This window comes from Salinibius halmophilus (assembly GCF_003577475.1).
In the GTDB taxonomy this organism is placed as follows: Bacteria; Pseudomonadota; Gammaproteobacteria; order Pseudomonadales; family Natronospirillaceae; genus Salinibius; species Salinibius halmophilus.
Genome location: NZ_QPEP01000006.1, coordinates 112,612 through 227,954 on the forward strand (window position 1 = coordinate 112,612; position 115,343 = coordinate 227,954).

Annotated in this window: 110 protein-coding genes, 3 tRNA genes and 1 other RNA gene (2 of these 114 only partly in view); 59 read left to right on the plus strand and 55 right to left on the minus strand. The window is 48.8% G+C overall.

Annotated elements, in window-relative coordinates; all coding sequences use genetic code 11:
• On the plus strand, positions 1-312 hold the end of the coding sequence (locus tag DUW71_RS08340; RefSeq protein WP_119394791.1) for a metal-dependent hydrolase. 390 nt of this gene lie to the left of the window's left edge; only the last 312 of its 702 coding nucleotides appear in the window; its start codon lies beyond the left edge, outside the window; it ends in the stop codon at positions 310-312.
• A gap of 11 nt (positions 313-323) precedes the next feature.
• Here DUW71_RS08340 and DUW71_RS08345 read toward each other — a convergent pair whose 3' ends face one another.
• From DUW71_RS08345 to ubiD, 5 genes are read right to left on the minus strand one after another with little or no spacing between them, the layout of a single operon-like run.
• Positions 324-632 (minus strand): MGMT family protein, encoded by a 309-nt coding sequence (locus tag DUW71_RS08345; protein ID WP_119394792.1) that lies wholly within the window; start codon positions 630-632, stop codon positions 324-326.
• Positions 619-1,074 carry an NUDIX domain-containing protein gene (locus DUW71_RS08350; RefSeq protein WP_119394793.1) on the minus strand — a complete coding sequence of 152 codons (456 nt, stop codon included), beginning with the start codon at positions 1,072-1,074 and terminating at the stop codon, positions 619-621. Before DUW71_RS08350 ends, DUW71_RS08345 begins: the two co-directional genes overlap by 14 nt.
• An 18-nt stretch (positions 1,075-1,092) precedes the next feature.
• On the minus strand, positions 1,093-1,317 hold the full coding sequence (locus DUW71_RS08355; RefSeq protein WP_119394794.1) for a hypothetical protein: 225 nt from the start codon (positions 1,315-1,317) through the stop codon (positions 1,093-1,095).
• A 1-nt stretch (position 1,318) separates the two neighbouring features.
• Complete coding sequence (locus DUW71_RS08360; RefSeq protein WP_119394795.1) at positions 1,319-1,609, minus strand: TfoX/Sxy family protein; 291 nt, start codon at positions 1,607-1,609, stop codon at positions 1,319-1,321.
• Entirely contained in the window at positions 1,609-3,075 is a 1,467-nt protein-coding gene (gene ubiD, locus DUW71_RS08365) for a 4-hydroxy-3-polyprenylbenzoate decarboxylase (RefSeq protein ID WP_119394796.1), read from the minus strand. The genes DUW71_RS08360 and ubiD overlap by 1 nt, the downstream gene beginning before the upstream one ends.
• Positions 3,076-3,518: 443 nt before the next feature.
• Between ubiD and DUW71_RS08370 the strand changes: the two genes are divergently transcribed.
• Positions 3,519-5,396 (plus strand): methyl-accepting chemotaxis protein, encoded by a 1,878-nt coding sequence (locus tag DUW71_RS08370; RefSeq protein WP_158583939.1) that lies wholly within the window; start codon positions 3,519-3,521, stop codon positions 5,394-5,396.
• Positions 5,397-5,451: 55 nt separating this feature from the next.
• The gene (locus DUW71_RS08375) at positions 5,452-6,216 is read left to right on the plus strand and encodes a GNAT family N-acetyltransferase (RefSeq protein ID WP_119394798.1); all 765 of its coding nucleotides are present in this window, start codon (positions 5,452-5,454) and stop codon (positions 6,214-6,216) included.
• Positions 6,217-6,285: 69 nt separating this feature from the next.
• On the opposite strand, the gene glnK (DUW71_RS08380) is transcribed toward DUW71_RS08375, so the two are convergent.
• From glnK (DUW71_RS08380) to glnK (DUW71_RS08390), 3 genes are all read right to left on the minus strand, one after another.
• Positions 6,286-6,624 carry a P-II family nitrogen regulator gene (gene glnK, locus DUW71_RS08380; protein ID WP_119394799.1) on the minus strand — a complete coding sequence of 113 codons (339 nt, stop codon included), beginning with the start codon at positions 6,622-6,624 and terminating at the stop codon, positions 6,286-6,288.
• A gap of 118 nt (positions 6,625-6,742) precedes the next feature.
• Positions 6,743-7,972 (minus strand): ammonium transporter, encoded by a 1,230-nt coding sequence (locus tag DUW71_RS08385; protein ID WP_119394800.1) that lies wholly within the window; start codon positions 7,970-7,972, stop codon positions 6,743-6,745.
• A 27-nt stretch (positions 7,973-7,999) separates the two neighbouring features.
• Positions 8,000-8,338, minus strand: coding sequence for a P-II family nitrogen regulator (gene glnK / locus DUW71_RS08390; protein WP_119394801.1), 339 nt, complete (start codon positions 8,336-8,338; stop codon positions 8,000-8,002).
• 184 nt (positions 8,339-8,522) lie between these two features.
• Here glnK (DUW71_RS08390) and DUW71_RS08395 point away from each other — a divergent pair, with 184 nt between their 5' ends.
• On the plus strand, positions 8,523-8,765 hold the full coding sequence (locus DUW71_RS08395) for an accessory factor UbiK family protein (RefSeq protein ID WP_119394802.1): 243 nt from the start codon (positions 8,523-8,525) through the stop codon (positions 8,763-8,765).
• A gap of 4 nt (positions 8,766-8,769) precedes the next feature.
• Here the strand turns inward: DUW71_RS08395 and DUW71_RS08400 are convergent, their stop codons facing one another.
• Entirely contained in the window at positions 8,770-9,327 is a 558-nt protein-coding gene (locus DUW71_RS08400; RefSeq protein WP_119394803.1) for an HDIG domain-containing metalloprotein, read from the minus strand.
• Positions 9,328-9,512: 185 nt separating this feature from the next.
• Here DUW71_RS08400 and DUW71_RS08405 point away from each other — a divergent pair, with 185 nt between their 5' ends.
• The 5 genes from DUW71_RS08405 (at position 9,513) to DUW71_RS08425 (ending at position 13,677) form a co-directional block, all read left to right on the plus strand.
• Positions 9,513-10,199, plus strand: coding sequence for a winged helix-turn-helix domain-containing protein (locus DUW71_RS08405; protein ID WP_119394804.1), 687 nt, complete (start codon positions 9,513-9,515; stop codon positions 10,197-10,199).
• A gap of 37 nt (positions 10,200-10,236) precedes the next feature.
• A complete protein-coding gene (locus DUW71_RS08410; RefSeq protein WP_158583940.1) occupies positions 10,237-11,577 on the plus strand; it encodes a sensor histidine kinase in 1,341 nt (446 codons plus the stop codon).
• 89 nt (positions 11,578-11,666) lie between these two features.
• Complete coding sequence (locus DUW71_RS08415) at positions 11,667-12,074, plus strand: c-type cytochrome (RefSeq protein ID WP_119394806.1); 408 nt, start codon at positions 11,667-11,669, stop codon at positions 12,072-12,074.
• A gap of 81 nt (positions 12,075-12,155) precedes the next feature.
• Positions 12,156-13,130, plus strand: coding sequence for an NAD(P)/FAD-dependent oxidoreductase (locus DUW71_RS08420; protein ID WP_119394807.1), 975 nt, complete (start codon positions 12,156-12,158; stop codon positions 13,128-13,130).
• Positions 13,120-13,677 (plus strand): SprT-like domain-containing protein, encoded by a 558-nt coding sequence (locus DUW71_RS08425; RefSeq protein ID WP_119394808.1) that lies wholly within the window; start codon positions 13,120-13,122, stop codon positions 13,675-13,677. The genes DUW71_RS08420 and DUW71_RS08425 overlap by 11 nt, the downstream gene beginning before the upstream one ends.
• Here the strand turns inward: DUW71_RS08425 and DUW71_RS08430 are convergent.
• The 3 genes from DUW71_RS08430 to DUW71_RS08440 all read right to left on the minus strand — a co-directional run bounded on the left by DUW71_RS08430 (position 13,674) and on the right by DUW71_RS08440 (position 18,567).
• A complete protein-coding gene (locus DUW71_RS08430) occupies positions 13,674-15,701 on the minus strand; it encodes a UvrD-helicase domain-containing protein (RefSeq protein WP_119394809.1) in 2,028 nt (675 codons plus the stop codon). The genes DUW71_RS08425 and DUW71_RS08430 overlap by 4 nt on opposite strands.
• Positions 15,702-15,779: 78 nt before the next feature.
• Entirely contained in the window at positions 15,780-17,045 is a 1,266-nt protein-coding gene (locus tag DUW71_RS08435; protein WP_119394810.1) for a diguanylate cyclase domain-containing protein, read from the minus strand.
• A 37-nt stretch (positions 17,046-17,082) separates the two neighbouring features.
• Positions 17,083-18,567: a YifB family Mg chelatase-like AAA ATPase gene (locus tag DUW71_RS08440; protein ID WP_119394811.1), complete on the minus strand. Its 1,485-nt coding sequence runs from the start codon at positions 18,565-18,567 to the stop codon at positions 17,083-17,085.
• 824 nt (positions 18,568-19,391) lie between these two features.
• Here DUW71_RS08440 and DUW71_RS08445 point away from each other — a divergent pair.
• Positions 19,392-19,832 (plus strand): hypothetical protein, encoded by a 441-nt coding sequence (locus tag DUW71_RS08445; RefSeq protein ID WP_119394812.1) that lies wholly within the window; start codon positions 19,392-19,394, stop codon positions 19,830-19,832.
• Positions 19,833-20,077: 245 nt separating this feature from the next.
• A complete protein-coding gene (locus tag DUW71_RS08450; protein ID WP_119394813.1) occupies positions 20,078-21,418 on the plus strand; it encodes an RHS repeat protein in 1,341 nt (446 codons plus the stop codon).
• Here DUW71_RS08450 and tnpC read toward each other — a convergent pair.
• The 4 genes from tnpC to rpiA all read right to left on the minus strand — a co-directional run bounded on the left by tnpC (position 21,404) and on the right by rpiA (position 24,326).
• Complete coding sequence (tnpC, locus tag DUW71_RS08455) at positions 21,404-22,795, minus strand: IS66 family transposase (protein WP_119394814.1); 1,392 nt, start codon at positions 22,793-22,795, stop codon at positions 21,404-21,406. The genes DUW71_RS08450 and tnpC overlap by 15 nt on opposite strands.
• Positions 22,796-23,349: 554 nt before the next feature.
• A tRNA-Phe gene (locus DUW71_RS08465) sits at positions 23,350-23,425 on the minus strand.
• A 24-nt stretch (positions 23,426-23,449) separates the two neighbouring features.
• A tRNA-Phe gene (locus DUW71_RS08470) sits at positions 23,450-23,525 on the minus strand.
• 96 nt (positions 23,526-23,621) lie between these two features.
• Entirely contained in the window at positions 23,622-24,326 is a 705-nt protein-coding gene (rpiA, locus tag DUW71_RS08475) for a ribose-5-phosphate isomerase RpiA (protein WP_119394816.1), read from the minus strand.
• A gap of 90 nt (positions 24,327-24,416) precedes the next feature.
• On the opposite strand from rpiA, the gene ilvA reads away from it, so the two are divergent.
• Positions 24,417-25,925, plus strand: coding sequence for a threonine ammonia-lyase, biosynthetic (gene ilvA / locus DUW71_RS08480; RefSeq protein WP_119394817.1), 1,509 nt, complete (start codon positions 24,417-24,419; stop codon positions 25,923-25,925).
• A 295-nt stretch (positions 25,926-26,220) separates the two neighbouring features.
• The gene (locus tag DUW71_RS17570; RefSeq protein WP_158583942.1) at positions 26,221-26,364 is read left to right on the plus strand and encodes a hypothetical protein; all 144 of its coding nucleotides are present in this window, start codon (positions 26,221-26,223) and stop codon (positions 26,362-26,364) included.
• Here the strand turns inward: DUW71_RS17570 and DUW71_RS08485 are convergent.
• Both DUW71_RS08485 and ssrS read right to left on the minus strand, forming a co-directional pair.
• Positions 26,361-26,933, minus strand: coding sequence for a 5-formyltetrahydrofolate cyclo-ligase (locus tag DUW71_RS08485; RefSeq protein WP_119394922.1), 573 nt, complete (start codon positions 26,931-26,933; stop codon positions 26,361-26,363). The genes DUW71_RS17570 and DUW71_RS08485 overlap by 4 nt on opposite strands.
• A 6-nt stretch (positions 26,934-26,939) precedes the next feature.
• Positions 26,940-27,116, minus strand: a non-coding RNA gene (gene ssrS / locus DUW71_RS08490) — 6S RNA.
• 130 nt (positions 27,117-27,246) lie between these two features.
• Here ssrS and DUW71_RS08495 point away from each other — a divergent pair.
• Complete coding sequence (locus DUW71_RS08495; protein ID WP_119394818.1) at positions 27,247-27,882, plus strand: hypothetical protein; 636 nt, start codon at positions 27,247-27,249, stop codon at positions 27,880-27,882.
• On the opposite strand, the gene DUW71_RS08500 is transcribed toward DUW71_RS08495, so the two are convergent.
• The 3 genes from DUW71_RS08500 to DUW71_RS08510 all read right to left on the minus strand — a co-directional run bounded on the left by DUW71_RS08500 (position 27,873) and on the right by DUW71_RS08510 (position 31,393).
• Positions 27,873-29,186 carry an N-succinylarginine dihydrolase gene (locus DUW71_RS08500; RefSeq protein ID WP_119394819.1) on the minus strand — a complete coding sequence of 438 codons (1,314 nt, stop codon included), beginning with the start codon at positions 29,184-29,186 and terminating at the stop codon, positions 27,873-27,875. The two genes, DUW71_RS08495 and DUW71_RS08500, sit on opposite strands and share 10 nt — an antisense overlap.
• A gap of 96 nt (positions 29,187-29,282) precedes the next feature.
• Complete coding sequence (locus DUW71_RS08505) at positions 29,283-30,494, minus strand: acetylornithine/succinyldiaminopimelate transaminase (protein WP_119394820.1); 1,212 nt, start codon at positions 30,492-30,494, stop codon at positions 29,283-29,285.
• Positions 30,495-30,628: 134 nt separating this feature from the next.
• Positions 30,629-31,393, minus strand: coding sequence for a glycerophosphodiester phosphodiesterase (locus tag DUW71_RS08510; RefSeq protein ID WP_119394821.1), 765 nt, complete (start codon positions 31,391-31,393; stop codon positions 30,629-30,631).
• Between the two features lie 311 nt (positions 31,394-31,704).
• Between DUW71_RS08510 and smrA the strand changes: the two genes are divergently transcribed.
• The 3 genes from smrA to DUW71_RS08525 are packed head-to-tail and all read left to right on the plus strand — an operon-like array spanning position 31,705 to position 33,562.
• Positions 31,705-32,283 (plus strand): DNA endonuclease SmrA, encoded by a 579-nt coding sequence (smrA, locus tag DUW71_RS08515; RefSeq protein ID WP_119394822.1) that lies wholly within the window; start codon positions 31,705-31,707, stop codon positions 32,281-32,283.
• Entirely contained in the window at positions 32,280-32,999 is a 720-nt protein-coding gene (locus DUW71_RS08520; RefSeq protein ID WP_119394823.1) for a phosphatase PAP2 family protein, read from the plus strand. The genes smrA and DUW71_RS08520 overlap by 4 nt, the downstream gene beginning before the upstream one ends.
• Before the next feature lie 14 nt (positions 33,000-33,013).
• A complete protein-coding gene (locus tag DUW71_RS08525; protein ID WP_199671186.1) occupies positions 33,014-33,562 on the plus strand; it encodes a phosphatase PAP2 family protein in 549 nt (182 codons plus the stop codon).
• An 85-nt stretch (positions 33,563-33,647) separates the two neighbouring features.
• On the opposite strand, the gene DUW71_RS08530 is transcribed toward DUW71_RS08525, so the two are convergent.
• Positions 33,648-33,734 (minus strand) — tRNA-Leu (locus DUW71_RS08530).
• A 158-nt stretch (positions 33,735-33,892) separates the two neighbouring features.
• On the opposite strand from DUW71_RS08530, the gene DUW71_RS08535 reads away from it, so the two are divergent.
• The gene (locus DUW71_RS08535; protein ID WP_119394824.1) at positions 33,893-34,786 is read left to right on the plus strand and encodes a hypothetical protein; all 894 of its coding nucleotides are present in this window, start codon (positions 33,893-33,895) and stop codon (positions 34,784-34,786) included.
• Positions 34,787-34,870: 84 nt separating this feature from the next.
• On the opposite strand, the gene hemL is transcribed toward DUW71_RS08535, so the two are convergent.
• From hemL to DUW71_RS08550, 3 genes are read right to left on the minus strand one after another with little or no spacing between them, the layout of a single operon-like run.
• Positions 34,871-36,154: a glutamate-1-semialdehyde 2,1-aminomutase gene (hemL, locus tag DUW71_RS08540; RefSeq protein ID WP_119394825.1), complete on the minus strand. Its 1,284-nt coding sequence runs from the start codon at positions 36,152-36,154 to the stop codon at positions 34,871-34,873.
• A 13-nt stretch (positions 36,155-36,167) separates the two neighbouring features.
• The gene (gene hemJ / locus DUW71_RS08545; protein ID WP_119394826.1) at positions 36,168-36,593 is read right to left on the minus strand and encodes a protoporphyrinogen oxidase HemJ; all 426 of its coding nucleotides are present in this window, start codon (positions 36,591-36,593) and stop codon (positions 36,168-36,170) included.
• On the minus strand, positions 36,593-38,326 hold the full coding sequence (locus tag DUW71_RS08550; RefSeq protein ID WP_119394827.1) for a chloride channel protein: 1,734 nt from the start codon (positions 38,324-38,326) through the stop codon (positions 36,593-36,595). The genes hemJ and DUW71_RS08550 overlap by 1 nt, the downstream gene beginning before the upstream one ends.
• Positions 38,327-38,759: 433 nt before the next feature.
• On the opposite strand from DUW71_RS08550, the gene DUW71_RS08555 reads away from it, so the two are divergent.
• The 5 genes from DUW71_RS08555 (at position 38,760) to waaA (ending at position 42,066) form a co-directional block, all read left to right on the plus strand.
• Complete coding sequence (locus DUW71_RS08555) at positions 38,760-39,509, plus strand: DUF6776 family protein (protein ID WP_119394828.1); 750 nt, start codon at positions 38,760-38,762, stop codon at positions 39,507-39,509.
• 2 nt (positions 39,510-39,511) lie between these two features.
• Complete coding sequence (locus DUW71_RS08560; protein WP_119394829.1) at positions 39,512-39,937, plus strand: bactofilin family protein; 426 nt, start codon at positions 39,512-39,514, stop codon at positions 39,935-39,937.
• A 65-nt stretch (positions 39,938-40,002) separates the two neighbouring features.
• A complete protein-coding gene (erpA, locus tag DUW71_RS08565; protein ID WP_119394830.1) occupies positions 40,003-40,347 on the plus strand; it encodes an iron-sulfur cluster insertion protein ErpA in 345 nt (114 codons plus the stop codon).
• Complete coding sequence (locus tag DUW71_RS08570) at positions 40,274-40,822, plus strand: GNAT family N-acetyltransferase (RefSeq protein ID WP_158583943.1); 549 nt, start codon at positions 40,274-40,276, stop codon at positions 40,820-40,822. Before erpA ends, DUW71_RS08570 begins: the two co-directional genes overlap by 74 nt.
• Positions 40,816-42,066 carry a lipid IV(A) 3-deoxy-D-manno-octulosonic acid transferase gene (gene waaA, locus DUW71_RS08575; RefSeq protein WP_119394832.1) on the plus strand — a complete coding sequence of 417 codons (1,251 nt, stop codon included), beginning with the start codon at positions 40,816-40,818 and terminating at the stop codon, positions 42,064-42,066. Before DUW71_RS08570 ends, waaA begins: the two co-directional genes overlap by 7 nt.
• Before the next feature lie 8 nt (positions 42,067-42,074).
• Here waaA and DUW71_RS08580 read toward each other — a convergent pair whose 3' ends face one another.
• Positions 42,075-43,469 carry a TolC family protein gene (locus tag DUW71_RS08580; protein ID WP_119394833.1) on the minus strand — a complete coding sequence of 465 codons (1,395 nt, stop codon included), beginning with the start codon at positions 43,467-43,469 and terminating at the stop codon, positions 42,075-42,077.
• A gap of 143 nt (positions 43,470-43,612) precedes the next feature.
• On the opposite strand from DUW71_RS08580, the gene DUW71_RS08585 reads away from it, so the two are divergent.
• From DUW71_RS08585 to DUW71_RS08615, 7 genes are all read left to right on the plus strand, one after another.
• A complete protein-coding gene (locus DUW71_RS08585) occupies positions 43,613-44,230 on the plus strand; it encodes an NUDIX domain-containing protein (RefSeq protein ID WP_119394834.1) in 618 nt (205 codons plus the stop codon).
• On the plus strand, positions 44,227-44,709 hold the full coding sequence (locus tag DUW71_RS08590; protein ID WP_158583944.1) for a DUF1249 domain-containing protein: 483 nt from the start codon (positions 44,227-44,229) through the stop codon (positions 44,707-44,709). Before DUW71_RS08585 ends, DUW71_RS08590 begins: the two co-directional genes overlap by 4 nt.
• A 58-nt stretch (positions 44,710-44,767) precedes the next feature.
• On the plus strand, positions 44,768-45,559 hold the full coding sequence (gene cpdA, locus DUW71_RS08595) for a 3',5'-cyclic-AMP phosphodiesterase (RefSeq protein ID WP_158583945.1): 792 nt from the start codon (positions 44,768-44,770) through the stop codon (positions 45,557-45,559).
• Between the two features lie 16 nt (positions 45,560-45,575).
• Positions 45,576-46,130 carry a YqiA/YcfP family alpha/beta fold hydrolase gene (locus DUW71_RS08600; protein WP_119394837.1) on the plus strand — a complete coding sequence of 185 codons (555 nt, stop codon included), beginning with the start codon at positions 45,576-45,578 and terminating at the stop codon, positions 46,128-46,130.
• Positions 46,127-48,043 carry a DNA topoisomerase IV subunit B gene (gene parE, locus DUW71_RS08605; protein WP_119394838.1) on the plus strand — a complete coding sequence of 639 codons (1,917 nt, stop codon included), beginning with the start codon at positions 46,127-46,129 and terminating at the stop codon, positions 48,041-48,043. The genes DUW71_RS08600 and parE overlap by 4 nt, the downstream gene beginning before the upstream one ends.
• A gap of 116 nt (positions 48,044-48,159) precedes the next feature.
• Positions 48,160-48,714: a hypoxanthine-guanine phosphoribosyltransferase gene (locus DUW71_RS08610; RefSeq protein WP_119394839.1), complete on the plus strand. Its 555-nt coding sequence runs from the start codon at positions 48,160-48,162 to the stop codon at positions 48,712-48,714.
• Positions 48,715-48,882: 168 nt separating this feature from the next.
• The gene (locus DUW71_RS08615) at positions 48,883-49,317 is read left to right on the plus strand and encodes a DUF2147 domain-containing protein (protein ID WP_158583946.1); all 435 of its coding nucleotides are present in this window, start codon (positions 48,883-48,885) and stop codon (positions 49,315-49,317) included.
• A 58-nt stretch (positions 49,318-49,375) separates the two neighbouring features.
• Here the strand turns inward: DUW71_RS08615 and cydX are convergent, their stop codons facing one another.
• The 4 genes from cydX to DUW71_RS08635 form a co-directional block, all read right to left on the minus strand.
• On the minus strand, positions 49,376-49,480 hold the full coding sequence (cydX, locus tag DUW71_RS08620; RefSeq protein ID WP_119394841.1) for a cytochrome bd-I oxidase subunit CydX: 105 nt from the start codon (positions 49,478-49,480) through the stop codon (positions 49,376-49,378).
• 12 nt (positions 49,481-49,492) lie between these two features.
• Entirely contained in the window at positions 49,493-50,629 is a 1,137-nt protein-coding gene (gene cydB / locus DUW71_RS08625) for a cytochrome d ubiquinol oxidase subunit II (RefSeq protein ID WP_119394842.1), read from the minus strand.
• A gap of 2 nt (positions 50,630-50,631) precedes the next feature.
• Positions 50,632-52,185 (minus strand): cytochrome ubiquinol oxidase subunit I, encoded by a 1,554-nt coding sequence (locus DUW71_RS08630; RefSeq protein WP_119394843.1) that lies wholly within the window; start codon positions 52,183-52,185, stop codon positions 50,632-50,634.
• Positions 52,186-52,530: 345 nt separating this feature from the next.
• The gene (locus DUW71_RS08635; protein ID WP_119394844.1) at positions 52,531-53,253 is read right to left on the minus strand and encodes a 16S rRNA (uracil(1498)-N(3))-methyltransferase; all 723 of its coding nucleotides are present in this window, start codon (positions 53,251-53,253) and stop codon (positions 52,531-52,533) included.
• 15 nt (positions 53,254-53,268) lie between these two features.
• Here DUW71_RS08635 and DUW71_RS08640 point away from each other — a divergent pair, with 15 nt between their 5' ends.
• Entirely contained in the window at positions 53,269-53,661 is a 393-nt protein-coding gene (locus DUW71_RS08640) for a hypothetical protein (protein WP_158583947.1), read from the plus strand.
• Here DUW71_RS08640 and DUW71_RS08645 read toward each other — a convergent pair.
• Positions 53,655-54,314, minus strand: coding sequence for a DUF4336 domain-containing protein (locus tag DUW71_RS08645; protein ID WP_119394846.1), 660 nt, complete (start codon positions 54,312-54,314; stop codon positions 53,655-53,657). The genes DUW71_RS08640 and DUW71_RS08645 overlap by 7 nt on opposite strands.
• Before the next feature lie 74 nt (positions 54,315-54,388).
• Between DUW71_RS08645 and DUW71_RS08650 the strand changes: the two genes are divergently transcribed.
• Genes DUW71_RS08650 through DUW71_RS08670 form a run of 5 tightly spaced genes read left to right on the plus strand, consistent with a single transcriptional unit; the run spans position 54,389 to position 58,702 of the window.
• Complete coding sequence (locus DUW71_RS08650; protein ID WP_119394847.1) at positions 54,389-54,808, plus strand: BLUF domain-containing protein; 420 nt, start codon at positions 54,389-54,391, stop codon at positions 54,806-54,808.
• A 55-nt stretch (positions 54,809-54,863) separates the two neighbouring features.
• Entirely contained in the window at positions 54,864-55,820 is a 957-nt protein-coding gene (hemC, locus tag DUW71_RS08655; protein WP_119394848.1) for a hydroxymethylbilane synthase, read from the plus strand.
• The gene (locus DUW71_RS08660; protein ID WP_119394849.1) at positions 55,801-56,463 is read left to right on the plus strand and encodes a uroporphyrinogen-III synthase; all 663 of its coding nucleotides are present in this window, start codon (positions 55,801-55,803) and stop codon (positions 56,461-56,463) included. The genes hemC and DUW71_RS08660 overlap by 20 nt, the downstream gene beginning before the upstream one ends.
• On the plus strand, positions 56,460-57,497 hold the full coding sequence (locus tag DUW71_RS08665) for a uroporphyrinogen-III C-methyltransferase (RefSeq protein WP_119394850.1): 1,038 nt from the start codon (positions 56,460-56,462) through the stop codon (positions 57,495-57,497). The genes DUW71_RS08660 and DUW71_RS08665 overlap by 4 nt, the downstream gene beginning before the upstream one ends.
• Positions 57,494-58,702 carry a heme biosynthesis HemY N-terminal domain-containing protein gene (locus DUW71_RS08670; protein ID WP_119394851.1) on the plus strand — a complete coding sequence of 403 codons (1,209 nt, stop codon included), beginning with the start codon at positions 57,494-57,496 and terminating at the stop codon, positions 58,700-58,702. The genes DUW71_RS08665 and DUW71_RS08670 overlap by 4 nt, the downstream gene beginning before the upstream one ends.
• Here DUW71_RS08670 and DUW71_RS08675 read toward each other — a convergent pair.
• The 3 genes from DUW71_RS08675 to DUW71_RS08685 are packed head-to-tail and all read right to left on the minus strand — an operon-like array spanning position 58,699 to position 62,149.
• Entirely contained in the window at positions 58,699-60,297 is a 1,599-nt protein-coding gene (locus DUW71_RS08675; RefSeq protein ID WP_119394852.1) for a sensor domain-containing diguanylate cyclase, read from the minus strand. The two genes, DUW71_RS08670 and DUW71_RS08675, sit on opposite strands and share 4 nt — an antisense overlap.
• A 15-nt stretch (positions 60,298-60,312) precedes the next feature.
• Positions 60,313-61,182, minus strand: a complete 870-nt coding sequence (locus DUW71_RS08680; protein ID WP_119394853.1) for a hypothetical protein — start codon at positions 61,180-61,182, stop codon at positions 60,313-60,315.
• A gap of 37 nt (positions 61,183-61,219) precedes the next feature.
• A complete protein-coding gene (locus DUW71_RS08685; protein ID WP_119394854.1) occupies positions 61,220-62,149 on the minus strand; it encodes a CYTH domain-containing protein in 930 nt (309 codons plus the stop codon).
• A 195-nt stretch (positions 62,150-62,344) separates the two neighbouring features.
• Here DUW71_RS08685 and DUW71_RS08690 point away from each other — a divergent pair, with 195 nt between their 5' ends.
• The 7 genes from DUW71_RS08690 to DUW71_RS08720 all read left to right on the plus strand — a co-directional run bounded on the left by DUW71_RS08690 (position 62,345) and on the right by DUW71_RS08720 (position 72,867).
• Entirely contained in the window at positions 62,345-63,025 is a 681-nt protein-coding gene (locus DUW71_RS08690) for a TIGR00153 family protein (RefSeq protein ID WP_119394855.1), read from the plus strand.
• Between the two features lie 6 nt (positions 63,026-63,031).
• Positions 63,032-64,297, plus strand: coding sequence for an inorganic phosphate transporter (locus DUW71_RS08695; protein WP_119394856.1), 1,266 nt, complete (start codon positions 63,032-63,034; stop codon positions 64,295-64,297).
• Between the two features lie 331 nt (positions 64,298-64,628).
• Entirely contained in the window at positions 64,629-66,005 is a 1,377-nt protein-coding gene (gene hemN / locus DUW71_RS08700) for an oxygen-independent coproporphyrinogen III oxidase (RefSeq protein WP_119394857.1), read from the plus strand.
• Between the two features lie 47 nt (positions 66,006-66,052).
• Positions 66,053-67,333 (plus strand): amino-acid N-acetyltransferase, encoded by a 1,281-nt coding sequence (gene argA, locus DUW71_RS08705; protein ID WP_119394858.1) that lies wholly within the window; start codon positions 66,053-66,055, stop codon positions 67,331-67,333.
• Positions 67,334-67,389: 56 nt separating this feature from the next.
• Entirely contained in the window at positions 67,390-68,202 is an 813-nt protein-coding gene (gene pyrF / locus DUW71_RS08710; protein ID WP_119394859.1) for an orotidine-5'-phosphate decarboxylase, read from the plus strand.
• Between the two features lie 73 nt (positions 68,203-68,275).
• Positions 68,276-69,400: an ABC transporter substrate-binding protein gene (locus tag DUW71_RS08715; protein ID WP_119394860.1), complete on the plus strand. Its 1,125-nt coding sequence runs from the start codon at positions 68,276-68,278 to the stop codon at positions 69,398-69,400.
• Entirely contained in the window at positions 69,400-72,867 is a 3,468-nt protein-coding gene (locus tag DUW71_RS08720) for an ATP-binding protein (RefSeq protein ID WP_119394861.1), read from the plus strand. The genes DUW71_RS08715 and DUW71_RS08720 overlap by 1 nt, the downstream gene beginning before the upstream one ends.
• A 19-nt stretch (positions 72,868-72,886) precedes the next feature.
• Here DUW71_RS08720 and DUW71_RS08725 read toward each other — a convergent pair whose 3' ends face one another.
• Positions 72,887-74,506: an ABC transporter ATP-binding protein gene (locus DUW71_RS08725; RefSeq protein WP_233546078.1), complete on the minus strand. Its 1,620-nt coding sequence runs from the start codon at positions 74,504-74,506 to the stop codon at positions 72,887-72,889.
• A 220-nt stretch (positions 74,507-74,726) separates the two neighbouring features.
• Entirely contained in the window at positions 74,727-75,350 is a 624-nt protein-coding gene (gene msrA / locus DUW71_RS08730) for a peptide-methionine (S)-S-oxide reductase MsrA (protein WP_119394862.1), read from the minus strand.
• Between the two features lie 317 nt (positions 75,351-75,667).
• On the opposite strand from msrA, the gene DUW71_RS08735 reads away from it, so the two are divergent.
• From DUW71_RS08735 to DUW71_RS08745, 3 genes are all read left to right on the plus strand, one after another.
• Positions 75,668-77,251: a peptide ABC transporter substrate-binding protein gene (locus DUW71_RS08735; RefSeq protein ID WP_119394863.1), complete on the plus strand. Its 1,584-nt coding sequence runs from the start codon at positions 75,668-75,670 to the stop codon at positions 77,249-77,251.
• Between the two features lie 111 nt (positions 77,252-77,362).
• The gene (oppB, locus tag DUW71_RS08740) at positions 77,363-78,286 is read left to right on the plus strand and encodes an oligopeptide ABC transporter permease OppB (RefSeq protein WP_119394864.1); all 924 of its coding nucleotides are present in this window, start codon (positions 77,363-77,365) and stop codon (positions 78,284-78,286) included.
• A gap of 12 nt (positions 78,287-78,298) precedes the next feature.
• Entirely contained in the window at positions 78,299-79,234 is a 936-nt protein-coding gene (locus DUW71_RS08745) for an ABC transporter permease subunit (protein WP_119394865.1), read from the plus strand.
• A 62-nt stretch (positions 79,235-79,296) separates the two neighbouring features.
• On the opposite strand, the gene DUW71_RS08750 is transcribed toward DUW71_RS08745, so the two are convergent.
• A complete protein-coding gene (locus DUW71_RS08750; protein WP_119394866.1) occupies positions 79,297-80,571 on the minus strand; it encodes an NAD(P)/FAD-dependent oxidoreductase in 1,275 nt (424 codons plus the stop codon).
• Between the two features lie 208 nt (positions 80,572-80,779).
• Here DUW71_RS08750 and cydD point away from each other — a divergent pair, with 208 nt between their 5' ends.
• Positions 80,780-82,468: a thiol reductant ABC exporter subunit CydD gene (cydD, locus tag DUW71_RS08755; protein ID WP_158583948.1), complete on the plus strand. Its 1,689-nt coding sequence runs from the start codon at positions 80,780-80,782 to the stop codon at positions 82,466-82,468.
• Positions 82,461-84,116 (plus strand): thiol reductant ABC exporter subunit CydC, encoded by a 1,656-nt coding sequence (cydC, locus tag DUW71_RS08760; protein WP_119394868.1) that lies wholly within the window; start codon positions 82,461-82,463, stop codon positions 84,114-84,116. Before cydD ends, cydC begins: the two co-directional genes overlap by 8 nt.
• Positions 84,117-84,239: 123 nt before the next feature.
• On the opposite strand, the gene DUW71_RS08765 is transcribed toward cydC, so the two are convergent.
• Positions 84,240-84,899, minus strand: a complete 660-nt coding sequence (locus DUW71_RS08765; protein ID WP_119394869.1) for a hypothetical protein — start codon at positions 84,897-84,899, stop codon at positions 84,240-84,242.
• Between the two features lie 137 nt (positions 84,900-85,036).
• Here DUW71_RS08765 and DUW71_RS08770 point away from each other — a divergent pair, with 137 nt between their 5' ends.
• Positions 85,037-85,861 carry a DUF368 domain-containing protein gene (locus tag DUW71_RS08770; RefSeq protein ID WP_119394870.1) on the plus strand — a complete coding sequence of 275 codons (825 nt, stop codon included), beginning with the start codon at positions 85,037-85,039 and terminating at the stop codon, positions 85,859-85,861.
• Complete coding sequence (locus tag DUW71_RS08775; RefSeq protein ID WP_119394871.1) at positions 85,858-86,739, plus strand: glycerophosphodiester phosphodiesterase; 882 nt, start codon at positions 85,858-85,860, stop codon at positions 86,737-86,739. The genes DUW71_RS08770 and DUW71_RS08775 overlap by 4 nt, the downstream gene beginning before the upstream one ends.
• Positions 86,740-86,756: 17 nt before the next feature.
• Here DUW71_RS08775 and DUW71_RS08780 read toward each other — a convergent pair whose 3' ends face one another.
• The 8 genes from DUW71_RS08780 to DUW71_RS18075 form a co-directional block, all read right to left on the minus strand.
• Positions 86,757-89,867, minus strand: coding sequence for a DEAD/DEAH box helicase (locus tag DUW71_RS08780; RefSeq protein WP_119394872.1), 3,111 nt, complete (start codon positions 89,865-89,867; stop codon positions 86,757-86,759).
• Positions 89,868-89,929: 62 nt separating this feature from the next.
• Positions 89,930-91,708: a sulfatase-like hydrolase/transferase gene (locus tag DUW71_RS08785; RefSeq protein ID WP_119394873.1), complete on the minus strand. Its 1,779-nt coding sequence runs from the start codon at positions 91,706-91,708 to the stop codon at positions 89,930-89,932.
• Positions 91,709-91,829: 121 nt separating this feature from the next.
• The gene (cysQ, locus tag DUW71_RS08790) at positions 91,830-92,606 is read right to left on the minus strand and encodes a 3'(2'),5'-bisphosphate nucleotidase CysQ (protein ID WP_119394874.1); all 777 of its coding nucleotides are present in this window, start codon (positions 92,604-92,606) and stop codon (positions 91,830-91,832) included.
• A gap of 105 nt (positions 92,607-92,711) precedes the next feature.
• Entirely contained in the window at positions 92,712-93,206 is a 495-nt protein-coding gene (locus DUW71_RS08795; protein WP_119394875.1) for a thioredoxin family protein, read from the minus strand.
• 140 nt (positions 93,207-93,346) lie between these two features.
• Positions 93,347-94,159, minus strand: coding sequence for a sulfite exporter TauE/SafE family protein (locus DUW71_RS08800; protein ID WP_119394876.1), 813 nt, complete (start codon positions 94,157-94,159; stop codon positions 93,347-93,349).
• A 43-nt stretch (positions 94,160-94,202) separates the two neighbouring features.
• Positions 94,203-95,249, minus strand: coding sequence for a methionine synthase (locus DUW71_RS08805; protein ID WP_119394877.1), 1,047 nt, complete (start codon positions 95,247-95,249; stop codon positions 94,203-94,205).
• A 162-nt stretch (positions 95,250-95,411) separates the two neighbouring features.
• Complete coding sequence (locus tag DUW71_RS08810; protein WP_119394925.1) at positions 95,412-96,383, minus strand: DUF1852 domain-containing protein; 972 nt, start codon at positions 96,381-96,383, stop codon at positions 95,412-95,414.
• 461 nt (positions 96,384-96,844) lie between these two features.
• The gene (locus DUW71_RS18075; RefSeq protein WP_407690495.1) at positions 96,845-96,949 is read right to left on the minus strand and encodes a hypothetical protein; all 105 of its coding nucleotides are present in this window, start codon (positions 96,947-96,949) and stop codon (positions 96,845-96,847) included.
• Between the two features lie 146 nt (positions 96,950-97,095).
• Between DUW71_RS18075 and DUW71_RS08815 the strand changes: the two genes are divergently transcribed.
• From DUW71_RS08815 to DUW71_RS08845, 7 genes are all read left to right on the plus strand, one after another.
• Entirely contained in the window at positions 97,096-99,030 is a 1,935-nt protein-coding gene (locus DUW71_RS08815; RefSeq protein WP_119394878.1) for a TonB-dependent receptor plug domain-containing protein, read from the plus strand.
• A gap of 20 nt (positions 99,031-99,050) precedes the next feature.
• Positions 99,051-100,127 (plus strand): HmuY family protein, encoded by a 1,077-nt coding sequence (locus tag DUW71_RS08820; protein WP_119394879.1) that lies wholly within the window; start codon positions 99,051-99,053, stop codon positions 100,125-100,127.
• 50 nt (positions 100,128-100,177) lie between these two features.
• Entirely contained in the window at positions 100,178-100,765 is a 588-nt protein-coding gene (locus DUW71_RS08825; protein WP_119394880.1) for a MotA/TolQ/ExbB proton channel family protein, read from the plus strand.
• Positions 100,755-101,138, plus strand: coding sequence for an ExbD/TolR family protein (locus DUW71_RS08830; protein WP_119394881.1), 384 nt, complete (start codon positions 100,755-100,757; stop codon positions 101,136-101,138). Before DUW71_RS08825 ends, DUW71_RS08830 begins: the two co-directional genes overlap by 11 nt.
• The gene (locus DUW71_RS08835; RefSeq protein ID WP_119394882.1) at positions 101,128-101,514 is read left to right on the plus strand and encodes an ExbD/TolR family protein; all 387 of its coding nucleotides are present in this window, start codon (positions 101,128-101,130) and stop codon (positions 101,512-101,514) included. The genes DUW71_RS08830 and DUW71_RS08835 overlap by 11 nt, the downstream gene beginning before the upstream one ends.
• A gap of 21 nt (positions 101,515-101,535) precedes the next feature.
• On the plus strand, positions 101,536-102,363 hold the full coding sequence (locus DUW71_RS08840) for an energy transducer TonB (RefSeq protein ID WP_158583949.1): 828 nt from the start codon (positions 101,536-101,538) through the stop codon (positions 102,361-102,363).
• A gap of 76 nt (positions 102,364-102,439) precedes the next feature.
• Complete coding sequence (locus tag DUW71_RS08845) at positions 102,440-102,583, plus strand: hypothetical protein (RefSeq protein ID WP_199671187.1); 144 nt, start codon at positions 102,440-102,442, stop codon at positions 102,581-102,583.
• A 154-nt stretch (positions 102,584-102,737) separates the two neighbouring features.
• Here the strand turns inward: DUW71_RS08845 and DUW71_RS08850 are convergent, their stop codons facing one another.
• The 9 genes from DUW71_RS08850 to DUW71_RS08890 form a co-directional block, all read right to left on the minus strand.
• Positions 102,738-103,433 (minus strand): DNA alkylation repair protein, encoded by a 696-nt coding sequence (locus DUW71_RS08850; protein WP_119394884.1) that lies wholly within the window; start codon positions 103,431-103,433, stop codon positions 102,738-102,740.
• Between the two features lie 311 nt (positions 103,434-103,744).
• Positions 103,745-104,707, minus strand: a complete 963-nt coding sequence (locus DUW71_RS08855) for an ABC transporter substrate-binding protein (RefSeq protein ID WP_119394885.1) — start codon at positions 104,705-104,707, stop codon at positions 103,745-103,747.
• Positions 104,708-104,848: 141 nt separating this feature from the next.
• Positions 104,849-106,042, minus strand: a complete 1,194-nt coding sequence (locus tag DUW71_RS08860; protein WP_119394886.1) for an MFS transporter — start codon at positions 106,040-106,042, stop codon at positions 104,849-104,851.
• 9 nt (positions 106,043-106,051) lie between these two features.
• Complete coding sequence (locus tag DUW71_RS08865) at positions 106,052-107,818, minus strand: ABC transporter ATP-binding protein (RefSeq protein WP_158583950.1); 1,767 nt, start codon at positions 107,816-107,818, stop codon at positions 106,052-106,054.
• A complete protein-coding gene (locus DUW71_RS08870; protein WP_119394888.1) occupies positions 107,811-109,568 on the minus strand; it encodes an ABC transporter ATP-binding protein in 1,758 nt (585 codons plus the stop codon). Before DUW71_RS08870 ends, DUW71_RS08865 begins: the two co-directional genes overlap by 8 nt.
• A 112-nt stretch (positions 109,569-109,680) precedes the next feature.
• Positions 109,681-110,682, minus strand: coding sequence for an AraC family transcriptional regulator (locus DUW71_RS08875; RefSeq protein ID WP_119394889.1), 1,002 nt, complete (start codon positions 110,680-110,682; stop codon positions 109,681-109,683).
• A gap of 121 nt (positions 110,683-110,803) precedes the next feature.
• Positions 110,804-110,938 (minus strand): type B 50S ribosomal protein L36, encoded by a 135-nt coding sequence (gene ykgO, locus DUW71_RS08880; protein ID WP_119394890.1) that lies wholly within the window; start codon positions 110,936-110,938, stop codon positions 110,804-110,806.
• The gene (locus DUW71_RS08885) at positions 110,935-111,195 is read right to left on the minus strand and encodes a type B 50S ribosomal protein L31 (RefSeq protein WP_119394891.1); all 261 of its coding nucleotides are present in this window, start codon (positions 111,193-111,195) and stop codon (positions 110,935-110,937) included. Before DUW71_RS08885 ends, ykgO begins: the two co-directional genes overlap by 4 nt.
• Before the next feature lie 246 nt (positions 111,196-111,441).
• Positions 111,442-112,545, minus strand: a complete 1,104-nt coding sequence (locus DUW71_RS08890) for a hypothetical protein (protein WP_119394892.1) — start codon at positions 112,543-112,545, stop codon at positions 111,442-111,444.
• Between the two features lie 302 nt (positions 112,546-112,847).
• On the opposite strand from DUW71_RS08890, the gene DUW71_RS08895 reads away from it, so the two are divergent.
• Positions 112,848-114,602: an AMP-binding protein gene (locus DUW71_RS08895; protein WP_119394893.1), complete on the plus strand. Its 1,755-nt coding sequence runs from the start codon at positions 112,848-112,850 to the stop codon at positions 114,600-114,602.
• 13 nt (positions 114,603-114,615) lie between these two features.
• A protein-coding gene (locus DUW71_RS08900) for a bile acid:sodium symporter family protein (protein WP_119394894.1) crosses the window boundary here: on the plus strand, positions 114,616-115,343 show its 5' portion. The gene runs 175 nt beyond the window's last position; only the first 728 of its 903 coding nucleotides appear in the window; its start codon is at positions 114,616-114,618; the stop codon falls past the right edge of the window.

Sequence of the window (115,343 nt, forward strand, 5' to 3'; positions counted from 1 at the left end):
ATGCACCATCTTGGTTTTACAGCCTTGTTTAGTTGGCTGGTAGGGTTATTTTTAGTGGTTGGCTGTTTGGTGCATTTACTGCTCGATGAGTTATATAGCGTTGATATTAGTGATGTTAGAATCAAACGCTCCTTTGGCACCGCCTTTAAGCTAGCGGATTTTGGTAAACCATGGCTGGTAGCAATTCAGCTGCTGGGGTTAATTGCTTTGGCATTTTTATTACCACCCATTAGCGCATTTATTGAACCGGTTACCAGGCTGATCGAGGAGCCAAATACTTTTCACATCTTGCCGAACTGGCTACCACTGTGAATGGCATTGCCTTACATATAGTCTTTTAAGCGAATCTTTTGATTGGTGAAAATCACATTCTCGGCTTCGAGTAGGTGCTTTTGCAGCAGGTACTTATCGCTATCGACAGGAAAAGAAATTTTACCCTGACTATTGATGACACGATGCCAGGGTAGGGTGGAATCTTTGGGGAGTTGTTTTAACGCTCTACCAACATAGCGAGCATGGTTTGGGTAGCCACAAAGCTTGGCAATACTGCCATATGTGGCGACTTTGCCAACAGGAATGCTGGCAACTGCCTGCCAAATGAGTTCGTCGAGAGTCGGCTCATTGGTGTTCATCAATATACTGCCATGCCAGTTCGACCATTAGTTTGGTGTGATGCATTCGGATTTGATTTTGTTGATAAAGCCGGTCGAACTCGGCCTGATCTACAAACTTCAGGGCAGCGATTTCTTCAGACATGTCTGGGTCAGGTAGCTCACCATCATAAAACGCCAACCAGGCATGGCGCTTAACCAGCTCTCCATCATCAAAGCGGCCAATAAAGGTATCGAGGTAACAATGAGGAATCAGCGTTAAGCCAGTTTCTTCCCAAACTTCACGCTTGGCCGCTTGTATGGGTAACTCGCCAGCTTCCACTGAACCCGAAGGAATATGCCACAAACCTGCTTTGCTGCCTTGCGCTTCTTTCACCAACAGCACTTGCCGCTTTTTGTTCAGAATAACCATGCCGGCTGCTTGCGATGCTACATGCACATGATGGTTCTGGTCGTATTGCATAATCCCTCGCCAGTCTGGTTAGTCGGCATGTGGTACACATTTTAGTGCATGTTGTTGCGCTGCTGCATTGATTTGGTTTTGCGCATTGACCACATGGCCTTGCCCAGCCAGTGCATGCGCGCCGGCACGGGGAACATCGGCATTGTTAAAGTGTTTAGCTGTGGTGCGGTAATGCGCCGCTGCGGCTTCTAATTCTTCGGCAATTTGAATAAACCGTTCCGCCATTTGCTCGCGTGTGGCCATGTTAATCCTTATTGTTTGAATCCATTTTTTGCAGTTCATAATACGCATCGAGCGCCAAAATTAGCTCTTGCCGCTGGTGTTTGGCGATGTCTTGCCAAGGTTTATTCTGCAGCACACCTTCCAATGCCCATAACAGGTTTAAGCTAGCATTTTGATGCTGCTGTTTGACTTGTGCATAGGCTGCAATCGCACCAACCTGGCGCAGTTGTGCTTCTGTTTTAATGCCTGCATCAACGAGCATTTGCGCTGACTTTGGGCCTAAGTTTGCTAACTGCGCCAGTTGTTGTGTCATCAGTCGAGTCCTAGTTCATCCCAAATGTCATCAACACGTTGTTTAACGTCTTCGTCCATAACAATTGGCACGCCCCATTCACGATCTGTTTCGCCAGGCCATTTGTTGGTTGCGTCTAACCCCATCTTGCCACCCAAACCACTGACCGGTGAGGCGAAGTCTAGATAGTCGATCGGTGTGTTTTCGACTAGGTGCGTATCACGTACAGGGTCCATGCGTGTGGTCATTGCCCAAATAACATCCTGCCAATCGCGAGCATTAACGTCGTCGTCACAGACAACAACGAACTTGGTGTACATAAACTGGCGCAAGAAGCTCCAGACACCCATCATCACGCGCTTAGCATGGCCCGGATACTGCTTCTTCATTGTCACCACGGCCAAGCGGTAAGAGCAACCTTCTGGCGGTAAATAGAAGTCGACAATTTCAGGGAACTGCTTGCGCAGAATCGGTACAAACACTTCGTTTAGTGCCACACCCAAGATCGCTGGTTCATCTGGTGGACGGCCAGTGTAGGTGCTGTGATAAATCGGGTCTTTCCGCATGGTCATGCGCTCAACGGTAAATACCGGGAAGCTATCAACTTCGTTGTAATAACCAGTGTGATCGCCAAATGGCCCTTCATCTGCCATTTCATCTGGGTAGATGTAGCCTTCCAAAACAATCTCGGCACTAGCCGGCACTTGTAAATCGCCAATAGTTGTTTTGGCAAGCTCCGTGCGATGTCCGCGTAATAAGCCGGCAAAAGCATATTCAGATAGTGAGTCAGGCACTGGCGTTACGGCACCTAGAATTGTCGCAGGATCAGCACCAAGTGCTACAACCACAGGGAATGGCTCACCCGGATGCGCTTTTTGCCAAGCCTGAAAATCTAGTGCGCCACCACGGTGACTTAACCAGCGCATAATCAGTTTATTTTTACCTATTTTTTGCTGGCGATAAATGCCAAGGTTTTGGCGGCTCTGGTGAGGGCCTTTGGTAATCACTAGCGGCCAAGTCACTAGTGGTGCGGCATCGCCTGGCCAGCAGCGCCATACTGGAATCTTGTCGAGGTCGATGTCTTCTTTTTCAACAACTATCTCTTGGCAGGCTGGATTACGCACCTTTTTAGGCGCCATAGAAACCACCTTCTTAAACAAAGGCAGTTTTTCGATGGCGTCTTTAAAACCCTTTGGTGGATCTGGCTCTTTTAAATAAGCCAGTAGTTCACCAATATCTCGCAGATCCTCTAGAGATTCAGCTCCCATGCCCATGGCTACACGCTCAGGCGTGCCAAATAGGTTGCCAAGCACTGGCATGTCATAGCCTTTTGGATTTTCAAATAAAATCGCCGGGCCTTTTTTGCGCAATGTCCTGTCGCAAATTTCTGTCATTTCTAGGTCTGGATCGACCTCTTTTTTGATTCGAACCAACTCGCCTCGGCGCTCTAGCTCGGCAATAAATTCTCTTAAATCTCGGTAATGCATCGCGTGCCAACCTCGTCGCAAACAGTGTGTGAATTACATTCTTTCACATCATTCAATTGTCAATAGTTTTTTTATTTTAATGTACATAACTCAATGCAAAGAATGTAAGGAAAAAAAACCTAATAAAACCTGTTATGGTGCTATTGATATCTTTAAGTTGTTGATTTTAAAGGGGTAAATTGGTCTGGTTAAAAAATGATCAATTTAACAAGGGTGCCGAATTTGCTGGCATTGCAGCCACTTTAAAACCCTTATCAACAAAGTTTTCCACAGGCTCTGTGAGCACTCGCCGGAAAGCCGCATACTAGCGTTGTGAACATTTTGCGACGAATTGCTGACCAATCTGTGTCAAAAATCCAATCGCCAATTTTGTTCAAGTTTTAGTCTGTTTTGTCCGATACAAACTACACTAAAAAAACGACCGCAAGTGGAGCATGAGAACCATGTGGACCCTACGAAGAAAACTACTCGGTGGTGTTGCCCTAGTCATTGTTATTTTGATTGCCATTATGACATTTATATCGGCAAATGGGCGTGCCTTCGATCTTACCCAGAACATTAACCGCGAGCTGAGGTCGATTACCGACAGCTCAGCTCGCAACCTCGCATATTGGGTGGAGTCCAACAAGCTGCTGTTAAGTGGCCTAATATCCGAGTACACCCCTGACAGGGAAGTGCAGATGCTAGAGCAGGCGTTGGCTTCCACCACTGCCAATGCCGCCTATTATGCAATTGCTGAAACGAAAGAGTTTTTGCTGCGCCCACAGTTTGACTTACCACCGGGATTCGACCCAACGGTTCGACCATGGTATCTACAGGCAGCGAATGCCCGTGAAGCAGTTATTACGCCGCCATATCGAGATGCGTCTAGTGGCGAGTTAACAGTAACCTTTGCAGCACCTGTCATAAACGGTGGGCAGATTGCGGCCGTTGCCGGTATTGATAAAACGTTAAACTATGTAGTTGAGCAGGTACTCACCGTTGACTTGCCAGCAAATGGCTACTCCATGTTGGTTGATGAAAACAATGTCATTCTTGCTCACCAGCGGGAAGATCAATTAGACCAAGTTATCAGCGATGTCATGTCGCCGATCACAGGCTCATTTGCCTCTGCTGAGGATGGCGTAATTGAGGTACAGTATTTAGGTGCTGAGTATTTGCTGAAGATTATGCCAATTGCGGGGACTTCTTGGCGCTTAGCCATCGCACTAGACAGGCAAGAAGCGCTCGCTGAGCCAGTGCAACGAGCTGTTAATCAAATGCTTTTGGTTGGGTTAATTGTGATGGTTGTGGCGCTTGTGGTTGCCTATTTCGTGATTCAGCAACTGCTGCGCCCGCTGTCTGTGCTGGCCGAAGCCATGGATAACGCTTCGCAAGCTGACGGTGATTTGACTCGCCGCCTACCAGTAAAAGGCAAAGATGAGCTATCGTCGCTGGCATCAAGCTTTAACCGGTTTGCCGGCTCGGTACAGCAGCTCGTAATGCAGTCTAAACTAACCGCGGTTGAGCTTATTGGCATTGCTCAACAAATTGAGTCCTCGGCACTTGAGAATAACGAGCAAGTGCAGTCGCAAAAACAAGAAATTTTGCAAGTGGCAGCAGCCCTGCACCAAATGTCGTCGACTTCGGCTGAAGTAGCCGATTTTGCCTCGAGTACTGCAGAATCATCACAACGCTCTGCCGATGCTACCGATAAAGCCAATCACCAGGCGCTTGCTAATGGTGAGAGCATGCGCCGCTTAATGGGTGAAGTGGATGAAGCAGGCACAGTGATTCAGCAGTTGGATGCCGAAGCCGATAGCATCGGTTCTATTCTGAATACAATTCAAGAAATTGCCGAGCAAACCAACTTGCTAGCGCTGAATGCGGCGATTGAAGCAGCGCGTGCTGGTGATCAAGGTCGTGGTTTTGCCGTGGTAGCCGATGAAGTACGAGCATTGTCACAGCGCACTCACGAAGCAACTGAAGAAATTCAGAAGAAAATTCAGTCATTGCAGAACCAAACGACTAAGGCGGTTAGCATTATGGACCGCTCTAAAGAAATGGCGGATCAAACGGCAGACAATGTGCGCAAAGTGGCTGAGTTTTTGGAGACTGCGGCAAACGAAGTGCGAGAGATCAATCAAATGGCGCAACGCATTGCCGATGCCGCCGCTCAGCAACGCGAGGCAAACGACGAAATTGGTCGCATCACAACTGTGGTCAGTGACTCGGCCGATGTCATTGCCGAAAACGTAGAAGACAATACCCGCCAAGCTGCTGACATGGCTGCTAGTGCAAAAGGACTAGGAGACCAGATGGCGCTATTGAAAGTTGAATAAGCGGATAATTATCGGCCATACTGGCGTTTTACAACGCTAGTATGGCCGATTCCTCATGACTCTTCCCTTCACCAAAGATTATGGCCTAGGCCTGTTCACAGATTTGCGAATCAATGCCGACAACCTAGAGGTAAACAAGCTGGATGCGGCAACCCTTATTCGAAGCCTAGACGCACCACTTTACTTTTATGGCAATATGATCTGGCTTGATCAGCCGCCGGTCAGTTCGCACATAGAGCTTGCCGAGCAAATATTTTCGCACTACCTACCCAATGCGGTTCATCGCACCCTTGCGTGGCATGGCAAGGTTGTCAAAGATCAGTCAGCCTTTGAGCAAGCAGGTTATCAACTACATCAAACCACAACGCTTAGCCGCAACGATACGCCATCGCTCAGCAATATCGCTTATACTTTTCGCCCGATTACCACTAGCGATGATTGGTCACAGTGGTTACAGCTTGAGTTAGCTGAGTACAACAAAAGCTACGGCGATTCTTACCTTGAGTACAGTCAGACACGGCGCGATCGGTATCAGGCATTAGCAAGTTTTGGTGAATACTTGGGTGCGTTTGACGGTGATAAACTCGTTGGTGCCTTAGGCTTGTACTGCTTCGATGGCATTGCTCGGTTTCAATCGGTATTAACCCATGCGGAATATCGTGGCAGAGGTATTGCCAGCGCATTATTGCGCCAAGCGCTCAATAGAGCCCAGTATGAGCAGGCAGTGATTGTGGCTGAATCAGGGTCGGCGGCGGAAAAGTTATACAAGAAAAACGGCTTTACGCCCGTTGAGCAGGAAAGTGCTTGGATGAAGTACTAGCTTGGCACCACAGGAACAAAGCGGAGCGCTACGAAAGCTGTAGCGCTACCACAAAAAGCGCATTAAGCGTTACAGCGCGTCTTCGCCCGATTCACTGGTGCGAATACGAATAACTTGCTCAAGTTCAGTCACAAAAATTTTACCATCGCCAATTTTACCGGTCGCTGCTGCTTCGGTAATGGCCTCAATCGTGCGATCGAGGTCTTCATTGCGAATGGCAATTTCAACTTTTACTTTTGGTAAGAAGTCGACCACATACTCGGCACCACGGTAGAGTTCGGTGTGACCTTGCTGGCGGCCAAAGCCTTTTACTTCTGTAACGGTAATACCTTGCACGCCAATGTCAGACAATGCTTCGCGCACGTCGTCCAGTTTGAATGGCTTAATGATGGCTGATACCAGCTTCATAAAATTCTCCTAACCTTTGAAGTCTGTTATCAGCATAATCTGCAATGCGTCGACTTCCAATATGCTAGGCAAAAAAAGGGGGTGCCGAGGCACCCCAAAAAAGAAGCAAAGTGGGCGTTTATTTGCTTCGAGTGAACTCTGGGTATGCTTCCATACCACATTCGGCGATATCCACACCTTCGTACTCTTCTTCTTCGCTTACACGGATGCCGAAGATGGCTTTCAATGCAAACCACACAACAGAAGAGGTAACGAATACCCAGATGAAGATAGTTAGGGCACCAACAATTTGACCGAAGAAAGAAGAGCCATCGTTCGTTAGCGGTACTAGCAACAGGCCAAACAGACCAACCACACCGTGTACAGAGATTGCACCAACAGGGTCGTCTAGTTTTAGTTTGTCTAGCGTAACAATCGCGAATACGACGATTAGACCAGCAATTGCACCGAAGATGGTTGCTTCTAATGGTGTAGGCGTAGATGGTTCAGCAGTAATGGCAACTAAACCAGCCAGCGCACCGTTTAATGCCATGGTTAAGTCAGCTTTTTTGAACCATAGGCGAGCAAGTATGAGTGCTGATACAGCACCGGCAGCAGCGGCGGCGTTAGTGTTCAAGAATACGATTGCAACCGCATTGGCATCGCCTTGTGAAGCTGTTGCAAGTACTGAACCGCCGTTGAAACCGAACCAGCCCATCCAAAGGATGAATGTGCCAAGTGTTGCCAAAGGTAGGTTGGCACCTGGGATCGCTTTAACGCTGCCGTCTTTGCCATATTTGCCTTTACGAGCGCCTAGGAATAGCACACCAGAAAGTGCTGCAGCAGCACCAGCCATGTGAACAATACCCGAGCCAGCGAAGTCACTGAAACCAAGGTCGCCTAGCGTGTACAAGCCAAATACAGCATCGCCATTCCAAGTCCAGCTACCTTGCATTGGGTAGATGAAACCAGTCATCACAACCGCAAAGGCTAGGAAAGCCCATAGCTTCATACGCTCAGCTACTGCACCCGACACGATAGACATTGCCGTGGCAACGAATACCACCTGGAAGAAGAAGTCAGCTGACGGGGCGTAAGATGAAGCGTCAGTTGCGTCGCCTGCACCAGTAATGCCGCTTAGGAAAAAACCACCGTCGTACATGATCGCGTAACCACATACTAGGTACATGATGCTAGCAACAGCATACAAAGCGATGTTTTTGGTAAGGATTTCTGTGGTGTTCTTGCTACGAACGAGACCTGCTTCTAGCATTGAGAAGCCAGCCGCCATCCACATAACTAACGCGCCACACACCAAGAAATAAAAGGTGTTCAACGCATACTGTAATTCTAAAACTTGCGTTTCCATGATTATCTCCAACTAACTCTTTAACTGTTAAAGCGCTTCGTTGCCGGTTTCGCCGGTACGAATACGAATGGCTTGTTCTACGGCAGTCACGAACAACTTGCCGTCGCCAATTTTGCCGGTGTGCGATGCTTTAGTGATGGCATCTAGTACGGCGTCTAGTTGGCTGTCTTCGATGGCAACTTCTACTTTTACTTTCGGTAAGAAGTCGACGACGTATTCAGCGCCGCGGTATAGCTCTGTGTGCCCTTGCTGGCGACCAAAGCCTTTTACTTCTGTAACAGTGATACCTTGCACGCCTACCTCTGAGAGGGCTTCGCGTACATCGTCAAGCTTAAAAGGCTTGATGATAGCTGTAACGAGTTTCATGGTTAGCTCCTAATGATGATGCAAACTTCAACGTTTGTTCTTGTCGGCTGCCCTAAAGCATAAGGTGTGCCAACTTGCCAAGACCGCGAATTTCCTAGGCTTCGAGCATAGCCTAGTGGTAAATTAGAAAAACGTGCACAATGAAGGCGCACAAAATTTGAGCAATGCACCAATTGGAGGCAATATGAAACCTAACCCGCAACTCTTCGAACAAATTGCTGATGGTTTAGGGCAAGTAATGAGCCATGGTCAGAAGCTTTCTGATGATGCCAAAGCAACGATCAAAGCCCTGGTACAGGCTAAAATTAACGAGTTGGACTTGGTGCAACGAGATGAGCTAGAAGCTCAGCAGGCGGCAATTGAAAGCTTGCGCGAGCAGGTAGCGGCTCTGCAGGCGCAAGTTGAGGCTTTATCGGAAAAATCTTAAGCAGTTATTGGCTTAAATGCTGATGCAGTAAACCAGCCATCCAATGACCATCGAATTCGGCGGCATTTGCTTGCTGTGCTACCTCTAGCGAGCGCAGCCTTAGCAAGTCGTCGAAATATGGGTGGTGCTCAAACAAGCGCGCTTCGCGCTCTGGCATAGGGCCGCCTTGCTCAATCAGGCGGCGTTGCTGCTGTTCATTTAGTTGGTCAAAAAAGTACATGCGCATGGTGCATAAGTAGCGTTTGGCATTCACATGTTCGCGCACGACTTCAACCACCCTCTTGGAAAAGCCTAATTCTTGCAGGTAGTCGGCGCCAAGTACTTCGTGCCCTAGTTTGCTTGGTAGGCCTGGCGGGAGCAGCATGCCAATATCATGTAAAAACGCCGCGATAATCATGTCACGATCGAATCCGCGCAACTTAGCGGCAATCGCCGATGCTTTGCTATGCTCGGCTAGCGAAGTGCCATCGCTGTAGGTCCGTTCACCAAAGCGGTCAAATAACTCAAAAATGGTAGCCGTGACGGCCAGCGCATTTGGGTTGGCATGCTGTGTTGTCATCATTTACCTCCCATCAATATTTAAAGGTTGCCGACGTGGTATGAACGTTCTGTGATGTTTTAGTGAATTTTTACGCTGCCTTAGAAGGGTAAAGACCCATTTTTAAGTATTGAGCGTATTATTAACGGTCCGGTAATCTGCCAAATACACCGACCATTGTTATGATGCTCGGAACGAGGAGGGCGTAGATGAAAATTTTGGTCATTGAAGATGATGCTTCAGTCGCTAAGTTAATTGTAGAAGGGCTCACGGAGCATGGTCATGACGTGAACCATAGCGCCGATGGTGCTGATGGCTTGGCCACAGCGCGTGATGGTGGTTACGATGTAATGGTAGTAGACCGAATGCTACCAGCAATCGACGGGCTGGAAGTGATTGAAACATTGCGCCAAGAGGGCAATCAAACACCCGCGTTGGTGCTGAGTGCATTAGGCGATGTTGAACAGCGCGTAGAAGGGTTAAAAGCGGGTAGTGATGACTATTTGCCTAAACCATTTGCCCTATCAGAACTGTTGGCTCGAATTGAAGCCATTGCCCGCCGAGGCGGCGATGTTGCTGAGGTGAGTAAGCTTGAAGTGGCTAACTTGTCTATCGACTTGCAGCGCCGACAAGCATGGCGCGACAGCACTAAAATCCACTTGCAGCAACGCGAGTTCAGGTTGCTTGAGTATCTAATGCGCAACCATGGTAAAGTTGTCACGCGTACAATGCTGTTGGAAAACGTTTGGGACTATAACTTCGACCCACAGACCAACGTCATCGACGTACACATTTCACGCTTACGCCAAAAAGTCGACCGCGACTTCGAACCTAAGCTCATTCATACCGTTCGAGGTGCCGGATATGTCCTCGCCGAGGATCCTTCCGCTTGTTAAAAGCTCTAGTTTTCGCTTTGCGATAACGATCATAGGCATGATATGGGGTGCAGTCGCTGCACTCCTTGTTTTGCTTTATCTAGTCATCCGCTCAACCCTGTTGCTCGATATGGAGCAGCGTTTGGACGCCGAGCTGTCGGCATTGCAAACTCAGTTGTCGGCTGGGGAGCCTATTGAAGTAGGATTAGACCGCTGGTATCAATCACGCAGTCATAGAATTGTGCAAATTGTGACGCCAGCCGGCACCGAGACTTACGAGTTACCCAAACAAAAAGATATCTGGCAAGGCAATCTAGCTGCCCAGCCCGAGCGGCCGTACTCAACCGAAACCTTGCACTTAGTAGAGATTGACTACAAAGACTACAAAGGTTTGTTGGGTTGGAAAGAAATCGTATTAGATGATGGCACCCGGGTACGTGTTGGACTTGACGCAGATTACCTAGAGCGAGTGGATTCGGCTTCTAGGTTTGCGTTAACGGTTGGCTTGCTGTTAACCCTAATTCTGGCCGTGTTTGGTTCTTTGGTGCTGACGCGAACGACGTTGCTGCGCATTTCGATTGTCAATCAAACCTGCCAAGACATTATGCAAGGCGACCTATCGCAGCGGGTGCCCGTGTCATCGCGCAACGATGATTTTGACAAGTTGGCATCACAAATTAACGCCATGCTGGCGCAAATTCAACGGTTAATGGCGGGCATTCATCAGGTATCGGACAATATAGCGCATGATTTAAAAACCCCACTAACTCGCTTGCGCACCATGCTCGAAAGTATTCAGCGCCAGTCTGATGAAGTAGCGGATGATAGTGTTAACGATGCCATACGTGAAGCAGATCGCTTGCTTGCGATTTTTAACGGGCTGCTGCGTCTGTCGCGCTTAGAGTCGGGCAGTGTGCGAGTAAAACGTGAACGTTTTTGTATCACCCAGTTACTTGCCGACATTGAAGAGTTTTACGAGCCGGTAGCAGAAGAAAATCAGCAAACGCTGTTGTTGATGGTGCCTCAAACACCACTCTACATGAATGGGGATGTCGACCTTTGGTTCCAGGTGATCGCTAACCTAGTTGATAACGCATTGAAGTACACGCCCTCGCAAGGGGCCATATCACTGTCACTCACGCAAGTGGGCGGCTATTGGGAGTTGGCCGTTATAGATTCTGGACCAGGCGTGCCAGAGGCAGAGCGTGGAAAAGTATTCGACCGGTTTTACCGTATGGAAAGCCACAGAGGGTCTTCGGGCAATGGTTTAGGCTTATCGCTAGTGAAAGTGGTTGCCGATTTACATGGCGTGGATCTGCGCTTGGCAGATGCTAACCCTGGGCTTAAGGTTGTGTTGCGACTGCCGGCAGTTCACACAGCAGATCAAAGCGATAATTGACGTGTTAGTCTAATTCTATGTTTCTGCCGTATCGATAGTTGGATATACTAAACCTCGGCAGAAGTTTTTATAAAATGAGGTAGGGCAGAATGCGAGTAAAACTGCTAATAGCTTTAGTAGCGCTGTTTGGTTTGGGCACCGCAGCATATGCAGCAACAGACGATGATCACACAGCACTAATTGAGCGTTTGCAAAAAGCCGGCGAAGTTTGCGCCGACGATAGTTGTGGCTCAGCTGCAATGGTGGCCTCTGGTCCAATGACTGGCGATGAAGTGTATCAAAATGCCTGTTTCGCTTGTCACGGCAATGGCACGTTGGGTGCACCCATTTTGGGCAATGCCGAACAATGGGCACCACGAATTGAGCAAGGCCTAGAAACACTAGTACGCCATGCGGTAGAAGGGTTTAATGCCATGCCAGCAATGGGTGGTTGTGCTGACTGTGATGAAGACGACATTGCTAATGCGGTGGAGTACATGGTAGCCGAAAGCCAATAAACAGCGGCTGCACAGTTGGCTAACACCAGTTCTAAAAGGCTCCAATACTGGGGCCTTTTTTGTTTGTTCTGAGGGGATACGATGAGAGTTGCAGTATTAGGGGCAGGGATGGCAGGCGCTAGTGCAGCAATGCACCTAAAACAAGCAGGGCATCAGGTAACTGTTATCGATAAGTCACGCGGTGTGGGTGGCCGAATGTCAACCCGGCGCATGCTAGAAGGCCAGTTTGATTTAGGTGCTCAGTATTTTACCGCTCGCGACAATGCGTTTATTGCCCAAGTTGATACCTGGCTAAGTAAGGGTGCGGTTGCTGCTTGGCAGCCTAGTATCGCCACGTATAGCGCGGCGACTGGATTAACGCACTCACCAGACGATCAAGTTCGTTATGTTGGCCGCCCAGCAATGAATGCCCCCATTAAATATATGCTGTCTGGCATAAATGTTGAGCTGAATTTCAAGATTGAGCAGGTCGCATTTGAGTCTGGCAAGTGGCAGCTAGGCGCCTTGGGAGAGTTTGACGCACTGGTGTCGACCTTGCCACCTGAGCAAGCACTCGAATTATTCCCCCATGAACCTATTTTGCACGAAATGCAGTCCGTCATGTCGCCTTGCTTGGCAATAGGGTTACAACTCGCACAGCCAATCACTGCCAAAGTGGATGCTGTTTTTATTAAAGAGCATCCACTTAATTGGGTTGCACGTGATAGCAGTAAACCACATCGCAATCATCAACATGATTATTGGCTATTGCACTGCTCGCCTGCTTGGTCAAAAGCCAATTACGACAAGCCCGCCGATGAATTGCTAGACCATGCTGTGCAATGGTTATCGGAGATCTTCTCTGTGCACGACCTTAGTTTGTTGAGCACAACCGTGCACCGGTGGCGCTATGCCAAACCGGTTCCCGATGCGCCGCGCATCGATGCAAGCTTTAATGCTAGTTGTGGCCTTGCACTAGCGGGAGATTGGTTGCAGGGTGGGCGTGTTGAAGGCGCTTGGTTATCGGGTAAATATGCGGCTCAGCAAATAGCGCAGTGGAGTATGCGTGGCAACTAAGCTCGCCAAACCAGATTTGCCGCGTGCTCATTGGCTCGCTTTTTATCAAGCCTTGTGCCCAGACGTCGCCTGGCGCTTAAACCCACGCTTGCGCAGTACGCTTGGGCGCTACATGCCAAGGCGTAAGGTGATAGAAATATCTACACGGCATTTATTGAATGACAGTGCTGAAGCGGTATACGAAACCATTTGCCATGAATATGCTCATCATTTGGCATGGCTAGAGGGTGTGCGAGGCCATGCACCACGATGGCGGCAGTTGATGTCGCAATTGTCTGGGTTGGCTGTTGAGGATGTGCGCGCGACCACAAGTAGTGTGGTGCAAGAAAGTGATTATCGTTGGCGCTTAGTGTGGCTGCAAGGCCAGCACGTAGTGCCGCAACAGGGCGCCTGGTTTCGCCGCCCTAAGCGCGACGCGCGTTATTTAATGCTGCGCGGTAAGCCTGAGTCATTGGGGCAGTTAAGGTATGCGCCGAATGAGGCGTTGCAAGCCTGGCAACAAGGCCAGCTAGCAACCGAGCGGCTGTTGTCGGCCTTGTGTTATTAATCGTCTGCCAGTAATGCTGCAAAGGTAGCACTGCCAATGGCTTTGGTTTCAGCCTCGTTGTCGTAAGACTTGCCACCACCTTGCCATTCAACATCCTCTTGCGGCAGTTCGTCGAGAAAACGACTCGGTTCACTGTCGAGTACTTCACCAAACTGTTTGCGTTGCGAGGCAAATGTGAGCACTAGTGAGCGCTGGGCGCGGGTAATACCTACGTACATTAACCGGCGCTCTTCCTCAACGGTGTCGGCTTCAATGCTATTGCGGTGCGGTAGAATATCTTCTTCAAGTCCCATCATATAAACGTGCGGGAACTCCAAGCCTTTTGATGCATGCAGGGTCATCAGATGCACTGCATCAAAATCGTCTTCTTCCTCTTCTTGGCGTTCCATAATGTCGCGCAGCATCAGTTTGCTCACGGCATCGTTAAGCAACTCTTCGCTGCTTTCATCATCCTCTGGCTGCATGGCTTGCTCGAGTGAATCAAACAGGGTCATCACGTTGGCTAAGCGCTTCTCGCTTGCTGCTGCACTAGTAGAGTCTTGTGCTAAGTGGCCGCCGTAGTCCATTTCTTGCAGCATGTCTTTCAACACGCGCACGGGCTGATCACTATGGTGCAAACGCTGCTGCAAATCGCTAATCCAATCAGCGAACTGGGCAATTCTAGAGCCCGCACGACTACCTAATGCACTTTGAATGGCTTGCTCCTGACATGCGCTAAACAGGCTCAGATCATAGCGCTCGGCATACTCGTTTAAGCTAGCCAGAGTTTTTGCACCAATTTCGCGCCTAGGTGTATTGATCACCCGCAGCAAAGCGGCGTTATCATCTGGGTTCACCAATATGCGCAGGTAACTGAGCATGTCCTTAATTTCAGCCCGGCCAAAAAACGATTGGCCGCCAGTCATTTTGTAGGGAATGCCTGCTTGCTGTAATTTGATCTCGAGCATGCGAGATTGGTGGTTGCCACGATACAAAATAGCAAAATCGCGAAAGTCGCAGCGCCGCAGGGCTTTCTGGTGCTGCAGGTCATTCACTATAGTGTCCAGCTCGTGCTCATCATTGCGGGTGCGCACAATGCGAATCTTGTCGCCCATGCCCATTTCACTCCACAACTTTTTCTCAAACACGTGTGGGTTATGGTCAATCACCACGTTGGCAGCTTTTAGGATGCGCGCCGTCGAGCGATAGTTTTGCTCTAGTTTTACTACTTCTAAACTTGGAAAATCGCTTTGCAATTTCACCAAGTTTTCAGGGCGCGCGCCACGCCAAGCATAAATTGACTGGTCGTCGTCGCCAACGACAGTGAAGCGTGGTTGATCCCCAACAATCAGGCGCACCAATTCGTACTGTGAAATATTGGTATCTTGATATTCGTCTACCAACAAATAGCGAATGCGCCGCTGCACCCGGGTGCGCACTGCTTCGTTATCGCGCAGTAGCTCAACCGGTAGATTAATTAGGTCATCGAAGTCGACAGCATTATAAGCGGCAAGCATTTCTTCATACTCGGCGTAACAAGCCGCTGCTAACACATCATAAGGTTCATCAAGCTTGCCTTGCAGCTCCGCTGGCTTGATCATGTCGTTTTTCCAGTTGGAAATAAGGCCTTGAATAAAGCCAGCTTGGTCGACTTCGTTGGGCATTTCACGATGCAAGATGTCTTTAATGAGCTGCACGGCATCTTGCTGATCAAATAGCGTGAAACCTGGGCGCAAACGTGTATGAGCCACTTCACGACGAATAAGGTTTAGGCCTAAATTGTGAAACGTAGAAATGGTTAAACCACGCGATACCAAGCCTTGCTGCTTAAGCAACTTGCCTACGCGCTCTTTCATTTCGCGAGCGGCTTTGTTAGTGAAGGTAACCGCTGCAACCTGTGATGCTTTATAACCACAATTAGCAATAAGGTGGGCAATCTTTTGGGTAATGACACTAGTTTTGCCCGAGCCTGCACCTGCCAGCACCAATAATGGGCCATGAATGTAGTCACGAGCTTGTTGTTGGCGAGCGTTTAACTGTGGCATGCAATCCTCCAATGGAGGCGCAGTCTACCCCAGCTATGCGTAAGATAAAATGACAAAAATATAGTGTTTTGTAGGCGTTTAAACCGGGTCTGCTTGCGGGTGCGAGTACTCGCCGCGAATGCAATTTCTGCCTTCATTTTTGGCTTGGTACAACAGTCTGTCAGCGTCACGAATGGCGTCATCTAGGCTGTTGAGCTTACCAAATACGTAGCCAATGCTAGCGGTAATCTTTTCTGGGAAAGCATCGCTTGGTGGCATTAACGGCTGAGCAATTTCAACTCGTAGGTTTTCTAGTGTTTCGTCTGGGTCGTGCTCATCACCAAATACAATGCAAAATTCTTCGCCACCCAAACGGGCCACCATGGCACCATCTGGAGAGTGTTCTTCGAGCACTTCCGCAAGGTGTTGCAACACCCAGTCACCCGCTTGATGGCCGTATTCGTCATTAATGAGTTTGAAATGGTCGATATCAATCACCGCAACAGCCAGCGTTTGCGTACGAAACCATGGCTTGGTGTCAGAGAACAGGGCGCGGCGATTTTTTAAATTGGTGAGATAGTCTGTGGTGGCCGCAGCACGCACCGAGCGAATGAGTTTGGTCATTTCTATATTGCGCTGAACCCGCACAAAAAACTCTTCTAGGATGTAGCTCTGTTTTACAATAAAGTCATTGGCACCGCTTTTTAGAAAGCGTGCTGCCATTAATGGCGTATCGGCCGACGAAATGCCAATGATTGCCAAGTCGGAGAATCGTGGTTGGCGGCGCAATTCTTTGCACAACTCTGCCCCCGTCATGCCCTGCATATTGTAGTCTGTCAGCAGTAAATCGTAGTCAGTGCTGCCGGTCAGTTTTGTTAAGGCCTCTTCGCCGCTGTGAACTACATCCACTTGGTAGTTTTGCAGTTTCAATAACGTGCTAAACACTTGGCAGGCAACCTTGGAGTCATCAACAATAAGCACCTTGCTTTTGCGGTTTTGGCTGAGTCGACGACAAGCACTGGCAACGTCTTGAAAAATGGTTGTCTCGCCTTTGTGAAAATAATCCGATACGCCTAGCTTCCATATATCTTGCCGAGTTTGCTCATCATCCTTGCCGGTTACTACTAGCGTTAATAAGCCAGCCTGTCGCAAGCGAATAATTGCTTCGCCCTCAGGAGCATCAGGGAGGTGGTAGTCGCAGATCGCAAGATTGAACGAAATGCTTGGATCAAATAGTGCCGTTTCTAGTTCGGCGTCGTTTTTGCACCAAAACACCTGTGCTTGCAGTGTTACCTCGATGGTGCGTTTAATTTGTTTGCCAAATTGCTCGCTGTCCTCAACTAGCAATACCGACTTGAAGCTCATGAATCACCCGCCTAACCCAAATGGTTGCCTATTAACCCTAGTCGTTGGCAAGCAATCGCTCAAGCTGTCGTAAACTAATTGCTTGGGTTAAATGGCTGCGGTCAATACTTTGGCAGTTTGCTAGGTCTGCTAACGTGCGGGCCACACGTAGTAGTCGGTGATAGGCCCGAGCTGACAGCTTTAGCCGATGGATAACCTGCTCAAGAAAGTCCCGTTCCGCTTTTGGAAGCGGGCAAGCTTGCTGCAGCGCCTTGCCAGCTAAGTTTGCATTCGTGCAGCCTTGACGGCTCATTTGTTTTTCGTAGGCGGATAAAACCCTTATACGGACGGCAGCGGTCGACTCGCCCGAGTCGCTCGATAGTAGTTCATCAGGTGGCACCCGATCGACTTCTATGTGGAGATCGATTCGGTCAAGAAATGGGCCCGAGACTCGGCTTAAGTACTTGCGCATCGCTTGTGGGTCATGCGTATGCTTGCTGCCTTCTGGGCTTGGGTTCATGGCGGCAATTAGTTGAAAATTGGCTGGAAAGCGCACTTGTTGGCTGGCTCTGGCAATATCAACCTCGCCATTTTCTAGTGGTTGGCGCAATACATCTAACACATGACGGCTAAACTCTGGCAGCTCATCAAGAAACAACACCCCTTGATGGGCTAGCGATATTTCACCGGGCTTGGGATTAGAACCACCACCAACTAACGCCACCCCAGAGGCTGTGTGATGCGGTGAACGCACGGGCCGCTCTCCCCAGGTAGGGCGTTGCTTACCAGCCAATGAATAAAGGGCTGCCACTTGCAGGGCTTCCTGCTCAGTTAATGGTGGCAATAATCCTACAAGACGATGCGCTAGCATACTCTTGCCGGTACCTGGCGGACCAAATAAAAGTAAATTATGGCGAGCGCTGGCGGCAACCTCCAGTGCTAAGCGGGCCATCGGCTGGCCTTTTACATCGGATAAATCTAAATAAGCGGGCAGGGGAGTGTCTTCACCGGGTACAGCTTTGGGAAGTGCTTGTGCTTGATTGATGCTTGCCACCACTTCGACTAGTGTTTTGGCATAAAACACCGCCGCTTGTTTGGCTAGGCTCGCTTCTTCGGCGTTATCTTTGGCAACTAATAGATGATGGTTTTGCGCTTGTGCCGCCATGGCAATGGGCAAAATGCCTTGAATGCCACGCAACTCACCCGATAACGCCAGTTCGGCGGCAAACTCAACGTCTTCACCAGGGTCGTCGCATTGCTCGGTAGCAATTAAAATGGCCATCGCAATGGCTAAATCATAGCGACCACCAGATTTGGGTAAATCCGCCGGTGCCAAATTAATGGTGATACGCTGATTATTTGGCCACTCAAACCCCATATTCTGCACCGCCGAGCGCACGCGCTCCTTCGATTCTTTCAGCGCGGTCTCTGGCAAACCCACCAGCGTGAAACTTGGCAAACCGTTAGATAAATGCGCTTCGATCGTAACCAAAGGCGCATCTAAACCATGGCTAGCACGGCAATAAGTAGTAGCGAGTGGCATATGCGTTCCTTGCTTGATGACAGTCATATGACAGGCTAGCACAGGATTGCTAGGGTGGTTCTTGAACTAGCGTACATGGATGCCCGAGGTAGGTCTGTAAGTCATTCGCGCAGCGAATGCTTGCGGACATGGATGTCCGTACTGAGCAACTCGCAGGAGCAAGATTGCGGTGCAGACACGCATGCCCTGCGGCATAAGCAAGCATCGTTGAATATGGTTTGTGATTAGATTTGTCTACAAAAACCATATAGTTGTTATTTATATTTCTGCGTTATCCTGTTGCGTAAACCAAAACGGACTTGCCCTCGGCAGTCTAGATTAGGAACTAAATGTTTATTCAAACTTATAAGGAAGTAGTTAATGAAAAAGTATCTTGTTTACTTTCACTTGTTTGATTTTTTTGTCCTTTTTTTATCGCATTTTGGTACTTTGACGTAGTGGCTTCTCCAGCCCCTAGTATTCCACAGGAGCCGATTACACCTGAAAGGGTAGAGTGGGTTGAGTTTTGGACCACAATAGCATGCGTTGGTGCAGTTATATATTTTCTTTATAACAGGCCCGTTATTGTTTGTGCTCGAAAAGAATGCATAGAATTAAATCACGCGCTTTTTAAAAGGGAATGTATTGATGTTAGTGATATTTCCAGACGTAAAACCAATATGGTTTTGGGTGGCGTTAGGCTGCTAGATAAATTCGGAGCTGTACGGGTATCGGTTAACATTTTTTTTGCGAAGTCTTTCTGTCGTGAGCTAACTAAGTTGGGTATTAGAGAGCGTTAATGTCAGTGAAATGATAAATAAATTCATTCAGCTTAGAGGGATTATATGAAGAAAATAATTTACTACTTAACTATTTTTGATGCTGTTGTGTATGCCTTAGTTGGTTATCATGCTTGGATTGTTTTAGTGCATAAGGCGCCGATGGTAGTTTGGGAGTATCAAATAGGTAGTTTTTGGTATGAGAACTATGAGCTGAGAAGCTGGCTTGTTATAGGGTTCTTGACTCTAGTCTTCTTGGCCGGAAAGCGTCTATATACCGTTGTTGATGGGAGCGGTGTCACAGATCGTATGATATTTTACAAGGAGTCCATATCCTGGGGGGATGTTTATAAAATCGAAAGAAAAGATTCATTATTTTCTCACGAATTGCACCTTTATTCTCATGGAAGAAAATCTCCTTGGCGGGTTAATTGTAAAAAAGACAGGACAATTTTTGGTTTTGCAAAGATGAAATTATTGAGTTTTCGCGAAGCAAATGTGGAGTAGGTCCGTAAGTCATTCGCGCAGCGAATGCTTGCGGACATGGATGTCCGTACTGAGCAACTCACAGGAGCAAGGTTGCGTTGCAGACACGGATGTCCGAGGTAGGTCTGTAAGTCATTCGCGAAGCGAATGCTTGCGGACATAGTAGCTCACAGGAGCAAGGTTGCGGTGCGGACCTGGATGTCCGAGGTAGGTCTGCTGATCCTGATACCGGTGTTAAAACAGTACAGTATGTTAGCAGTGGCCCATTGAGAGTAATTGAGGTGGTCGATCTGATACCTGAGCAAGTCGTTGTTAGTAAAGTGACTGTTAATGGTGACATTACTCGCTACAACTACCAATACAATAGCAGTCAAGGGCGCTACGCTGTAAGCGAGCTCCGAGAGCAGGGCATAAATCGTACGGTACTATATGCTAGTGATGGTTCACCGTCTGAGGTCTACGTTGGAGGACAATTACTGTTTTCTCAGGGTCGAAATGATGACACTTTATTAAATGTCAATGCACAAGGTGAACTTTCCGTAACCAAATTTAATGAATATAACAAGGCTACTTCCATCACTTACCCAGATGGGTCAAAGGAAACTTGGCAGTACATTCCTGGCACTGACTTGGTGAAGCGATATGTTGATCAACTAGGTATTACGACAGAATATTGGTACAACGATTCATTAATGGTTATCAAAATGGCTGAAGCCAAAGGGTTGCCAGAAGAAAGAGTAACAACCTACGAATACGATCAGCATAATAATCCAATTCTAGTCACTATATCGGGAGCCGATGGTAAGCAGATTAGTAATTTTTCGTACGATAACTTTGGTAATGTGTTGACCCATAAAATTAGTAACACACTGAAGGCTAAGTTTTCGGACTATAATGCTCTGGGAAACCCACGATCAATAGAAGATGGCGAAGGAAATATTACCTCCTTTTCATATGATGCCTACGGCAATGTGACTGCGAGGACAAATGCCGAACTTGAATCAGTTTCAATCGAGTATTCTCGCGCAGGGCTCAGAGAGAAGTACATCGATGAGAAGGGTAATTTCGTGCACTTCGCGTACTCCTCTCGCGGAGAGGTGAAAAGTGCCAAAAATCAGCTAGGAGAGATTGAACAGTATTCCTTTAACTCTAACGGTTTACTAATTAGTCGCAAAAACGCCGAAGGAGAGGTTTATGAGACAGTCTATGACAGAGCTGGTCAGCCTATTGAATTTAGCTTCCCCGATGGTAGAAGAGTTTCAATCGAATCAGGCATTGACCCAGAGACTGGGGTTGGGTTACTCGGGAAGATACGAGCACTCGATACCGGGAACTATCGTATTAATTACTCATATGACGAAATGGGTAATGTTGCAGGTATCAATAAAAGTTATGACTCGGTAGAGGTTGGTTCAACGCTAGAATACGATAGTAAAGGACGAGTCGTTTCTTTGCTTGATCAGTATGGAAACATAACAAATTATGCATACGACGCGTTTGACAATATAGTGCTGGAAAGCACCAATGGCAAGCAGACTAAATATAGGTTCGACTACCTCGGTAACGTAAGCGTTCAAACAACGCCGTTGTTGCTAGGCCAGTGGTGATGTGAGTGGGTTGCTGGCGAACTTTTCTTTCCACACTCTTGGAGTGAGGTCGATGACGTCTTTTGCGGGATGCTGACTCACTCGCTGTAAAACATCGATTAGATATGTCGTTGGGTCTATGTCGTGCAACTTACAGGTGCAGATCAGGCTTTGAATAATCCCCACATGTTCAGCCCCTAGCTCTGTCCAGCAGAAGAGCCAATTCTTCTTACCCATAGGAATCGGGCGAATTTGTCTTTCTAAGTGATTAGTGTCCATGGCAACAGCTGGGTTGCTTAGGAATACGCGCAGCTGACGCTCTCGCTTAAGCGCATAATTAAGGGCTTTGCTCCACGTATCATCTGGCAGTAAATCCGGGCGCTGCTTTTCTGAGTCAAGCAATGCAAAGAATTGATCGACGATTGGCTTGCTGTGTGTTGCGCGGTATTGCAGGGCTTTTTCAGAGACGAGTTGGCGCGCTTTAATCTGCTTTTCATGTTGATAAAGCTCGGCAATCAGGTTCAGTGCCTTGTCTACCGCTTGGCTTTCTTCTGCCTCGGCTTTTAACAGCTGCCTGCGCATGTGCACCCAGCACTGAGCATTTTCTACCTGCGCGGATTTGGCTTCATAACTGCTATAAGCTTGATACCCGTCGGTCAATAGGGTGCCTTGCCACACTTCATCGAGTAGCGCTTGAATATTGGCCATACCGCGGCTATTGGAGAAGGTGAAGGCCACTTCATCCTGCTCCCCGTAGATAGGCCAAAAATAGGCTTGTTTCATTTTTCCGGGTTGTTTGCCTACCCCAGGCTGTCGCGTTGCTTTAATGGGCGTTTCATCCATGGCCAGTACTTGGCTGTTGAGGATGTTAGCAAGCTGCGCGGCAGCAACAGGCCTAAGAAGTTCTATACCCCGTTTGGTGGTATTGGTGAGTGTTGCTCGACTAAGCTGAATGCCACTGGCACTAAGCTTTTGATGCTGTCGATACAGTGGTAAATGAAACTGAAACTTATCAACCAATAGTCCTGCTGCAAAACTGACATCGGCACAGGCACTGTCGAAAACAAACTCCGGGTTAGCAGCGGTGATTAGCTGATTACTGTCTTTGCGTTTGACGATTTGGCGTTTGGTGATGACGATTTCATAGGCGCTGCGCTTTTGCGCAATACGGCTGACTTCTTTGTAGCCTACATGCTCGTATTGATCTGCTTCATCGCCTTGTAATTCATTGGCCTCAATGATTACTTCACGCACTGGCACAGTGCTGTCGTAACGAAGGCCGGTCAGGTTGACTTCATTGCCGCTGCGCTGCTTAGGTGCCTTGCCTCGGTTATTGGTCTGCTCTGGCTTAGCAGGCTCAGGCGTGTCATCGGTTAATGGCACAGCCGGGCCAGGCATGTCGGCAATGGCTTGTTGTTCGGGTGAGAGTAGTTCGCGCCGTTCACTCTTAAGGGAACCTCTAAAAAGACCCACAAATCAACGCATATCGAATATGAATTGCTAAAAATCCAAAAAATGAGCTGATCCGATGCTCGAACCAGTACTTTCTTAGCCATTTCTGGCTTTTTTCTGCNCGGATGTCCGAGGTAGGTCTGTAAGTCATTCGCGAAGCGAATGCTTGCGGACATAGTAGCTCGAAGGAGCAATACTGTGGTACCGACATGGATGCCCGAGGTAGGTCTGTAAGTCATTCGCGAAGCGAATGCTTGCGGACATGGATGTCCGTACTGAGCAACTCGCAGGAGCAAGGTTGCGGTGCGGACATAGGTATCAGCTTAGAATTGTCTGCAAAAACGACTTCGTCGTTATTTACAGACCTACTTGAATCAGCAGTGGCCGTGAAACAAAAAAGGCCTCGCGATGCGAAGCCTTTTCTGAAGAATCTAATGGTGCCCAGACGCGGAATGAACCGGCCGACGCTCGGCGCGGACACATAGTGTCCGTTTTTGAAATGGTGCCCAGACGCGGAATCGAACCACGGACACGGGGATTTTCAATCCCCTGCTCTACCAACTGAGCTATCTGGGCAATGCTTGTTATGCCGTAACTAAATGGTGCCCAGACGCGGAATCGAACCACGGACACGGGGATTTTCAATCCCCTGCTCTACCAACTGAGCTATCTGGGCAACAAGCGCCGCGTATTAAGCCACGCGGCTAAGGCATTGTCAAGCTAAGTCTATGATTTTTCTGAAATAATTTCATGGCTAGCACTTAGGCTGTGATCAGTAGTAGTTGCCCTGATCAGAAGCCGTATTGATTACCGACAAAGATTTAACCCCGTCTTGGCTGCCAATCAGGAGTAGGTCGGCAGGGCGCAGGGCAAATAGACCATTGGTCACAACGCCTGGCCAGTCGTTCATTTGCGTTTCAAGGGCTTTGGCATCTTCAACTTTCCAGCCGTGTACATCGATGATGTGGTTGCCGTTGTCGGTTACTGTGCCTTCGCGCCATACTGGCTCGCCGCCCAGTTTAACAATTTCGCGTGCGACGAAGCTGCGAGCCATTGGAATGACTTCTACTGGCAGTGGGAAGGCGCCTAGGTGTTCTACAACCTTGGTGTCGTCCACGATGCAGATAAAGGTTTTGCAGCATTCAGCCACAATTTTTTCGCGCGTTAGGGCAGCACCGCCGCCTTTGATTAGTTCAAGCTGCTTGTTGGCTTCGTCGGCGCCATCAATGTAGAACTCCATTTCGCCTACTTCATTCAAATCAAACACTTCAATGCCGTGTTCTTTCAGCCGTTCAGCCGACGCGTCTGAGCTTGCAACGGCGCCTTTAAAATCGCGCGCATGGGGGGCAAGTAAGTCGATGAACTTGTTGGCGGTTGAGCCTGTGCCAATGCCCAGGATGGTGTCGGCACGTAGGCTTGGCAACACCTCATTGAGTGCCGCTTCGGCTACTTTTTGCTTTAGTTCATCTTGCGTCATGCTTCCTCCAAAAAAATCTGCGGATAACTCCGCTGCTTTGATACAATCGCGTATCTGTAGTTGCACATATTATACGGCATGGGGGCTGTAATGCTTGAACAATACGTCAAGAGAATCTTGAACGCCAAAGTCTATGAGGCGGCGGTGGAAACACCAATTGAGCGCGCCAATTCACTTTCTGCCCGTTATGCCAATAATATTCTAATTAAGCGCGAAGACCTACAGCCAGTTTTCAGTTTCAAAATTCGTGGTGCCTATAATAATTTAGCCCATTTAACCGAAGAGCAAAAAGCCAAAGGGGTAATTTGTGCCTCGGCTGGCAATCATGCGCAAGGTTTGGCCGAAAGTGCTCGTCGCTTGGGCGTGAAAGCGACCATTGTAATGCCTCGCACCACGCCTGATATCAAAGTGAACTCGGTGCGCGCCCGTGGTGGTAAAGTTGTGCTGCATGGTGATGCCTTTGATGAAGCGGCGGCGTACTCGCGAGAGTTAATGGAAAAGCATGGCTACACCTATATTCACCCTTACGACGACCCAATGACGATTGCCGGGCAGGGCACCATTGCCTTAGAAATTCTCAACCATGTGCGTGAGCCGTTGCATGCCGTGTTTGTGCCCGTTGGTGGCGGTGGCATCATTGCTGGCATGGCGGCTTACATCAAGTATGTGCGCCCAGAAATCAAGGTGATCGGGGTTGAGTATGAAGAGTCGGCCTGCTTAGCGTTAGCACTCAAAGATGGCAAACGCAGCGTTTTGGACCAGGTTGGTTTATTTGCCGATGGCGTTGCTGTGGCGCAAATTGGTGAAAATACGTGGGAAATCTGCAAAGACTACGTAGATGAAGTGATCACCGTATCGGCCGATGAAACCTGTGCAGCCATTAAAGACATTTTTGATGATACCCGCTCGGTAGCCGAGCCTGCAGGTGCTTTGGCTTTTGCTGGGATTAAAAAGTACATTGAACGCGAGGGCTGTACGGACCAAACCTTGGTTGGCGTTTGTTCTGGTGCCAATATGAACTTCGACCGGTTGCGTTATGTCGCCGAGCGTACGGAAGTAGGTGAAAAGCGCGAGGCGGTGTTGGCTGTCACCATCCCTGAGCGCCCAGGGGCGTTCAAGAAGTTCTGTGCCACCATAGGTAAACGCCAAATTACCGAGTTTAACTACCGCTTAGCTGATGCCAATGACGCGAATATCTTCGTAGGGTTGCAAATTCCAGCCGGAGATGGCCGCCAAAAACTGATTGAAAAGCTGCAAGAGACTGGTTATCAAGTTGCGGATTTGACTGACAACGAAGTGGCTAAGTCACATTGTCGCCATATGGTAGGTGGCCGCTCAACTGCCGAGAACGAACGCTTGTTCCGTTTTGAGTTTCCCGAGCGCCCCGGTGCTTTGCTGAACTTCTTAACCCAGCTGGGTAAGCGTTGGAATATTTCGATGTTCCACTACCGCAACCATGGTGCAGCTTACGGCAAGGTGCTAGTGGGCATACAGGTGCCAGATGCTGAGGTGGCTGAATGTCGCGAAACCCTTGATAACATCGGTTATGCCTACTGGGATGAGTCGGATAATCCTGTTTATCGTTTGTTCTTGAAATAAACAGTAGTAAAACACTTCTCGACCATTCATCGGTCGTATCAACCGCTGGTAACGGGTAGACCACCAGCGGTTTTTTTTCCATAAACTATCAGCCAAGCCAAAAAACTCGCGAAAGAACAGCTTTTGGATAATTAAACTCCAAAAAGTGTGATCTAATTCAATAAAAAAGCTTGTTCACACAACGCATTTGTCATTGTTTCTTGTGACGATATGTGTAGTAATGGTGTGACATGGTTAACAGATTGTGAACCATGTTTGATTGGTTTTGTGATTGACTGAGTATGGTATTAAAAAAATGAGAACAAAAAAGAAACCTGATTTGCTCGTCGTTCTAGCTTTAGTGTTTGGTTTAGGGGTCGTGATTACTGGTTATGCCAGTCAAACGGCAGAACCTGTATCGCCACTGTCGGTTGCAGAAGACGCACCGCGCATTCGCTAAAGACGACCATATTGATGTGTGCCGGTCAAAATTGCATCGAGCGGCACATCCCACGCTGCAACTGGCAGTGTTGCTTGCTTTTGCACCTCATGAGCAAATCCCACTAATTTAGGCCCAAAGCCGTGTTGGTGTTTTACGGCGAACGTCGTGTCGTAAAAACCGCCGCCCATGCCCATTCGATTTCCCGCCGGGTCGAAGGCGACTAATGGCATGCACACAATATCTATCGCCCAGCTTTTTATGTGTTGGCTATATTTGGGCTCCCAAATGCCAAACTTGTTCTTGATCAACACCGTGTGTTCAGCAAATCTAACAAACCGCATTTTTCGCCCTTGCCTTGGCACCACAGGAAGATAGACCTGCTTGCCGTCTTGCCAAGCTTGTTCAATTAACGGTGCTGTTGATATTTCGCCATCAAATGAGAGGTACAAACCGAGCGTCTTGGCTTTTTGATAGGCAAGGCTTCGAGAAAATTGCGTGGCTAATTGCAAGGCAGCAATATGCTGCGCTTGTTGGGAAAGCTGGCGTCTTGCTTGCCGGCTGTGTTTGCGTAGTTGATCTCTTGTCATGTCGAAATGGGTGCCAGGTTGCCGCTGCGTATCGTGTACCTTGAACCGACTAGTTCAAGGCGGGCCGCTCAGCCGTACGAAGGCTTCCCGATATACGGGCATGCGCACTGCACGGTCATTTTGAAGCCCTAAAGGTAAAGCATCGGCTCGGGACATGACTGCTGGCGTACAACCCAGCGAACCCATCTGCGGTAATTGTAACAAGCGAGTTAGCTGAATGCGAACGCTCAATGTAAAAAATGAAAGTGGTTTAGTAAAAGTCTAGTATGCATGCAGTAACGTACTTTTTTCGGAAATTAATGGAGTGTTGCGAATGAGTAAAAAACAATGGCTGGCAGGCATTGCGCTGGTGCCAGGAGTGGTGTTGGCAGATGTTCCTAGTGCCGCGATTGAGCAGTACAACGCCCTTAATGAGGTGATGGCAGATCGAAGCTACGATATGACGATGACCATCACCAGCAAAGACGAAGTAACCGAACTGGTTATTCGTCAAGAAGCTGGCGAGTTACCTGTGCTGGTGTCTGAAAACGGTGGTGCGCCTAGTGACGATGCACTTGAGGAGTTTGAACCAGAAAGGCTATATGGCGGTGGTGGCAATGGCTTTCAATTAGCGCTGCCGAACTCGGGCTACACCTTGGTTGCTAGTAATGGCAATGTTGAAACCTATGAGTTTCAGCCTTTGCTGCTTAATCGTGGCAAAGAGGATAATGCCGGCCGCTATATGTCGGGTGACCTAGACTTTAATACCGACTGCCAATGTATTACTCGCGTACAGATGCGCAATGATGAGAGCTTCCGCAAGTTGGGGTTCAAAATTGAGGCGCTGGAGGATACGCGTGTATTTAACGCCGACGATTGGCGCCCAGAGACGTTTACTTCGGTATTCCAAGGTGGCGCGCTGATGCTGCAAGTAGGCGCCACCACGGAAATGCGCTGGGATTATCGCTGATACTCGTAAAGGTTGTCATAGCCGCACAACGCTAAAAGCTCTTCTAGTGCTTTTTGGTTGTGCGCAATGGCTTGTGCTTGGCCGAGGTCGTGAATGCCTATCTCATCACTAAAGTGGCGCTCAACCCAGTTGTCTAGCTCTGTTAGCAGCTTCTCAGTTACCCACGGCTTTTTGGGTAATGCTTTGCGCTCCGCTTCACTTAAAATTAGCTTTACCGAGCAGCTACCAGGGCCACCAAAGCTGCCGACTAACTCATCCATAGCATGATAATAAAGTGTGTGGATTGGCCCATTGCCTTGTACTAAATCTTCGATGAAACGCGAGGCATCCGGGTCTTTTTCAACAGTGTCGCGAGCAATTAAATGCTGATGGCCAGACTGCGACAAGTGCAGGGCGCTGGTAAACATATTGCAGCGCAGTGCTTGCTCTAAGCGAATGTCATTTTGACTGACACAAAGTAGCTCCAAAGATTTACCCGGATAGTCGCGTAACAGTTCGCTGGTAAGTAGATCGCAGTCAATAAAACCACGTTGATGAAAAATAAGCAGGTTGCCACTGGCGAGTGTTAGTTCATCAATTCCCCATACGTCTGCGGCAATCGCTTCTGGATGGATGCCGGCAATATGGTGCATATGGGCCGACAGGTTGAATATTCGGCTGGCAGCTTGTAAGCCGTGGCGGCCATGGCGCCAATATTGCTCACTATTGCCAATGCCAAAGGCAAATAAGTGAAACCCTTCGGCACCCAAGTTAGGGCTTAATCGAAAGTGCTGGGCACTGCCGTGATCGCAAAACCCAGCCGCACTTGGCAGTGGATTATGCACAGCAAATAAGCCTTCATCGGAAAATAGGTGCTTGGCTAAGCGTTGGTAAAACTTCGCATCCTCGCTCGAAAACAGGTTTTCCGAGCGGTTGGCAGGCAGAATATGCACACGCCCATCACCACTGTCGGTCGAGGGGCAGGTTTTCATGCTGTAAGCGGTGCTGCCAGTGTTAGCTAGCCAGCACTGGGAATAAAGCTCGGGTGCATGGCGGTATAAATCCACCAGCATTTTTACCGGTTCATCTTGCTCGAAGCCAATGCGAGTAAGTGGGGCAAGCGAAGGCCGGTAAGGTGGAGGAATGACGACTTGGTGAATGTTGTGCTGATGGCGTATGCGCATCAACTCAATCGCTTGCAGGGCTGCCTTCTTTGGGTGTACCGGTTGGTTTAGCCGATTATTGATATACTGCGGCCGACCAATTGCGTTGGGTACATGCAAAGGGGCGGGTAAAGCCGATAGGTGAACTTCTTGGTAACTCATTCTATGCCACGTGTTTTATTTTTAGCGTGGCATAGAATTGAGCAAGCTGTGTAGAAAATTGTCACAGTTCTGCACAGCTTGTTTGCACTCACATGCCTAGCTATTAGTTGCTTGGCGCAAAGCAGTGGTTAGTTTTTCCAGTGCCTCGCTAAGCTCTGCTTCGGTAATGTTTAAAGCGGGTGCAAAGCGCAGGGTATTTGGCCCGGCCACTAATATAAGAACACCAGCTTCTTGCGCTGCCGCCATTAACTGGCCAGCTTTACCTTGCCACTGTGGCACAAGCCCAGCACCAATTAGCAAACCAGCGCCACGCACTTCCTCAAACAAGGCAAGCTCTTGGTTAATTTTTGCCAAGCCATCGACCAACTGCTCATGACGTGCCTGCACGTTGTTCATCAGTTCAGGCTTGAGCACTTCGGTGAGTACCGCTTTTGCCACAGCACACGCGAGTGGGTTGCCACCATAGGTTGTGCCATGGGTGCCTACTTGCAGTGCTGCACCCACGTTTTCAGTCGTTAGCATGGCTGAAATTGGGAAGCCGCCGCCTAGTGATTTGGCCGTCGACAAAATGTCGGGCACAACACCATAGTGCTGATAAGCATAGAGTGAGCCAGTACGGCCTACACCTGTTTGCACTTCGTCAAAAATCAAAAGTAAGTCATGCTCATTGCACAATGCGCGCAGGCCTTCTAAGTAGGCTTTGTGCGCAGGTATAACGCCACCTTCCCCTTGAATTGGCTCAACAATAATGGCGCAACAGGTGTCATCGATTGCGTCCTTCATTGCTTGCAAGTCGTTGTAAGGAACGTGGGCAATGCCCTCGGGCGCTGGCTCAAAACCTTCTCGATATTTTGGCTGGCCACCGGCGCTGACAGTAAACAGGGTACGACCATGAAAACTGTTCAGAGTTGATAGAATCTTGAACCGTTTGCCGCCGGTTTTCTGCCAAGCGTAACGACGAGCAAGCTTCAATGCTGCTTCGTTGGCTTCGGCACCAGAGTTGGCAAAAAACACCTTGTCGGCAAACGTATTGGCAACCAGCATTTGTGCAACTTCTAGAGCTGGTTCATTGGTGAAAATATTTGACACGTGCCAAAGCTTGCTAGCTTGCTCGGTTACCGCTTGCTGCAACGCTGGGTGAGCATGGCCCAATACGTTTACTGCAATGCCGCCGGTTAGATCGATCATCATGGTGTCGCGTCGATCCCACACGCGCGAGCCTTCGCCTCGTACCGGTACGAAGCTCATTGGTGCGTAGTTAGGGGTCATGTATTGGTCGAAATGCGACCGATCGACAGACTGTGTCATGATGATGTCCTATTTAATGTTTGCTATGCGCGAAAAACGCGAGCGCGATTGTATCATTTCCTTGACGAAAGCTGCTAGCAGCAGCTTTGCCAATTCATTTAATAGTGATACCTACGTCTACTCGCGAACTAGGTTTACTCTCGAAATAGTGGCGCAAACGCGGGTGCGCCAGTCGTTGCTGCGCTACCGGCAGGGTAGAGGCTCAGGTCATCGGTGAATATGCTGGTGGCGCCAAAGTTTAAAAGTTCTGCTAAGCGGGTGGCACTGTTCACTGTCCACACGGCAATCGGCAGGTTGACGGCGCGCAGTTCTCGTACCGTTGGCCAGTCGGCGATTTCATCACTGAGGTGAATGGCAACTGGGTCTAACAGCTTAATAATGTCGCGCCATTCTTCTGGCATTTGTGGCGCTAAGGCTGCCACAGGGCGGTCGCTACATTGTTTAAAACGCAAAAGGCACTCAGCGGAAAAACTAGAAACAACGCAGTCTCCGTCATAGCTTTCTAGCCAATCACTGACCGTTTCGGCCAATGGCCAGGCTTCTTCTTGTGTTTGTGGCTTCAGCTCAATATTGCAGGTCATGCCTAGGCGTTTGCTTAGTGCAAGCGTTTGCCCAAGCGTTGGCACGCGACTAGCGCTCGGTTCACCATTAAATAGCAGCGGAATGTCTTTTAACTCGCTATAGGTGAAGTCGGCGATGGCGTTGTTGATGTTGGCCAGGCGTTGCATGTTCTGGTCATGAAAAATAACCGGTGTGCCATCTTTTGCTAAGCAAACATCGAACTCAACCCAGGTGGCTCCCTGCTTTGCCGCAAGCTCAAATGCGTCGAGTGTATTTTCCGCGGCGAGCGTATTGGCACCACGATGGCTAATGAGGCGAGGGTATAACAATGTCGACATTTGATTACCTGTTTTCAAATTTGGCTATTTGCACAGTGCCATTAACTTAAAAGTGTTGGTGCCCACGGAACTAGCTATTCGACACGTTGCAAGTACGTCCCTGTAACCTACCTCTCCAAACATAGAGTCGCTCCCTGCGGGTGACGGTCTCATAGCAAGCACCGTGAGCGCCATGCTTGCATCTTAAGTTAATGGCATCGGTTTAACTCAAGGGTAAGATACCTGATATTGCTGCCAATTATGCATACAGGTAACATCCGCGGCGAGTATAATAGCCGTATGATAAGCGAGCAGTATAATTAGGTAATAGTATGCAAGGCGATGATTACGATTTGTTTTTACGCGAGATGGCTGGCGTAAAAAAGCTGCGCGCCGAACAACGAGTGTCGCTATCGAAACAGGCTAAGGTCGCCGAAGAGAGCATTGCCGCTAGGCGTCAAGCGGCTTTGGTGAAAGGTGAGCATGAGTCGCCAGATAAAATGAGCTCCGATGACTTTATCGAGATGGTACATCCTATGGATGTGCTGGAGTTCTGTCGTGATGGGGTGGCACATGGTGTGTTTCGCAAGCTAAAGCAGGGGAAGTATGAGCTGCAAGCGAGACTAGACTTGCATCGGATGACGGTGGAGCAAGCCCGTGATGAGGTAGTCCGCTTTATTGCTGACTGTCAGAAATATGATGTTCGCACGGCAATTATTTTGCCTGGTAAGGGTGAACGAGGTGAGCAAAAAGCAGTGCTTAAAAGCCACCTGAACAAATGGTTGCAAGAAATTCCGGAAGTGTTGGCCTTTTCCACGGCACAAAAGCACCATGGCGGTGTGGGGGCGTTTTATGTGCTAATGAAAAAAAGCCCTCGCCAAAAAGAACGAAATCGAGAGCGGTTTTTATGATTCGACGACACCCTGTGTGGGTCGCATTCGTGCTATTTGCCTTAGTATTTAGCCTTTTCCCTAGTGTTGATGTTTGGATTGCCGGGCTTGCTTGGAATGAAGTTGAGCAGAGCTTTATTCGAGATATTGCTTGGATTAATGGCTTATACAGTGCCTTTCAAGGCGTTCTAGGATACTTTTTGCTGGTTTATGGCTTGGCCTTGTTGCTGCCGTGGTGGCTCGCCAATTGGCAGATTCGCCAAGCTGCTCGCGGCGCGCCATCAATTTTATTGCCAGCCGTAAACGACAGTCGACTCGTTCGTTGGCTGCGCCGCCATCAAAAAGACATTTGGTATATGTTGGTTGTGCTGATTATTGGTGCCGTGGTGATAGAAGTGCTAATGAAAGGCTTTTGGGGGCGACCACGGCCGCATCAAATCATTGAGTTTGGTGGCTCACTTAACTTTGTGCCGTTTCTGCAAGTAAGCGATGTTTGTAGTCGTAACTGCAGCTTTGCTAGTGGTCATGCCGGCATAGGTTTTTACTTTATGGCACTTGCTTGGCCGATGCGCAAGGCCATTTGGTTAGTGCCGGGTATAATACTTGGCGGGTTGCTCGCCTATGTTCGCATTGCGATGGGCGGGCACTTTTTCACCGACGTAATCACGTCGGGTTTTGTAATATTTGCAATCTGCTGGTTGCTTGGCCATCTCTTTTATCAACGATCTTTTAACTAACTGGTGACTTAAACATGCTGAAACTAGGGATTGTATTCGCTTTGCTGTGGAGTGCAGTGGCAATGGCTAACGATTTAACAGGGGTTAGCCGTGAGGCGAGTGCCATAGAGCGTACCGGAGATGTATTACAGATTGCCTTGCCGCTTGGCGCCTTAGGTTGGTCGTTGGTTCAGGAAGACTATCGTGGCAGTGGCCAATTATTTGCGTCGTTTGGGGTAACGATTGCGACAACGTATGCGCTTAAGTTTGGTTTTGACCGTAAGCGCCCAAGCGGTGGTGGGTTATCTTTCCCAAGTGGTCATACGGCTTCTGCGTTTGTCGGAGCGTCTTATTTTCAGCGTCGATACGGCTGGCACCTAGGTGCGCCTGCTTATGCCATGGCTGCGTTTACCGGTTATAGCCGTGTGCACGCCGAAAAGCACTATTGGTCGGATGTGATTGCTGGGGCGGCGTTAGCGATTGGCGTCAATCACTTTCTTGTTGACCCATTGTCAGACAGCCAGCTGTCAATATCGCCAACGGCAGACAACGGCTTTCAATTGAGTTTCTCGAAAGCTTTCTAATTGAGTAATGACTTATAAAAGTTTGAAAAAGAAAGGGAATTTAAAATAAAGATTTCAGATTAGAGAGTTTTTTCTAATAAAAAATTGGTGCCTGGAAGAGGACTTGAACCTCCACGGGGTTACCCCCACTAGCACCTGAAGCTAGCGTGTCTACCAATTTCACCATCCAGGCTCGTACTGCTGTACGAGCCGGATTATAATCCTAGTCGTATTACTGTCAAACAGAAAACAAACTTCAGTCAATTTTTTCGATAATTCTCGTTGCATCTAACGTCGCAAGTCAGTATTTTGACCCTCTACGTAGATAGCAATTCATCTGGAGACGATGCTATGCGCAAAGCGGTATTATGGGTACGCTCAATCGCGCTGATGATGGCCGCCATGCTGGCAGCTGGCACAGCGATGGCAGAAACAATTCGAGTAAATGTTGGTGCGCCTGCAGACGTACTAGCAGATTACAACAAATGGTTAGGTGGCAGAGACGTTACCACCATTCGTGATTTTAGCGGCGAAGGCTCTCGTCGTGACGTGGTTGAGTTAGCACTAGTAGTGCAAGCAATCGACCGCGCTGATGTAGACATCGAAGTGAACTTCGTTGGTATGAATACAGCAGCGGATATTTTGGAAGGTATTCGCTCAGGTGAGATTGTCGCGGGTGGTACAGGTTTGTGGAAATCTGACTTGTCGACATTCTGGACCGACCTTTACATCACCACGGCTTTGGTGCCACGTGATTCATTCGAGGCTGGCTTCTACACCTCTCCAGACAACTTCCGTGCGTTGAATGTTCGTACTCGCGAAGAGCTATTGAACTTAAGTGCTATCTCTTCTCGTCAGTGGACGGCAGACTGGAAAACACTATCTGGCTTGGGTATTGACGACCTGTACGACACGCCTGAGTGGCCAGACATGGTTGACCGTGTACGTAACCTAGAGGTTGATTACCTGTTGGCACCTTTCCAGCCAACGGAAGGCATGAGCCTTGTGTTAGAAGGTGATCAGCGCCTAGTGCCAATCCCGAACTTTAAGATTGGTCTAGCAGGTTCGCGCCACCTAGCGGTTTCACGTAACCACCCAGATGGCCAAATCTTTAACGCGGCACTTCACCTTGGTCTGCTATTGCTAAAAGAAGAAGGTATTGTAGACAAGGCATATCGTGACTCTGGTTTCTACAACTCAAACGTTGTGAACTGGGACATTATCAAAGCGGACGGTGCGCTATAAAAGTTAGCTGGTCTTGTTAATAAAAAAAGCCGCTCAATGAGCGGCTTTTTTGTTTCTGCGCAGTAACTACTTCAGCTCAGGCAATTACTTCAAGGTACCCATCACTTTGTCGGCGGCAGCAATGGTTTCTTCGATATGGTCGATGCTGTGCGCAGCCGACATAAAGCCCGCCTCGAAGGCCGATGGTGCAAGGTAGATGCCTTCCGCTAGCATGCCCTGGAAGAAGGCTTTAAATTGCTCCATATTGCCTTGCGTAACCTGTTCGAATGTGCTCACCTTTGGCGCTTCATTGAAGAAAAAGCCGAACATGGAGCCTGCTTTATTAGTTGAGAACGGGATGCCGTGGCGGTCAGCAGCTTCTTTTAAGCCAGTGGTAAGCTGATCAACTCGTTTACCTAATTGCTCATACAAACCCGTTGCTTGCACGCCGCGTAGCTGGGCAATACCTGCGGCCATTGCTAACGGGTTGCCGGATAGCGTACCAGCTTGATAGACAGGGCCTGTAGGTGATAAATGCGCCATTATGTCTTCACGGCCACCAAACGCGCCCACAGGCAAACCGCCGCCAATTACTTTGCCAAGGGTAGTAAGGTCTGGGGTAACGCCATAATGGCCTTGTGCACCATGAAGGCTAACGCGGAAACCCGTCATCACTTCATCAAAAATTAACACGGTGCCATGCGCATCACATACTTTGCGCAACGTTTCTAAGAAACCTGGTACCGGTGGAATACAGTTCATATTGCCAGCCACTGGCTCAACGATGATGCAGGCAATCTGCTCACCCATCTCATTGAACAAGGCTTCCACGGCTTCGGCATCGTTATATGGCAAGGTGAGGGTATGTTCGGCAACCGATGCTGGCACGCCAGGACTGTTTGGTTCACCAAACGTTAGTGCACCGCTACCTGCCTTAACCAGTAGGCTATCAGAATGGCCATGGTAGTTGCCTTCAAACTTCACCATTTTGTCACGGCCAGTGAAACCACGAGCCAAACGAATCGCCGACATGGTGGCTTCGGTGCCTGAGTTCACCATGCGCACGCGCTCTAAAGAGGGCACTAGTTTGCATAGCAGTTCAGCCATTTCGGTTTCTAGTGCCGTTGGTGCACCAAAGCTCACCGCACGTTCTAACTGGTCGGCAATGGCTTGCTTAATGTCAGGGTTGGCATGACCCAGCACCATTGGCCCCCATGAGCCGATGTAATCAATGTAGCGCTTGCCTTCAACATCGAAAATTTCGGCACCCTTAGCATGCTCAAAAAATACTGGTGTGCCACCAACTCCTTTAAACGCGCGTACTGGTGAGTTAACACCACCAGGAATATAGCGTTGAGCGGCTTGGAATAATAATTCAGAACGAGACATACAAACTCCTCGGTTAAAACGGCTTAACCACGACAAAAATCGCAATACCAATCAGCAATAGCACTGGCGCTTCGTTAACAATACGGAAGAACTTTTCCGACTTCTTGTTGCGGTCTTCTTTAAATGCTTTTAGCCAAGCACCACAGTGAAAATGAAAGGCTACCAAGCCTAAAACAAACAGCAATTTGGCATGCAACCAACCTTGGCTAAACCAGCTAGGCACCAAATATAACATCCACAGCCCGGTAATGATGCTGATCACCATTGCTGGCCACATGATGCCGCGGTAAAGCTTGCGTTCCATCGTTTTAAAGCGCTCGCTTGCCTCGTGGTCGGTGGTTTGTGTGTGATAAACAAACAGCCTTGGCAGATAAAAAATGCCTGCCATCCAACTAACAATAAATACGATGTGAAAGGCTTTGACGTACAGGTAGAGCATTAGACTTCCTCTGGGTTACTTAAATAATCTGATATGCGTTTACGAGTAATTAAACCCGGTTGGCCATAGGGTAGGTTGACCATTAGCCCACTATGATTGTGTCGCCGTAGCTCAGTTAGTGCCTGGGCGAGGTTGGCGTTGCCGTTTATCTTACCAATAGAGGCATCGGCGCGGCAGTAATCAAACAAATCAATAAAACTATCAGGTTGGATATTATCGCTGCTTAGCTCGTCTTCTAGCGTGCTACAAAGTGCTTTGGCATCTAGTAGTCGCTGCTCTAACTCATCGAATGCAATGATCCAATAACCATCACAGGCTTTCTGAATTTCGCTGATGCGACTAACACGAGCGACTTGTTTAAATGATTGGCTGGTTAATTTTAATACACTAATTTGATTAACGGCTTGCTGCAGCTTACCCGTTGCTACTTCAATGCCTTGGGCGCGAGCGATTTGTTGAAAAATAGAGCGCTGCTGGAACACATAACGTGAAATAAGATTGGCGATGACAATCGCTAGCATTGCTGGCCAAATAATGGTGGTAGAGGACGTCAGCTCAATGGTCGCCGAGAGTGCCGCAAGTGGCGCAAATAACGTGGCGCCCATCATGGCCGTCATGCCAACAATCGCCATTGCCGCAGCGCTATGCGCAACACCTAACCAACTCGCAACCACCGCGCACGCAGCCCCTAAGCAGGCGCCAATGAGTAGGGTAGGGCCAATTAAGCCGCCTGGCACGCCTAAGCACACAGTGATGGAACTAAGTAGTAATTTGCCAACCGCGATCGCTAGTAATAGACCAAACAGTAATTGACCATCTATGGCTAATGCTAGGGTATCTGAGCCAGTGCCCATTAGTTCTGGTAGCCATATTGCCGCGGCAATCGTTGCAAGCAAGATGACCGCAAACTTCTGCCATAAGCGCCAGCTGCTGGTTTGCCGTACCAGCCAGCCGGCAAAATAAATATGCGCTGCCGAGGCACACCCTACCACTACGCCAACGAGTATAAACGATAATGCTAAGGGTTCATCGAGGTTGGTTATGCTTGGTAAGGCAACAAGTGGTGCGTCGCCATATAACCACTGCGTCACTGCAGTGGCAGTAACCGCGGCGGCAATGATAGGAATAAATCCCGCAATCAGGTATTCAAATAAGATCACTTCCATGGCGAACAATACCCCAGCCAGGGGCGTGTTGAATGTGGCGGCAATGGCCGAGGCGGCACCCGCAGCAAGCAAAATACGAATGCTCGATTTGGGCGTGTCTAGGCGCTCACCTAGTTGTGAACCTATGCCGGCGCCTAAATGAACCGCCGGGCCCTCGCGCCCAACAGATAGCCCGGATACCAGAGCCACGCAGGTGCTAAAAAACTGGTTCAACCAGTTGCCAATGGGCATGTGGCCATCATTTTTTTGCAGCATGCTCAGCACATGGCCAACGCCGGTTTGGCGCTGATTGCGATTAAGCGGGCGTTGAATTAGATAAAGTATCAACAAGCCAATGATCACCAGCAATAGGCGTCCATCGACGGGCAGTTGCTCGAAGGTTTCGTGGTTACTTATTGGCAAAAAAAGCGTGACTGCAAGCTCTATAAGATAACGAAACAATGCCACAACGAGCGCCGTTACCGCGCCAACAATGGCCCCCAGTAGTGTGAGCAACGGAATATTTTCGCGAAACAAAAGCTCAAGTTGGCGTCTGCGCAGTCGATTTGTATTGGCACTTGCTTGCATGGCTGTTCCGTCATCAAAAACCGATAAGGCACCAGTTGAGTGCCTAAGCAGTGGCCGATGGCCACATTAGAATGCTAGGCATCATGATAGCGGCTTGGTTAATAGTTGCGAGCATCAAATACAAGACAGAAAGAAAAAACTTGGCTAGGATTATTACATAGCGTCAATGAATGTATTTTAGTGTATTCAGTCAACTATGCTATTGGGAGCCTCTAAAAACCTCAGAGGCGAAATTTTGACGAGGCAAAAGTCGGCGAAAAGGCGGAGTTTACTATAGTAAATGAGTACTTTGAGCCGAGTTTTAACAAAGTCAAAATGAGAAAAAGGGGGTTTTAGAGGTTCCCTATCCCATGGTTCCCCATTTTAGTAATCAACTACTCAGAAGCAGCTTTGACACACTGTTGCTTGATGTAAAAAAGTTGAGAGGAGTGCAATGCCACACGTTAAAGGCTCGCCACAACCAAAGCTCAAGGTTGCGGAGGCTCATCCATTTAGAGCATTTATTGGACGTTTTTTTGTATTAATACTAATTGTTGCATCACTTGCTGCAGGCTACATATTAGGATCGGTTCAGCCAATACAAGGCGTAATTAGTAGCGACCAATATGCATTGCGCGACAACGAGAGATTGCGCGATGCAGTAAAAATGCTTGGCCAAGACTTAGGTGAGTTGCAAGCAACCATTGCCCAACAGGATAAAACCATTGCGTTAGACAAAGCCACCATTGATGCATTGCGCGAAGAAAATCGTGTTCGCATGGACGAGCTGCGGCAAGTGCGCGAGGAATTGTCATTGTTTAAAGGCATCATGGCGCCGGAAGAAATTACCCGCGGACCACATATTAAAGAGCTACAACTCAACAACGTCGGTAACCGTGCCTTTGAATACAATATCGTGTTCACTCAGGAGGGCAATAACGACAATTTTGTTGAAGGGTCTGCGATTATCATTCTGGCTGGCCAGAGCAGTGAAGATGAAGATGCGCCAGTTATGCTGCCATTGGCAGAGGTGTCTGAGCAAGTGCAAGATGAACAAGTGAAACTTCGCTATCGATATTTCCAAAACGTTGAAGGTGTACTAAATCTGCCGGCGGATTTCGTGCCTTCACATATTGAAGTTATTATGCAATTGAATTCTGGTCAGCGTTTGAACCGCCTGTTTGATTGGTCACCTACGGAGTAATTATGTTGGGAAAAGAAAAAAAAGTAACACAGTTTGATACCCTGATTTCAGAACGGTCTGAAGTAGTAGGTGATCTGAAAATCTCGGGTGGCTTGCATATCGATGGCAAGATAAAAGGCAATATTAATGCCGACGCCGACAGTGGCGCTGTGGTGAGAATTAGCGATAAGGGTCAGGTTGAAGGTGAAATTCGTGCGCCGCATATCATTATCAATGGCCAAGTCACGGGTGATGTTTATTCGTTCCAGCACATTGAGTTAGCCAAAAAAGCCCACGTAAATGGCGACCTGTACTACAGCATGATGGAAATGGTCATGGGGGCTAAGGTGTCTGGTAAGGTAGTGCATCAAGAGAAGGTAGAAACCAGTAAGGTAACCAGTTTTAAAGCCAAAGCTGCGGGTGATCATACCAGCGCTGAAACTGAATAGTCTTTATACTTGACCAAAATGCTCGGGTAATTGGATAATAGACCTCTAAATCGAGAGAGGTTTTTATGTCTGCAACGATAGAAGGCGCCATTAACGTTAGTGCCGACGCCTTTAACAAAGTGAAGGCGCTGATCGATGAAGAAGATAATGATCAACTGAAGCTGCGTGTGTTTGTTACCGGTGGTGGATGTGCGGGTTTTCAGTATGGCTTCACCTTTGATGAAGATATTGCTGAAGACGATACCATTGTTGAATTTGATGGCGTTAAAGTTCTAGTTGATGCGTTGAGTATCCAATACCTAGCCGGGTCGACCGTTGACTTCAAAGAGGACCTAGGTGGCGCGCGATTCATCATCGACAATCCAATGGCCGAATCAACCTGTGGTTGTGGCGCCTCGTTTGCTATCTAAGCCTATTTTCCTGCGGGCAATGCGGGTTGATGATGCTCAGCCCCTGTTAAACTTGGTAAACTCGGTGGTGGTAGAAAAGCAGTATTTGCGAGCCACCGAACCCTACAGCCTAGAAGCCATAGAGCGCTTTCTGCAGTTCACCCAGAACACGAACAACATCATGCTGGTTGCCGAGTATGATCAACAGATCATTGCTTGGTTAGACATTATTGCTGCCAAAGATGCACCAAAGCGCGGCATGCTGGGTATGGGTGTGGCAAAAGCCTTTCGTAATCAACAGATTGGCCGTCAATTGATGTCTGAAGCGCTCGCTAAGGCTACTGGCATCCTCACAGAAGTACAGTTGCAGGTATATCAGACGAACACCCACGCCATTACCTTGTATCGTCGCTTTGGATTTATTGAAGTTGACAGCGAGGCGGGCATTCTTACCATGGCAAAAACACTGCCTGAGTCTTATTACCCCGAATGTTAACGATTTATCGAATCATCTGGTGGCTTGCTACCCCTTTTTTGTACCAGCGTCTGCATAAAAAAGCCCAAAACCAGCCTGCTTATCTAGATCGCATTAGTGAGCGTCGTGGCGAGATTCCTGCTATCGCTCAGCCAGTCATCTGGTTTCATACGGTATCCGTGGGCGAGAGCTTAGCAGCCATCAATATGATCAAGTTGGTCGCCAAGGCGTTTCCCACTACAGATATTTTAGTCACAGCAATGACGCCAACAGGTAGTCAAGTCATTCAAGATAAACTGGGTGATGACGTCATTCATTATTATTTGCCTTGGGATCGGCGTAAGTATATCAAGCGCTTTCTTGCTAGCGTGCAACCACAAATGCTGGTGCTAATGGAAACTGAAATCTGGCCAGAGCTAATTACCCAAGTGAGCGCTAAACAGGTACCCATTGTGCTTGCGAACGCAAGAATGTCGCAGCGATCTGGCGCTAGATATCTAAAGTTGGCCAGCTTTAGCCAAAGCATTTTTAAGCAAATATCCTTAGTGTGCGCGCAGTCATCAGACGATGCGCAGCGCTTCTCAGCACTCGGTGCAACCAATGTACAGATAACCGGCACGGTAAAATATGACGTGCAATTACAAAAGCAAACTAAAGCGCTAGCTGAAGCCTGGCAGACTGAACTTGGGGAGCGCTTTATTTGGCTGGCGGCGAGTACGCATCCCGGCGAAGAGGCTAGCTTGCTTGCGGCACACAAAGCCTTGTTAGCGGTACACCCAAACGCGCTGCTAATCTTGGCACCGCGCCATCCCGATCGGCGTGCTGCGGTCAGTGAGCTAGTTCAACAAGCTGGCCTAACATACCAGCTACGCTCACAAACCATGGTGCGCAACGAACAAGTGTGGTTATTAGACTCGCTTGGTGAAATGATCGCCGCAATGGGCTGCAGTGATTTGGTGTTTATGGGAGGCTCATTAATCGAGCATGGCGGTCATAACCCACTGGAAGCAGGGGTTTGGCCGAAAGCCGTTGTGACTGGGCCGCACTACTTCAATTTTCAGCAGGTAGTTGATCAGTTAGTCAGTGAGCAAGCAATTAAAGTTGTTGACGCGGCTGATGTAGCTAAGGAGATTATCGCGCTGGCTAGTGACAGCACAGCGCGCTCGGCGTTGGCTGCTCAGCTATCGCAGGTGCTAGCGCGTAATCGCGGTAGCACCCAAAAGCAAGCCGAGCAAATTTGCCGACTAATCAACGAAAGGCCGTAGTTCAGCGACTAGTTCAACGACGCTAGGTCATCCATAGACAAGGTGCCTGCTGCTTCTTTTAACTTCAGAGAGTTAAGTAACAAGTCATAGCGAGCATTGGTTAGGTCACGTTCCGCAGCAAATAAATTGCTTTGCGCGCCAATCACCTCAACAATCGTTGCTGTGCCTACTTCATAACCAGCTTCTGTTGCTTGTGCTGCCGATTGGCGAGAACGCACCAGCTGCTCACGCACGCTAATATTGGTTAAGTCAGATTGCAGTTGCTCATACAACGCTGTTACACCGTTCTTAACTTGACGTAAGCCTTGTTCAAAGCTTGCTGCAGCGTTTTCTGCCTGAATTTGCTTATTGACAATGTCGGCACTGGTTCTAAAGCCATTGAAGATTGGGATGTTGACACTAACGCCAAGATTGACACTGCCTTGATCATCAATCTCACCATCTTGCACCCAGTCTGCAAACTGCGCGCCACGACTGTAACTAATGCTGGCGCCAACGGTTGGGTAGTAGGCATAACGAGCGATGTCAGCTTGGCTTTCTGCTAGTTGTACACTGACTGCTTGGTTGCGCATGGCAGGGCTCTGCTCTGCGGCGTTTAACCATTGTTCCAGGTTGCCTACGGCAAGACGCTCAGCCAAAGCTGGATTAATAACTGCCGCGTCGACTTGTTGACCAACAATCAGCTCAAGCTGGCGCTGGGTCGACTTGAGCATGTTGCCCTGCAAAATAACACCAAGACGCGCCTCTTCGTATGACGCACGGGCATTTTCCACTTCGGTGCGTGCTACCAAGCCTTCTTGATACTTGGCTTCTACTTGCTCGAGTTGGCGTGACACAGCTTCCTCTTGGCGCTGGGCAAGCTCTACACCCGAGCGTGCTTTCATCAATGCAATGGTTGCCTCTGCAACGCTTAGCATTAGGTCTTGCTCAGCTGCTGTGGCGCCAAACTGTGCGCGCTCAGTGTACAGATCAGTAATGGCATAGCCTTTAATGGCCTGCATATTAAAAACGTTTTGCTGAACCGAAATGCTGCCAGTGAGCTGTGCACGATCGCCTAGACCAACTGAGATTTCCTCAGTTGAAGCTGTCTCTAGTGTGGCTACCGCACCCGAATCAGGGTTGCCACTGGTATTCACGCCATTAACAAGCAGTACCTTGGGTTGCGAAACTGTTTGCGTACTAGTAGCCGTGCCATAGCTTAAACTAGCATTAGCGCTTGGCAGTAATGCGCCGAGTGCTTGGCGTTTCAATTGTACGGCTTCTTCTTTACCATTCACTGCAGCTTGAATGCTTGGATCATTGGCCTTAGCAACTTGATAGAGGGTTTCAACAGAATCGGCGGCAAATGCTTGCGTGGCCATTAAACTGGAAGCAATAACGACCGCCTTGGTCAATGATTTCATTTTAGTCTCCTAGCGCAGTTAGATATTGCACTCATTATGCTGAGGCCTAACCTAACCAAGTATGAACAGGTGTAAACATTAATTCCTTTACGCAAGCATAGTGCAAATAGTGCAATGCCTTAAAGATAAAATAGAGAGCTTGAATGACAAAACCAAGGTATGAACAAAAAGATGTCGAAATTTTAGCCAAGGATAGGGTTTATGATGGCTTTTATAAAATGGACCGCCTAACGCTTAAACATAAAACCTTTGCTGGCGATTGGTCACAGCCGATTACGCGTGAGTTAATGAATCGTCACGATGCGGTTTGTGTGCTGATATGGGACCCTGAGGCTGATACCATAGTGATTTGTGAGCAGTTTCGTGTGGGTTCTTTAGCTGAGCCGTCGCCTTGGTTATATGAGTTGGTAGCAGGGTTAATTGATAAAGATGAAAGCCCAGAAGAAGTCGGGCGCCGCGAAGCCGTTGAAGAAGCGGGTGTAGAGATTGGCCAAATGAAGTTTTTATACCGCTATCAACCAAGTCCAGGTGGCAGCAACGAAACCGTTTATCTTTATGTTGCACAAGCAAAGTTACCAGAGCAGGGCGGCGTATTTGGCTTGGCGGAAGAAAGCGAAGACATCCGCACGCACATTATTGCACGTAGGGAAGCCATGCAATGGATCGAAGACGGCCGTATTGCCAATGCGGCAAGTTTGCTAGCATTACAGTGGTTGGCTTTCTACGAGGGTGAACTGCGCCAAGAATGGGGAATTGGGTGACACGATTAAGACGCCAGCGCAAGTACGTGCCAAATATGGCTGAACTCAACGCGGTTTGTGAAATTAATTATTTGAAGCTGAATCGACTCTGGCCAAATATGGCCAGAGATTCAGGACTTCGTGTCAATATGTCGACTGAGCACGGTATTCCAGCGGTGATGGTTTTACTGTGTCAGGAGCAGTTTGCCTACACTGCCGATATTGTACTGACACTCGACTTGCCTAGCATGCCAGAAAATATCGGTCGGGTGGATCTATACATTCGTGTTTACCAAGACATGCGAATGGCTGAGGTGGTGTCGGGTGGGCATGGCAAACAATTTGAGGGGATTTACCAGTACCCCAACGATAAAATGCTGCAGGTAGATGAAAAAGCGCAGCTAAACAAGTTTTTATCGGAATGGTTGTCGCATGCTTTGCATCATGGAATGCTTGAGATGCCAAAGAGTGCAACATTTAAAGGCGATCTTGATCACTGAAAGGATTGTATAACTTTGTTACAGTGTTCAAACAATTGAACTGGGTTTATTGATGGTAATGGATGCAGCACTGCGTGTGCTCCAGGTGACAGATCCGCACCTGTTTTCGCAAAAAGATGGCCAGCTTTTAGGTATGAATACCCGAGAGACGTATCAGGCTGTCTTGGCGGAAATACAACGCCACCACCCAAAAATTGATGTGGTGCTCGCTACTGGCGACATCGCCCAAGATCATATTCAACCCTCTTACGAAACCTTTCTGCGTTTAACCGAGCGCCTCGCACCGACCTATTGGTTGCCCGGTAATCATGATGATTGGCCGCTGATGCAAAAAATTGCCGAAGACTATGACGCCAAGCATAAAGTTATAGATATTGGTGCATGGCGGTTTGTCATGGTAAATAGCGCCGTGCATAAGAAGGTGCATGGATTTATCGAAGAGGAAGAAATGCGTTGGTTAGAGCGCGCCGTAGCCAGTGCGCTTGGTCGCAATGTAATGGTGTGCTTGCACCACCACCCGATTCCAACGGGGTGTGACTGGTTGGACAATATTGGCGTTAAAAATGGCCAGCAGTTCCTGCAACGCTTAGAGCAGTTCGACCAAGTAAAGGCGGTTATTTGGGGGCATGTGCACCAAGAGAAGTTTGCGCTGCATGAGCATATTGCTTTGTACTCTACACCGTCTACTTGTATTCAGTTTAAACCAAACAGTGAAGACTTCGCCCTAGACCAGCAGCGAGGGCCGGGCTGGCGCTTCTTTACCTTGCAGCCTAACGGTGATATCGAGACCCAGGTTTACCGAATAGAAGCGAGCCGTTTTAATATCGACCTATCGGCAAGTGGCTATTAATTTTAAAGGAGTGCCCATGCAACGCTGGTTGTACTTGCACGGTTTCAACTCGAGCGCCCAATCACACAAAGCACAGCAATTGCAGCATTGGCAACGTCAACAACCCCATATAGAGGTGTTCACCCCCAGCTTAGATGACGACCCAGCTTTGGTGCAGCAAGCCTTACCGAAGCTTTGCCACAATATCGATGGCATCATTGGCTCTAGTTTGGGTGGTTTTTATGCGCTTTATTGCCACGCCAAATGGCAGATACCAGCTGTATTGGTAAACCCTGCTTTAAATCCCCATGAGTTACTGAAAAGCCGTCTTGGCCCACAAAAACACTATTATAGTGACCATACTTGGGCGCTAACCGCTGATCATCTGGCGCACTGGCAAACAATGGCAGCTGAGTTAGCGCCAGATCGGCGCTGTTTATTACTCATGCAGACGGGCGATGAAGTCATTGATGCCGCATTTACCGTTGCACGCTTGGCTGGAATCAGGCAGATTGTAGAGGCTGGCGGGAACCACAGCTTTGTCGGCTTCGAACGTTACTTTTCCATTATTGAGCAGCATTTTCATCAATGAGCAATTCATATTCAGCTGAATCCATCGAGGTGTTATCTGGCTTAGACCCAGTTAAACGCCGCCCTGGCATGTACACAGATACCACTCGGCCAAACCACCTAGCGCAAGAGGTGATTGATAATTCAGTCGATGAGGCGCTTGCTGGTCATGCTAACGAGATTAAGGTCACGTTGCGAAAAGATGGCGGTTTATCAGTAGAAGATAATGGCCGCGGTATGCCGACCGATATCCACCCTGAGCATGGTGTACCAGGTGTTGAGCTGATTCTTACGCGCTTGCACGCTGGTGGTAAGTTCACCAATAACAACTATCAGTTCTCTGGTGGTTTGCACGGGGTTGGGGTCTCGGTGGTTAACGCCTTGTCTTTGCGTGTGGAAGTGCAGGTGCGACGCGACGCCAAACTTTGGCAAATTGCTTTTGAGCACGGCGACAAAGTGGAAGACCTTGCCGAAATAGGCACCGTTGGCAAGCGCAATACAGGCACCATGGTAACCTTCTGGCCTGATGCCAGTTACTTTGATAGTGGTAAGTTCTCTGTCGCCAGCTTGCGCCATGTGCTGCGTGCTAAGGCCGTGTTATGCCCTGGCTTAACCATTCACTTCATTGACGAAATTAAGGGTGATAAACAAACCTGGTTTTATGAAGATGGACTAGCGGATTACTTAAAATCGGCATTGGCTGATTGGCCGCTGTTGCCAAATGATGAACCGTTCCGTGGCAGTTTTGCTGCCGAAGCCGAAGCCGTTGATTGGGCCGTATACTGGTTGCCAGAAGGTGGCGACTTGGTCACCGAATCTTATGTGAACCTAATCCCCACTGCCCAAGGCGGCACACACGTAAATGGTTTGCGCACAGGCATGCTAGAAGCCATGCGTGAGTTCTGTGAGTTGCGCAACCTACTGCCGCGTGGGGTAAAACTTGGCCCCGATGATATTTGGGATCGATGTGCATATGTCATTTCTTCCAAGCTCGCCGATCCTCAGTTTTCTGGCCAAACCAAAGAGCGCCTGACGAGCCGCCAAATGGCTGCCTTTGTTAGTGGTGTGGTAAAAGACAGCTTCTCATTATGGCTCAACCAACATGTTGAGCTGGGTGAGCAAATTGCTGAGCTATGCATTAGTAATGCGCAGAAACGTTTAAAAGCAGCAAAAAAAGTGGCGCGCAAAAAGGTCACTCAAGGACCAGCCTTACCAGGTAAGCTAGCCGACTGCACCGGTGGCGTATTCGCCGATTCTGAGCTGTTCTTGGTTGAGGGTGACTCGGCCGGTGGTTCAGCCAAACAAGCGCGCGACCGCACCACTCAAGCCATTATGCCGCTGCGTGGCAAAATTCTTAACTCTTGGGAAGTGGATTCATCGGAAGTTCTATCTAGCCAAGAGATTCACGATATTGCCGTGGCGCTGGGCATCGATCCAGGCTCAGAAGACTTAACATCGCTGCGCTATAACAAAGTTTGCATTCTTGCCGACGCCGACTCAGACGGCTTGCACATTGCAACGCTATTGTGCGCACTATTCGTCAAACACTTCCCTGCCTTGGTGAAAGCCGGTCATGTCTTTATGGCAATGCCACCGCTATATCGAATCGACTGCGGCAAAGAAACCTTCTATGCCCTAGATGATAGTGAGCGCCAGGGCATTCTTGACCGCTTAGAAGCCGAGAAGAAACGCGGCAAGATTAGCGTTACCCGCTTTAAAGGTTTGGGTGAAATGAACCCATCCCAGCTTAGAGAAACCACGATGAACCCAGACTCACGACGCTTAGTGCAATTGCAAATGCAAGATGGCGACGACACGCTAGAGTTAATGGACATGCTGTTGGCCAAGAAACGCTCCGCCGATCGCAAAGGCTGGCTAGAGCTTAAGGGCAATCTAGCGGATGTTGATGGTCTGGTAGCAGATCCAAATGCTTAGATGCCAGCTATTATGTACGGTTGGCGATACAGCTTATTAGAGCCAAAGTCGCCAATCGAATCAGCTAATATGGTAGTATTTCGCCCTTTATTAAACCCTTGATAATGGAGGCGGCGATGGCTGTTTCTGACGAAATTAAGAATGCCTTAGACAATTCAGATCTTCTATTTACTGAGCCACAGGTAGAAGAAGCCATCGACAAAATGGCCGATGACATTACCAAAGATTTGGCCGATACCAATCCAGTTGTGTTCAGTGTTATGAACGGTGGTTTGGTGCTAACCGGTAAACTAGTGACCAAACTTGGCTTCCCACTAGAAATTAGCTATCTGCACGCAACACGTTATCGCAACCAAACTAATGGTCGCGAGCTTGAGTGGCGCACCTATCCACAGCAGTCGCTAAAAGACCGCAATGTGTTAATCGTTGATGATATTCACGATGAAGGCCATACGCTGGCAGAGATCGTAAAACACTGTAAAGCGGAAGGCGTGGCGTCTGTAAAAGTTGCCGTACTCGTTGAAAAACTACACGATCGCAAGGCAATTCCAGGCTGGCTGCCGGATTATATTGGTTTGGAATGTGAAGACCGTTATATCTATGGCTACGGCATGGACTTAAAAGGCTATTGGCGCAATGCCCCTGGCATCTATGCATTGAAGGGTATGTAGTCAAAAATCTGACAAAATACATACGTTTCAGATCGTAAATTTCCACAAACCCGCTTTGCAAGGCGGGTTTTTGTGTATTTTCGCATCCTTGCTGACGCTTACCGGACTTTTATGGCAGGATTCATATCCTTTGCACACAAGAGATTCGCAAATTTACGAGGTTATCGCATGAGGAAGTTAGGCCTAGCGCTATTGACAGTCGTTTCTGCTGTTGCTTGGTCGGCGGATGCTGAAAAAATTCCAGGCATTTGGGCAGTGCCAGCGGACGCTCCTGTTTATCATGTTTCGTTGAGCACGGTTGAGCCACCCGAGGGTGGCATGATGCTAGAGGGAATTATTACCGACACCCTTGATGGCGCGCCGGAAACCTGTCGCCGTTGCCGTGGTGAGCTTCGTGGCCAACCTCTGATCGGCATGACACTGTTATCAGAAACCTACAATCAGGGGGCTTTCTGGGGCGGCGGCACCATTCTCGACCCTATCTCTGGGCGAGTATGGCAAGCTAAGTTTTTAATTTCGGTCGACGAACAACAAGTAACGGTGAACATGAGCGACCCCGCTTCCGGAGTCAACATCGACCAAACTTGGCAAAGAGTCGAATAGCTGACCGATTACAAAAAAAGCCCTCATAACGAGGGCTTTTTTTGACTCTGTGAAGCCGTTATTCGTCTTCACCTTCATAGCCATTTAGGTCTAACCACATGGCGTTAATGATGCCAAACGAGCAAGCCAGTAACACGCCTAAAATCCAAGCGAAATACCACATAGTGCAGGCTCCTTAATATAATGAGTTTGAGTTGTCTTCAATGTGTTTTTCAGTAATGCGGCCACGCATTACCCAGTAGGTCCAAGCGGTGTAGCCCAGCACAATGGGTACAAAGATCATAGCAACACAGAACATGATGAACAGCGTATTCTGGCTCGATACCGCATCCCACATCGTCAGGCTCATGCTTGGGTTGCTTGAGCTAGGCATTAAGAATGGGAACATAGAGAACCCGGCCGTCATGATGACCCCAGCAATGCCCAAGCTATTGCTAACAAATGCTAATGCACCACGTTTGGCGAACGACAATAGGCCAGCGCCAAGAAGACCTGCAATCCCCAGTACCGGGGCGATAATCATCCACGGGTACTTGCTGTAGTTGTTTAGCCAAGCGCCTTCGCCTACCTCAACTGTTTTCATCACTGGCGACAGGGTTTCATTGGTTGCAATCTGGCTAGTCACCACATAGCCATCTAAGCCTAACCATAGCCAAACACCAGCAAGCATAAACAATACCGCCGCAGCGATGCCGGTAAGGGTTGAAATACCCTCGGCACGTGCCAGAAGTTGTTTTTCTGTTTTCATCTGCAAGTAAGTACCGCCCTGGGTAACAATCATCAATAAGCTGATGATACCCGCCAGCAAGGCAAACGGATTGAGCAGTGCAAAGAATGAGCCGGTGTATTCAATACGCAGGATATCGTCGAACTGGAAAGGCACACCTAACAATAGGTTGCCAAATGCCACGCCAAAGATAACCGGTGGTACGGCTGAACCAAAGGTTAGCCCCCAGTCCCAGTTGCTGCGCCATTTTTTGTTGTCTAGCTTCGAGCGATAGTCAAAGCCAACGGGGCGAAACCACAAGGCGGCAAGCGTTAGAATCATGGCAATATAGAAGCCACTAAAGGATACAGCATAAACAATCGGCCAAGCCGCGAATAACGCGCCCCCAGCAGTGATTAACCATACTTGGTTGCCGTCCCAGTGCGGTGCAACGGTATTAATTAGTACCCGACGTTCATTGTCGGTGCGACCAATTATCCGTAATAACGCACCCACGCCCATATCAAAACCATCCGCCACAGCGAAGCCAATTAGCAACACGCCAACTAGCACCCACCAGATAACTTTCAGTAATTCGTATTCCATGATTAAGCCTCCGATTTGCCAGTTTCTAAATCGTACTTGCCAGTTTTTAGTGTTGATGGCCCTTTGCGTGCAAAGTGCTGCATTAACCATACTTCCACTGCAATAAACACCGCGTAGAGCACTGTAATAACTGTCATCGACACAATTAAATCCGACACTGCTAAGTTCGAGGCAGCAATGTGAGTTGGCAATAACTCACCTACTGCCCAAGGCTGGCGACCATACTCGGCAACAAACCAACCCGCCTCACAGGCAATCCAAGGTAGTGGCAAGCTGTATAGCGCAGTCTTTAGCAACCAAGTTGGTTTTTCTGGTGTGCGTTTGGCATTGTAGTAGAAAGCCACAGCAAACAAGATCAGCATAAAGAAGCCAATGCCAACCATGATGCGGAAGCTCCAGAACAGTGGTGCAACCTGAGGAATAGAGTTTTGAGTCGCAAGCTCGATGTGTTCTTGCGTTGCTTGGGTAATGTCCTCGGTATACGGCGTGAGTAGCAGCCCATAACCTAGGTCATCTTTTACTTTCTCGAACTCTGGTTTAACCGTTAAATCGCCGGCGCGTAGCTTCTCAAGTAGCGTGTAGGCATAAATACCATTGATAATACGCTGACGGTGGATTTCTTTTAGGTCTTTCAGACCGGTCACTTCCTCATCTAGCGAACGGGTGGCAATTAAACCCATTACGCCTGGAATTTTTAGGGCGAAGTTCGTCACCTCGGCCTCTTGATCAGGGAAACCGATCACAGTGAACGATGCTGGTGGCTCATGCGTTTCCCACTCAGCTTCAACCGCCGCTAGTTTCACTTGCTGCACGTCACCGAGCTCATAACCAGACTCGTCGCCTAGTACAATCACCGACAGCGACGATAACAAGCCAAAGGCGGCTGCAATGGCAAACGAGCGGCGAGCAAATGGCAGGTCACGTTTTTTCAGCAAGTACCAGCTTGAAATGGCTAATACAAACATAGCAGCGGTGACATAACCAGCCGAAACCGTGTGAACAAATTTAACCTGAGCAACCGGGTTGAAGATGAGTGCGCCAAAATCAACCAGCTCCATGCGCATGGTTTCGTAATTAAACTCAGCGCCCACTGGGTGTTGCATCCAGCCATTAGCAATCAGAATCCACATGGCCGATAAGTTGGTGCCCAAGGCCATTAACCAGGTCACCATCAGGTGTTTTACTTTTGATAAGCGATCCCAGCTGAAGAAGAACATGCCTACCAAGGTTGATTCTAAGAAGAATGCCATTAGTGCTTCGATGGCGAGCGGAGCACCAAAGATGTCACCAACATAGTGAGAGTAGTACGACCAGTTGGTGCCAAACTGGAACTCCATAGTGATACCGGTTGTGACCCCGAGGGCAAAGTTGATACCAAACAACTTGCCCCAGAATTTAGTCATATCGCGGTAAATTTCTTTACCGGTCATCACATAGGTAGATTCCATAATCGCTAGGATGAATACCAAACCTAGCGTTAATGGCACAAATAAGAAGTGATACATCGCGGTTAAAGCAAATTGCCACCGCGACAACTCGACGACGAGCTCTGACATACTGCACTCTCCAAAGAATTGATTATTCGCGTTGTTTTCCTAATGGCTAATCCCTGAACTCAATGCCCGTGGAGTACAAAGATTTACCGAACGTTAATAATCTAGTTGCTTGTGGAAAATGCGTGCTGACCTATGTCAGTTGGTCGTTTAGTTGTAACTTAATAGCAAAAAGTTATGTTAAATATCGCCCACCTTGCCATTCACTTAAGCAATCCTCGAGGTGGTAGTGGTGTTCGATATGAGACCGTCACCCGCAGGGAGCGGGTGTCGAGCCTACATGGATGTACTAGCGGTGTGTCGATGATCGAATTCCTCTACCACCAAAAATGCTTGAGTAAATGCCATTCAAATATCGCCCCACCTTGCCTGTAGTAGCGATAAGGCAACTACAGGTGCGGTTTCGGTGCGCAGTATACGAGGGCCAAAAAGGGTGCCAACAAAGCCTAGGGTCAAGGCTGAATCAACTTCGGTATCGGTGAGCCCACCTTCAGGGCCAACTAACAAGGCAACTCGCTTTGGTGTTGGCATTGATGTTAGAGGTTGCGCATCGCGTGGGTGCAGCACCAGCTTGCAGTCTGCTTCGATGTTTAACCAATCGTTGAGGGAAATCGGTGGGTGGATAATTGGCACGTCACTGCGGCCACATTGTTCGCAGGCCGAGATGGCAATTTGCTGCCACTGCTGTTGTTTTTTGTCGCTGCGTGAGCCTTTTAGACGCATCTCACAGCGTTCGCTATCAAGTGGCGTTATTTCATTCACCCCAAGCTCGGTCGCTTTTTGCACGGCGTAATCAAAGCGGTCGCCCTTTGACATCACTAACCCTAGGTGGGTATGCAGTGGCGAAGGAGGGAGTGTATCTAGTACGGTTTCAACTCGCACCACAGCACGTTTAGCTTGTACTGCTTCTATGACCACTTGATAACATTTCGCCGCTGGGTCAAATACTTCAATGGCACTGCCAACTGGTAGGCGTAATACCCTTAAAAGGTGATGGCTAGGGCCTTCGTTGAGCACGAACGACTGTTCAGAAGAAATGATTTCTGGGTTGTAAACTCTAATAGTACGCATAACCAGCTCGTTAAGATGACCAGACGTTCATTGTCTGTCAGCGATAATTATCGTGCAATAGTCGCATCGTTTTTGTTCCACCGTATGAGGCGCTGTGAAAGCTCTGTGAAATCTTCGGCTTATGTATCCTGGACAATGGTCGTTCTGGCGCCATTTACGGCAGGTGTCACCCTGGTATTGGCGTGGTTAATCGCCTGCTTAGCAAAAAATCCTGCTACCCCTTGGTTAGCTGAACATTTTGCAGCCGTGCGCGTGGTATTCTGGTGGTCGCTGTTTTGGGCAGTAGTAGGGTATATTTTAACCATGCTGATCGTTGGCTGGCTGATTTTGGCAACGTTATCAATATGGCTATGGTACCGCGCAGCCATGGGGTTAAAGCGCTTAAACGAACAGCGTGCACCTTATTGATCTTTTTGTAGGTTGAGTAACTGCTCGACCTGATCGGTCAAGCCGATTGAGCGGCCAATTAAGTATTCTGGTGCCAATAGGCGGAAGTATTCTAGTGCCCGCCGGCTATTTTCTTGGTTGGTGCGATTGCTGCGATGTTTTTTAGCAACCTCCAAGACGCCATTGTGCGAGCCTTTTAACCATCTGCTTAGCAGCCCTTGAGGTTGCGTAACAAATCCCTCCACTAACAAGGTTTTGCTTTCGTAGTGATAGAAAATCGCTTCACACGGGTCGTTCTTTAACAGTAATTGGTCGAGTTCACTAGACCAGGTTGGGTCGGGCGACGCCCATAGATCGTTGCTAAATGCGATCTGCTTGCCTTGTTTTTGTGCTGCGCTGCGCACGCCTGGGCTTGCCCAGAACTGGCAGTTTGGAAAGGCTTTTTGCCAAGCGTGCGCCGCACCAATAAAGTCGCTACTGCCGACTATTACATGCTGCAACTCACCCAGCATGGCGATGCTTGTTGCCAGTGCTTGGGTGAACGGTGGCGCGCCCCACAATACCAAACCACCTTGTTGCAGGCGAATGATGGCAGCATGATAGCTAGGTGTATGAATCAACCAAAGATTATGGTGATGTGCCACCAAAGGTGAGCTAACGTTTTCGGTTGGCACGTACTACACTCCAATCAAACGAGTTTCTGGCTGCCACTTGCGTTATGGAGGCAGCATTAAATGGGAGAATCAAAATGACACTAGTGCGCCTAGTTTACGCCAGTCGAGCGACTGATCAAATGCAAACCCATGACATCGTTGCAATATTAGAAGCAGCAAAACGCAATAATGGCAAACTAGGCGTGACTGGCATGCTCATTTTTAACAGTGCCTATTTTTTGCAATGTCTCGAAGGCCCACGCATGGCGGTAAACCATATTTATCAAAATATCGCTGCCGATAAACGCCATGCGCAGCCGGTGTTGCTGGACTACCGAGAGATTTCTGAACGCCGCTTCCATCAATGGACCATGGGCTATATTGGCGAAGACAAGTTTCTCGCCGAGCATTTGTTGAGGTACTCCGGCACCGATCAGTTTAACCCATTCGAAATGTCGGGCGAGTCGGCGCATAGTCTGCTGCTAGCGGCTGCAGAAGAGTTGCCAACCATTTAGCGTCTTGGCGAGGTTGCTGGTAAACTAGCGTTTTTTCGACGTTTGGAGCCGCGACATGCCAACGCTTACTATTGCCACACGCAAAAGTCCTCTTGCCTTGTGGCAGGCCTATCATATTAAAGACCGCTTGCAGGCCACTCATTCGGATCTAGATGTCGAGCTACTAGAGATCTCTACCAAGGGTGATCATATTCTCGATGTGCCACTAGCAAAAGTAGGTGGCAAAGGTTTGTTTGTAAAAGAGCTCGAACAAGCACTCTACGACGGCCGTGCCGACATTGCTGTGCACTCAATGAAAGACGTGCCAATGGAGTTGCCTGAAGGCTTAGTTTTACCTGTGATTTGTGATAGAGAGTCGCCATTTGACGCTTTTGTAAGCAACCATTACGCCCATGTGAATGATTTACCAGAAGGCTCTGTAGTAGGGACTTCTAGCTTGCGCCGGCAAGCACAGCTATTGGCGGCTCGCCCAGATCTAACTATAAAGTTTTTACGAGGTAATGTCGGTTCGCGTTTGGCTAAGTTAGATGCTGGCGATTATGATGCCATTATTCTTGCGGCTGCGGGGTTGCAACGTTTGAAGTTGGGTGAGCGTATTCGCCACACCCTGGATGCTAGCTTGAGTTTGCCTGCTGTTGGGCAGGGCGCACTAGGCATTGAGTGTCGAGAGAGTGATCTAGCCACGCAAGCGCTTATCGCCCCACTTCATGACGAACATACCGCCATTACTGTTAGTGCTGAGCGAGGTATGAATCGTCGCCTAGAAGGTGGTTGCCAAGTGCCAATTGCAGGTTACGCAACCCTTGCCAACAACAAACTGCATATGGAAGCCCGTGTTGGTGAGCCAGACGGCAGCCTACTTCATAAAGTAAGTGAGAGCTTATTACTAGAAGACGACCGCCCTGCCACCGCGCAGGCCGAAGCCTTGGGTATTGAACTGGCTGAGCGGTTATTGGAAATGGGGGCTGGCGAAATACTAGAGCGTCTAAGCGATGATTCTGTTAACCCGTAATACTCGTACGCTAGCGCGTGAGCTGAGCCACCGTGGCGTTGATGTTGAGCAGTTCGACTTGTTACACAAGCAACCACTGCCACTAGACGAGTCAACACTCGCCTTGCAACACAAGCCTTATAAAAATGTATTTGTCGCTAGCCGATTTGTTGGTGAGTGTTGGCCGCTAAACGTTCATGCCCAGGCAAAGTTTTGGGCACCTGGCGCGTCAACAGGCAAGTGGTTAGCACAGTCGTTTGAGTCTGTTAGTTGGCCTAATGACGGCGAAGGGATACAAGCCTTACAGCCAACAGACGATGGCGCTTGGTTGATTCTCACGGCAAAAGCTGGACGCAGTGCGCAGCTAGCCAAGCAAGTCGCCAACGCTGATGTGATTGAGCTCTATCAAACGAGTATTAGCCAACCTGAGTTAGCGCGCTTAGCATTGCGTTTGTCTTCGCCAAAGCCTGTAACCATCGTCGTTACTAATACACAGGTGGCGGATGCATTGGCTCAGTTGCCTGATGCTCAGTTTTGCCGATATATTGTAAGCAGTGAGCAGGTTGCGCATTGCCTAGAGCAAGCAAATATCTCTGACATTAACATTGCCGGCGGTGCTAGCGAAGCAGCATTGCTAGATGCCATCGTAAAGGATGCCTCATGAGTGAAGAGCAAGCGACTGAACAACACGACGTTGCACCGCAAGAGCCAAAGCAAGAGCCAAAGCAAGAGCCAAAGCAAAAAGCAAGAACACCATACTTTGCCCTAATTTCATTGCTCATTGCTGCCTGTGCACTGGGACTTAGTGGTTGGCTAGCTTGGCAAATGCAGGCAAGCACTCAGTCGACAACACAGACTTCACAGCAGCTGACTTCATTAGAACAAGCGCTGTCTGCAACGCAATCTGAACTGGCAGACCTGAGTGCGCAACAAAACCAGTTAGAAGCGAGCATTAACGCGCAAGGCAGCAGCACCGCACAGCTCACTCAACGTTTGAGTGATCAGCAAAATGCCTTGCAAAGCTTTGCCGAGCAATTATCGAAAGTGAACCCGAATCCAGACAGTGCTTGGTTGGTTGCCCAAACTCGCGGCTTATTAAGGCTCTCCGAGCAGCAAGTGCTGTTAGCCGACGACGTTGACGGTGGTATCTCACTGCTCAAACAAGCACGAGACACGCTAGCCGGTAATTCAGACCCTAGGTACTTTCCAGTTTTACAGGCTATCGATGAACAAGTGCTAGCATTGCAATCAATCGAGACAGTCGATTTGTCTTCACAAGTCAGCCGTCTACAAGCGCTCATCAGTAATATTGAGCAACTGCCATTAACACCATTGCAAGTAAAACAACAAGACGAAGCCGCCAGCGATGATGCTTGGCAGTGGTTAACCTCTCTAGTAGCGGTGAGCCGCTTTGATGAAACTCAGGCAGCTGTGATAGCGCCCGAGCCATGGTTAAAAGCAGCATTAAAAGCCCAGTTAGAACAAACCAAGGCTTTGCTATTGCTGGGAGATGGAGCGGCTTTTAAGTCGCAACTTGCTCAGCTTACCGATTGGCTGACTACCTATGTTGCACCATCCAATGCGCGCCAAGCTTGGCTAGACCATTTACAAGCGCTTAACGATCTAAACCTAGAACTTGTTGTGCCAGAGAACTTTGGCGAAGCCCGCCGCCTTCTTGATGGATTGGAGGCGCTATGAAACTGACAACACTGATCTGGTTGGCCATTGCTCTGGTGATCATGGGGTTTGTTGGTCAGCTTGTTGCCGCCGATGCGGGCTATGTGTTATTGCAGTACGGCCAGTGGCGTATAGAAACGAGCATCTGGTTATTGCTTATTGCCTTAGTGCTGTTCTATGTCGTGGTCCGGTTTGCGGTTTGGCTATTTACCCGCGGCGTGTGGCTTAAGCAGTTTGGTGATTGGCGCAGCCGACGCAGCCAGTTGCAAGCAGAAAATCATCTTCAGAATGCGGTCTTGCACTACTTAGACGAAAAGTATGCAGCAGCTGAAAAACTATTTGGCAAAGCCACGCAGAAGCAGGGGGCATGGCTAGCTTGGTTAATGAGTGCTCGCAGTGCTTGGGCACAAGATAACTTAAATACTGCCTTACACTTTTTGGATCAGGGCAAAACCGAATCACCAAAGCTAAAGCTTTTATTTGACCTGCAGCGCATCGAGTTTTTGCGTGAACAAGGCAAGCTAGAGCAGGCATTGGCGGTAGTGAAAAACCTCGCCGAGCAGTATCCAAAAAATGGCTATGTGACCAAACAATGGTTAGCTATTTCAATTGCCCTGAAAGATGGTACCGGCGTGGTGGAATCATTGCCGCGGTTGCTCAATAACCATTTACCTGGGCGGCGCAGTGAAAGCCAGCGCATGGTGAAAATGTTAACCGACCAGGTGCCAGAGTGGTTGCATAATTGTTTGGATGAGCGTCAGCAGAAATCGCTTATGCAGCTTTGGTATCAATTAGACAAAACCACGCGGGCAAAACCCGAACTTGCCTGTGCGCTGGCACGGATTTTGGCGGCGCAAGGTGCCAATAAACAGGCTATTGCGATTATTCGCCATGCTTTGAAGCAGTCAGTGAACGATGAACTATTGGTGCTATACAGCGAAGTGATTGACAATGCTGAGCAACAGCTGCAGGACTTGGAAGTATTGGTGAAAACCGAACCCAACCAAGCAGCAGCATTATTTAGCGCAGGGCGCTTGTGTTTGCACTTGCAGCTATGGGGGCGAGCAAAAGACTATCTCACTCGCTCGCTGTCGCATAAAGATACCCAGTCGGTACGTATTGCATTGTTAGCATTAGCAAATGCCACCAAAGATATCGCCCTACAGCAGCAACAACAAGAAGCGCTGCTAGCGCCAAAGCTAAAAGCGTTAGGGTTTAATTCTTAAGCGCACACTCGGTTGCGCCCAGATTGTTTGGCTTCGTACAGCTTAACGTCAGCGCGCTCAATAAGCTCATTGCCTAGCTCGCCTGCTATCAAGCAGGCGATGCCCACGCTTATGGTCATATTGATCGTGCCGCGGTCACAATAGAAGCTTTCGTTGGCGACCACTTCGCGTATGCGTTCCAGAACAAACTCGGCGGCTTCGAGAGTCGTTTCTGGCATGACAATAACAAACTCTTCCCCACCTGCACGGGCTAAAAAGTCTGTGTTGCGCAATCTTGGTTGAATTAGTTGCACAAGGTGTTTAAGCGCTTGATCTCCTGCTTGGTGACCAAACTTGTCGTTGAGCTGCTTAAAGTGATCTATGTCTATGACGGCAACCGAAAGTGGACGGCCATAGCGAGTGGCCCGGTCAAGCTCCTCGTCAATACGTTCTGCTAAGCCCCTGCGGTTAGCGCAACCAGTTAGTGGGTCATGCAAGGCTAGCTCTGCGAGCTCACGGTTAACCGCTTCTAATTGGCCATTGGAGGCTTGTAATTCCTGGCGGTACCAACGAGCACGCAAGGTATACACAACCGATGCCGTTAACGCATACCAAAACATAATGATCCCCAATACCAGAACGCCAGCGGCAACTGGCAATTCACGCTCCAACCGCTTGTGGTCGGGTAGGGGTTCATAAGCATTCACATAAAGCGTACCACCATCAAGCTCAACCATTGAGGTGGTAATCAGGTGTGGCAGCGTTCGGCCGAATCGAGCGTCGGTGACATCAAAATACCTAGGTTGCCCCGCTACCCGAGGCTGAGTTTCTTGGGCGCCAACTAACTCCATGGTGTCGCGATCATAGAGTGCTTGTAATTGTACCCGCGGCAAGTCCAATACCGGGGCGCCCGAAAGGGCTTTAAAAATCATTTCAGAGCGGTCGGAGAGGAATACAACGCCCTGCGAGTCGGCAATGAGCACGCCTTTTTGTTGTACCGCTTCTGATAGCGTTTCGCGGTTAACTTTGATGGTTGCCGCACCAATAATATCGTTTTGGTTGTTCAAAATTGGAAAGCTAAAGTAAAAACCCGCCCGCCGATTGGGAGGTCCGTAGCGAAACTCAAATGTGGCGTCACCAGCTAAGGCGGCGCGGATATGCTGATGGCTTTCTAATAAAGTGCCAGTAAGGTCGGCTGGGCTGTTTGCATTGCTAGTAAGAATGACCTTGCCTGAACGATCGGTGATGAAAGCATTATCAATACCAATATTCAGGGTAAATGCCGACAAAAACTCATTAATTGCTCGGGTGCTTTCGCTAGATTGGCTATCAGTATTCTGGCGAATCTCAGGCAAGTTGGCCAATACTCGGGTTAACCCTGTGTATTGGCTGAACTGCTTAAACAAAGCACGGCTCGCCTCGACCGCTGTTGCCTCAACATTTTCAGTTGCTAGCTCAAGTGCTTGGGCCTTACTGCTTTCTTGCCAACTCCAAGCCAGCGCCCACGCCAATATGATCGCCAAGGGAACCGTGGCTAAAGATAAGATTAACACGAAGTTGGTGGCGTTTTGTTCAATTTGGCGACGAATCGCATCAAAACCCAAGATATTACGCACAATACAAAGTTGGTACTAGAAGTGAATATGCCAATAGAGTAACTGGCTGGTAAACAATAATCTATCGCTCATTTGTAATGCCAAGCCAAAGCTGAGATCGTCATCAATTTGCCAGTGCCAACTTGCTGTGGACAGATTAGGCAACTGGTAAAGCTCACTTGCACTCACAGCGGCATAATTATCTCCAACAAACACCTCTGCTTCTATGGTGTGTGCTTGGTTTGTCCATGCGAGGCCAAACAGTCCACCCTGTCCCCAGTCGTCGCCAACTTGGCTTGCAAGCATTGATGCACCAAGCGACCAATGGTTTTTCTGCCAAAGGCTACCTAAACGCAGTGATTGCGCGCGTAAAGAACTCGTGTCGTAGGTGATTTGGCCACCTTGATGGGCAAGATGGTGCTCAAAAAGCAGAGAAATCTGTTGGTTAACTTGCCAAGTTGCCCGTTGTAGTACATCAAAATATTCGGCTTGATTTTGGCGCTCAATGGTTCGCCACAATACTTGGGTTTGCCAGTCGGTCGTTTCGCCTTGATAGCCCAGCTGCAAACCTTCCTGCCATACTGGGCTTGGATTGGCTTGCCTACTGGGCCAGTTGCGCGCTTGATCAAACACTGAATGATGTAAATTGAGCGGCCTCAGACTGCCAAGTTTCAGATTGAGCAAATATTGGTCACTAGCCAGTATTAACCATGGTCTGAATACTGGCTGGTTAGCGAAAGCCAATTGGGTTTGGCCGCCAATGGTAAGAGAGGTTTGATTAATCGTAGTTTGCCAGCCAATTTGCCCGAGCAGTGCGAGCTGGGTATAGCCTTCGATTTCACTGTGGCCAACCCACTCACGATTGTTGACCACGCCGTCAAAGTTGCCTGTGAGTTGCCAAGCCATTGTGCTGCTACTTAGGCCTAACCACAAAAGCAGTACTCTAATCCTCATCGTACAAGCCTTGTGCGATGGAAATAAGTGTTTGACCCAAAGCTGGTGTTGCAAGCAACCGTTGGTGTTGGTTCTTTACCTGAGCTAACTTGCTTTGTTCGGCGATGGTTGCTGGGAGAATGCTAAGAATTGGTTGGCACAGCTTTAGTAGCTCAATGCAGTCTCCTTGCAGGCTTGTAGCCTTGGTGATAGAGAGCATGCGCAAGTTAGCAAGCGAAATCGCTGCTTGCTGCCAAGCAGCTAGTTTGCTGCTATAGCTAAAACTTTCTAAAGCATTAGTGAAGTGATTAAGCTGCGCTGCAACGGACTCTTCAGCACAGGGTGCCAATGAGTCGTCACCAGAAAGAAGCCGGTAACCACGTTGTGCCTTTGAAACATTGTTAGGCAGTAAGGCAAACTGTCGACATAATCGTGTGGCTAGGTCGTAAAGCTCACTTGCCAGCCCAGATTTTAGCTCTAGCTCAATTTCATTGATTGCATCAACCTGGTTGTTCGCTTCCACGCCGCCTACGTCCATTACCAGTTCTATTTCGCTGTGCTGAAAGCTGATTAGCCAAGCATATCGTTTAAAGTTAGTCGTGAACTGCGGCTGCACTTGTTGCCAATCAATATTTGGTAGTTTGTCTGTTAGCTCTGCAACATCTAGCTCGGGTTTCACTAGTGGCCAGTCATACTCGTTGCGCTGATGTAACCCGCCCGCGGCCTCTCCTGCTGTTTTTAACGTCATGGTATGACTGCCATCATAAGAGCGAATACGCAGTGCCACTTTCTGCTGGCTAAGTGCTTGATCTGGCGTATCAAAATAGGCGTTAGCAAGCTGTGAAATGATGGGGTCGGCAAACTGTTTTTGGCACCAATCTATAATGGCTGAGCTGTCTACAGATACTGCAGATAATTTGAGTTCAATTTCTTTCGCCACAACAACCTCCTAAGCAACGCTGTAGTCTACATGGCATAGCAAATGGGTCAAAGGTCATGCTTCGACAGCCTGATGTAGCGCATTAATTAACCAGTATTAAAAATAAAAACGCAAAAAATTACCATGTAACTATGACATTTTGATTTCGAGGCCATATAATCCGCGACAATTTCAACGATGCACTTAGGAGGCAGCATGGCCGCCGAAAGTCCTTTAATTGACTTGTTTGGTCGCTCACCGGTCAAACCAATTCAGGAACATATCAGCAAAGCACGCGAATGTGCCGAGTTATTACCTGTCTTTTTAGACGCAGTGGTAGTAAAGGATTGGCAGCAAGCAGAGCTGGTTCGTAAGCAGATTTCTGAAAAAGAGCATGAAGCTGACGCGATTAAAAAAGACATCCGTTTGCACTTGCCAAACAGTCTGTTTATGCCTGTGCCACGTTCAGACTTGCTTGAACTACTTACCGTACAAGACAAAATTGCCAACGTAGTAAAAGACATTTCCGGTGTGATGCTAGGTCGCAAAATGGAAGTGCCAGCGACATTGGTAGAGCAATTTATGGCCTATGCAAAACAAGCAGTCTCTGTTGTTGTGCAAGCGCATGAAATTGTCGCCGAGCTTGATGAGTTGATGGAGACCAGCTTCCGCGGGATCGAAGCTGAGCGTGTGCACCGTATGGTGGTTGTTTTGGATGAACTAGAAACTAATTCAGATCAGCATGAGAGAGTGATTCGCCAAGGATTAATGGCATTGGAACGTGAGTTGCCACCAATTGACGTTATGTTCCTATACCAAGTAATTGAAGAAATTGGCGTAGTTGCTGATCACGCTCAGCGTGTGGGTGCGCGTCTACAAATCCTGCTAGCGAGATAATCACCAATGGAATTATTGTTACAATACCAGCACATACTTCTGCCTCTGGCGGCAGTATTCGCCTTCATTATGGCCTGGGGCGTTGGTGCCAACGACGTTGCAAACGCCATGGGTACGTCGGTTGGTTCACGCGCACTAACCATCAAACAAGCAATTGTTATTGCAATGATCTTCGAATTTGCCGGCGCCTTCTTAGCCGGTGGCGAAGTGACCTCTACCATCCGTAAAGGCATTATCGACCCGAACGTAATGAACGGGCATCCAGAGTTGCTGGTATACGGCATGATGGCGTCTTTGTTGGCTGCGGGTATATGGCTGGCTGTAGCCTCAATGAAAGGCTGGCCGGTATCGACTACGCACTCAATTGTTGGTGCTATTGTTGGCTTTGCCGCAGTAGGTGTTGGCGTTGATGCGGTTGAGTGGAGCAAGGTTTGGTCAATTGTTGCCAGCTGGGTAACCTCACCAGTGATTGCCGGTACTATCTCGTTCTTTATGTTTGTATCGGTTCAGCGCTTGATTCTAGATACCGAAGATCCTTTCACCCAGGCGAAGAAATGGGTACCTATGTACATGTTCTTCGTTGGCTTTATGATTGCCATGGTTACCTTGCTAAAGGGCTTAAAGCATGTGGGCATCAAACTGTCGTTCGTTGAAGCATCATTGCTTTCTGTTGTCATTGGTTTGGTTGTCACGGCGATCGGCTACACCTTGCTGCGCCGAGTAAAACGCGACGATAAAGCAGATGAGAAGTTCCGCTTTGCTTCAGTTGAACGTATTTTTGCGATCCTTATGGTCTTCACCGCCTGTGCGATGGCGTTTGCGCACGGCTCGAATGATGTTGCCAACGCGATTGGCCCAATGGCAGCCGTGGTATCTACCCTTGAAAATGGTGGTCAGATTGTTGAGAAATCGGCACTGCCAACCTGGGTACTGCTGCTGGGTGCGCTTGGTATTGTTGTGGGTCTAGCTACCTACGGCTTTAAAGTAATGGGCACAATTGGTAAGAAGATCACTGAGCTGACGCCTAGCCGTGGTTTTGCTGCTGAGTTGGGTGCGGCAACGACGGTAGTAGTGGCCTCAGGTGCTGGTATCCCAGTTTCTACAACTCAAACTCTTGTCGGTGCAGTGCTAGGGGTTGGTTTAGCGCGCGGCATCTCAGCACTTAACTTGCGTGTGATTGGTACTATCTTCACGTCATGGTTAGTTACCCTGCCAGCCGGTGCTGGTTTATCTATTTTGTTCTTCTTCGCTCTAAAAGGCGCTTTTGCATAATTTGAGTGTGACAAGCTTAAATAAAAACGCTTAAGCAAAAAAAGCACCATCCGCGAGGATGGTGCTGAAGAGACACAATCCAATTGTGTCAGAGGAGAACAACACTCAGCTGTAAAAGCACGATGGCTTCACATGCCGACTGCTATCGAGTTCACATAATAACAACAAAGCGGTTGATTGAATAGCTTAATTAACGTGCCTCCCTCCTATTTGTTCATTAATTAGTCACATTTTTCTAGGTTAAAATAGAGGCCTATTGACTTACGTCAGGTTTGCTTTGCTAGCAGCCTTCATAATGCTGCGATAAGGGTAGTGTAAGCATGGGGTTAGTATGTCTGAGCAAGTGCAGTGGTCTGCAGCATTGGTGAAAAAATATGATGGTAATGGACCAAGGTATACGTCTTATCCAACCGCGCTTTGCTTTGAACAAGTAACACAAGCACAATATCTCAGTGCATTAAGTCAGGCCGGTAGAAGCTACGAACCGCTATCGCTTTATGTCCATATCCCATTTTGTCGTCATCTTTGTTATTACTGTGCCTGTAATAAACACGTCACCAAACAGCAAGACCTAGCAGACAAATATATTGAGCATTTGGCCATCGAAATGTCTCGCTTAGCTGACTTTTGCGGTGCAAGGCCAATTAAACAATTGCACTTTGGTGGTGGTACGCCAACCTTTTTAACAGTTGAGCAAATGCAGCGAGTCTGGGCCTTGCTGGACTATAACTTTGATCTGTTTTCGCTGCCTGATCATGAGTTTTCTATCGAGATTGACCCTAGGGTCACCGATGAAAATTATCTGGCAATGCTTAAAGAGCTGGGCTTTAACCGCATTAGCATTGGCGTACAAGACTTTAACCCAGCCACCCAGAAAGCGGTTCATCGTGTGCAACCCTATGAATTGGTAGCTCAACGCATGCAAGCAGCACGCGACCTCGGCTTTCACGGCATCAGCATTGACCTTATTTATGGTTTGCCAAATCAAAGCGAAGCGACCTTTGAGCAAACACTCAGGCAAGTACTGGACCTGTCACCAGATCGCATTGCCATGTATAGCTATGCCCATTTACCAGACAGGTTTGCTCCGCAAAAGCGGATTGACAGCCACGAAGTGCCAACCCCAGAAACTAAGCTAGCCATACTTGGTAATAGCATTCAGCAGTTGCAGAGCGCGGGCATGGTGTACATTGGCATGGACCATTTTGCCAAGCCTGATGATCCGCTAGCACAAGCGCTGTATGGGCAGTCTTTGCAACGTAACTTCCAAGGTTATTCAACTCATAAAGGGTTGGATATGTTGGCGATGGGGGTATCTTCAATCAGCTTTATTGATGGACAATACTTCCAAAATGAAAAGTCACTAGACGCTTGGCAAAACAAAATTGCCGCCGGTGAAATGCCAGTTGCCAAAGGCTATGAACTAAATGATGATGATATTCGCCGCCGCTGGATTATCAGTCGTCTGAGCTGTGCGATGCCAATCAGTTATAGCGAATACCGTAAAGAATTTGGGCGTAATTTCTTAGCCGACTTTAAAGACGTGCAGCCCTACCTGCAAAATTTTGCTGATGACGGATTAATTAAGTTATCGGCGAAAGGAATAGACGTTTTGCCGACGGGACGCTTGTTATTGCGCCCGATTTGCATGTTATTTGATGCTTATTTAACCGATCAATTGCGCCAGCGCTACTCGCGCATTGTTTAACGACGCTTGGCGACCTAAAATCACCTTAGAATAAGTGAGGTCGCCGAGTGAATATTGAACAGTTCGTAGAGTTTTTCCGCAATAGCTCACCATACATCCATAGTTTGCGGGGCAAGACTGTCGTGGTCTTGCTCACCGACGATAGCCTGCGCGGTGATATCGACAATTTAGTCGCCGATCTTGCATTGCTTGCCAGCTTGGGAATCCGCTTGGTGATTGTGCAAGGTGGCCGGGCACAGATTGCTCACGCATTGGATGAAAACCAGTACTACCAAGGTATTCGAGTAACTGATACGGAGGCGCTCGACGCTGCTGTGGCAGTATCCGGTAAGCTAAGATTTGCGATTGAGGCAGCGTTCTCTCGTAGTCTCATCAATAGCCCAATGTTTAACAGTGAAATGCGTGTGGTGTCAGGTAATTATGTTTATGCTCGTCCAATTGGCGTGATAAACGGTGTCGATTTTTTGTACTCTGGCAAGGTCCGCCAGGTACATAACAAGGCCATCGCCGACCAACTTAAACGCAATAACATTGTTTTACTCTCCCACATTGGCGTGTCGGTCACCGGCGAGCTGTTTAACGTGGAAGCGGGCGAAGTTGCCGTTGCAGCCGCGCAATCACTCAACGCCGATAAACTCATTATTGTTGGCGATGACATCCAGTGTCGACCTGAAAATGGCCGCGAGTTAACTGCCTTGCAAGCGAGGCAGCGACTCACTTCGTTAGATATCAACACAACCGGTCGGCAAACGTTGCAAACACTTTGCCGCGCTTGTGATGCGGCGATTCCGCGTGTGCAAGTTGTGAACAGCCAAGTTGATGGCGGCATTCTAGCCGAGCTGTATACGCGCGATGGCGTCGGCACCATGGTATCGCAAGACAACTATGACCAGCTGAGGCAAGCCAATCTGTCTGATATTGGTGGCATTCTAGCGCTGCTACAGCCGTTGGAAGAAAAAGGCATCTTGGTGCCAAGATCACGCCAACGCCTAGAGACAGAAATAAGTGAGTACTATGTCTTTGAACGAGATGGGTTGGTGATTGGTTGTGCTGCGCTGCACCCTTTTGATGACATGGCGGAGCTCGCTTGTTTGGTGATTCACCCAAACTATCGCGGCCAACATAGAGCTCAAAGCCTGTTGCAAGAAGTTGAAAAACAAGCTTTGGCGATGGGCTGTCACGGGTTGTTTATTTTAACCACGCAAACGGCTCATTGGTTTGTTGAGCGAGGGTTTATCAAAGCGACCAAAGAGCAGTTACCAGAGGCACGTCGGCAAAAGCTCGATGCAAACCGCAACTCACAGGTTTATATCAAGGCATTGCGCTGACAGTCGCCAAATTCTGTTACACTTAGCCATCGCATGTCCGAGAGTTAGGAGCACCTGTGAGCTTTAGCACTGATCTACGCAATCGCTGGCAACAGCAAGATACCCTAGTTTGTGTTGGTATTGATCCCGACATTAAGCGCCTGCCTGAACATTTACGCAGTGCCGAAGGCTTATTTGAGTGGGGAATGAACATCATTGATGCGACAGCGCCTTACGCCTGTGCATTTAAACCGCAGATTGCTCACTTTGCTGCCTTGGGTGCGGAAGATATCTTACAAGACCTCATTAAACACGTGCACCGCATGCACCCTGGTTTGCCTGTTATCTTGGATTCAAAGCGTGGCGACATTGGCTCAACAGCCGAGCGTTATGCGCGCGAAGCATTTGAGCGCTTTGAAGCAGATGCGGTAACGGTAAACCCTTACTTAGGGTTCGATGGCATTGAGCCGTTTACCGAGTACCAAGATAAGGGTGTGATCGTTTTATGCCGTACATCAAACCCATCGGCGGCGGAGCTGCAAGGCTTAACGTTAGAAAACGGCAACAAGCTTTATCAACAAGTGGCGATTACTGCTTGTGAAAAATGGAATCAGAATAACAACCTAGCACTGGTTGTTGGTGCTACTTGGCCAGACGAAATGGGTGAGATTCGCCAGCTCGTGGGTGATATGCCGTTTCTAGTGCCTGGCTTGGGAGCGCAAGGCGGTGATGCCGAAGCTGTACTGCAACAAGGAAAAACTGCTGATGGCACTGGCTTAATGATTTCCAGCTCACGCGGCATTATATTTGCCAGCGAAGATGAAACTTATGCTGAATCAGCCGGCCAAGCGGCTATGGCATTGCGCGACCTGGCCAACCAATACCGTTAATTTAAGTAACCAGCGCCATAGGCCGCAAAAAACTTAACTATAGTGAACATAGTTGGGCATTTGCGAGGTACCTATGCGCTGGTTGATCCTACTTTTTATCACGTCATTCGCGTCTGCTAATCATTGGCAGATTATGGTAAACGCCGATTTCACCACTGGCGGTAAACAAGGCGGTGAGGCCATACTAGCAGGGGCTCAAATTGCCGTTGCAGAGATCAACGCTGCCGGCGGTGTGCTTGGTAAGCCAATTGAACTGGTTGTCCGCGACCATAGAGCAAACCCTGCCCGCGGCATATTACATGTAGAGCAAGCCAGCGAAATGCCCAACTTGCTGGCTATTCTTGGAGGTATTCACACGCCGGTTGTACTCGCCGAGCTAGAAACCATTCACCAAAAAGACCTTATTTACTTAGTGCCCTGGGCAGCGGGCACTCCCATTATAGATAACGGCTATAACCCCAATAATGTGTTTCGTTTGTCGTTACGCGATGAGTGGGTTGGCGAGTTTTTAGTAAAGGAAGCGCAAGACCTAGGCTGCCAACATACTCACTCGATGCTAGAAAACACCGGCTGGGGGCGCAGCAACGAAAAAGCCTTGTTGCAAGCTTCACAAGAACTAGGATTTCCTCTGCTACCCGCGGCTTGGTTTAACTGGCAAACCGAGCTGTTCCCGCAGTTAATTGATGGCATTTATGAGCATGGTGAAACAGATTGCCTGTTTTTTGTTGGCAACGCCCGCGATGCCGTGAACTTTGCTAATGCGCTAATAGCCGGTGGTGAGCAGCCTGCTGTGCTGTCGCATTGGGGCGTAGTGGCCGACGACTTCGTTGGTCATCTTGGGCTGGATCAGCTGCAACGCATTAGCTTTAAATGGGTGAATACAGTTTCTTCCGGGCAAGCAAAAACGGCAGTAGGTGAAGAATTATTGGCTCAATATCAACGTCAATATGGCTCGCCGAACAACAGCTACAATGGCGTGGTACAAGCCTACGATTTAGTGCATTTGTTAACCAAAGCGGTGGCCCTTGCTGGAGACATCCAAGCTAGTGCCATCCGAGACGCGCTGAGGCAAATAGAAAGTCATCAAGGGGCAATGAAGACTTATTCTTGGCCGTTTAGAGATTCCAACGAAGCCTTGGCACCAGAAGACTTGTTACTGCTGCAAGCTAACGATAACGGCATTGGAGTGCCGTTTTAATGCAATCTCTGTGGCGTTATGTTGTTAAAAAATCGCTGGGCACACTTGTAGGCGTGAGTCTATTTGTATTTGTGGTGCTAGTCGTTGTGGCTGCTAGTATTCAGCGACAACTAGTCGACCGTCAGTTGCAAGCAGCAGGGAAAAGCTATCACCTTATTGTTAATGAGCAATACCAACAGTTACAAGAACGTTTAGAGCAGTTTGCTGCCAATGCAATCGTAGTTAACGCACTAGTTGACTACAACGGCCGGCAAGCCTACCTTCCAAGTTTTATCGAGAACCTATCTCTTGCATCAAGTGAGCGCACACCATTGGCCGTAGTGGATTTTCGCGGTGAAGTGATTGCCTCGAACAATGGGCGTATAGCTAATTGGTACCCCGACACGTCTTTGTGGCTCGATCGCGTGTTAGAGGATGGTCAATCATGGACGTTTATTGAAGATGGCCACTTGTACTTAGCGAGCCCAGTCAAAATTAACAGATCACCTGAAGGGGCTTTTGTTGCAAGGGTTTCACTCGATTATTTAATGCAGCAAAGCGCTTTTTCGCGGCCAGATCGAGCGCTCGTGCTGCTAGATGATAAACAAACTGTTCTGTACTCAACAACAAACGACCTAGTACTAGAGCAGGCGCTTGAGTTACCTATATCCGGTTGGTTCAGTAGCGCTCCTCAAAACGACTTAGCGCTGCAGCCTGTCATCCTGCAGGATGAACAGGCGATTGGGTTGCTGCAGGATGGCTTTGTATCAATGCTGGTGGTATCGGTCGCTATTGTTTTGGGAGTGTTCTTTGTCATTTCTTTGGTGACCTTGTCTTCGGTTAAACAGTTATTACACGACTTAAAGTCCGCTATGAGTCGCGATTTGCAAACACTCGATACCAGCGAAGTCATCACTAATCACACAAATGTCAGTGAGTTGGCGGAAGTGGTCCGTATCTTCCATCACAGCATTACGGGAATGCGCGCAGCCACCACCTCAAAGGTAGAAATTCAATCAATTCTCGATAGCTTGGATGCGGCAGTATTGATAACTGATGATCAGTTAGTCCTGACTTCTTGCAATCAAACCGCCGAAGAATTGTTACGACCAGCTGCCGGTTCATCTGTTCCACATAGTATGGGCCTAACTAATGACTCGTCATTGTTTGGTGAGGAAGCGAGGGTAGAGCATTCACTAAACGGCAGCACATGGTTGTGGACGCGAGCCGACAAGCAGAATGCCAACAATGAGAAAAGTGGCTTTGTATTTGTTGGCACGGATATCACGCTGGTGCGACAGGCAGAACAAGAGCTCAAACTACTGAAGTTGGCAGTTGATACTGCCAATAATGGAATTATTATTTCAGAGTATTCTGACGCCCAGCCTCTCGTGTTTGTTAACCATGGCTTTGAGTTGATTACGGGCTTTAAGGCTGAAGATGTGCTGGGTAAAAAGTGTGATTTTCTGCAAGGCCCAGAAACTAATACCGATTCAGTCAAAAAACTCGCCAATGCGATTCGTCATCAGAAAGCCGTTGAAGTGGAGTTAGCAAATTATCGCGCTGATGGAAGTTTATTCTGGAATCAGTTGTCGTTATCTCCTGTTAAGAACGATCAAGGTGAAACCACGCACTACATTGGCATTCAATCGGATATCACAGATCGGCGAGAGGCTGAGCAACAACTCATTCAAGCCATGCATGAGGCCGAGTCTGCCAACCGGTTAAAAAGCCAGTTCGTAGCCAATATGAGCCATGAAATCCGCACACCAATGAATGCCATAACTGGCATGGCTGAGTTGGCGTTGGCTACCGGTCTAAGCAGCAAACAAAGGAGTTATATCGAAAAGATTCAGCTAAGCAGCGAGGCTTTGCTATCGATTATTAACGACATTCTCGACTTTTCAAAAATTGAAGCCAATAAGCTTGAGCTAGACTATCATCCGTTTTCCCTACCAGATGTGCTCGCAACGAGTTGTGCCATCTTTGGTGAGCAAAGCCGAGCCAAAGGCGTGCCGATTTGGGTGGAAGCCAACCCTTCACAACCTTGTAACTTTATTGGTGACTCGCTGCGAATACAGCAGATTTTGAACAACTTGCTGAGCAACGCGTTAAAGTTCACCGAAAGTGGTGACATTCGACTCTCAGTTGCTTATCAAGCGTCGCACCTGGAATTAACTGTTTCAGATACCGGCATTGGTATGAAACCAGAGCAGCTAAAGCTTCTCTTTAAGCCGTTCCAGCAAGCTGACAGCAGTACCTCACGGAAATTTGGTGGTACTGGCTTAGGGCTCAACATAAGTCAGCGTTTGGCTAACCTAATGGGTGGCAACATTGTCGCCAACAGCGTTCCAGGAGAGGGCACTGTATTTACCTTGAACTTGCCAATCGCCGAAGATCCGCAAGCCTCTAACTTTGAACTACCTCCTATAAAGGTAGCGCTACAAATGAGCGATGCGCAACTCGCCGAGCACTTGCAGGAAACGTTAATGTCTGCAGGTATTACACTTAGTCAAGATATGGCTGTTTGCCAACGCGTCATTGTGGACGATGAGGCGTTGGCGGGCGTGCTTGGAGAAAAGGCACTGCTAATAGGGCGCCGAGAATCTGACAATGCAGCGATGACAATGCCATTCACCCCCTATCAGTTGATCGATACGCTAGTTAACAAAGCTCAAAATGAAAGCGCCAAGCTAGGTGAGCCGCAGTTCGAAGCTAGGATATTGGTTGCAGAAGACAATGATATTAATTGGCAAATTGTAGAAGAGTTGTTAGGGCGTTGTGGTATTAAGCCGGCGCACGCGCGAGACGGCGCACAAGCAGTATTAATGGCGCTCGAGCAGTCATACGATCTAATTTTTATGGATGTGCAAATGCCGGTAAAAGACGGCTTGCAGGCAGCAACCGAGATTCGCCAGCATGGCTTCGAGGCGCCTATTGTTGCACTAACTGCGAATGCAATGATGAGTGATAGGCAATCAACCGAAGCAGCGGGTATGAATGCGCATTTGTCTAAACCGTTTAAACCCAATGAGTTGTATGAATTGCTGCGCCAGTTATTACCGCATAAATTACTAGAGGGGGCGTATAACCCTAAAACAGTGCCAGAGAAGCCCGCTGACTTGCCAACAGCAGAACAAGAAGTCACAGCAGAAGCTGAATTCAATGAATCCTACGCGCTTGCCAATGCTGCTGGCAGCATAGATGTGTTAAAACAAGTTGTTGCACAATTTGTTAGCAATCATGCGGATGATATCCAGACGGCGGCTGCTGAATACTTAACTGATCGTGACGCTTCACATCGGCGCTTGCACACGTTAAAAGGTTTAACGGCGATGTTAGTTCAGAATCAGGTGACCGATGCTGTCATGCAGCTAGAGCAGGCCGTGAAGGCTGGAGAAGATGTGGCAGAGGTTAAGTTTACGCGGGTCAACGAACAGCTACAAAGTTTAGTGAGAGCCCTCAAAGAGTGGCTCTCACGGCAGTAGTGTTTGTCGCGCTAACGGCTTACAGGTCGTAAGCAGCGTTAATAAGTTCCTGACAATACTGGGTTTGTGGGTTGTCAAAAATTTGCTCAGTTGGGCCTTGCTCAACCACTTCACCTTTGCGCATGACTAACACATAGTCCGACATCGCACGCACTACCGACAAATCGTGTGAAATAAATACGTACGACATACCTAGGCGCTTTTGTAAATCGCGCAGTAGCTCAACCACGGTTACCTGAACAGAGCGGTCCAAGGCCGAAGTAGGTTCGTCAAGCATGACTAACTTCGGCTCCAGTACCACAGCGCGGGCAATGGCAATGCGCTGGCGCTGACCACCAGAGAACTCATGTGGATAGCGGTTAATAATGTTCTTTGGCATGCGCACGGCTTCAAGTGCTTGCTCAACCCGTTGCTGGCGCTCATCTTTGCTCATTTCCGGGTAGTGCACGCGCAAGCCTTCCGCGACAATGTCACCAACCGTCATGCGCGGTGACAGTGAACCATAAGGGTCTTGGAAAACCACTTGCAATGTTTTACGCAGTGGACGCATTGCCGCAGGTTCTGCGTTATCAATGCGCTGTTTATTAAATTCAACGGTGCCAGCGGAAGTATCAAGTAACTTCAAAATGGCACGGCCAAGGGTCGATTTGCCCGATCCAGACTCACCCACAATACCCACGGTTTGGCCTTCGCGAACCGTTAGCGACACTTGTTTCACTGCGTCAAAAAACTCAACCGGCTTACCAAAAAAGTTATGTCGTGTTGGGTACTGCACTAGCACCTTGTCAACGTCCAAAATCACTGGTGCTTCATCAGCAACCGGCGTTTTACGACCTTTAGGTGTTGAATCGAGTAAGTGCTGGGTGTACTCATGCTTAGGATTAGCAAATACTTCAGTGGTTTTGCCGGTTTCGACAATTTCACCAAAGCGCATAACACAAACATTGTCAGTTAGATGTTTCACGACGCCTAGGTCGTGGGTAACGAACAAAATCGCCATGCCCATACGCTTTTGAATCGACGCCAGCAGTTCAAGTACTTGTGCCTGAATGGTTACATCCAGCGCAGTGGTTGGCTCATCAGCAATCAATAGGTCTGGCTCATTGCCCAGTGCCATGGCAATCATAATGCGTTGTAACTGGCCGCCAGAGAACTCATGTGGATAGCGCTTGAGAGCAGTTTTAGGGTTTGGCAGTTCTACTAGCTCAAACAACTCTAGGATACGCTTGCGAGCAGTGTCCTTATTGTAGTTACCATGATGGATAAGCACTTCAGCGAGCTGGGTTTCAATGTTGAGGTAGGGGTTCAAAGAGCTCATTGGCTCTTGGAAAATCATCGCAATGCGGTCGCCATTAAACTTATTCACCACCTTGCGTGGTGCATTAATCAGCTCGGTGCCTTCGAACTCAATCGATGAGCCTTCTGGGTAGCGCGCGATTTTCGGGTCGTGCAACTGCATAATGGCCATCGAGGTAACCGATTTACCAGATCCAGATTCACCTACCAGCGCCAATGTTTCGCCTTTGCGCAAATCAAAGGAGATGCCTTTTACCGCGTGTACCGTTTCATCTTCGAGCTCAAAATCTACTTTTAAGTCTCGAACCTTCAGAATGACGTCGCCAATATTTGCAGCAGTCAAAGTAATCTCCTCAAACCCGCACTTTATTACTAACCAAGGGTGTCCATCTATAAATAACCGCTTTCCCAGCCGATAACCGCCGACTTTACCGTCAGCGATCTAATCCTGCACAACAGTATGCGAAAAAACAGGTGCTATGTCTGTAACGAATACTTTATAGTTGCGTGGTTTCGTTGACCCGAATCAGCGTATGCGAATGTTGCCATTGGTCTTATTCACTTTAGGTTAGATGACAAACCACACCGGCGCCTTTTAAACCGCAATAGCCATTAGGGTTCTTGGCTAAATACTGTTGGTGATAAGTTTCGGCATAATAAAAAGTTTGCTCCGACTTCACTTCGGTAGTGATGTCACCTTTGCCTTGCTTGTGGAACTGGTCGCGAGCTGCATCAATTGCTGCCTCGACGCAGTTCAAATCATCGGCACTGCAATAAATCGCCGAGCGATACTGGGTACCGATGTCGTTCCATTGGCGCATGCCTTGTGTGGGGTCGTGCTCGTTAAAAAAGACCTCAAGCAACTTCGCCAGCGAAATTTGTTTAGGGTCATAGGCAATTAATACAGCCTCGGTATGGCCCGTCTGGCCTGAGCACACTTCTTCATACGTTGGGTTAGGCGTGTAACCCCCTGCATATCCTACCGCTGTGCTCACCACGCCATCGAGGTTCCAGAATAAGCGCTCAGCTCCCCAAAAGCAGCCCATGCCAAACTGAATGGTGCGGATACCCTCGCCAAATGGTGGCTTGATGCTCGTGTTCTTTACATAGTGCTGATTCACCACTGCTAGTGGCTCACGACGACCCGCAAGGGCTTCCTCGGGCGAAGGTAAAGAAGTTGTTTTCATGAAAGCCTCCAAAAATCATCTACGCTTGTAGTCAGTAGTATAACCAACGAGTTGTGCTATCAAAAATGCTTCGCAATCGTCGTTGTAATTGGAAACCTTTGCTAACAATTGACCCACCTCAAACAACCCAAGCTCTGTAAAGTTAAGAATACGGAGAGGTACGTTGAGGTTTGTTATCGAAGGTTTGGCAATTCGATGCGAAATAATACACTCCGATGTTATGTCTCGCTTTCTGCCATTAAAACGGCGAATGCAGAAGGCAAACCAGCACACAAAATAAGTTTAGCTGGATAAAAAAAATCAAAAGAGGAACGTCCATGAGTTCTATCAAAAAAATCGCATTAAGCATGGCGGTTGCAGGTACTGCAACATTCGCTATTTCAGCAGCGTCGGCTGCAACCATTGTTATCGGTAACGGTGCAGAACCGGCCTCTATCGACCCAGGCAAAATTGAAGGTCAACCAGGCGGTATGGTTGCATACCAGTTGTTTGAAGGCCTAACGGCCCTGAATTCAGAAGGTGAAGTAATCCCTGGTGCTGCCGAGTCTTGGACTGCAACAGAGAACAACACCGTTTGGACTTTTGAACTACGTGACGGTCTTAAGTGGTCGAACGGCGAAGATGTTACCGCAGCCGACTTTGAATACGCTTGGAAACGCGTTGTATCGCCAGAGCTAGCGTCTCCTTACTCTTGGTACATGAGCAAAGCTGCACAAATCAAAAACGCCCAAGAAGCGATCGACGGCACGGTTGAGCCAAGCATGCTTGGTGTAACAGCTGTAGACGAAGACACGCTGCGTGTAGAACTTAAGCAGTCTGTTCCTTACTTCCCAAGCGTTGCGGCACACTACACCATGTACCCAGTGCCACAAGAAGTGATTGAAGAACATGGCGACATGTGGACGCGCCCAGGCAACATGGTTTCTAACGGTGCTTACAAGCTAGACGCTTGGACATTGAATGAAAAAATGGACCTAGTACGTAACACTAACTACTGGGACAACGCGAACGTTGCACTAGACGGTGTTACTTTCCTACCAATTGAAGATGAAAACTCTGAACTAGCACGCTTTGAAGCGGGCGAAATTCACGTTACAGCAACTGTGCCTAACGCGCAGATCCCTCGTCTGAAGCGTGAATTTGCTGACGAATTTACGATTTACCCGAACTTGGCGGTTTATTACTACGAGTTCAACACTGAAGAGCCACCGTTCGACGACCGTCGTGTACGTAAAGCGCTTAGCCTTGCGATCGACCGTGAAGTAATTGTACGTGCGGTAACCAAAGGTGGCCAAACGCCAGCTTATACCTTCGTTCCAACATTCGTTGCTGGTTTCGAAGCACCAACTGTGGCTGAGTCGTCGCTAAACCAAATTGAGCGTGACCGTATGGCGATTGAGCTATTGGCAGAAGCTGGCTTTGGTAAGGACAACCCGTTAGAAGTTGATTTCCTATACAACACGTCTGAATTTCACCGTAGTGTTGCGGTTGCAATCAGCCAAATGTGGAAGCAAAAGCTAGGCGTTGAAATGAACCTGCAAAACCAAGAGTGGAAAACCTTCTTGGAAACCAAAAAAGCAGGTGGATTTGACGTTGCCCGCGCCGGTTGGGGTGGTGACTACAACGAAGCCTCTACCTTCCTTGACCTGTTAAGAACCGGTCACGGTAATAACGATTCAAACTTCAGTAACGCTGAATATGATCGTTTACTAGTAGAAGCGGCACGCGCTGAAAACGCCAACGAATACTATACCAAGGCTGAGGCAATCATTTCTGAAGAAGCCCCTCTGGCGCCAATCTTCTACTACACCCGTACCCGCATGATCTCTGAAAATGTGCAGGGCTGGCCAGTAGGTAATGCGCAAGACGTAGTATATGTAAAAGACCTTTCGCTACAGTAAGGCCGGGTAATAGGCACCTTTGATCTAGGTGCCTTCTATCTGTTTGGGCTGGGAGGTATGCTCCCAGCCTATGTCTGCTCTGCCGCAGCCTAAACGACACGAGACTGCATTATGTTGAAGTTCATGCTCAAACGCCTATTTGTGGCGATTCCAACACTACTAATTCTAATTACCGTATCTTTTGCTTTGATGCGCGCTGCACCAGGTGGCCCATTTACTTCGGAGAAAACCCCTCCGCCAGCGGTACTAGAAAACCTAAATGCCAAGTACAACCTAGATAAACACATTGTTGTGCAATACGGCATCTATATGCGCGACCTTATTCTTTATCAAGACTTTGGTCCGTCATTTAAATATCAAGACCGTAGTGTTACCGAGATCATTGAGGGCAGCTTCCCGCGCTCGGCCATCATTGGCCTGTGGAGTTTCTTCTTCATTATTATTATCGGCATCCCAATAGGCATTTGGGCGGCAGTGAAACAAAACCATTGGCAAGACTATTCGGTGATGAGTTTTGCCATGTCTGGGGTGGTATTCCCCAACTTCGTTTTAGCTCCTTTGTGTGTTTGGCTATTTGCCGTAAAACTCGGCTGGCTACCAGCAGGTGGCTGGGGCGATGGTCAATTTAACTATCTAATTCTGCCAATTTTTGCCATGGCGACGAGTTATATTGCGCAAGTGGCGCGTTTATCACGTGGCAGCATGATTGAAGTATTAAGCTCAAGCTATATTCGCACTGCTCGTGCGAAAGGCTTGCCAACCTCTATTGTTTTGTGGCGCCATGCAATGAAACCAGCACTCATGCCAGTGATTACCTACCTAGGCATTGCGTTTGTTGGTTTGATTACCGGTTCGGTGATTGTTGACCAAGTATTCCAAACCGGTGGTATTGGTCAGCACTTTGTTCAAGGTGCTACGAACCGTGACTACTCACTTATCTTGGGCGTGACCATTCTAGCCGGTGCGCTTTCTATTTTGTTCAACGCCATTGTCGACATGCTGTACACAGCGCTCGACCCTCGCATTCGTTATTAAGGGAGCGCGCAAATGACTACTCAAGATCAAGTTTTACCCGATTCAGTAAAAGGCCGTAGCCTTTGGGATGATGCCTTCCGTCGTTTTAAGGCCAACCGGGCGGCAATGATTTCTCTGATTGTATTGGTGTTCGTTGCTGCGTTCGCCATCTTTGGTAACTATCTCACTCAGTGGGACTACGAAACCGTTGATTGGTTTGCCTTGGAAGACGTGGAGTTCTATGGCAAACCAGCGATGACGCACCCGAACGAATACGCCGCCGAAATAGGCACGGCACCGCATTATTTTGGTACCGATAGTGATGGTCGTGACTTGCTTGCTCGCCTTGTGCAAGGGTCGCGTATCTCATTAATGGTTGGCTTAATGGGCGCTCTGGTGGCTGTGGTAATCGGCACAATTTATGGCGCGGTATCTGGCTACATGGGTGGCAAGGTAGACTCGTTAATGATGCGAGCCGTTGAAATCCTTATGTCGTTCCCGTTTATGTTCCTAGTGATTGTATTGATGGCGATTTTTGGTCGTAACGTATTGCTTATTTTCATTGCCATTGGGGCAGTGTCTTGGCTGGATATGGCGCGTATTGTGCGCGGTCAAACACTTAGCCTTAAAAACAAAGAATTCGTAGAAGCCGCAATCGCTCAGGGTGTGCGCACACCAGTAATCATTATGCGCCATATTGTGCCTAACGTACTGGGTGTGGTTGTGGTATATGCCACCTTATTGGTGCCGCAGATGATCTTGTTTGAAAGCTTTATCTCGTTCCTTGGCCTAGGGGTTTCGGAGCCGCAAACCTCTTGGGGCGCGCTGATCTCGGCTGGTGCCGATAGCATGCGCATCACGCCTTGGCAGCTAATCTTCCCGTTGTTAGCGCTAACCATAACCCTGTTCTGCTTTAACTTTGTGGGTGATGGTCTGCGCGACGCGCTCGACCCGAAAAACAAGAAGTAGGAAAACGTTACGACGTTGGATCTTCTGATGTTGTACGGCGCGGAAAAACCGCGCCGTACAGCCTACTTTTCTAGCCTTTCTACACCTAATAACTTCATAACCTGCTTCTCGTAAAATGGTTCAGACGCGCCGCTCTTCATTTTGCGAATGAAGTACTTCTCAAAAGCTATTTTCGACAGCCTTACCCACTTACCTTTTTTAAACCAAGTGACATTACGTGGCGGTATTTGTGGAATTGCCACAAACGCTGCACCCGTATCGCCCATGTCGGCTAAACAAACAGTTGACCAAGTACCTTTATGGCTTGGCTCTTTGTCATCAAAAATCTTATCGCGCAAGTTGTGGGCAATCGCCGTCACCATCGACTCAATCATGTAGCCGGTTTTGGGTGTACCGGTTGGTACAGGTGTTTGTTCCACAGGTGGAATGGCAACGCACACGCCAGCAGAGTATATCTCTGGATATGTAGGGTTGCGTTGATAGTCATCGATGAGAACAAAACCTTTAGGATTGGCTAAGCCCTCTACCGCAGCAATTGGGTCGATGCCTTTAAAAGGTGGGATAAGCATACTGTGTTTAAACGGCAGCTCATGGGAGCGTTTTACCTCGCCTTCGTCATTAAGCTCTTCAACAAACATCACGCCATCTTCGACTTTCGTTACCCGGGCGTTGCATATCCACTTAATGTGCTTGTTGCGCAACTCAGACTCCATCATGGATTTCGAATCACCAACACCACCCAAACCTAGGTGGCCAATGTATGGTTCGCTGGTGACATAAGTCATTTCAACGTGTTTGCGTACCTTGGCATCACGAAGTGCCTTATCCACCACAAATGCGTACTCATAACCAGGCCCAAAGCAACTAGCACCTTGAAACGCACCTACAATAACCGGCCCTGGCGCTTCTACTAGTGCATCAAAGTTATCTTTTGCCACCTCTGCATGTTGCAGGGAGCAGACCGACTGGGTAAAAAACTCAGGGCCAGCACCAGGAATGGATTCAAAGTCTAGTTTTGGCCCGGTAGTCAGTACTAGATAGTCGTACTCAATCTTGTCGCCATTAGCGAGCTCAATATACTTTTCCTTCGGTTCAATTTTGGTCATGGCTTGGGCGATGAACTCGATGCCCTTTTTGCCTAAATGCTTGGCTAAGTCAAAGCTGACTTCTTCGCCTTTCCTCCAACCAACCGGTATCCAAGGGTTGGATGGGGTAAATTGAAAACTAGGTCGCTCGTTCACCATAACGACCCTATGCTGCTTGCCCAATAACGCTTTTATTTCGTATGCTGCTGGCATACCGCCTAAACCAGCACCTACTATCACTACGGTCGCCATATTGCCACCTACTGTTTAATCAATAACCTATTAGGTATAGCTGTAGGTGACTGATGTTGCGGTGGTGCACGGCCTGATTATTGTTACACATTCTGATGTGGAACAAATGGTATTGTGCGCCTTGCCGGATCATCATGCGTAACCAACTCTAGTAGGGTACAATCACACCTCGATATTTTTTTTGCATCTTTGTATATAGGTTAACCGCGTGGCCAAACGTTCAGTCACCCCCGCAGCCGCATGGCTGAAGCAGCAAACCCGATCTATACGTTTACCCCTGATGATTGCAACCGCCGCTGGTGTGGTGGCGGCATTATTGTTTGTTTGGCAAGCCAAGTATTTAGCCGACTTAATCAGCGGCTTGGCTTTAGGTGAGGCCGTGAGCCTCAGCGTGATCCCACTGATTGTAGGTTTGATGGCAGCACGGTTGTTATTGTTGTGGGTAAAAGATGTACTAGGCGTGCAAGCTAGTCTTACGGTGCGCAAACGCGTACGACAAGCACTGCTGACTAAATTAGCCGAGCTGGGACCAAATCGTAGCCGGTTTGGCAGCGATGGCGCCTTGTCGACGGCTGTTTTTGAACAAGTCGATGCATTAGATGGCTATTTAGCCCGTTATATACCGCAACAGATTCTAGTGCTGGTGATTCCACTGATCATTCTGGTAGCCGTTTGGCCTATATCCAAACTGGCAGTGCTGATTTTTGTTGGCACCGCACCACTTGTGCCGTTTTTTATGATTATTGTGGGTAAGGGCGCCTCGTCTGCTTCACGCAAACAATTTAAAGCCATGGCCATTATGGGTGGTCAGTTTCTAGATTTAATGCGTGGCTTGCCAACCCTAAAACTACTTGGCAGAACAGCGCTTGGCCGTGATCGCTTGGATCAAAGTGCCGAGCAATACCGAGCCAAAACTATGAGCGTGCTGCGCTTGGCATTCTTATCAACTGCTGTACTTGAGTTGTTTGCCTCGTTATCCATCGCTTTAATCGCTGTGTTCTTAGGTATTGGCTTATTAGAGCAATTGCCTTGGGCGAAGGGTGAAGTACCAGTGCCATTGGCGAGCGCTATGTTTATTCTGTTACTAGCGCCAGAATTTTATCAACCATTGCGCCAGTTAGGCACCGACTACCATGCCAGAGCACACGCTTTGGGCGCAGCAGAAACCTTGCAACCCATTTTGGCGGCAACCACGGTACAGAACAATGGCTCGCTGGCAGCGCCACAGACTGCTGCAACCATCGAATTCAATCAGCTTAGCTGGCAGCCGAATGGTCGTGATGTGCTTAAGCAGGTGAGCCTAACCGTGTCGGCTGGTGAGCGCATAGCGCTGATTGGTGAAAGTGGTGCGGGCAAGTCGTCGATGTTGCACATGCTGCTGGGCTTCACCGAGCCGACTTCTGGCAACGTAATGATTGCCGGTAAAACGTTGACTGACTATGACTTGAGCAGCTGGCGCCAGCAATTGGTATGGCTTGCGCAACGCCCTGAGTGGTTTAGTGGCACCATTGCCGACAACCTAAGAATTGGCAACCCTTCTGCGAGAGACGATGACCTGTGGCAAGCACTACAACAAGCCGGTGCCCTACCATTTGTTCGGCAACTACCAGATGGCCTAGCGAGCCGCATTGGTGAAGGGGGGATTGGGTTGTCTGGTGGTCAGTTGCAGCGAATTGCTCTGGCTCGCGCTGTGTTATCCAACGCCTCAACCTGGTTATTAGATGAACCTGGCGCCCACCTAGACCGTGCCACTGCCGCCGAGTTGCGCCAGCAGTTGGCTACTGCTAGTGCAGGGAAAACCCTGATTATGGCGACCCACGACTTAGCAGATTTAGATTGGGTCGACCGCATTATTCGAGTGCGCAATGGAGAAATTGAGGAGGTGAGCCGTGGATAAGTTAACCATTTGGAAGCTCACCAAAGCTCAGTTGGGCATGTTAAGCCTTGGTTTGCTCATTGGCTTAATTACCTTGATTGCCGTTGTATTGCTATTGGCTGCCTCGGGTTGGTTTTTAACCGCTGCGGGCATGGCCAGTGCTGCCGGTGCGGCCTTAACGTTTAACTTTTTCAGCCCAGGTGGTGTGGTGCGCATGGCAGCCATTACCCGCACGGCTGGGCGCTATGGTGAGCGCGTTGTTTCGCACGAAGCCGTACTGCGCCTATTACGCGACTTACGCTTGTGGGTATGGGATCAACTGACACCACGCTTGCCAGACCGTTCAGGCAATACGTTAAGCGGTGAGTTGCTACAACGTGCAGTCGCCGATATCGACCGCTTAGACGAATGGCCGCTGCGCTGGCTCGCGCCTTGGTTCTGGGCGGTTGCCATTGTTTGTTTAAGCTTGGCGGTGGCGCAAATATTTGTACCTAGCCTAGTGGCGGTCATTGCGCTGCCAATTGTCATTGCCATGATTGCCGTGCCGCTGCTTGGCCGCTTAATCGGTCGCCAGCTAACAGTAAAAGAAGTTGAGCAAGGTGGTCGTCGTCGTAGCCAACTGGTAGAAGCACTGTCTGGCCTAATTACCTTGCAGGTAAACAATCAATGGCAAAACCGGCAAAATGCGATTGAAGCAGAGGATCAAAGCATTATTGCCGCTCAACGCTGGCAAGCCCTGTTGATTAGCACCGGCCAGTTATTAATTGGTTTGCTGCTGTTGGTATCCTTCTATTTGTTGCTCGATCAAGGCGCACAACTGGTGCTGAACGAGCAACTCAATGGTGCCTGGTTAGCGGCTATGGCGCTGGGCTTCTTGGCATTAAACGAGATATTGGCGCCGCTGGCGGCAACCTTTCAAGCGGCAGGGCAAAGCGCCCAGGCTCGCCAGCGCCTTAATGAAATGGGTGAGATAGAAGCTTTGCACAGCGGTGGCCAGCAAACTATCGACACGCTTGATACGCTCAAACTGCAAGCCTTAACCGTGCGCCAACCGAATGCAATGTCTGGTCCAACCGATGTTAACGCCACCCTATTTGCTGGCGACAAGTGCTTATTAACCGGCCCATCTGGCGCTGGTAAAACCACATTGGCCTATGCGCTCGCCAGGTTTATTCCCGTTACACCTGGGCAGGTGCTGCTTAACGATGTTGATCTAACCGAGCTCAGCGAAATGAGTTTGCGTCAGCATGTTGGTGTGCTTGAGCAGTCGCCACATTTATTTAACCAGAGTTTGGCCGCTAATTTACGTTTAGGTAACCCTAGCGCCTCGGATGAAGAGCTATGGGACGTGCTCAAGCAAGTATCGCTTTATGATTGGGCGCAATCATTACCAGAGCAGCTACTGACCAATATTGGCGAGTACGGTACAGGTGTCTCAGGTGGGCAAGCGCGCCGCATTGGTTTGGCTCGGCTAATGCTGCAAGCACCAAGCCTAGTGGTAGTGGACGAGCCACTAGAAGGGCTAGATGGTGACAACCAAAAACTGATCCTAGATCAGCTGCTATCGCTGCCGGCCATGCTCATTATGATTAGCCACCACGATGTAGATGTTGACCGATTCGATCACCACCTCAAGCTAGATGCCGCCGGTAAAATGTTGCAAGGGTAGTTCGGGTGGATTTCTTTGTACGGACATCCATGTCCGCACCGCAGGCATGCTCCTGCGACCTGCTCAGTACGGACATCCATGTCCGCAAGCATCCGCTGCGCGGATGACTTACGGACCTACTTACTACTTCACTTGATATCTATTCAACGCGTTTTCGACGTTGTCGGTTGCAATCACCAAGGTGTCGGCAATGGTTTTGCGCACTGACTCACTCACCTCGTCGGCATAGAACAAGCTCATGCCTCGCAAAGGTAGTTGCTCTACCACTTGCCGTTGCAGTGGGCTGTTATAGTCAATGGCTGCGTCGAACGGGTGCCATAGTACGGCATCAACCTTGTCATCTTTCAGCGCTTGCTGCCAACTATCTGGTTCAAGTGTCACCGTGCTAGCAAACTGGTTGGTCCATTCAAATTCATCGTCCGAGCTTAGCACGCCAAGCGTCAGTGCCTCGTTTGGTTCGGTTAACGGTGCAATGCTCACTAGCTGATAAGGCAGCTCATATAGCACGACATGTCGGTAATCAAAGGTATCCGATTCAGCGATGAATGCTTGCGCTGGGCTGTCGAATGGAGCCTGGCCCTCAAGGTTTCTGATCTCAATATCACAGTTCCCGCGCCCACCTACAGCACGCAAGATATCAACATCTACACCGCCAGTTGTGGCATAAAACTCACCGTGGTACACATCAAAATGAAACGGATGCTGTTCTTGGAAACCAACATTTAATGAGCAAGCCAAGGCAACACTTGGCAAAGAGGCTAGGGCAGCAATCGCAGCTTTCATGGTAGATCCTCAAAATACTTTTTTGCCAGTGTATCGCATGCTTGCGCGTTTAGGCTTACCTTGTGGCAAGGCTTGCCGTGAATTTGTCACACTTTTGACTTATTCTTGCCGATACGTATTAGACAAGTTGTATCGCTATGCAGAATTCTTGGTGGATGCGGTTGCTCAAAGGCAGCCTAATTGGAATTGCCGACCCGATACCTGGTGTATCCGGTGGCACCGTTGCTTACCTTACCGGTATGTACGACGAAATTATCGCTCGCACGAGTGGCTTTTTTTCTCATCCAGATGGTTGGCGGGTTAACTTTCTTTTTTTACTACCAATTGTAGTGGGTTTACTAGCTGGCATTTTCGGTTTTGCGCATCTGCTTGTGTGGTTGCTAGAGCACTACCCAGTGCAAACTCAACAAGGCTTTGTTGGCTTGGTGGCAGGTAGTTTGATAAGTCTTGTGTGGCAAGGAAAGCTGGTGCCTAGTCAAGGCAGTAGTATTGCAGCACTTGTGGTAGCGGCCTTGATTGCCTTTGCCTTTAGTATTATTCCCCGCCCAGAACTGACTGAGGCAATTATCTCGCCTGTTGGTGGTCAATGGTTGTTTATCTTTGTGGCTGGCATCGTAGCTGCTGCCACCATGTTAATACCGGGCATCAGTGGCTCTATGTTGCAGCTGTTGATTGGCTCTTATGCCACCTATATCACTGCTGTTAAAACATTGAACTGGCCGGTCGTGCTGGTGTTCTTTGCCGGGGCCATCATCGGCATTGTGGCGGCAGCGAAAATAATGAATACCTTGTTTAACAAGTTCTACCAAGCCATGCAGGCACTGATTGGTGGCCTAGTAGTAGGCTCTATTATTGTGCTGTGGCCTTGGCAGCAAGATTTGGGCACGCAAGGGTTAGGCTTGTTAATCGCCTTTGTTATGGCTGGTGTGCCATTAGCTTTGCAGGGTAGGAGAGCACAATGAAGTGGTTATGGCGTATTGCCCTAGTTGTATTTGCTAGTTATGGCGTTGTGTTTTGGCTTATTCCGCCGCAAAGCAAAGCCAGTTTTCATCATATAGAGCTGATTGCGCACCAAGGTGGCAACCTAGAAAAACCCGATGCAACCGCCCTAGCATTTGACCATGCGGTTGCCGTGGGGGCTGATATATTGGAGATGGATGTTCATCTAAGTAAAGATGGTGTGCCCGTAGTGATTCATGATGCCTTAGTGGATCGAACCAGTAATGGCCAAGGCGCGGTTGCCGACTACACGGTTGCAGAGCTGAAAACCTTGAACTTTGCCCATTGGTGGCCAAATCACCAAACGCCCAGGGCCAATGAGCCAACTCCCTACCGAGCGCAGGGGGCGCAAATTCTCACATTAGAAGAGGTGTTCTTACGCTACCCCGGCAAGCGCTTGTCGGTTGAGCTAAAAACACCAGATCCAGCCCTTCGCAGCGAAGTGGTTGCGCTTTTGGACGAATACAATCGCTGGGGATCGGTGATTCTTGGTTCGTTTCATCAAACCACCATTGATGTGATTCGACGCGAGCATCCAGGAGCTTATACCTATGCTAGCGAAGAAGATGTCATTGTATTTTATGTGTTGTCGTTATTGCGCTTGGAAGGCCTTTTTTGGCGAGACATCAGTGCCTTTGCTGTGCCAACCGAAGCAGCAGGCATCAACCTAGCGAGTAAGCGATTCATCGATGCTGCCCGCAAACGTGGTATTGCCGTGCACTATTGGACGATTAACGATGAAGCAACCATGCGCCAGTTGATCGATATGGGTGTGGACAGCATCATCACCGACCGCCCACAGTTGCTCAGGAATATCATCGACGAAGGGCTGCAACTGTAAGCAATTTCTGCAGCCAGTCACTCTGCCGGCAGCGGCTGCAATAGTGCTTCTAAGTTAGTGCTATCAATCGTTGGGCTGTCGTAGAGCTTCTCAGCGAGCTGCTGTTTGGCGTGTTGTAGGCGAAGAATCCTGTCTTCAACACTATGTTCAACAATCAGCTTGTAGACGAATACAGGTTTATCTTGCCCAATGCGATGGGCGCGATCACTCGCTTGCGACTCACTTGCTGGGTTCCACCAAGGGTCGTAGTGAATCACGGCATCCGCTTCGGTTAGGTTTAAGCCCACGCCACCGGCTTTTAGCGAGATTAAAAACACATTAGCTTTACCAGCCTTAAATCCATCAATTTGCTCATCGCGGTTGCGCGTTTCGCCAGTTAATTGTTGATAGGCAATGCCAAGTTTGCTTAACCGCTCGCCTATGACGTCGAGCATTTTGGCAAACTGCGAAAACACTAACACCTTGCGGCCATCCTCAAGCAAATTCGCCAACAACGACTCTAAGTAATCGAGCTTTGCCGATTCATTTACTTGTTGCGCCGCTTCTAAATTCACCAGCTTCGGGTGGCAGCACACTTGTCTTAGTTTAAGCAGGGCATCGAGAACCTGTAGTTGCCCACGGCCACCTTGCTGCGCCAACAGCTTACTGACTTCGTCTTGCATGCTTAGGCGGATGTTCTCGTACAGCTGAGCTTGTTCGCCTTGCAGGTTTACATAGCGCACCATCTCGGTTTTGGCTGGCAGCGATTTGGCAACCTCGCGCTTTAACCGGCGCAATATAAATGGCCGAATACGCTGCTGCAGGGCATGCCACTGCTGTGGCTCACCGGCTTTGATTGGCTTGCTGAAATACTGGCTGAACTGGCGTTGATTGCCCAGCAGGCCCGGCTCGAGTAAATCAAAAATTGCCCACAACTCTTTTAAGTGGTTTTCAACTGGTGTGCCACTTAAGGCAATTATTTGATTGGCAGAAAACAAGCGTAGCGCCTTGGCGGCTAGGCTGCGGTGGTTTTTGACTTGCTGCGCTTCATCGACAACTAAATAGTGCCACGGTTGGGCTTGCAGTATCTCGCCATCCACGCGTGCCATGGTGTAAGTGGTAATCACCACATCTTGTTGGGCGATATCAATCTCGTGACGGTCTCCGCCATGCCACACAGCACAGTTGAGATGCGGCGCAAACTTTTCTAACTCACTGCGCCAATTGCTAAGCAAGCTAGTTGGGGCTACCACCAGCACTGGCAGCGTGCGCGCTTCATTGGCGCAGATGTGGGCAATGATTTGCAGCGTTTTGCCAAGGCCCATGTCGTCGGCGAGTAGCCCATTAAACCCTGCACGTTCCAGTTGTTGTAGCCATTGTAGGCCTTGCACCTGATAATCACGCAAGCTCGCCTGCAATTGTGTGCTCACTTTGGCAGGCAGTGGCTGGCTTAATTCTTTTTTAAGCTGGGCGACGCGCTGACTACCTTGCCAGGTGTCGGTTAAGTCGGCTAATAGCGGCAGCTGGGCGCGTTTTACCTTGATGCTATGTTGCTTAGATTGCTCAGCCAGTTCCTGCAAGGTGGCAACAATTGGCTCAATGAGGGTGCTATCAACATCCACCGCTGCCCCTTGGTATTGCCAGGCAATAGTAGGCTGCTGCAGTAGCTCGGGCTGTTTAATCAGCTGATGCAGTAGTGGGATCAAGTCGATTTCGTGGTCGTTATCGCGAAAGGAGATTGATAAATCGAACCAGCCTTCGTCATCTTCAGCAAGTTGCCAATCGAACTGTGAGCGCTGTGTTAGATTATATTGGTAAGCACTTACGTCTACCTCAACGTCCCAGCCAGCCTCAACTAATTGTGCTACTTGGGTTGATAAAAATGCCTTCCAAAACTCAGGATCGTCGTCTTGCTGTGGTGGCTGGTGCCAGAAGATGGCTTCGCCTTTAAATTCTGATAAATGTAGATTTAAGCTTAGCAAATGGTCGATCGCCTGTTGCTCTGCTTGGCGCTGGCGGGCAATCTCGATGATTTTGTCGTCTTGTTCTATACGGCTGACCTGCTCACCATTAATAGCAAGGCTAATGTCTTCATAGCGGGCGGTAAGCTGGGCGATGACATGGTTGGGTGCGCGTGGATGCGTGCGGCTAATGGTTAATACCGGGGTAAAGGGCAGTGCTTGCCGTTTTTCGACTGGCCGCTGATCCGGCAGCTCAATATCCACAAGCGCTTGCGGCAACTGTTGGCGCAACCAAATCATTTTATCTTGCGGCACTAACGGGGCGCTGCGCATTGCCACGAGTTGATCGTATGTGCGCTGTTCATTTAATGGGATTACTTGCTGGCTATTGGCGTCGAAGGCATAGACGGGATAAGTATCTGTGAGCTGCCAGTGCGCTGGCAGACGGTTTTCCAGGCGAAAGCCATCACGATAACTTTGCCAATGCCATTCTGGGTCGGCTGGCTGCAAGAAGCTCGCTGGTTGATCGAGTGCGGCCCAGGCAACCATAGGCTGTTGACTGGCCATATCTAATAACAGCCCGCCCTTTTCGCCATGCAGTTTAATTTTGCTGCGCCGATCGAACTGCAGGCGCTCGTGCTCGTTAATCAGTGCCAACATCTGCCGGTCGAGGTCGCTAATTTTACACTGGGCAAAGACTTCTTCGGTTAACTGATGCAACCGCTTACCTAGGCTGCCATTTTGTTTGCGCTTGAGCACCATGGCACTAAGCAATAAGTCACCTTCTTCTACACTTAGCGAAAAAACAATTTTATGCGGGCGAGCGGCTGGCGCAGAGGGAAACTGCTCAAGCCAACTTGCTAATGCGGCTTCAGGGTTGGGTGGTGCAATGTGGCCACTCTCAACTTGCACCACATAGTGAATGGCCATTGCTGCAATATGCGCACAGTTATAACCACCACAATCACAATCGCCATCTACATGTAGGCGATCGTTCACCATAACCAAGCTCATGTGGGGGTAATGGGTTTGTTGCTTGTGTTCAACTACGCCGACTAACTGTACATGCAATGGCGAAGGTGACTGAACCGTTACGTTCATCTGCTGCACATGCTGGCGCTGTTGTAGTGCTCGACCCGTTTGAAAGTCACGTATTTCGAAGTTACGGCGAAGCTGTGCAATCTCCATGAGCGCTCACTATTAACAAGGCGGATCTGCAATCCTAGCAAACTCCGCCATGCTTATGCTAGTTAACGGAAGTGGCTTTGAATGCGCTGTACTTCAGTTAGGAGGCCGGCGGGTGACGAGGCTGGATTATTTATATTGTTTAGGTCGTAGGTTTTTACGAAGCCCGGATAAAGCTCGTTTACTGTGTTGTCCATAATAATGGCCTTGTTCACATAGCTAGAGGCAATTACCGTGCGTGGTTGGTCATCAAATAACGAATAGCCGGTTGATAGCTCGGCAAAGTCATTATTACAGCCCATGGCTTCGGTAATAATGGTGGCAGCAATGTCTTCATGGCTAGTACGGTAGTTCACTTGACCTTGTTTTCCTGGCCAATGAATCACAAGTGGTACACCCACCTGATAGCGGCTGAAGTTAGAGCCATGCCCCCAATAGTTTTGGCCCTGATCATTAAACTCTTCACCATGATCGCCCGTGACCACCAGAATCGTGTTTTCCCAAAGCCCACGTTGTTCTAGGTTAGTTTTCAACTGGCCAATAAGGCCGTCTAAAAAGTGTGCCGAGTTAGCATACTGATTCAAGTGCGGTACTGGGTCGGTGTCTGCCTTGGCGTTGGTGATGGCAAGCATCTCAGCCGGCAAAAACGGCTTGTTGTAGTTGGGTGGCGTGTAATACGGAAAGTGCGACGAGCCGAGCATAATGTAGCTAAAGAAAGGCTCGCTGGGTGATGCGTCGATGGCTTGGTTTAACTTGGTTAGCGTATTGATATCGCCTTGGTATAAAGGCGACTCTGGCATGTTTTGAATAGGATCGATGCCCTTAAAAAATGCTTGCTGGCGCTTATTGTCGACCATGTTTTGGTTAACAATAATATGATGGTTATAGCCGAGCAAATCGGTGGCTTGAAACAGAGCCGGGCGCAGTGAAAAAGCGCCATCCCAATATAAGTATGGCGCGCCAAAAAACAACGAGAACATGCCTGGGCTGGTACCCGCACCACCAGACAAGTGATTATTAAACGCTAATGACGCCTCGCCAATACTGAATAGGTTAGGCGTGATTTCTGGACTGTACTGGTCGAACCGCCAACTTTCTAATGTGATAAAAATGATATTCGGCTGCTCGTTGGAGGCCGTGCACTCAAGTGGGGCCAGCGGGTAATTCATTGAGCTAGCCAAGCTAATATCAATGTTGCTGCTGTCTTCTACCCACTCTGGGTTAATAAGCCCCCAGCGCTCCATGTCTGTGGTAGCGGTTAGCGGCACGTACCATGGAATAACATGTGTGAGGGAAACAATGTTGCGCATATTGTGCGCATAACCCCAAGCATGTAGCGCTTGCCCGCTCAACGTAGCCACAAACACAAAGGCCAGTGCACGTTTTGCTGGCAGCTTTGTCTTGGCATTGTGAGCCCATAAGGCTAGAAATATGGCTGCGCCCAAACAGATGACTAGCGCTAGAACGCCCAACGCAACGGTGCGCCAGCCAACACCCAAGCCCGTAAACTCGGTGAAGAACATCTTGATAAAAAAAGCATCGATGTGAAAACGATACACACTAAAAACCTGGCTATTAAGCAGCAGCATGAACTGCCCTGTACCGGCTAACAGCCCAAACGTAGCGATTCGCAATGGTTTTGGTAGTAGCAACAACGGGGCAGCTAGTAGGCAAACAAGGGTGCTGAGCGCGAAGGCTTGCCCTAAAATTGCTAACGGCACATATAAGTTGGCAGTGAACTGCCCAGACCATTGATAGGCATGTAAGTTAACGGCGATTAAACCAGCTGCAATCGCCGTATTGACCAACCAAAAACGAAAAAAGAACCGCAGTGCAGATCGCATTATGTTTACCCAGTCATGACAAGGGGGTTACTGTACTGTGACAGCTGAATAGGTCAATAACTGAGCGGTAAAAAAGCGAGAGAAATCGCCTCATTAGAGGCGATTATTAAGCTTAAAGGGGTTAAGCTGCTTTGCCTTTGGCAATAAAGAATGGGTTCAGCACCGATTCTTTTTGGTTGTAGGTTAGGGCTTCGTTCGACTCGTGCACGACAATATCGCCACCGGCACCTAATAGCACCGCATGTGCAGCACCTGTGTCCCACTCGCTGGTTAACCCTAGGCGTGGATAAATGTCTGCTTCGCCTTCTGCAACCAAGCAGATTTTCAGCGAGCTACCCATGCTTTTTATTTCTGGGTTGTTGTACTGCTCAACGAATGCTTTGAACTCGTCGCTTTGGTGTGAGCGGCTGCCCACAACTCGCCAGCCATCGTTGCCAGAAGGCATCACTGGCGCCGAAATCTTGGCTTTTGAATCGGTATCTTGTACCCAAGCGCCGTCAACAGCCGTACCACCCACATAGGTTTTACCCAAGGCTGGTGCGTCGACTACGCCCCACACCGGCTTGCCGTTTTCAATAAGGGCAATGTTTACTGTGAATTCGCCATTCTTTTTGATGAACTCTTTTGTGCCATCAATAGGGTCGACTAACCAGTAGCGGTCCCACTGCTTGCGCTCGCTCCAGTCGATATCGGCATTCTCTTCTGATAACACAGGTACGTCTGGGGTAATTTGCGCTAGGCCTTCCACTATAACTTTGTGTGAAAGCAAGTCGGCTTCGGTAAGTGGGCTTTTGTCTTCTTTGGTGTATACGTCAAAGTCCTTGGCGTATACCGTCATGATTTCTTCACCAGCTTTTTTAGCTAGTGCAACCACTTGGGCAAATTGAATATCGGCCATGTTAATACTCCTTGGCTTGCTGTTAATTTCGCCAGCTACTATACAGGGTTTAGGTTGCAATTGTGAGTAAAGCGCTCTCCCAGCCCTGCATCTTTGCAGCCTCGGTTAATACAAATGACGGCGAACTCTCTTAACAAAGTAGTTAGTTGAGTCTATTCCCAACGAAAAGCCATTTTCGAAGGGGCTAATTTTGGTATAAGTTCGACTGTTTGCATTGAGTACCCAAACACCCGGATAGCCGGTATTACCCAGTGCATCGGCCAACTCACGGGCCTGCACATCCAGCTCTGGGTTGAACATAAACTTAGGCACAGGTCCAAGAGCTTCATGCACCTCGGCTAAACGCAAGGTGTCTTCTTCTAGCTCTTTGCAATATGGGCACCAGTCGGTGCGAAAGTACACAATGGCCGGCAGGGAAGGGTCTAGCGCTGCAAGCTCTGCCGTTGAGCTACTCCACGATGTGAATAGTTCCATGGCGGTAATTTTTTCCGTGCGTGGCCAAAATAAAGCCACCAATACAAACAGTACCAGTGTGCCCACCCACCAAATATGCAGAAAGGGCTTTAAAGCTTTGCGATTAAAACTGGGTTCATTGGTCATGAAGAGTCATTCCTTTGCGTAACGACCTAAACAGTAATGCCGGCTTGTGGGTGTGTCAATTGCAGAGAAAACGTGGACACCCATCGTTTTGGAGAAGTTAAAGCAGTGATTAACCTCTCAAACTGAGGTGGGTGTCCCGGTTAGCCCACGAGCATTCTGATCGCCACAATTAACAGCAGTCCTGCAAACACCTGTTTAATCGTTGCCACAGGCAAAACTTGAGTCGCTTTGGCCCCGAGCGGTGCGGTGAACCATGAGGTACAAACGATGCCGAGTAGCGCTGGTAAATAAATAAACCCTAAAAAGCCTTGGTTGAACGAGTAATACTGCAAGCCCGAGCTGATGTAACCAATGCAGCCAAATAAGGCGATGATGATGCCGCAGGCCGACGCACAGCCAATGGCCTTTTTGATATTGATAGAAAAGAACGTGAGCAATGGCACGGTTAGGGTGCCCCCGCCAATGCCAATCATTGCCGACAATGCCCCGATGATGGCGGTGAATACCGTTAACAACCCCTTGTTTGGTAGCGTGCGGCCAGTTTGTTCGTTGTTTTGCTTGCTGCTGAGCAACATTTTAATGGCAATTATCCCGGCAAACACAGCAAACACCGCGCGCACAAAGTGTTCTGGCAAAAATGCCGCCGCAAAGCCACTCGCCAAAGCGCCTAGTGCAACACCAGTCATCACCCAAGGGGCAATTGCCCAAGGCACGTTGCCATTTTTATGATGCGCCATAGCCGAAGACGACGAGGTAAATAAAATAGACGCCAGCGACGTGGCCACGGCAATAATTACCACTTGTTCGCTCGGTAAATCGGTTAAGTAAACGAGCAGGGTGCTCAGTACTGGCACAATCACCAGGCCGCCACCAATTCCCAATAAACCAGCTAAAAAACCGGCGCCGCTGCCCAAAACAGCACAGCTAATAAGCAAAATAATTAGTTCGTTCATCAAATAAGTTCTTGTTCGTTAGGCGAGGCCGTTTGAGGGCACTCTACGCAGAAAGTTCTTGTCGCACAATCTCGGCCCCTGCATGCAGCGCTGCAAGTTTGCCGCGAGCAACGTCGCGTGCCAGCGGTGCCATGCCGCAGTTGGTGCACGGGTAAAGCTTGTCGGCATCCACATACTTTAGTGCTTGGCGAAGCGTATTGGCTACTTCCTCAGGCGATTCAATCGTGTTGGTGGCGACGTCGATGGCACCCACCATGATTTTTTTACCTCGAATAAGCTCAAGCAACTCAATTGGCACGCGCGAGTTGTGGCACTCTAGCGAAATAATATCGATGCTCGACTGCTGCAGCTTAGGGAACACTTCCTCGTACTGTCGCCATTCTGAACCCAGCGTTTGTTTCCAGTCGGTGTTTGCCTTAATGCCATAGCCGTAACAAATGTGTACCACGGTTTCGCACTTAAGCCCTTCAATGGCAGTCTCTAGCGCTTCAATGCCCCAGTCGTTGACCTCTTCAAAAAACACATTAAAGGCAGGCTCATCGAACTGAATGATATCCACGCCTGCTGCTTCGAGTTCGCGAGCTTCTTGGTTCAGAATTTTGGCAAACTCTAATGCCAGGGTTTTGCGGCTTTTGTAGTGGTCGTCGAACAGGGTATCAACCATGGTCATTGGGCCAGGCAGTGCCCACTTAATGGGTTGTTTGGTTTGCGAGCGCAGAAACTTGGCGTCTTCAACAAACACCGGCTTTTGCCGACTTACCGGGCCAACCACCGTTGGCACGCTGGCCTCGTAACGGTCGCGAATTTTCACCGTTTGGCGGTTTTCAAAATCAACGCCATCAAGATGCTCAATAAAGGTGGTCACAAAGTGCTGGCGCGACTGCTCGCCGTCGCTAACAATGCTAATACCCGCTTGCTGCTGCTCTTGTAGTGCCACGCGCAGCGCATCTTGCTTGGCTAATACCAGCTCTTCGCCTTCAAGCTTCCACGGTGACCAAAGCTTTTCAGGCTCTGCCAACCAAGACGGCTTGGGTAAGCTGCCCGCTGTAGAAGTAGGTAGCAGTGTTGAGGTAGAACGTTGTGTTGTCATGGTGTGCTTCCAATTTAATCGGCATCAGTAATCCAATGGCAATAACAGTTTGGTGTTCACGGTGCTTGCCACGAGACCGTCACCCGCAGGGAGCGGGTGTCGAGGCTACATGGACGTACTTGCGCCGTGTCGAATGGCGAGTTCCGTGGACGCCAAACGTCACTAGCTGCTGGCCGACCATTGCTGCAAAATGCTCTGGTAGGGTTTGATAAATGCTTCTTCGGCAAACTTGCCTTGTTCAACCGCCAAGCGGCTGCGCTCTTCACGGTCGTACACCACGCGCGTTAGTGAGTGATCTTGATTGCGCAGGTTTGGTTTATATACCCGACCTGCCACCGCATTGGCGTTGTAAATCTCTGGTCGGTAGATCTTTTGGAACGTCTCCATGGTGCTAATGGTGCTAATCAGCTCTAGGTTGCTGTAGTCGTTGAGTAAGTCGCCAACAAAGTAAAACGCCAGTGGCGCAACGCTGTTTGGCGGCATAAAGTAGCGCACCTTTAAACCCATCTTTTTAAAATACTGCTCGGTTAACGACGACTCATTTGGCTCATATTCAAAGCCCAACACCGGGTGCTGGTTATCGGTTCGGTAGTAGGTTTTGTTGTCCGACACACTCAGGCAAATCACCGGTGGTTTGGCAAAGTTCTGCTGGTAGGCTTCCGAGTGAATAAAGCTCTGGAACAACTTGCCATGCAGCTCACCAAAGTCCTCAGGCACGCTGAAAGACTCGCGCGCTTGGTTGTGGTTGCGCAGCACCACACTAAAATCGTAATCACGCACATAAGACGAAAAGTTGTTACCAACAATGCCCTCGGTGCGCTCACCAGTGCGATGGTCAACGATATAGGTTTTTAACACCTCGATAGACGGAAATGCCTCGGCGTTGTTGTCTAACTTGATCTCTACCGAAACAATCTCTAGCTCAACGCTGTAGCGGTCGGCATTTGGGTTGTCCCAGTGGGCTAGGGCATTAAAGCTGTTATTGATCATGTTTAGCGCATTGCGAAGGTTCTCTTCACGGCGCTCGCCACGCGCAAGGTTGGCAAAGTTAGTGGTGGTGCGCGTGTTGTCAGCCGGTCGATAATTTTCGTCAAAACCAATGCTGCTAACGGAAAAAGTAAACTGATTGCTCATGGTATTTTTGCTTCCAATTAGTCGATTAGAACCAATCACAAAGGCGCTGCTTTGCACAAAATGCATCGTTGATGGATTCTGCTAAACCTTGATTTAGCACAGATGGAACGATTACTTTTGCGCGAACAATTTGCTCAGTGCGTCGGCTGGTCGCTATTAGAGCTAAAAATAATGATGATCAAAAATGATTTAATTTGATTGAAGTATGAATGGATTTCATGGGTTGGATCGGTAGCTAGATGCAAAAAGGCAACCGGGTGAGTGGCCTTGGGTGAGGGCCAGATGGCGCATTTGAGAGTGAAAAGTCGATGGGTGTCCAGGTAGTGCTTCAGGTAGTGTTCAAGGTAGTGTTTCCGCCGCTCGCTGTCCGGTATATTCAACCACTTCACATTACCGTAGCGCTGCGGTCGATTTGGGCGCTAACTAAAGCGTTGCTGCTTTCTACTTTAGTGATGCTCACTTCAAACTGTTCGTTTTCCTTTTTTTTCATCATCATTGATAAGCGTTATATCAAGCTGTTTAACCGTTTCCCCATCGGCAAATATTACTTGGCTCACTGGTGCCACAAAGTCGGTACCTGCGTAAGCGGCTGGTGCCGCTTAATTTTTTAACCTACGAAGCGCTTGAATCTTTCCTAAATGCAATTAAAAGTGATTTGCATTTAGGTTGTCAAACACTACAATGCTGCCTAGTTTTTTTATAGGTCGTTGATATGAAATTTCGTGCTGCACTTCTCTGCCTACTCAGTTCTACCTCAGACGCGGCATTTGTTTTGCCGTCGATTACCGTCGACGGCGTTGTTTTTCAACAGCCGTTGAATCAATCGAGCACCATCACCCAAGAGCAAATCGAACAAGGCCAGTATCAGTCTATGGCCGACTTGCTTGAGCAGGAATCTTCTTTGCAGCTAAATGATATTCACGGTCGTGATGGTCAAGAAATCTCGATGCAGGGCTTTGCTAGCAATCAGGTGCTGATTGTAAAAGATGGCATTCCGGTCAATACGGGCAGGGTGTACAACCTCGAAGCCATGTCGCTCGACGACATCGCCGAAGTGAAGATTATTCGTGGTGCTGCATCGGCTAAGTATGGCAACCAAGCAATGGGTGGGGTAATTGAAGTCACCAGTAAAGGTTACCAAGGTGATCAATACAACCTTACCCTCGATGCCACATCATACTTGCAACACTACACGATCGATGCGCCTCTTTGGTTAAATCAGCAACGTATTGTTGGTGCCGTGAAAACCCAAATTGCTGGCCAAATTGTGAACCTGTCTGGTCACTATCAATCGCTGTTCGGCGCAACGCGAGATCGAGCGCTTTATCAAGAAGACGCCCCGCGTGGCCAGCGCTGGAAAATTGCGGCGGACGTCACCTCGAAGTTAAGCGAACACCAAACCCTAGCCGTGAGCCTCAACGTTAACGGTCACAGTCTAGCTCGCCCTCGCAGCCAAGGTACTGGCGTATTTAGCGTGCCGTTTAGTTATGGCGATGATGAGCTGTCGTTGCAAGGAAACTTAAAGCACGTAACCAAGTTTGGCGGTTGGACCTTAGGTTCGCTAATTAACGCTCAGCGTAGCGAATTTGTTAGTGATCAAGATGCGATTCGCACCGAAGCGTTAGAACAGCAGCGGCAAGCGCAATTTGATGCACTACAACTGCAGCAAGATGCCCGTAACACAGTAAATGGCTGGATCGTTGATGCCGGCTATCAAATTAGCCATGAGGCATTTGAGCAATCGCAAAACAAGGTCAATCAGCCAACCATGGTTGAGGTGCCAAGGTCTGAACAAACACTCGCAAGCGCTTACCTACAAGGCAATCGACTAATAGGTGATACCGAAGTTCAGCTAGGCAGTCGTATTCAACAAACCCAACAAGCTGCCATCATCGCGCCAAAGCTCAACGCTGAACATATTTTCTTTTTGCCCAATGGTGATGAGCTAACGGCTGCTTTGGCATTTGGTAAAGGCTATCGCGTAGCCAACTTAAAAGAACGCTTTTATCTATTTGACCACAGCCAGTTTGGCTATCAGGTGTTAGGTAATGCGGATTTACTAAGCGAACAAGTATGGAGCACTCAAGGGGCGCTCACGTGGCAGGGTCTGCAGCAAAGTCTGGAATTAAACGTTTTTTATAATGCCGCGACTGACCTTATCGTTACTGCCGAAGCAACTGAAGCAGCACCGACAGCGCCGGGCGTGCAAACCTTCCAATATCAAAATGTTGATCAAGCCAGATTATATGGCGCCAATATCAGCCACAAGTGGCAGCTCAACAATAGTTTGGCGCTAAACAATAGCTACCAATACTTAGATGCGCGCATTTTAGGAAGTAACACCTTCATTCCGCAGCGCGCCAAACACAGTGCAAGCAGTCAGTTGTCTTGGCGTTTTGCACCAACGTGGTTTTGGCTTACCTCACTTAATTACACCGGCAAACAATGGGTCGATACCGATAACACAGCACAAAGCCCAGATTGGTGGAATTTGCGAGCTGTTTTGAGCAAGCAGTTTAACGAGCAGTACGAAATGAGCATTAGCGCTAACAACCTTTTAAACCAATACCAGCCAATAGGCAGCAGCAATGACTTGCGCCCAACCAGTGGCACAAGCATTTCTCTGAAACTAGATGCAAGCTGGTAACAAGAACTTTGGGGAGTCCTATGAAATTTAAACTGTTAGTACTTGCAGGCGCAGTGTCACTTGTAACTGCTTGCGCTGAAGAAGCAAAAACCGAAGACAAGGTAGAGGTAACACCTGCACCAGAGCCAAGTGCTGCCTTTGCTACTTACACGGTGGATGCGTCAGACAATAAAGCCTATGTGGGCGTAAATTTGACCACAGGTGAAACAACGGCCGATTTAGAAAATGGCAGTTGGCATATCGCTGTCCGCCGCTTAGATGGCATTGCTTTGAACGGTGGCGTTATTGCTGGCAAAAGCAATGTTACCGCTGCATTGGCGAGCGATACCGAAGGCTTTTATGTCAACGGTCGCCCAGTGGCGGCAACCTTTGAAAACGCAACACCCGCTGCGTACGAGCAATTGCTAACGCAAAACTATGACTTCGCCACAATCGAGTTCTCTGGCGAAACAATGAACTATGCCATTGGTAAGGACTGGTATACCACATCAGGTCGCACGATCACTGTTGACGCTAACAAACATTGGGTTGTAATGGCTGGCGACAAGTACTTCGTAGTAAAAGGCAATGCCATTGCTTACAACCCTCAAACGCACCAGTCGACGCTGGCATTTGATATTGCACCACTTACATCCGCTGGTGTTGGCAGCTACACAACGTTGACCCACACACCAGCGGGTACGTCATATAGCATCGACCTAAATACCAGCTCGGTAGTCGAAACCGCTGCTGATGCTGAGCTAACGATCGAGCTATCTAAAGCTGGCTACAACATCGCTTTGGCCAATGGTGCGCAAGCCTACGGTTCATTAACTGCTGATGAGCTAGCGGCTGTTTCAGTTGATGCACCAATGTTCTTCCGCCGCTTCGATGGCGACAGGGCTCAAAATGTCTTCACCAACAACGCTTGGTTTGAGTACGGCGTGGCCGGTGGTCATAAAGTTTGGCCAAATTACCGCACGTACGCAGTCGACCTAGATGGCGACAAAGCCACTCTAAACGATATCTTCTTTGTTCAGGCAGTAAATTATTACCACCAAGACACCGGCACCAGCGGTCATATCACCTTGCGTGTTAGCCAAAACCAAGTTCAATAAGTGAACACAGGGTGGGTCTTTTGACCCACCTCATTACGAGTAGAGGCGTTATGCAGGATTGGATTGAATTGGGTGGCCCTGTGGTCATTATTTTGCTGGTGCTGGCGGCACTAGCATCGGTATTGAGCATTAGTAAGTGCTTGCAGTTGTTACGTTGGCAAGCGGCTATTAAGCAGCAAAAAAGTGGTAATGATGCGGTGGCGGCACTGCAGCTAGCAGAATCGCAAAAAGACTCTGAGTTGTTGCGTGAAGAAGTTCAGCGCCTGGCGAGTAATGCCGTGCGACAAATGAAATCAGGCTTGCGCCTAGTAGAGCTTATCGCCCAGCTAGCGCCATTGTTAGGCCTGTTTGGCACGGTTTTGGGCATGATCGCTGCATTCCAGCAGTTGGCGACTGTGCAAAACGACCCAACCCTGCTAGCTAGTGGTATTTGGCAAGCTCTGCTGACCACGGCCGTCGGCTTAGCTGTTGCCATTCCATTTACCTTTATTCATAGCTTCTTGGTGCAGTGGCAGCAGCGAATTAGTCATGGGCTTGGCGATCAGTTAAGTAAAGTCTTCACCCGTAAACTGGCTGTAAATGGCGAACAATCATCTTTTACCAAAGGCACGCCAAATAAGGCATCTGATGCAGCTTGATCCGTCGCCTTACAAACCAGCACGCTTATCTCTTACTCCACTGATCGATGTGGTGTTTATCCTGCTGTTGTTTTTTATTTTAACCAGTCAGCTCAACCCATGGCATCGGCAGACGCTAGCGCAAAAACCCTACGGGGAAGGCGAGGCTAAGGTATTGAGGCTGGCAGAAAATGGCCAGCTGTGGGATGCACAGCTTCCCGCTTCGCTGCAAGCGTGGTCAACGGTAGGCTTGTTAGTAGACGGCAACGTTAGTGCTCAGGTGCTGCTCGATAGCATGCAGCGTATCCGCCAGGCAGGCACGCAAGATGTGCAAATTGTTACTGGGCGTAGTAACGGGCTTGAGAAGCAAGAGGAGCTGAAAAATGCTAATTGACGAGCTCATCGATGAATCGGGCGACAGGTCGCCGGACAGTTTTGATGTGCAGTTGATCCCTATGATCAATATCGTCTTCTTGTTGCTGCTCTTTTTTATGGTTTCTGGATACGCCATGTTGCAAAGCCATCTGCCACTTGTGCCTGTGGTAAGTGAGCAAACTTCCGAACAGCTGCTGCAAGTGGAAGTGGTCGTTGATCAGCACGGTAACCTCTCGCTCAATGGTCAACCTGCCGATTTAGCCGACCTTGCGGCGCTAAACAATGCTGAAATCGCTTTAGTGCTCGATCAACAAGTGCCATTTGTTCTGGTCGACCCTGTAATGCAAGCACTCGCCCAGCAGCCCGCCGTTTGGCTTTATAGCCAAGCCAAGTAAACAGTCAGAGTCATCAATATCATGAATAGAGTTTCCGACTGGTTCATTGCTTTTTGTGTCACCATCGCCTGTTTTTGGGGGCTAATGTTTTGGTCGGTAAGTCCAAATAAACGAACGTCTGCTAGCCCGCCGGTGCTGCTATCGACAGCCGCATCGACTACTACCCAATTGTCAACGGATAACACGCAACACAACGAACAGCAAAATGACCTGTCAGAACTCAAACAAATCATTCAGAGCGAGCAGGGCATAGGTCAGGCTGTAACGCCTACAGCTACCCCACTCCCAGAGCCTCTGGCCACACCGCTTCCAACTACTACGCCAACACCAAGCTTAGTCCCAACACCAACTGAAACGCCGGTTGTGACGCCAACGACCACGCTAATCGCTACGGTTGAGCCAACTCAAAAAACAATAGAGCCTGTCGATGTTGCCCCCGCTGCTAGCCCAGTGGCCATTAAAACCAGTAGCAGCGACACCATTCAATCACGCCTTTCTGGCTTAGAAAGCACAGGCAATGCCGACAAAGTAAGTAACAACAACGGTTTACTCGCCGTTGGCTCAGAAGCACAAATAAGCGATGAGGTTTTAGTGAACGAAATCCTCGCCAAAATAAACCCGTTACTGCGCTATCCAAGATCAGCCCAGCGCCGCGGTCAGCAAGGTGAAGTGGTTGTGCAATTTGATTTGTTGCCGTCTGGGCAAGTGCAACAACTAGAAATTGTTTCCTCTAGTGGTCATCCAGCACTTGATCGCGAGGCGATAGCGTTAGTCTCCCGAGCAGTACCATTGCCAAGTAGCTTGCGAACGCAAAAACTTGTTCTGCCAATTGTATTTAGCTTGCAATAATTTAGCCGAAGGCCTTTTAGAGGATCCCTCTAGTTAGTTAAGTTGTTGCAATACGATGCCATCGTGGCGATTTCTGATGAAAACGGCTACTTCACCTTTGGCATTACCGGCCGCCGGTAAATGGGGCTTTGCAGCATTAGGTAGTGGACCAGATACCGAATTTGATGGCAAAGCGCTGTCGCAAGATGCGGTACTTTGGGTCGAAGCTTACGACTACTAAGCACTTCCCTGTTAAGCTGCAACGGCTGCGCGGGTAAGTGTAAATAGACCACAAATAACGCAGACAGCCATGCCTTTTGAAGCTCAACTAATCATGCCTTTATTGCACTGGATAGAGAAGAGTGGCCGTACTCGGTTGGCCATCCTCGCTACGCTTAACGAATACCTAGTTTTTTCTTCATCGAATCGCTGGTGAGGTTTTTGGCTACGTCCATTGGGTCGCAGGTATCGCTAAAGGTAATAGGGCCTATTTCCCTTGCTAGTTCTAGCGCGGCGGTATTGAGCGTGATATTGCGCCCACCAATCGCCAGTAAAGCGCCGGCCATGGCCATTAATACATTGGTTGGTTGGCCTTTGTAGCGCTGGGCAATGTTGCTAATGTGGTCAAGAAAGTACTGATCATCTGGGGCTGACTTTTTCTTCCACTTTGCCACTTCGTAGAGCAGCCCATAACCGCAACGCACTCGCACTTCGTCGGAGCTTTCAATCCACTCTTCGAGCAGTTCAACGACAAAGCTTGTTTTGGCCAGTGTGGCATCGCACGACGAGAATACATGTGCTAAAAAGCCGCCATGTAGCTGTTCAACTTGCTGCTCGGCTTGTGCTTTGGTGATTTGTTTGGGGTCGTCAATGAGCAGCGCGATTACTTTGGCATCATAGTTATTCGACTGCCAAAGTTGCTGTGCCAGTTCGCGGTTGCGACCAATTTGTTTGGCCAGCTTGCGATGCACAGTTAGGCCAATGCCATAGCTGGTGAGGGCAAAGTCTTCGCCGTGTACCTTGAGCCAGTTGTCGATTCCACGCTGGTTTTTGTGCTGCTCAAGTAGTTCAAATATAGCTTGCTCGTTCATCAGTATTACGCGAGAAACCGGGTGGGGAGGGATAGCGCATTGACGTTAGCCGACCCTCTTCTCGCGAACTCCTACAATGTTGGCTATCTTTTATTGCTGGTTTTCACTCAACATATATTTAACAGCTGAAACATGAAAGCGAAACGCGCTTACAAACTTCGATTTTACCGCTATCTTCGATGAAAACAGTCGGCGCGACGGCCTCATATTTTTCCTGTGCTTCCATTTGCCATGTTCGGCTTTATAGAATATCTGTGGTTAGAAGCCCCTAGCTTGGAAAATATCAATCTTTGCTGTCATTGCAGCGAAGCTCACTCGATCACTAGGTTTCTGTTTAGGCCGTCTTGCAGAAGAATAGCAGAAATTTGATCTAAACCATTTTCAATTTTTCCCCAAGCTGAGCCAACCATTTCGCCACCACGAAGATTGTACAATTGCCCTGCTTGTTGTACCGGTAGAGCCTGGACTAAAGGTCGAGCAATAAATTCGTTAAATGACGCAGAGTTAGCGCTTTGATCGGCATCGAAGGTCAGCAAAAACATGACGTCTGCTTCGTGTTCAATGAGCGATTCAATACTTCGGGTAAACTCCCCTTGCGCAACACTTCGCTCTTGCTCGCTCATTGTAGGATTTAGCAAGCGTTTGATGGCACCCCAAGCTTGTGTTTCAGATAGAATATCGAAGCCGCTACCTTGCCATTCTGGCGCAATGGCAGATATGGTTGTTTGAGCAAGTGCAGGTCCCAAGGCCGCTTGTAGTTCCGCAACCTTGTTCGATAAACCAGTTTGCAATTCACGTGCGCGATCGGTGCGATTTACTGCATCGGCAAATTGCATCAAGGCCACTTCCAAATCATTGCTAAACATGTCAATGACGACAGTTGGTGCGATTTTTGAGTAGCGTTCGTAGGCATCAGCAGGCCACGGTGATGCAAAAATCAAATCAGGATTTTGTGCCGCTACTAGCTCAATGTCTGGTTCCCCATATGTGCCAATAAAGGCAATGCCAGCGGTATCATAGCCTTGCATGCGGCGATACATTTGCTCGCCTGCCGCATTGATATGGCCTGCACTGGCGATGGGTTTAACGCCAAGCTCCATTAGTGGTAACAGTGCATTTTGGTCTTGCAGGGTAACAATCCGTTTTGGGTCAACAGGAATGCAGGTTTCTCCGGCAGCGTGAGTAAAGGGCCGAAAACCATCATCGCAATCAAGGGCAAGAGCTGGTGTGCTTAAGCTAGCCAGTAGGCCAACGGAGGAAAGTATATTTTTCATTTTTTCCTTTCGATTTAGAATTACAAAAAGTCTTTGATTAACGAAAATTTAGCCGCCTTGGTATGCCAACCAAGGCGGCCTAAATTGATTGAACAATAATCTAAATGAGAATTATTAGCAAAATTTTTTATGCTTTGATCATCAGCGCTCTATAACAGAAATCGCCTTTGATTTTCCTTGTATGCCAACGACGATAGCCAGAACCAAAAGAAGGAAACTTGCCGTAGTAAAGGGCAACCGACTATCGAACTGATACAACAAGGTTGCCAGTAGTGGCACAATTACTGACCCTAACCCCTGCATCGCAGATAACGTCCCTGCCGCTAAACCTTGCTCATTGTCACTAACCGCATTGGCTGTCATGGTTTGCATCGCCGGAAAAATAGGCCCCAGTCCAGCGGCCATAACTACGTAACCAAATACAAACTGAGTTGCGGATGTAGACGTTGTGGCAAGCAGCAGCCCGCTTAAACCAATTAGGCTGCCTAGCCAGATACTTGGGTAAAGAATGTCGGATTTAACCTTCATGACAATACCTTGAACCAGTACTAGCGTTATCCCAGTGCAAGCCATTGTGATACCTGACAGTTTGGCTGTTTGACTTACTTGTTCAGCACTATAGATGTTATCGAGGATAAAAAAGCCAATTATCATTTGAGCACTGATCACCGCCATCATTAGTACTAAGCAGGTTGTCAGAGGTAGTCGTAAGCGACGGTCGAATAGCGACACCGGATGGTCATTCGTTTGCTCAAATACCGGTACGCTAGGTAGTTTAAATAAGACTAATACCCAAATCATCAGAGCGAGCGCGGCGAGTATGTACAGTGGTAATACTAGGTCTTGCGCTGCTAAGATCCCGCCAATGGTTGGACCGGCAATCATGCCAACTGCATTCGCCATGCCTAATCCTCCCAGCGCTCGGTGGCGCTCGCTTGGTTTGGTACTTTGTGCAACGTAAGCAGCACTTACCGGAGTCATGGCAGCAAAGCTAATGCCAATCAGTGTGCGGCCAATTAACATGCCAATAAAGGCCAAGCTGATGGTCGCAAAGCCTGCCATTATTAAATCTAGCCAATACGCCAAAAGCCAATAGCTGGCAACAAAAGCAAGGCCTGCGATAACTAAAACCGGTTTGCGACCTTTGCGATCACTTAGGCGCCCCCAGTGTCTTGCCACAAGCATCCATGCAAGCCCAGAACACGACACAACAAGGCCACCGTGCCATTCCTGGAGGCCAACTTCTCTTATAATTGGCCCAATCACAGGAATGTAAGCCATCATAGCCGTCATGAAGACGGCATTTAGAATGAATAAAAAGCGAAATGAAATCATGGTGCGACCTTATTCGACGGAATTAAAATGCCACTGTTTGGTGCGCATTTGGGCTTGCCATAAACTGTGATATAGCCCTTTTTCTTCAAGTAATGATCGGTGCTGACCTTGCTCCACAATTGCCCCGTCATCGAGTACAACAATTTGATCTGCTGCGACAATCGTACTTAAGCGGTGGGCAATGATGATAAGAGTTCGCCCCTTTGCGAGTTCTGCCATGGCACGTTGCACCTGTATTTCACTTTCGCTATCCAGCGCAGCGGTGGGTTCATCGAGTAAAACAATGGGCGCATTCTTTAAAATGGCACGGGCAATACTGATTCGCTGGCGTTGGCCGCCAGATAACTTGCCGCCAAGCTCACCAATTTTGGTGTGATAGCCATTTGGTAGCTGGCTAATAAAATCATGACAGTTAGCTGCTTTTGCGGCCGCTTCAATCTCTGCTTGACTGGCGCTTGGTTTAGCCATGGCTATGTTGTTTAAGATGCTGTCGTCGAACAAATAGACATCTTGAAAAACCACTGCAATTTGGCTCATTAACTCGCTTTGGCTAAAGCTTCTAATATCGCGGCCCCCGATACTAATGCTGCCATTTGCTACATCGTCATAGCGAGTGATTAGCTTGATAAGAGTAGATTTGCCAGAGCCCGATGGGCCAACGAGGGCCGTAATGCTGTTGGCTTGGCAGTGCAAACTTAGGTCATTAATCGCCGGGTTGTTAGTGCCTGGATAACTGAAATGCACTTGTTTAAATGTGATCGATGAGTCCTGCTGTTGTCTTGTGTGACCTAATGTTGGTAATGGATTAATGTCCATCAGGTCACTATAACGCTTGGCTCCTAAGCGCATTAGGCTAAAAATAGGCAACATAAATGCAAAAGTGCCAAGCGGCTCGACTAAGCGCAGCATAATAATCGCCAGAACGGGTAAATACAGTACTGATAAATCACTGTAAATAACCAACAAAACCGCCGTGGTCAACATGGCCCATACGCCCAGTTCAGCAACTAAGCCGTAACTGATGTTGCTGGCAATGTTGCGCTTTTCGCTACGCGTTTGTATGTCGCATAACTGCTGAATGCGTTGACGTAGCCGATTGCCAGCGCCATTTGTGGCATTACAGGCGCGCAATACGGCCATGCCTTGGCTGTAGCCTAGTATGGCCGAGTTACTATTTATCATGGCTTGCGAAAGTTTGGCAAAGTTTGCCTCGGTCATCTTTTGCTTAAGCTTATTGATCGGCCATAACGCTAGTATCACTGTCGCCATTACCGCCGCCAAGCGCCAGTCAATCCAAAGCAGGCCCAAAAAGACCATGCATGGCAACACAGCTAAGCGAACTAGTACCTGTACTAATGTCCCCATTGGCATCGTTATGTGTTCTACACTCGCCGCTAGCGCGTTGGCCACTTCGCCATCTCGGTATTGGCTAAGGCGACTGAGAGGCATGCGATGCAGTTGTTGGCTGAGCTTCTCATGTAGTTCATAAACCAGCTCGGCGTAAGGCTGCCCGTGGCTAAAGCTCAGCGCGTGCCAATTGAGGGCAAAATGCACTGCTAAGCCAAATAGAATAAAAATCAGCCAACTTGTCACATTGCCTGCCATCAGGTCGCTTTCAAATAACATCGCAACTGGAAACAGCGCTAATAAAATTGCACCTTCTAGCATTGCTGCGATCGCGCTCTGGCTGAGGGTTCTATCTAAGGGTTTTTGCTGTTTGCCAGCTAGCTGACGCATATGCTGAAACGACTGCCACAATGTTGCTTGCTTATGCATAACGTTGTTCCTCAGAATCATCTGTAAGAAGCCATGTCTGGCTGTTTTCATAGGCTTGCCAAAGTTGGCTGTATCGTGATGGCTTAGCGAGCAGTTCATCATGTGTGCCGCGCTCAATGAGTTGCCCATGATCTATCACTAATATCTGATCGGCATCTTTGATGGTATTTAGCTTGTGAGCAATGATCAGCACGGTGCGTCCTTGCATTAACTGCGCAACCGCTTGCATTAACAAATGCTCGTTATCAGGGTCGGCATATGCCGTTGCCTCATCTAATACCAAAATTGGCTTATCCTGAACCAGTGCTCGTGCAATGGCGATACGTTGACGCTGACCGCCAGATAGTCGAACCCCTCCGGCACCGACCATGGTTTGATAACCATCCGGTAGGCTGACAATAAAGTCATGTATTTGGGCAGCCTTCGCCGCATCTTCAACCAACGCTTGATCGATATGCTCATACCCAAGACGCAAATTGTCTAACAGGCTTTCATCGAACAAATAGTTGTCTTGAAAAACAAAAGCCATCTGCGACATAAGTTGTTCGCTACTTAGGTGGCGAATGTCGTGCCCGTCGATGCAAATACGCCCATGCTCTGGATCCCAGAAGCGCGGTAATAGCCTGGCAAGTGTACTTTTTCCGCTACCAGAAGCGCCAACTAGCGCTACAATTTGACCGGGTTCAATGTTGAAACTCATGTTTTGCAGCGCCCATGCTTGCTGACCTGCGTAGCGGAAACTTAGGTTTTCAACGGCGATGCTTGGTGTTTTTGAAAACTTCACTGGTTCGGGTTGGGCTGGCTCAGGCAGGCTTGGTTGTGCCAGCATCTGCTGAATATCTGTTGCGGCAACTTGGGAGCGCTTAATGGCATGGTTCAACCACATCAGCGGCATAATACCTTCAACCAAACCACCGCTGAGCAACAGCACCACGGCAAGTGCACTAAGCTCCAGCACCTGTAGGTGCATTAACCACCAACCGCCTAGCCCTACCCACAACAGTACAGGCAAAGGTGTGAATAACCACATGGCAAACCGCACACTGTGGCCCGAAGCAGCCAGCCACCTTGTTAGTAGCTCTTTAAACTCAACCGTGGTGTTGTGCAGTCGGTCATACGACTGACTACCACTATCAAATGCTCGCACAACACTCATTGCTTGAATGTACTCCACCGCTTGCTGATTAAATGCAGCATTTTTTTCTTCATACAAAGCAGATGTGTCGCCATGCCCTTGCATTGCGCGGCTAAGCACAACAAAACCTACAGTTAAACCAGTAATTAGCCACAGACTCAACTGCCAGCTAAACACGGCGCACACTAGCAGGCTCGCCAGCGGCGCGACATAGAGCTTTGCCAGCATAGGTGTTGAGTCGGCAACGAAGGCGTGCAAGTTCGTAACATTGTATTGCATTAGCTTGGCAACACGGCCACTACCATGTTCTGTGATATAGCCAAGCGGTAGCGAGGCCAGCTTGTCTGCAATCTGGCTGCGAAGGTCGACCTCTAACTTGTACGAGGCTAGGTGGCTAATAGTAAAAGAAGCTAGCCGTAGCACAGTGCTTGCAGCGACTAGCAACAAGCAAATCAGTAACCAAGTTAAGTTTGTTAACGCCTGTGGTTGAGTAATGTTGTAAGCAAACATAACCATAGCAGCCAAGTTCAGCAGATAAGAGGTTGCCGAGCCAGCCATGGCTGCATAGATGCGCCCACGCACGCTGTGCATCAACGCCCAAATTGGATTTTTCATAATTATCCCTCGTGTTAAAACGAGGCAATTATGATTGGATGAGAATGGTTTTCAGTCACTTTAGAAAAAAACAAAGTCAGTTTTGAAAAAAAGAGCAGTCCTGCTGTCTACATCAAGCTTGGGATCTAGTAGCGATTTTTGCCTGTTTAGGCGTGATGCCAAAGTGCTGGTAGAACTGTTTGCTAAAGTGCCCGGTATGTCGGTAGCCCACCGCAAGCGCGGCATCTAATACTGACATGCCGCTATCTAAAAAGCGTTTTGCTTGCGCTAGTCTTAACTGTTTTCGGTATTGCGCAATGGAACATCCCAAGCGTTGTTGCAAGCCTTGTTGTAAGTAACATTGATTAATGCCTGCTACCTTGGCTAGATCACTAACCGTAAAATCTTCACAGTAGTGCTCATGCAAGTAACTAACGGCGTGATTTATCGCTTTATTGCGCCAGACTGATCGTTTTTCATGCTGATTGAGCAGGGTGTCTGGCAATTGAAGATAGCTAGCAAGCAATGCTAAGCATTGCGATTCAAGTGTTAGCGCGTCGTGAAATGTAAAGTTGGGCGAGCTGGTAATTTGTTTTGTTAGTCGCTCGATTGACTCGTTCACTCGTCCTACCCGTTGAATGGGGATTGACTGCTTCGTTTTTTGCATGGCCAAACGCATGTTTTTCGGCGCTTCCTCTTGCCAACGTTGCCACTGGGCTGGGCTTAAATCAATCGACACTCCCCGCATCCATTGTTGCGCTGGCATGTCGACAACCATGTTTTCCATCGAACCATGCATCAGCCATAGATCGCCAGCCCTTGGCGCAAACCACTGATTTTCGACCTCAACCCGATAGTTGCCATGAGTTAAGTAGCTAAAACCATTGTGTGCCAAAACTTGTTCGTATCGGCAGCGCCCCGCTTCGGCAAGTTTGAAGTTGCCCAACTGTAAGCGCATGCCTGAATCAAACTGATAAATGCTGGCTTGTGCCTGATTACCTTGATCGTTTAGCGATACCCATATGCCATGCTTTGAGCTTTGTACCTCAACTGGGTAGCGGTCACTTGCGCCATTAGTTGGAAAGTGCCTGAGTAGTTCGTCGATGATTTCGGCTTGCTGCGCAACTAGACTCATTATTAATCCTTATTTGAGAATGATTATCATAACCTTTCTAGTGCGCAGGATGCTAGTGATTTAACAACAAGTTGGCCGCGATTTTTGGCTGGCTACGGCTTTCTTCGTGCTACATCGGCTACTATTTGGTACGCCCCTGAACCGCTTTGAAACGAGGATTCGACTTACAAATGACATAGATACGGCCTCGACGCTTCACTACTTGGCAATCTGGATGGCGCTTTTTTGCAGTTTTGATTGAGCTCACAACCTTCATTTTTTTACCCCTCTCCCTTTACCAAATTTGCGGTAGAAGTCATTTACACGACCTTCTTTTTCGACCACGCGTGCTTTACCTGTGTACTGCGGGTGCGAAGCAGAAGAAACATCAAGTGGCATGTAAGGGTAGGTTTGACCATCTTGCCAATCTATGGTGCGCTCGGTTTTTAAAGTAGATTTAATCAAGAAGTATTCGTTAGCTGTGGTGTCGTGAAACACCACAGTTTGGTAATCGGGATGGATGTTCGGTTTCATGTGCTGTCCTTTTTTGCGTTACGTTATTACATAACAATAATGCAAATAGGAAGTATTATCAACTAAGGTAAGGGAGAAATTTCTATCCGCCTCAACTATCCACAGCGCCAGCGCTGGTTTTAAGTCACGTCGTCAACTGGATGTTCGAACATCATGCCTTTATTGTAAGTGAAGGTAACAAACAAACCCCAGCATAGCGCTGGGATTTCTGTTTATTTTGCTTGGTAAGCCTGCAGTTAGAAAAGCCTACTTGTCGGTATAAACAACCAAATCATCGATGGCGTACCAGTCTTCAAAGCGCAGCTCATTTGGGTAGGCCTGAAAGAAGTCGTTACCGCCAATGCCAAAGTAGTTCCAGCCAATAATATCTTCTGATTTGGCACCGCTGCTGATCCAGGTAACGGCTTCGTCGTTATGGAACTGCACGCCGTTGAGCCATTGGCGGAAGATGCCGTCGGCAACGCCCGGGGCTGAGTTCAACTTCATGTAAAACGACATGCGTGTCCAATGCTCGGCTTTGCCAAAGGCTTGCTCGTGCGTAACCGCGCCGGGTACATCTTTAAGGAAGCCCTCGCCAACTTGGTTAGGTATCTCGGGGTTCGTACCGTTAATGCCCATGCCATCGGTGTGGCCACGATAGTTGCGCGAGCCACCAATGCCAGATTCAATCGGGCCTTCTTGCCCTGGTGGGCCAGGGTATAAAGAAAGCACATTACGAACGCCGTATGAGTCGCGTTTGTAGTTGTAATACAGCCTTGGGCCCACGGCACCTTCGCGGCCATTGTAGATAGAGCCACTTCTGTTCCAGGCTCCAGCGCGGAATACCTTGGATGCCCAGTTGTCGTATTTGTCGCGTTGATACCAATTCGGTGAGAAGCGAATCCAAAACTCCACATAAAGTGACTCGTAGTGGTTGTCGAACACTTTCAAAAACTGCGCATCCGACGCCCAGTTATTCCAACCAAGCGAGTGCGACTCGCGCCAGAACACAGCCGACTTACCATAGCCCCCAAGTGCCTTATCGGCATTGCGCTCTAGTATTTCGAGCGATGCATGGTTATCTGGGTAACCAGTTTCAGGTGACCAAGTAGTGCCTTGGTAAATCATCGACCAACCTTCCGGCAGTATATCGCCTCGGCGCGTTTCTTGGCTGTTGTCGTTGGTGTGCATAGTGCTTGTCCAGTCTGGCTGGTCGTCGAAGCGCTCGGTAAACAACAGTTGCATGTTATCGGTAACGGGTAGGGGGTTTAGCGCAATAGTTGGTGAAGGCTGGCTTGTTTCTGGCAAATCGCCTTCAACGCAGGCTGCTAGCAAAATAACGGGGCATAAAAAACTAAGTTTGGTATCCATAGCCAGGCTGTCCTTGAATCATATTCCTCTATAACCACCAGTGTTGCAAAAAAGCTCTGTGTTGTCAGTGGTGTATAAGCTGGTGAAATGTTGGGAGGATCATTCGTAGGTCGTACGAACCGCAGGTTCGGGCGACAAGTCTGGCAACAATTTAACTAAACACGTTTCCCAAACCTAGCGGTTTGTAAAACCTACACCCAAATGTAACCAACTGGTCATATACGTCCGCCTTGCTTTGTCATGTGCTATAAATTAATGATGTAGATCAAAAAACTAAACATAGTTAGTTAAGTGAGGGCAGTATGTCTAACGACCTAGTTTACGATCAAGCCCCGTGGGTCGAGCTTTACAGCCCCAAACAACTTGCCTTGCACCAAAGCAGTGGCATACCTGGCGAAAAGTGGCACAGCATTCCGCAAATGCTCAGCCAAGCGGCTAGCAAATATAGCGCCAATAAAGCATTTACCACCTGCATGCCCAACGGCATGAACGGCAGCCTTACCTATGCACAAACCGAAGAAATGTCGACCCAGTTCGCCCATTATTTGCGCGGCGAGCTTGGCCTGCAAGCCGGTGACCGTGTAGCCGTGCAAATGCCTAACTGTTTAAGTTTGCCCGTGGCAGTAATGGGCGTGCTAAAAGCTGGCTGCATTTTGACTAGTGTGAATCCACTGTATCGGCGCAGGGAAATGAAGCACCAGTTTAACGATGCAGGGGTGAAAGCCATTGTTATCTGCGACATGTTTACCGACAAGCTAGAAGATATTCTGGCCGACACCCCAATTCAGCATGTAGTGGTTACCTCGTTGGCACAGTGGTTTCCACCAGTGGTACGTGGCGTGCTGAAACTGGTACTGAAATACTGGAACAAGGTGATACCTAACCACCAGCTTACCCACCATACAATCGACGAAGCCCTCGCACTTGGCAAAGCTCAGCAACAGCAAAACAACTTAAATGTGGAAGACTACTGGCGAGGCCTAACACGCGACGACACCGCCCTGCTGCAGTACACCGGTGGCACCACAGGTGTTGCCAAAGGAGCTGTACTTACACATGGCAACCTGCTTGGCAATGTTGAGCAAATGGACACTCTAGTACAAGGCCACCTAAATAGCGGCGAAGAAACCGTGTTAACGGCTTTGCCGCTATATCACATCTTTGCCTTTAGCGTGAACCTACTAGAGTTTTGGCACCAAGGGGCGCACAACGTCTTAGTGCCAAGCCCACGGCCTGTACAAAACTGTCAACGCGCTTTTGATAACTACCCAATCTCGTGGATGACCGGCGTAAACACGCTCTACAGCGCCTTACTAAACGAAGAGTGGTTTACCATTTTTCCACCTAAACACCTAAAAGTTGCTCTAGCCGGTGGTGCGGCATTGCACGCTACCGTGGCCGAGCGCTGGCAAAAGGCAATTGGCTGCACACTTGCCGAAGGTTATGGTCTCACCGAAAGCTCACCCGTGCTGTGTTTTAACCCTCTCACCGACACCCGCCCAGACTGCATTGGCATTCCAGCACCGGCTACCCAACTGCGTTTGGTAGATGACGAGGGCAATACAGTGCCACTGGGTGAGCCTGGCGAGCTGATTGCCAAAGGCGTGCAAATCATGCAGGGCTACTGGCAAAAACCAGAAGAAACCGAAAATGCTTTGCGCGATGGCTGGCTGTACACCGGCGACATTGCCATTATGCACCCCGATGGCCGCCTGCGTTTAGTCGACAGGAAAAAAGACCTCATTTTAGTCAGCGGCTTTAACGTGTACCCGAACGAAGTGGAAGAAGTGATTGCTGGGCTAGATCAGGTGTTGGAATCGGCTGTGGTAGGCGTGCCCGACCCACTCACAGGCGAACAAGTGCAAGCCTATGTTGTGCTGCAAGACGACAACCTAGATGTGCCAACTTTGCTGGCGCATTGCAAAAAAGAACTCGCCGCCTACAAGGTGCCCAAAAAAGTAGTGTTTGTGGCAGAGCTGCCCAAAACACCGGTCGGCAAGGTATTGCGCAAAGACGTACGTGCCATGGCGCTAGGCCAACCAGTGCATTCAGATTAATTAGGAGACTGTCATGCTAAGTGCTTTTGAAGAAACGCTGTTGTCGGTAATGATGGTCATCATAATGTTTGGCATGGGCGCAAGCCTTACCTTTCGCGACTTTCGTATTGCCTTTAAACACCCCAAAGCCATTGGCGTAGGTTTTAGCTCGCAATACGTGCTCATGCCGTTTATTGCCTTTGCGCTATCGTGGATACTCAACCTAACCCCTGCGCAAACCGTGGGCATGGTGCTCATTGGTTGTATGCCTGGTGGCACTACCTCCAATATTTTCGCCTATTTCTCGCGCAGCTTACTTAGCCTAAGCATTATGATGACCATTTGCTCCACGATTGCCGCCTTCGTAATGGTGCCTTTGCTCATGCAGCTGTACACCCAAGGCATCGACGATACCCTGCGCATACCACCCGACCAAATTGGCCGCCTGTTATTTGCCTTACTCATTCCAACGCTGATCGGCATTTGGCTGCGCCGAAAAAACGCAAATATAGGCGCCGTAGTAGAATTATTAGGCGGTGTATTAGGGGCTCTGGTTATTATTTTCTTGCTGGCTACCTGGGTGCCACGTAACTGGGAACTGCTGCTTACCACCCACTGGAGCGTTTATGTGGCAGTAATCATGGTGGGCTTAATTGGCTTTAACTTTGGTTACTTCTTCTCGCGCTTGCTGGGCTTAAATCCACAAAAATCGCGCACCGTGTCACTAGAAACCGGCATTCAAAACGGCCCGTTAGCAGCCCT

Coding starts and splice junctions, on each gene's coding strand:
- DUW71_RS08795 (WP_119394875.1), bottom strand. CDS start 93,206: ATGACCAATGAACCCAGTTTTAATCGCAAAGCTTTAAAGCCCTTTCTG.
- DUW71_RS08410 (WP_158583940.1), top strand. CDS start 10,237: ATGATATGGGGTGCAGTCGCTGCACTCCTTGTTTTGCTTTATCTAGTC.
- ykgO (WP_119394890.1), bottom strand. CDS start 110,938: ATGAAGGTTGTGAGCTCAATCAAAACTGCAAAAAAGCGCCATCCAGAT.
- hemN (WP_119394857.1), top strand. CDS start 64,629: ATGTCTGAGCAAGTGCAGTGGTCTGCAGCATTGGTGAAAAAATATGAT.
- DUW71_RS08360 (WP_119394795.1), bottom strand. CDS start 1,609: ATGACACAACAACTGGCGCAGTTAGCAAACTTAGGCCCAAAGTCAGCG.
- DUW71_RS08615 (WP_158583946.1), top strand. CDS start 48,883: ATGAGGAAGTTAGGCCTAGCGCTATTGACAGTCGTTTCTGCTGTTGCT.
- DUW71_RS08885 (WP_119394891.1), bottom strand. CDS start 111,195: ATGAAACCGAACATCCATCCCGATTACCAAACTGTGGTGTTTCACGAC.
- tnpC (WP_119394814.1), bottom strand. CDS start 22,795: ATGCCTGGCCCGGCTGTGCCATTAACCGATGACACGCCTGAGCCTGCT.
- DUW71_RS08750 (WP_119394866.1), bottom strand. CDS start 80,571: ATGGCGACCGTAGTGATAGTAGGTGCTGGTTTAGGCGGTATGCCAGCA.
- DUW71_RS08350 (WP_119394793.1), bottom strand. CDS start 1,074: ATGCAATACGACCAGAACCATCATGTGCATGTAGCATCGCAAGCAGCC.
- ubiD (WP_119394796.1), bottom strand. CDS start 3,075: ATGCATTACCGAGATTTAAGAGAATTTATTGCCGAGCTAGAGCGCCGA.
- DUW71_RS08355 (WP_119394794.1), bottom strand. CDS start 1,317: ATGGCCACACGCGAGCAAATGGCGGAACGGTTTATTCAAATTGCCGAA.
- DUW71_RS08430 (WP_119394809.1), bottom strand. CDS start 15,701: ATGCCACAGTTAAACGCTCGCCAACAACAAGCTCGTGACTACATTCAT.
- DUW71_RS08820 (WP_119394879.1), top strand. CDS start 99,051: ATGAAATTTAAACTGTTAGTACTTGCAGGCGCAGTGTCACTTGTAACT.
- DUW71_RS08815 (WP_119394878.1), top strand. CDS start 97,096: ATGAAATTTCGTGCTGCACTTCTCTGCCTACTCAGTTCTACCTCAGAC.
- cydB (WP_119394842.1), bottom strand. CDS start 50,629: ATGGAATACGAATTACTGAAAGTTATCTGGTGGGTGCTAGTTGGCGTG.
- DUW71_RS08800 (WP_119394876.1), bottom strand. CDS start 94,159: ATGAACGAACTAATTATTTTGCTTATTAGCTGTGCTGTTTTGGGCAGC.
- DUW71_RS17570 (WP_158583942.1), top strand. CDS start 26,221: ATGAGAACAAAAAAGAAACCTGATTTGCTCGTCGTTCTAGCTTTAGTG.
- msrA (WP_119394862.1), bottom strand. CDS start 75,350: ATGAAAACAACTTCTTTACCTTCGCCCGAGGAAGCCCTTGCGGGTCGT.
- DUW71_RS08555 (WP_119394828.1), top strand. CDS start 38,760: ATGCCACACGTTAAAGGCTCGCCACAACCAAAGCTCAAGGTTGCGGAG.
- erpA (WP_119394830.1), top strand. CDS start 40,003: ATGTCTGCAACGATAGAAGGCGCCATTAACGTTAGTGCCGACGCCTTT.
- rpiA (WP_119394816.1), bottom strand. CDS start 24,326: ATGACGCAAGATGAACTAAAGCAAAAAGTAGCCGAAGCGGCACTCAAT.
- DUW71_RS08560 (WP_119394829.1), top strand. CDS start 39,512: ATGTTGGGAAAAGAAAAAAAAGTAACACAGTTTGATACCCTGATTTCA.
- DUW71_RS08375 (WP_119394798.1), top strand. CDS start 5,452: ATGACTCTTCCCTTCACCAAAGATTATGGCCTAGGCCTGTTCACAGAT.
- DUW71_RS08640 (WP_158583947.1), top strand. CDS start 53,269: ATGACCAGACGTTCATTGTCTGTCAGCGATAATTATCGTGCAATAGTC.
- DUW71_RS08665 (WP_119394850.1), top strand. CDS start 56,460: ATGAGTGAAGAGCAAGCGACTGAACAACACGACGTTGCACCGCAAGAG.
- DUW71_RS08505 (WP_119394820.1), bottom strand. CDS start 30,494: ATGACACAGTCTGTCGATCGGTCGCATTTCGACCAATACATGACCCCT.
- DUW71_RS08835 (WP_119394882.1), top strand. CDS start 101,128: ATGCTAATTGACGAGCTCATCGATGAATCGGGCGACAGGTCGCCGGAC.
- smrA (WP_119394822.1), top strand. CDS start 31,705: ATGCAAGGCGATGATTACGATTTGTTTTTACGCGAGATGGCTGGCGTA.
- DUW71_RS08580 (WP_119394833.1), bottom strand. CDS start 43,469: ATGAAATCATTGACCAAGGCGGTCGTTATTGCTTCCAGTTTAATGGCC.
- DUW71_RS08765 (WP_119394869.1), bottom strand. CDS start 84,899: ATGAAAGCTGCGATTGCTGCCCTAGCCTCTTTGCCAAGTGTTGCCTTG.
- DUW71_RS08695 (WP_119394856.1), top strand. CDS start 63,032: ATGGAATTATTGTTACAATACCAGCACATACTTCTGCCTCTGGCGGCA.
- DUW71_RS08735 (WP_119394863.1), top strand. CDS start 75,668: ATGAGTTCTATCAAAAAAATCGCATTAAGCATGGCGGTTGCAGGTACT.
- DUW71_RS08720 (WP_119394861.1), top strand. CDS start 69,400: ATGCAATCTCTGTGGCGTTATGTTGTTAAAAAATCGCTGGGCACACTT.
- DUW71_RS08680 (WP_119394853.1), bottom strand. CDS start 61,182: ATGGCTTGGCAACTCACAGGCAACTTTGACGGCGTGGTCAACAATCGT.
- DUW71_RS08830 (WP_119394881.1), top strand. CDS start 100,755: ATGCAGCTTGATCCGTCGCCTTACAAACCAGCACGCTTATCTCTTACT.
- DUW71_RS08420 (WP_119394807.1), top strand. CDS start 12,156: ATGAGAGTTGCAGTATTAGGGGCAGGGATGGCAGGCGCTAGTGCAGCA.
- DUW71_RS08670 (WP_119394851.1), top strand. CDS start 57,494: ATGAAACTGACAACACTGATCTGGTTGGCCATTGCTCTGGTGATCATG.
- cysQ (WP_119394874.1), bottom strand. CDS start 92,606: ATGGCCGATATTCAATTTGCCCAAGTGGTTGCACTAGCTAAAAAAGCT.
- DUW71_RS08520 (WP_119394823.1), top strand. CDS start 32,280: ATGATTCGACGACACCCTGTGTGGGTCGCATTCGTGCTATTTGCCTTA.
- DUW71_RS08775 (WP_119394871.1), top strand. CDS start 85,858: ATGAAGTGGTTATGGCGTATTGCCCTAGTTGTATTTGCTAGTTATGGC.
- waaA (WP_119394832.1), top strand. CDS start 40,816: ATGTTAACGATTTATCGAATCATCTGGTGGCTTGCTACCCCTTTTTTG.
- DUW71_RS08805 (WP_119394877.1), bottom strand. CDS start 95,249: ATGACAACACAACGTTCTACCTCAACACTGCTACCTACTTCTACAGCG.
- DUW71_RS08385 (WP_119394800.1), bottom strand. CDS start 7,972: ATGGAAACGCAAGTTTTAGAATTACAGTATGCGTTGAACACCTTTTAT.
- hemC (WP_119394848.1), top strand. CDS start 54,864: ATGCCAACGCTTACTATTGCCACACGCAAAAGTCCTCTTGCCTTGTGG.
- DUW71_RS08510 (WP_119394821.1), bottom strand. CDS start 31,393: ATGTCGACATTGTTATACCCTCGCCTCATTAGCCATCGTGGTGCCAAT.
- DUW71_RS08535 (WP_119394824.1), top strand. CDS start 33,893: ATGCGCAAAGCGGTATTATGGGTACGCTCAATCGCGCTGATGATGGCC.
- DUW71_RS08650 (WP_119394847.1), top strand. CDS start 54,389: ATGACACTAGTGCGCCTAGTTTACGCCAGTCGAGCGACTGATCAAATG.
- DUW71_RS08440 (WP_119394811.1), bottom strand. CDS start 18,567: ATGCCACTCGCTACTACTTATTGCCGTGCTAGCCATGGTTTAGATGCG.
- glnK (WP_119394801.1), bottom strand. CDS start 8,338: ATGAAACTCGTTACAGCTATCATCAAGCCTTTTAAGCTTGACGATGTA.
- DUW71_RS08345 (WP_119394792.1), bottom strand. CDS start 632: ATGAACACCAATGAGCCGACTCTCGACGAACTCATTTGGCAGGCAGTT.
- DUW71_RS08485 (WP_119394922.1), bottom strand. CDS start 26,933: ATGACAAGAGATCAACTACGCAAACACAGCCGGCAAGCAAGACGCCAG.
- DUW71_RS08875 (WP_119394889.1), bottom strand. CDS start 110,682: ATGAGTCTAGTTGCGCAGCAAGCCGAAATCATCGACGAACTACTCAGG.
- DUW71_RS08895 (WP_119394893.1), top strand. CDS start 112,848: ATGTCTAACGACCTAGTTTACGATCAAGCCCCGTGGGTCGAGCTTTAC.
- DUW71_RS08770 (WP_119394870.1), top strand. CDS start 85,037: ATGCAGAATTCTTGGTGGATGCGGTTGCTCAAAGGCAGCCTAATTGGA.
- DUW71_RS08610 (WP_119394839.1), top strand. CDS start 48,160: ATGGCTGTTTCTGACGAAATTAAGAATGCCTTAGACAATTCAGATCTT.
- DUW71_RS08415 (WP_119394806.1), top strand. CDS start 11,667: ATGCGAGTAAAACTGCTAATAGCTTTAGTAGCGCTGTTTGGTTTGGGC.
- DUW71_RS08395 (WP_119394802.1), top strand. CDS start 8,523: ATGAAACCTAACCCGCAACTCTTCGAACAAATTGCTGATGGTTTAGGG.
- parE (WP_119394838.1), top strand. CDS start 46,127: ATGAGCAATTCATATTCAGCTGAATCCATCGAGGTGTTATCTGGCTTA.
- DUW71_RS08400 (WP_119394803.1), bottom strand. CDS start 9,327: ATGATGACAACACAGCATGCCAACCCAAATGCGCTGGCCGTCACGGCT.
- DUW71_RS08715 (WP_119394860.1), top strand. CDS start 68,276: ATGCGCTGGTTGATCCTACTTTTTATCACGTCATTCGCGTCTGCTAAT.
- DUW71_RS08840 (WP_158583949.1), top strand. CDS start 101,536: ATGAATAGAGTTTCCGACTGGTTCATTGCTTTTTGTGTCACCATCGCC.
- DUW71_RS08780 (WP_119394872.1), bottom strand. CDS start 89,867: ATGGAGATTGCACAGCTTCGCCGTAACTTCGAAATACGTGACTTTCAA.
- cpdA (WP_158583945.1), top strand. CDS start 44,768: ATGGATGCAGCACTGCGTGTGCTCCAGGTGACAGATCCGCACCTGTTT.
- DUW71_RS08865 (WP_158583950.1), bottom strand. CDS start 107,818: ATGCATAAGCAAGCAACATTGTGGCAGTCGTTTCAGCATATGCGTCAG.
- DUW71_RS08435 (WP_119394810.1), bottom strand. CDS start 17,045: ATGAGCTTCAAGTCGGTATTGCTAGTTGAGGACAGCGAGCAATTTGGC.
- DUW71_RS08810 (WP_119394925.1), bottom strand. CDS start 96,383: ATGAGCAATCAGTTTACTTTTTCCGTTAGCAGCATTGGTTTTGACGAA.
- DUW71_RS08370 (WP_158583939.1), top strand. CDS start 3,519: ATGTGGACCCTACGAAGAAAACTACTCGGTGGTGTTGCCCTAGTCATT.
- DUW71_RS08600 (WP_119394837.1), top strand. CDS start 45,576: ATGCAACGCTGGTTGTACTTGCACGGTTTCAACTCGAGCGCCCAATCA.
- DUW71_RS08890 (WP_119394892.1), bottom strand. CDS start 112,545: ATGGATACCAAACTTAGTTTTTTATGCCCCGTTATTTTGCTAGCAGCC.
- DUW71_RS08495 (WP_119394818.1), top strand. CDS start 27,247: ATGAGTAAAAAACAATGGCTGGCAGGCATTGCGCTGGTGCCAGGAGTG.
- DUW71_RS08630 (WP_119394843.1), bottom strand. CDS start 52,185: ATGTCAGAGCTCGTCGTCGAGTTGTCGCGGTGGCAATTTGCTTTAACC.
- DUW71_RS08635 (WP_119394844.1), bottom strand. CDS start 53,253: ATGCGTACTATTAGAGTTTACAACCCAGAAATCATTTCTTCTGAACAG.
- DUW71_RS08870 (WP_119394888.1), bottom strand. CDS start 109,568: ATGAAAAATCCAATTTGGGCGTTGATGCACAGCGTGCGTGGGCGCATC.
- hemL (WP_119394825.1), bottom strand. CDS start 36,154: ATGTCTCGTTCTGAATTATTATTCCAAGCCGCTCAACGCTATATTCCT.
- DUW71_RS08845 (WP_199671187.1), top strand. CDS start 102,440: ATGAAAACGGCTACTTCACCTTTGGCATTACCGGCCGCCGGTAAATGG.
- DUW71_RS08855 (WP_119394885.1), bottom strand. CDS start 104,707: ATGAAAAATATACTTTCCTCCGTTGGCCTACTGGCTAGCTTAAGCACA.
- DUW71_RS08745 (WP_119394865.1), top strand. CDS start 78,299: ATGACTACTCAAGATCAAGTTTTACCCGATTCAGTAAAAGGCCGTAGC.
- DUW71_RS08585 (WP_119394834.1), top strand. CDS start 43,613: ATGACAAAACCAAGGTATGAACAAAAAGATGTCGAAATTTTAGCCAAG.
- DUW71_RS08860 (WP_119394886.1), bottom strand. CDS start 106,042: ATGATTTCATTTCGCTTTTTATTCATTCTAAATGCCGTCTTCATGACG.
- DUW71_RS08825 (WP_119394880.1), top strand. CDS start 100,178: ATGCAGGATTGGATTGAATTGGGTGGCCCTGTGGTCATTATTTTGCTG.
- DUW71_RS08445 (WP_119394812.1), top strand. CDS start 19,392: ATGAAGAAAATAATTTACTACTTAACTATTTTTGATGCTGTTGTGTAT.
- glnK (WP_119394799.1), bottom strand. CDS start 6,624: ATGAAGCTGGTATCAGCCATCATTAAGCCATTCAAACTGGACGACGTG.
- DUW71_RS08500 (WP_119394819.1), bottom strand. CDS start 29,186: ATGAGTTACCAAGAAGTTCACCTATCGGCTTTACCCGCCCCTTTGCAT.
- ilvA (WP_119394817.1), top strand. CDS start 24,417: ATGCTTGAACAATACGTCAAGAGAATCTTGAACGCCAAAGTCTATGAG.
- DUW71_RS08850 (WP_119394884.1), bottom strand. CDS start 103,433: ATGAACGAGCAAGCTATATTTGAACTACTTGAGCAGCACAAAAACCAG.
- hemJ (WP_119394826.1), bottom strand. CDS start 36,593: ATGCTCTACCTGTACGTCAAAGCCTTTCACATCGTATTTATTGTTAGT.
- DUW71_RS08550 (WP_119394827.1), bottom strand. CDS start 38,326: ATGCAAGCAAGTGCCAATACAAATCGACTGCGCAGACGCCAACTTGAG.
- oppB (WP_119394864.1), top strand. CDS start 77,363: ATGTTGAAGTTCATGCTCAAACGCCTATTTGTGGCGATTCCAACACTA.
- DUW71_RS08660 (WP_119394849.1), top strand. CDS start 55,801: ATGATTCTGTTAACCCGTAATACTCGTACGCTAGCGCGTGAGCTGAGC.
- DUW71_RS08785 (WP_119394873.1), bottom strand. CDS start 91,708: ATGCGATCTGCACTGCGGTTCTTTTTTCGTTTTTGGTTGGTCAATACG.
- DUW71_RS08525 (WP_199671186.1), top strand. CDS start 33,014: ATGCTGAAACTAGGGATTGTATTCGCTTTGCTGTGGAGTGCAGTGGCA.
- DUW71_RS08405 (WP_119394804.1), top strand. CDS start 9,513: ATGAAAATTTTGGTCATTGAAGATGATGCTTCAGTCGCTAAGTTAATT.
- cydX (WP_119394841.1), bottom strand. CDS start 49,480: ATGTGGTATTTCGCTTGGATTTTAGGCGTGTTACTGGCTTGCTCGTTT.
- DUW71_RS08690 (WP_119394855.1), top strand. CDS start 62,345: ATGGCCGCCGAAAGTCCTTTAATTGACTTGTTTGGTCGCTCACCGGTC.